Raw genomic sequence first — 112,279 nt, 5'->3', positions numbered from 1 at the left:
TCGCCGCCGAGCGCGACGTGCGCGCGGTGATCCTCACCGGCGCCGGCAGCGCCTTCTCGGCCGGCGGCGACCTCAAGGCGATGCGCGACCGCTACGGCATGCCGCCGGCCGAGATCCGCGACAGCTACCGGCGGGGAATCCAGAAGATCCCACTGGCGCTCTACGAGCTTGACGTGCCGACCATCGCCGCGGTGAACGGCCCGGCGATCGGCGCGGGGCTCGACCTCGCCTGCATGTGCGACATCCGCATCGGCGCCGAAAGCTCCTCCTATGCCGAGAGCTTCGTGAGCGTCGGCATCGTGCCGGGCGATGGCGGGGCCTGGCTGCTGCCGCGCGCCGTGGGGCAGTCGATGGCCGCCGAGATGGCCTTCACCGGCGACCGGCTGGACGCGAAGGCGGCGCTGGCCTGCGGCCTGATCTCCCGCGTGGTGCCGGACGGACTGCTGATGGAGGAGGCGCGCTCGCTGGCGGCGCGCATCGCCCGCAACCCGCCGCAGGTGCTGCGCCTGACCAAGCGGCTGCTGCGCGAGGGGCAGCATATGCGCCTCTCCTCGCTGCTGGAGCTGTCCGCCGCCTACCAGGCGCTGGCGCACAGCACGGATGATCATCGCGAGGCGCTGCAATCCTGGTTCGAGAAGCGCCCCGCGCAGTTCCAGGGGCGATGAGCATGGACCACGCCGCCGCCCGCGATGAGGTGCTGCCGCGCCGCGTGCTGCTGGAGGGCTGCACCAACCTGCGCGACCTCGGCGGCTACCGCGCCGCCGATGGGCGGCGGGTGCGCTTCGGGCAGGTGTTCCGCGCCGCCGCGCTGCATGCGCTGACCGAGGCCGATCTCGTGGTGCTGGGGCGGCTCGGCCTGCGCACGGTGTGCGACCTGCGCGGCGAGAAGGAGCGCGCCCGCGCGCCCTCCCGCCTGCCGGAAGGCGGGCCGGAGGTCGTGCCGCTGCCGATCGAGCCCACCGTCGGCGCCGCGCTGCGCGACATCCTGGCCCGCGCCGAGGCGACGGGCGAGGATGTGGTGGGGCTGCTGGGGCAGGCCTACCAGGCCTATGCCACCAGCAAGCTGCCGCAGTACCGCGCGCTGTTCGGCCTGCTGCTGCAACCGGAGCGGCGGCCGCTGGTGTTCCACTGCTCGGCGGGCAAGGACCGCACCGGCTTCGGCGCCGCCCTGCTGCTGACGGCGCTCGGCGTGCCGCGCGAGACCATCCTGGAGGACTACCTCGCCACCAACCGCTTCTGGGACGGTCACGCCGCGCTGCCGCCCGGCACGCCGCCCGCCGTCTCCGAGGCGCTGAAGCGCGCCCACGCGCCACTGCTGGAAGCGGCGCTGGCGACGGCGCTGCGCGGCCACGCGGATACCGACGCCTTCCTCGAGGCCGCGCTGGGGCTGGACGCGCCCCGCCGCGCCGCGCTGCGCGACAGCCTGCTCGAATAGGCGCGGCACCACAGACCACCCGCCAGCGGCCGCCGCCTGAATGAGCGGCCGCGGCAACAGGAGGACACCATGGAAAGACGAGATGTTCTGCGGGCGGCCACCGCCCTGGCGCTAGGCGGTGCCGCCGCCGCCCGGCCGCGCCCGGCCCGCGCGGCGGCCTTCCCGACGCGGCCGGTGACCATCGTGGTCCCCTTCCCGCCGGGCGGCTCCACCGACGTCGCGGCCCGCACCATGGCGGACAGCATGGCGCCCCTGCTGGGGCAGCCGGTGATCATCGAGAACAAGCCCGGCGCGCAGACCATCATCGGCGCCGAGGCGGTGGCCCGCGCGGCGCCGGACGGGCACACGCTGCTGATGTCCTCCGGCACCACGCTGACGCTGAACCCGCTGCTGCCAGACCGGCTGCCCTACAAGCCGGAGGATTTCGCGCCCGTCGTGCTGGTCTCCAAGCTGCCCTTCGCCGTGGCGGTGAAGAGCGGGCTGCCGAAGACCATCCCCGAATTCGTCGCGCTGGCGAAGAAGCAGCCGGGCAAGCTGAACTACGGCTCGAATGGCCCCACCAGCTTCAACAACATCGCCGCCATCGTCGCCTTCGAGGGGATGGGCATCCGGCTCACCGAGGTGACCTATCGCGGCGATTCCCAGCAGCTCACCGACCTGCTGGGCGGCACGCTGGACGCCATCGTGGTGGGCGGCAGCTCCGGCCTCAACGCGCACCGCTCGGGCCGCGCCCACATCATCGGCTGGACGGGCGAGCAACGCGTGGCGGCGACGCCCGACATCCCCAACTTCTCCGAGTTCGGCCCGAACATGGTGGCGCAGACCTGGTTCGGCCTGCTCGCCCCCGCCCGCACCCCGCCCGAGGCCGTGGCGGCGCTGAACGCCGCCGCGCTGAAGGCCATGGAAGCGCAGGCGCTGCGCGAGCGGCTGCTGGCGGAGGCGCAATACGTCGCTGGCGGCTCGCCGGAGGATTTCGCCACCTTCCTGCGCACCGAGATGGAGCGCTGGCGCCCGCTGGTGCAGCGCCTCGCCGCCACGGCACCCCGCTAGGGACACCCGCCGGCCGGGCGCCGCCGCCCGGCCGGACCAAGAAGCCCGAGAGTCTGGACACGATGCCTGAAGCCCACTTCCTCGCCTCCCGCCCGCTCTACCGCGCGGCCGATCTGCGCCCGCTGCTCTCGCCACGGAGCATCGCCGTGGTCGGCGCCTCGGCCCGCAAGGGCTCCTTCGGCGAGCGCACGGTGCACCACCTCTCCGGCTTCACCGGCCGGCTGCACCTGGTGAATGCGCGCTACGACCGGCTGGGCGAGCGCCCCTGCCACCCCAGCCTCACCGCCCTGCCGGAGGTGCCGGACCTCGTGGTGGCCGCCACCCCGCTGGAGGCCGCCGAGGCGGTGCTGGAGGAGTGCATCGCCCTCGGCGCCGGAGCGCTGGTGCTCTACGCGGCGGGCTTCGCCGAGACGGGGCGCGCGGAGCGGGTGGAATTGCAGGCGCGGCTGGTGGCGCGGGCGCGGCAGGGCGGGGTGCGGCTGGTCGGGCCGAACTGCCTGGGGGTGGTGGACTATGCGAGCGGTGCCGGCGCCAGCTTCATGACGGTGCCGCGCCCGGCGCGGCCGCTCAGCGGCCCGGCCATCGGCATTGTCAGCCAGTCGGGCAATCTGGGCTTCGCGCTGGCGCAGGCCACCGAGGCGGGGGTGGCCATCGGCCGCATCCTCACCTGCGGCAACTCGGCCGATGTCGATGTGGCCGACTATGTGGCGGCCCTGGCCGAGGATCCCGCCTGCTCGGCCATCGCCCTGCTGTTCGAGGGCATGGCGGACCCGCGCCGCCTGCTGGAGGCCGCCGAACTGGCCTGGGCCAACGACAAGCCGCTGGTGGTGCACAAGCTGGCCACCGGCGCCAGCGGGGCGGAGGCCGCGCTCTCCCACACCGGCTCGCTGGCGGGGTCGGACGCCGCCTACCGCGCCGCCTTCGCGCGCAGCGGCGCGGTGATGGCCGAGCAATACGAGGGGCTGCTGGAGCTGGCCGGCTTCCTGGCCAAGGCGCCGGCGCCGCGCGCGGCGGGGGTGGCGGTGGTCTCCACCTCCGGCGGCTCGGCCATCATGGCGGCGGACCGGGCGGAGGTGCGCGGCATCGCCATGCCGCAGCCGGGCGAGGCGGCGCGCGCCGTGCTGGAGGCGCGCATCCCGGAATTCGGCTCCGCCCGCAACCCCTGCGACGTGACGGCGCAGGTGCTGACCGACCCGGAATCGCTCCGCGCCTGCGCCGGCGCGCTGCTGGCCGACCCCGCCTTCGGCACGCTGATCCTGCCCAATGGCTATGCCTACGACACCGCCACGCCACGCTTCGCCATGCTGAACGAGCTTGCCGCCGAGCATGGCAAGCCCGCCTGCGTGGTCTGGACCAGCCAGTATCTCGAAGGCCCCGGCGCGCGGGAGGCGGAGGCGCAGCCGCATGTGGCGCTGTTCCGCTCGATGGACCGCTGCATGGCGGCGCTCGGCGCCTGGCAGGCGCGCGGGGCGCTCCGCGCGGCGGGCGCGCCGGACCGCCGCCGCGCCGCCCCCGAAGGCGCCGCCGTGGCCGTGGCCGCGCTGCTGGACCGCGCTTCCGGCCCGGTGCTGACCGAGCGCGAGGCCAAGGCCGTGCTCGCCGCCTATGGCGTGCCCGTGGTGGCCGAGACGCTGGTGAACGATGCCGAGGCCGCCGTGGCCGCCGCCGAGGCCGCCGGCTACCCGGTGGTGCTGAAGGTCGAATCCCCCGACCTGCCGCACAAGACGGAGGCCGGTGTCATCCGCCTGAACCTGAGCAACGCCGCGGCGGTGCGCGCCGCCCATGCCGAGGTGATGGCCAATGCCGCCCGCGCGGCGCCCGGTGCGCGCCTCAACGGCGTGCTGGTGCAGCCCATGGTGCCGGCCGGCATCGAGATGGTGGTGGGCGCCGTGCGCGACCCGCTCTTCGGCCCGACCGTGCTGGTGGGTCTGGGCGGGATCCTGGTGGAACTGCTGCGCGACAGCGCCGTGGCCCTCGCCCCGGTGGGCCATGCCGAGGCGCGGGCGATGCTGGCGCGGCTGAAGGGCGCGAAGCTGCTGGAGGGCTTCCGCAACCTGCCCGCCGTGGATCTCGACACCCTGGCCGGCATCGTCCAGCGCGTCTCGGAGCTGGCGGCGGACCATGCGGACCGCATCGCCGAGATCGACGTGAACCCGGTGATCTGCAACGGCACCCGTCAGCTGGCGGTGGACGCGCTCATCGCGCTGCGCCCGCCGGAGACGGCGCCGCGTGGGTGAGCAGCACCAGCTTGCCCGTGGCGCGCCGCGCGGCGAGCGCCTCCAGCGCCTCGGCGGCCTGCTCCAGCGGATAGGTGGCGGAGATATGCGGCGCAAGCCGCCCCGCCGCCACCCAGGCGAACAGCTGGGCCAGCAGGGCGCGGTTGGCCTCCGGCTCGCGCCGCGCGAACTCGCCGTAGAACACGCCGATAATGGCGCAGCCCTTCAGCAGCGCGAGGTTGAAGGGCAGGCGCGGGATCTCGCCGCTCGCGAAGCCCACCACCAGGTAGCGCCCGCGCCAGGCCGTGGAGCGCAGCGCCGGCTCGGCCTGCGCGCCGCCGACGGGATCGAACACCACGTCCACGCCGCGCCCGCCGGTGAGGGCGCGCAATTCGTCGCGCCAGCCCTCGGCGGTGTAGTCGATGGCGGCCTCGGCGCCCTGCGCCAGGCAGGCCGCGCGCTTCTCGGCCGTGGAGGCGGCGGCGATGACGCGCGCGCCGAGCAGCCGGCCGATCTGGATGGCCGCCATGCCGGTGCCGCCGGCAGCACCCAGCACCAGCAGCGTCTCGCCGGGCTGCAGGGCGCCGCGGTCGCGAAGGGCGTGCAGCACCGTGCCGTAGGCAAGGCAGATGGAGGCCGCCGCCGCCGGCGCCACGCCCTCCGGCACCGGCACGATGCGCGCCGCCTCCACCGCCACGGCCTCGGCGAAGCCGCCCCAGGTGATCAGCGCCGCCACGCGGGTGCCGATGGGCGGCCCCGCCACGCCCTCGCCCAGCGCCGCCACGGTGCCGCACACCTCGCCGCCCGGCGCGAAGGGAAGGGGCGGCTTCTGCTGGTATCGCCCCTCGATCAGCAGCGTGTCGGGGAAGTTCACGCCGCAGGCCTCGACATGCAGCAGCACCTCGCCAGGGCCGGCCACCGGCTCCGGCAGCTCCCCGGCGCGCAGGCCGGAAGGGGGACCATAGGCGTGGCAGAGCATGGCTTTCATCGGCGGCGTTCTCCCGGGCGATCCTTGGCGCCCAGCCTGGACACGCGGCGGCATCCGCGCAAGCCTGTGCGCCACACCCAATCGACCTGAACGAAGAGACGGAGCGGAACGGATGGATTTCAGTCACTCGCCGAAGGTGGCGGCGCTGCGGGAGCGGCTGCTCGCCTTCGTGGACGAGCACATCGCGCCGAACGACCACCTGCACCACGAGCAGCAGGCGGCGATGACCGACCGCTGGCAGCCGGTGCCGATCACCGAGGCGCTGAAGCCCAAGGCGCGCGAGGCGGGGCTGTGGAACCTCTTCCTGCCCGAATCGGGCCATGGCGCCGGCCTCACCAACCTCGAATACGCGCCGCTTGCCGAGATCATGGGCCGCTACCCGTGGTCGAGCGAGGTGTTCAACTGCTCCGCGCCCGACACGGGCAACATGGAGACGCTGGAGCGCTACGCGACCGAGGAGCACAAGGAGCGCTGGCTGAAGCCGCTGCTGGCCGGCGAGATCCGTTCCTGCTTCGCCATGACGGAGCCGGACGTCGCCTCGTCGGATGCCACCAACATCCAGACGCGCATCGTGCGGGATGGCGACCACTACGTCATCAATGGCCGCAAGTGGTGGTCCTCGGGCGCGGGCGATCCGCGCTGCGCCATCTTCATCGTCATGGGCAAGACCGACCCGGAGGCGGAGAAGCACAAGCAGCAATCGATGATCCTGGTGCCGCGCGACACGCCGGGCGTTACCATCAAGCGCATGCTGCCGGTGTTCGGCTTCGACGACGCGCCGCACGGCCATGCCGAGATCCTGTTCGAGAATGTGCGCGTGCCGGCCGGCAACATCCTGCTCGGCGAGGGCCGCGGCTTCGAGATCGCGCAGGGGCGGCTTGGCCCGGGGCGCATCCACCACTGCATGCGCGCCATCGGCCTGGCCGAGCGGGCGCTCGAGATGATGTGCCGCCGCTCGCTGGAGCGCCGCCCCTTCGGCAAGCCGCTCGCCGACCAGGGCGTGATCATCGACCGCATCGCGCAGTCGCGCATCCTGATCGACCAGTGCCGGCTGCTGACGCTGCACGCGGCGTGGCGGATGGACACGGTGGGCAACAAGGTGGCGCGCACCGAGATCGCCGAGATCAAGGTGGCGGCGCCGGACATGGCCTGCCAGGTGATCGACTGGGCGATCCAGGCGCATGGCGCCGCCGGCGTCACCGAGGATTTCGGACTGGCCTACATGTACAAGATCGCCCGCACGCTGCGCATCGTCGATGGGCCGGACGAGGTGCACAAGTTCCAGCTCGGCCGCATGGAACTGAACAAGTACCGCGCCCCGCGCAACGCCCGCCCGGGAGAATCCGTGTGAACACCGCCATGGACCGCTCGCTCTTCGACCTCACCGGGCAGGTGGCGGTCGTCACCGGCGCCTCGCGCGGCATCGGCCGCGCCATCGCCGAGCGCATGGCGCAGCAGGGGGCGAAGGTCGTCGTCTCCTCCCGCAAGCTCGACGCCTGCCAGGAGGTGGTGGACGGCATCACCGCACGCGGCGGCGAGGCCTTCGCCCATGCCTGCAACATCGGCCGCAAGCCGGAATTGCAGGCGCTGGTCGATGCCACCATGGCGCGCTGGGGCCGTATCGACACGCTGGTCTGCAACGCCGCGGTCAACCCCTATTTCGGCCCGGCCATCGACATGCCGGACGAGGCCTTCGACAAGATCATGGGCTCCAATGTCCGCTCCAACCTGTGGCTGGCCCACATGGTGATGCCGGGCATGGCGGAGCGCGGCGGCGGCACGGTGGTCGTCATCTCCTCCATCGCCGGGCTGCGCGGCTCGCCGGTGCTGGGCGGCTATGCCATCTCCAAGGCGGCCGACATGCAGCTCGTGCGCAACATCGCGGTGGAATGGGGGCCGCGCAACGTGCGCGCCAACTGCATCGCCCCCGGCCTGGTGCGCACCGACTTCGCCCGCGCGCTGTGGGAGGACCCCGAGATCTACCGCAAGCGCACGCGGGACACACCGCTCCAGCGCATCGGCGAGCCGGACGAGATCGCCGGCGCGGCGGTGTTCCTGGCCTCGGCGGCCGGCAGCTTCATGACGGGGCAGACCATCGTCATCGATGGCGGGATCGTCGCGGGCTCGCCGGCCACCGGGGAGGAGTAGGGCCATGCCAGAGAGCGCGCTGGCCGGCACGCCCGCGCTGGTGCCCGTGCTGGAGAACCACCGCTTCGACGAGGCGGCGCTGCGGCGCCACCTCGCCGGGCGGCTGCCGGGCTTCGAGGGGGCGGTGGCCATCCGCCAGTTCCAGGGCGGCCAGTCCAACCCCACCTTCCATGTGGCGACGGATGCGGGCGACTACGTGCTGCGCAAGAAGCCGCCCGGCAAGCTGCTGCCGAGCGCCCACGCCGTGGAGCGCGAATACCGCGTGATGCGCGCGCTGGAGGGCAGCGGCGTGCCGGTGCCCGCCATGCGCTGGCTCTGCGAGGATGCGGCGGTCATCGGCACCCCCTTCTTCCTGATGGACCACGTCCCCGGCCGCATCTTCCCCGACCGGGTGATGCGCAGCGGAGACCCGGCCGAGCGCGCCGCCATCTATGCGGACCTCGCCCGGGTGCTGGCGGCGCTGCACGCGGTGGATTGGCGCGCCGCGGGCCTCGGCGATTTCGGCAAGCCGGAGGGCTACATGGCCCGCCAGGTGGCGCGCTGGACCAAGCAGTGGCACGCCGCGCAGGTGGAGGAGATGCCGGAGATGGAGAAGCTGGCCGAATGGCTGCCGCGCCATCTGCCGGCGGATGACGAGACGACGCTCGCGCATGGCGATTTCCGCCTAGGCAACGTCATCATCCACCCCACCGAGCCGCGCGTGGTGGCGGTGCTGGACTGGGAACTGGCCACCCTCGGCCACCCGCTGGCCGATCTCGGCTATGCCTGCCTCACCTACCACATGCCGCCCGGCCCGAGCGGGGCCACCGGCCTGCTAGGCGAGGATTTCGCCGCGAGCGGCATTCCGGACCAGGAAAGCTTCGTGGCGGAGTACGCGCAGGCGGCAGGGCGGCCGGTGCCGCGCGACCTCGACGTGTTCATCATCTTCTCCATGTTCCGCCTGGCCTCGATCGTGGCGGGCGTCTGGAAGCGGGCGCTGGACGGCAACGCCGCCGACCCCCGCGCGATCGGCTATCGGGACCGCTACCGCGGCATGGCAGAGGGCGGCTGGGCCATCGCCCAAAGGTTGAGCTGACGCTGGGTTGCACTATTTCGCAGTGTGCTCTTGCTCCGTCCCCATGCGGCATGGCATGGCTGCCCTTGCCCGCTCGCCTGTGTGAATGCGGGCTGAATGTGGCAGATGACGCAGCCGGATCGGCCTGGAGAGCACAAAGCGGGCATTCAGGCCGGGGCGGGGCGGGAACGCTGGCTGCCAGGCCTGCGCGCCTATCTGATCGCCTTCGCCATGGCCCTCCTGCTGCCTGCCCTGGGTATCGGCGGTGCCGTGGCCTGGCAGGCCATCCAGGCCTATCGCGGCGCCTTCGAGGGGCGGCTGCAGGACACGGCACGGGCGCTGGCGCTGGCGCTCGACCGCGAGATCGGCGCCTATGAGGCGACCCTGGCCGGCCTGGCCGCGGCGCCAGAGCTGGACGAGGGGGCAGGCGAGGCGGCCCTCGCCCGGTTCCGCGCCCGGGCCCACGCCATCGCGGCGGCCATGGATAGCTGGGTGGTGGTGCAGGGCCCCGGACCCGACTATGCGATGCTGCTGCACACCCTGGCGCCGGCCGCGCAACCATTGGGCAGCGGGCTGCGCCTGCCGGAGCCGGATGCCCCGGTGCCCCGGGTCTTCCGCACCGGCCGGCCCGCCGTGGGCAGCCTGGCACGGGGACTGCGCTCAGGGCGGCAGGTGGCTTTCGTCTTCGCCCCGGTCACGCGCCAGGGGCGCGTCATCCGCGCCATCGGCATGGCGCTGGACCCCGCCCGCATCGCCCGGCTGCTGGAGCGGCACAACCTGCCCCCCACCGCCTTCGCCGTGGTGACGGACCAGCACGACATGGTCGTCGCCCGTTCCCGCAACCATGCGCGGTATGTCGGGCGCGCCGCGCCAGGCTGGTATGCCGCCGGCAAGGTCGGGCGCACCAGCGGCTTCCTCACAGGGCAGGCCCTGGAGGGGCAGCCCGTGGTGCTCGGCTTCGCCACGCTCGCCGCCGCACCGGGCTGGAGCATCGCCGTCAGCGAGGCCGCGGCGGCCTATGAGGCGAGCTGGCGCCGGCCGATGCAGGCGCTGGCCGTGGGCGCGGCCCTGGCGCTGCTGCTAGGCCTGGCTCTTGCGCTCTGGCTGGGAGGGCGGCTGCTGCGCCCGGTGCGGGCGCTGACCGCCGACGCGGCGACGGTGACGCGCCCCGGCGCCACGCCGCCGCTGCGCGCGGTGCCGATGGCCGTGGCGGAGTTCGAGACGTTGCGCCGCCACCTCGGCGCGGCCGACGCCACGCTGCGCCTGCAGGCGGCGGAGGCGCGCGCCGGCGAGGCCCGGCTGCGCACCGCGCAGGCGGTGGGGCAGCTCGGCGTGTTCGAATACGATGTCGCCCGCGACCGTTTCTGGCGCTCGGAGGAACAGCAGCGCCTGCACGGGTTGGACGCCGGCGCCCCTCAGCCAGACCTGGCCGGCTATCTGGCGCAGGTGCACCCGCAGGACCGGCCCGGCTTCGCCCGGAAGATCGAGGCGGCCTTTCTGGGGAGGGAGGGGGTCTCCACGGTCCATCACGTCTTCCGCTTCCACCGCTTCGACACCGGCGCCGAGCGCTGGCTCGCCGTGGATGCGGAGGTCACGGAGCGCGACCGCGCGACCGGCCGTGCCCTGCGGGTCAATGGCACCACGCGCGACATCACCGAGCACCAGCGAGCGGTCCTTGCGCTGGCGGCCAGCGAGGAGCGCCTGCGGCTGGCCATCGAGGGCACCGGCATGGGCAGCTGGGACCTCGACATCGCCAGCGGCCGGCTCATCTTCTCGCGCCATGTCTTCCTGATGCTGGGCCGCACGCCGCCGCCGGGCGGCGAGACGACGCTGGAGGCCTGGCGCACCCATGTCCACCCTGAGGATCTGCCGGTTCTGCGCGGCGCCTGGCGGCAGGCCGAGCAGGAGGGCAGCCTGTATCACGCCACCTACCGCATCCGCCGCGCCAATGATGGCATGGAGCGCTGGATGGAATCCTATGGCCGCTTCATCCACGCCGCCGGGGCCACCGGCCCGCGCTTCGTCGGCGTCATGTTCGACGTGACGGCGCGGCGCCAGACGGAGGAACGCCAGGGGCTGCTGATGCGCGAGGTGGACCACCGCGCCAAGAACGTGCTGGCCGTTGTGCTCTCCGTGGTGCGGCTCAGCCGCAACGACGATCCGCGTGCCTTCGCGGAGGCCGTGGAGGGAAGAGTGGCCGCGCTGGCGCGGACCCATGAGCTGCTGGCGCGGGAGAAGTGGAGCGGCGCGACCCTGCGGGCCCTGGCCGAGGAGGAACTCGCCGCCTATCGTGGCGCCGCCGCGGGGCGGGAGCGCATCCTGCTGGACGGGCCGCCGCTGCGCCTTGAGGCCTCGGCGGTGCAGCCGCTCTCGATGGCGCTGCATGAGTTGGCGACCAATGCGGCGCGCCATGGCAGCCTGTCCCGCCCGGAGGGGCAGGTGGTGCTGCGCTGGCGGCAGCATGAGGACGGCAGGCTCCGGCTGTGCTGGAGCGAACGGGGAGGGCCGGCCATCCCGGGGCCGCCCACCCGGCAGGGCTTCGGCAGCCGCCTGCTGCGCACGGCGATCACCGGGCAGCTGGACGGCACCGCGGAGCTCGACTGGGACGAGGGCGGGCTGCGCTGCACGATCGCCGTGCCCGGCACGCTGGTCTCCCTGGCGGCGGAGGAGCAGGCCGCCTCCCCGGACGCGGCACCGGCGCCGGGGGAGATGCCGCCTGCCGCCCCTGCGCTGCAGGGGGTGCGGGTGCTGGTGGTCGAGGATGAGGCCCTGATCGCCGAGGATACCGCCCAGATCCTGGCCGCGCTGGGCTGCACCGTGCTGGGCCCCGCGGCGACGCCGGAGGCCGCCCTGGGCCTGCTCGGCAGGGAGGCGCGGCCCGATGTGGCGCTGCTCGATGTCAACCTGGCCGGACGCAGCTCGTTTTCCGTGGCGGAGAAACTGGCCTCACAGGGCGTCCCGGTGGTCTTCATGAGCGGCTACAGCGATCTCGGCGACTGGCGGGGCAAGGCGGCCGCCGTCCTGTGCAAGCCGGTGACGCCGGCGGAGATCGCCTCGGCGTTGCACCGCACAGTGGGGCGGATGCTGGCCTGAACGCCCCGGCGGCCGGGCCGGGGCCTCAGCCGCCTGGGAGTTTTCCGGGCGGCAGGAAGCGGAAGGAGACCCGGTGCCGCCCGGTTTCCCCCGGTTGCAGCCAGCGCATCGAGGGCTTCTCGGCCAGCTCTCCGCTGAATCCTTCCGGATCGCCATGCCCGGTCCAGGCTTCCAGGCAGAGGAAGGGCGCGCCGGCCGGGGACCAGAGGGCCAGATGCGGGAAGTTCTCCAGCCGCAGGGCGATGCGGCCCCGCGCGCCGTTGTGAAAGCACACGGTCCGGCTGCGCAGCCCCAGGAAGCAGAGCGCCTCCCGCGCCAGCAGGCCGGGGCTCAGGCGCAGGCGGCGGCCTTCCAGCGGCACCGGCCGCTGCCGCGCCGAGAACAGCCCGCCCGGGGCGATCTCCGGCACCTCCGGCCGCTCCGCGCGGCTGAAGTGCAGCACATGGCCCCCGGCGCCCGGCACCGCCGGGTCCCAGGCGAAGCCGGGATGCAGGCCCAGCGCATAGGGCAGGGGCACGGCGCCCGGATTGTGGATGGCGAACCCGGCCGAGAAGCCCCGCGCCATCAGCCGGTAGGACACCGTCAGGCAGAAGGCGAAGGGGAAGCGGGCGCGGCTTTCCGCCGTGTCCCGCAGGCGGAGCTGCGCCTCTGCCGGACCTTGCGACACCGCCTCGAACAGGCTGGCGGCGGCGAAGCCGTGCACGCCCATCGGGTAGTGCCGGCCCTCGTGACGGATCTCCCCGCCCCGCGTCCAGCCGACCACGGGGAACAGGATGGGCGAGGTCTGCGGCCACCAGGCCGGGTCGGCGTTCCACAGAAGCTCCTGTCCCTCCACGCGCCAGGAGCGCGGCTCGGCGCCATGGCGGGCCAGGGCGAGACTGGCGCCGCCATGGCGCAGCAGGAGGGGCTTGTCATCCATGGGGCGGTGTCCTTCCGGCGGCGTGAGTCCGCCGGGGCACCGGAAACAGCAACAGCCCGCCGAAGGCAAGACGGCAAGGCCGGGCGACCCCTGCGGTGCCCGGCCCGCCACTTCCCTCAGGCGGCGCGGGCGGCGATGGCGCGGGCACGCGCCAGCAGCGCCTCGGCGCGGCGGATGATCGGGATGTCGATCATCTTGCCGTCGATGGCGAAGGAGCCGCGCCCCTGCGCCGCCGCCTCACGGTCCAGCGCGATCATCCGCTCCGCCGCCGCCACCTTCTCGGGCGAGGGGCTGAAGCCGGCGTTCAGCACCGGCACCTGCGCCGGGTGGATGGCCGAGGCCCCGACGAAGCCGAAGGCCGCCGAGCGCCGCACCACCCGCTCATAGGCCGCGAGGTCCGAATAATCGGCCACGGTGCTGATGGTGCCGAGCGGCATCAGCCCGGCGGCCACCGCCGCCTGCAAAATCTGCTGCTTGGGCATCAGCAGCACCTCCTCGGTCGGCTCGCCGCCGATCGCCGTGGCGTAGTCCTCGGCGCCGAGCGAGAGGCCCACGGTGCGCGGCGTGGCGCGGGCGATGGCATGCGCCTGCGCCAGCGGTCCCGGCGCCTCGATCAGCGCCACGAAGCGGATGCCGCCCTCCGGCAGGCCGCGCTGCTGCTCCAGGCGGGAGACCAGCTCGTCCAGCAGCCGCAGATGGTCCGGCCCCTCCACCTTCGTCACCATGATGGCGGCGACGCCGGGGATCACCGCCGCCTCGATGTCGCGCACCGCATCCTCCAGCGGCTGGTTGATGCGCACCAGGATGTCGGCGCGCGCCTCGCGCTTCAGCCGGGCCACGGCGGCCTCCACCCTGCGGCGGGCCTCCGGCTTGTCGGCTGGGGCGATGCTGTCCTCCAGGTCGAGCTGGATGGCGTCGGCGCCGCGCTCATGCGCGCGGGCCAGGAAGCGCTCCACATTCACCGGCACGAACAGGCCGGAGCGCCACACCGGGTGCGGGCGCGGGCTCATGGCGCCACCACCAGGCCGGAGGCCATGGCCGCCTCGATCTCGGCCCCGGCGAAGCCCTGCGCCGCCAGGATGTCCCGGCTGTGCTGGCCGAGGCGCGGCGCCGGGGCGCGGATGGCGCCCGGCGTGCCGGAGAGCCGCGCCGGGATGGCGTGCATCGGGAACTGCCCCATCTCCTCGTCCGGGTACTCGGCCAGCAGGCCGCGCGCCTGCACGTGGCGGTCCGCCATGAAGCGGACGATGTCGTTGACCGGGCCGATGGTGACCTCGGCGGCTTCGAAGAAGGCCACGTTTTCCTCCAATGTCTTCTGGGCGACGAAGGCGCCGATGATGGCGTCCAGCTCCTCGCCATGCGCCACGCGCTGCTCGTTGGTGCGGAAGCGCGGGTCCTCGGTCAGCTCGCCGCGCCCGATCGAGCGCAGCACCCGCTCCGCCATGCCCTGGGTGGAGGCGGAGAGGCAGACCCAGCCGCCATCCCTGGTGCGGTAGACGTTGCGCGGCGCGGCGCCGGTGGAGCGGCTGCCGGTGCGCGGCTTGGTCTTTCCCGTGAGGCGGTAGTTGGCCGCCTGCGGGCCGAGCGCGGTGAACAGCGGATCCAGCAGCGGCAGGTCGATCACCTGGCCCTGGCCGCCGCGCATCTCCACCGCGCGCAGCGCCGCCATGGCGGCGAAGGCGCCGGTGAGGCCGGCGATGGTGTCGGCCAGGTACATGGGCGGCAGCACCGGCTCGCGGTCGGCGAAGCCGTTCATGTCGGCGAAGCCCGCGAAACCTTCCACCAGCGTGCCGAAGCCGGGGCGGCGGGAATAGGGCCCGTCCTGCCCCCAGCCGGAGATGCGGACGATGATCAGCCGCGGCTCCAGCTTCAGCAATTCCTCCGGCGGCAGGCCCATCGCCTCCAGCGTGCCGGGGCGGAAGCTCTCCACCAGGATGGCGGCGCCGGGGACGAGGCGGCGGATCAGCGGCACCGCCTCGGGGTGGCGGAAGTCGATGCAGAGGCTGCGCTTGCCGCGGCCATGCACCTTCCAGGCGGTCTCCACCCCGCGCACCCGCCAGCCGCGCAGCGTGTCGCCGTCGCGCGGCTCCACCTTGTCCACCGTGGCGCCGAAATCGGCCAGGTGCTGCGTCAGCGTGTTGCCGGCGACGAGGCGGGAGAGGTCCAGCACCCGCACGCCGTCCAGCGGGCCGGAGGCGCCGGGCGTGTAGTCGGCATGGGGCAGGCCGGCGGCCCGCGCGGTATCAAGCGGCGACATCGGCGCCTCCTCGGAACAGGATGCCGCCCGCATGGGGCAGCCAGAGATCGAGCCGGTCCTCGGCCGGGGGCTGGCGCGCCTCCAGCCGCAGCGCGGCACCCGCCAGCTCCAGCCCCACCTGCCAGTTGCCGCCGACATAGGAGCGGCTGGTGACGCGCGTGGCCAGCACGGAGCCGCCCTCCGGCGCGGTGCCCGGCGGCGCCACCTGCATCTGCTCGGGGCGGAAGGCGAGGGTGACGCGGCTGCCGCCGGGGGCGGCGCGCTCGGCCACCGCCTCCAGCCGCTGGCCGTCGGCCAGTTCCAGCAGGGCGCGGCCGCCGGCCGGCGCATCGCCCACCACGCGGGCGGGCAGGAAGTTGGTGGTGCCGATGAAATCCGCCACGAAGGGATCGGCCGGCCGCTCGTAGATCTCCTGCGGCGTGCCGATCTGCGCGATGCGCCCGCCATTCATCACCACGATGCGGTCGGAGAGCGAGAGCGCCTCGATCTGGTCGTGGGTGACGTAGATGGTGGTGAGGCCGAGCCGCGTGCGCAGCTCGGCCAGCCAGGCGCGGGCGCGGTCGCGCAGCTTGGCGTCGAGGTTGGAGAGCGGCTCGTCCAGCAGCAGGATGGCCGGGCGGTACACCAGCGTGCGCGCCAGCGCCACGCGCTGCTGCTGCCCGCCCGAAAGCTCGTGCGGGTAGCGGCCGGCGTAGCGCTCCATCTCGACCAGCGCCAGCACCTCGTCGATCCGGCGCTTCCGCTCCGCCGCCGCCACCTTGCGGAGGGTGAGCGGGAAGGCGACGTTGTCGGCCACCGTCATGTGCGGCCACAGCGCGTAGCTCTGGAAGACGAGGCCGCAGCTGCGCGCTTCGGGCGGCAGGTAGATGCCGCGCGCGGCGTCGAAATACACCGTGCCGCCCACCTGGATGCGGCCGCCATCGGCGCGGTCGAGCCCCGCCACGGCGGCGAGGGTGGTGGACTTGCCGCAGCCCGAGGGGCCGAGCAGGGTGACGAACTCGCCATCCGCCACGTGCAGGTTGACGTCATCGACGGCGGTGACGCCGCCGAAGCGCTTGGTCAGCCCCTGGATGGTCAGGTCAGCCATGCAGCTTCACTCCGAAGATGCCGCGCACGGCGGCGACGCAGACGGCGATGACCGCCACCTGGATGGTCGCCAGCGCGGCGACGAGGCCGACCTCCCCCTGCACCCACAGCTGCAGCAGCGTGGTGCCGATGACCTCGCTGCCGGGGGCGAAGAGGAAGATCGCGGTCGAGTATTCCTTGAAGAAGGAGATGAAGAGGATGGTGAAGCAGCCGACCAGGGCGGGGCGCATCAGCGGCAGCAGGATGCGGCGGCTGGTGGTCCACCAGTCGGCGCCCTGCACGCGGGCGGCGCGGTCGAGGTCGTGGCTGACTTGCAAGAGCATGGGCGCCACGGCGCCGATGCCGGCCGGGATGAAGCGCATGGTGAAGGCGATCACCAGGATCCAGATGGAGTTGCGCAGGAAGCCGAGGCCCGGCAGCAGCGCGAAGGCGTAGAAGAAGCCGATGCCCGCCACCACCCCCGGCACCGCGCGCGGGAACAGCGCCAGGTATTGCAGCGCGCCGCGGAAGCGGAATTCCGAGCGATGCACGATGATGGCCACCAGCCCGATCAGCGCCGTGGCGATGGCGCCGCCCACCAGGCTGACCACGAAGGAATTCCACACCGCGCGGGAATAGACGGGGTACTCGAAGATCTGCACGAAGTTGCCGGTGGTCAGCACTTCCGAGAGCGGGATCATCGGCGAGAGGAAGGCGGTGAAGGCGCGCAGCACCAGCACGCCGATCGGCGCGATGACGGTGGCCAGGATGTAGAGCGCGGCCAGGATGAACAGCGGCCAGCGCAGCCCGCCCAGGCGGAAGGGGCGGGGCCGCGTCGCCTTGCCGCCGAGCGTGATGAAGCGGCGCGTGTTGCCCAGCATCCGCCCCTGCAGCCAGACCAGGAAGCACACCACCGCCAGCATCAGCGCCGCCGCCGTGGCCACCAGCCCGTGGTCGGGCCGCGGCGAGGAGATGCCGTTGTTGAACAGGAAGGTGGTGAGCACGGTGATGCCCGCCGGGTCGCCGAAGATCAGCGGGATGGAGAGCAGCTCCAGCCCCACGGTGAAGTTCAGCACGGCGCTGTAGGCGATGGCCGGCTTCATCAGCGGCAGGGTGATGCGCCACAGCGTGCGGAAGGTGCCGGCGCCGGAGACGCGCGCCGCCTCCTCCAGCGAGGGGTCGGTGATGCTGGCGGAGGAGAGGCAGTAGATATAGGCCAGCGGCGCCTGCGACACGCCGGCGATGACCGCCATGCCGGCCAGCGAATAGAGCGTCCAGGGCGCCTCGCCCAGCACCGACTGCCACAGCATGGTGAGGTAGCCCGCCGGGCCATAGACGGCGTACCAGCCGAAGGAGAGCACCAGCGCCGAGAGGTAGAGCGGCCAGAGGAAGAACTCGCTCATCAGCCGCGCCAGCGGCAGGTCGGTGCGGCCGAACAGGATGGCGGCCAGTGTGCCCACGAACTGCGCCACCAGCGTGGTCAGCGCCGCCAGCACGACCGTGTTCAGCAGCACCAGCCCGAAGCCCTCGGTGCGGGCCAGGCGGGCGAAATTGGCGAGCGTCAAATTGTACTCGGCGTCGTAGAGCGCGCCGTCGAGCACCGATTGCAGCAGCACGGGCAGCAGCGGCCCCGCCACCAGCACGAGCACCAGCAGCGCGGTGCCGTACTGGATCGGCGCGGCGCGCGGGATGGCCGGCGGCGCGGGCGGCGCCTCCGGCCGGGACATGGCCAGGCTCATCGGCTCAGCTCACGCCGTAGGCCTGCTTCCAGCGGTCGATGAAGGGCTGGTACTGCTCCAGCATCGCCGGGTTGTAGTCGATGAAGGCGATGTTCTTCTCGCCGCCCACCGCCTCGCTGATCGAGCTGAAGGTGTGGCGGATGCCCTCGCCGGGGCGGATATCGGGGCGCGCCGGCGTCAGCCCGCCGCGGCCGAAGGCACGCTGCCCCTCGGCGGAGGCGATGTAGTCCAGCATCAGCTTGGCCGCGTTGACATTGCGCGCCCCCTTCGGGATGGCCATGCCGCGCAGGATGACGAGCTGCCCGTCCTCGATGAAGTTCCAGCCCAGCACGCGCGCCCGCGCCGGGTCGTTCAGCCGGGGCCAGAAGGTGATGGCGGAGACGAACCAGCCCGCGGCGTATTCGCCCGAGGTGACCTTCTCGGTCATCGGCCCGCCGGAGCGTTCCCAGCGCGGCTGGGCGGGGGCGATCTGCTTGAACCACTCCCAGGCCTGATCGCCATGCTTCTGCACGAAGCCGAAATTGGCCGAGTAGCCGAAGCCGCCATTGTGCGCGCCGTAGCTGGTCAGCTTGTTGCGCCAGCGCGCGCGGTTCTCCTGCGCCAGGTTGGCGAATTGCGCGAAGCTCTTCGGCTGCTGCGCCTCCGGCACCAGCATCTTGTTGTAGATGAACACCAGCGGGTCGGCCGAGACGGTGTAGACGCCGGGCCAGGGCTTCGACCAGGCGGGCCAGGCGGCGGCCTCGGGGCTCTCATAGGGCATCACCTCGCCGCGCTGCTGGAACTCGATCCAGCCCGAGGGGTCGGCGGTGGCCAGCAGGTCGGCGGTGCGGCTGTTGGTGCCGCGCTCGGCGAGGTAGCGCTCGAACACCTCGCGCGAGTTCGGCAGGTCGAGCGTCTCCACCTTGATCTTGGGGTAGCGGCGGTTGAACCCCTCCAGCACCGGCCGCCAGTTCTCGGCCGACATGATGGAGGAGATCAGCAGGCTTCCCTCGCGCTCCGCGCCCGCCACCACCTCCTGGTAGCCCTGCGGGTAGCCGGCGGGGGCTCCTGTCGCGTTCGCCTGCGCCCGCAGCCCGGCGGGCAGCAGCAGGGCGGGCAGGGCAAGGGTCGTGCGGCGTCCGATCCGGTTCATGGACATGTCCTCTCCCGATGGGGTCCGCCGGAAACGGCGCTCTCGACCCCGGCGCTCTTTGGCGCAATTATTGGCGCCAATACGCTAGGGCCGCTGTTCCGCCCCTGACAACCCTCTTTCAGCACAGGAACGATCACGAATGGCCCGACCGCCCCGCCCGCGCCGCGCCCTGGCCGCCGAGATCGCGGCCGCCATCCGCGGCGGCGCCTACCGCGCCGGCGAGTGGCTGCGCCAGGTGGACCTGGAGGAGCGCTTCGGCGCCACGCGCTTCGACATCCGCGCGGCGCTGGCCGAGCTGGCGCTGCGGCAGACGGTGGAGCATGTGCCCAACCGCGGCTTCCGCGTCGCCACGCCGGACCGCCAGCGCATCCGCGACATGCTGGCGGTGCGTGCCCTGCTGGAGGTGGAGGCGGCGCTCACCGCCCTGCCGCAGCTGGACGCCGCCGCCCTGCGCCTGCTGGAAGCGAAGGCCGACGCCTTCGACCGCGCCGTGGCGGAGGGCACCCCGGCGAGCCAGAGCGCCACCAATCTAGACTTCCACGACACGCTCTACGGCTTCTCGCCCAATCGTGCCCTGGTGGAGGTGGCGACCGAGACACGCGACCGCGCTCGGCTCTGGCCGCTGGTGCTATGGCCTTCCATGCAGTCGCTGCGGCGCAGCGCGGAGGGCCACCGCGAGATCCTGGCCGCGCTGCGCGCGGGCGACGCCGCGCGGGTGGCCGCCAGCGTGCGGTCGCACATCCTGGGCTCGGCCGCCAACCAGCCGGTGGAGGAGGGCTGACCCGCGCTACTGCGCGTAGTCGGGCTCCTCGCGGCCCAGGATGCGGTGCCAGGCGTCGAGGTGCAGCCGCGCATCCAGCTTCTCGCCCCAGGGGCCATGGTGGTGGCGGCGCAGCCCCTCGGGCAGGCGGTGCAGCGGCTGGCCGGTCTGCATCGCCGTCATCTGGTACATGGCCGTGCGCTCGGCGATGTAGCATTCGTCGAAGGCATCATGCACGGTGGGGCCGACCACGGTGACACCATGGCCGCGCATCACCATCACGCTCTTCTCGCCCATCAGCCGGGCGATGCGGTCGCCTTCCTCGTTCACATGCACCGGCTCGTCGCCCTCGCGGTCATAGACGATGCGGTCGTTGAGCAGGAGGTTGTTGTGGTGCGAGAGCGCCAGCTCGGCATCCCGCAGCAGCGAGAGCGCGGTGAGCCAGCGCGGATGCACATGCACCACGCAGGCGGCCGCCGGGTTCTGCAGGTGGATGCGCGCATGAATGTGGAAGGCCACCTTGCGCAGCTCGCCGCGCCCCTGCAGCACGCGCCCCTCGAGGTCGCAGACGATGAGGTCGCTCGCCCGAAGCTCCTGGAACAGGTAGCCGCGCGGGTTGATCAGGAAGCGCGTGGCGCTGCCCGGCAGCATCAGGCTGTTGTGGTTGCCGATGTGCTCGTTCCAGCCCAGCCGCGCGGCGACGCGGAACACGGCCGCCATGTCGCGGCGCAGGGCCCACTCCGCCTCCTCGTCGGCGCTGCGGCTGAGGCTCTCGATCGTCGCGGCCATGCGGGTCTCCTCCGCGGGCAGCCGGTTCAAGGCGCCCCTGCTGGAATACCGTCCGGGAACGAAAGGGTCCACGAGACGGGAAGGAATGGCAAGGCACAATCGGAGGCCTTCGCAACTTTGCCGGCAGCAGCGGGAACGTTCCCAAATGGCAGGATTCCTTGACGGCCCCTGCGTTCCGGGTCGCCCTGCAATCGGGCAGGCCGTCCAGCCCTTGTGCAATGCAGCGTCGTCACCGGGCGCCGCGGCATCGCTTCCCCGCGCATTCGCAATGAATTCCGGTTGACGGGCCGCACCACTGACCGGCAGCCTTCCGGGCGCCGTGCTCCGGCGATCCCATCCAGCGACTGGGGGAATTGACGATGAAGCGTGCCTTCACGACCGGATGCGCCCTGCCGGCGCTGTTCGCAGCCACCCTCCCGCTCCTGACCGCAGGGCCGGCCGCCGCCGCGCCCTTCGCCTGCCCGAACCGAGGCGGGAACCTGGTGTTCGGCCAGGAGGCCAACGTCAACAGCCTGGACCAGATGACGTCCAGCACCATCTCCACCCGCAACATCGCGATGAACATCTACGAGTCGCTCGTCACGCGGGACGAGAACAACAAGCCCATCGCCGAGCTGGCCGAGAGCTTCGAGGAATCGCCCGACAGGCTCGCCTACACCTTCCGGCTGCGCCAGGGCATCACCTTCCACAACGGCAAGCCGATGACCTCGGCCGATGTCGCCGCCTCCTTCGACCGCTACAAGCGCATCGGGCTGCAGCGCAGCACGCTGGACAACGTGGCGGGCTGGGAGACGCCGGATGCCGGCACCTTCGTCATCCGCATGGCGCGCGCGCAGCCCACCTTCATCGAGGCGCTCTCCTCCTTCAGCGTGCCGATCGTCATCATCCCCGCCGAGCACAAGGATGATGCGCCGCAGCAGCTCCGCCCCGTGGGCACCGGGCCGTTCCGCCTGGTGGAGTTCACGCCGGGCAGCCATGCCCGCCTCGCGCGGTACGACGGCTACAAGCCCAACACCGCCTATGAGGAGGCGACGGGCTTCGGCGGCTACAAGCAGGCCTGCCTGGACACGGTGACCTTCCGCATCGTCACCGAGGCCTCGGCCCGCGTCGCCGGGCTGGAGACGGGCGAGCTGCAAGGGGTGGAGGACATCCCGACGCAGTCGGTCGAGGCGATGCGGAAGAACCCGAACGTCACGGTGCTGCCGCTGAAGAACTGGTGGATCCAGATCGCGCTGCCCAATGTCGCCCACCCGCCGACCGACAACCTCAAGTTCCGCCAGGCCGTGCAGGCCGCGCTGGGCATGGAGGACATCATGGATGCGGCGACGGACAACAACTACACGCTGAATGTCGGCTTCCAGTTCCCCAACCAGCCTAGCTACACGGATGCGGGGAAGGAGACCTACAACATCAACGACCCGGACCGGGCGAAGCGCCTGCTGCGCGAATCCGGCTACAAGGGCGAGCCCATCGTCATCCTGACCAACCGCGACTATGCGCCGATGTACAATGCGGCGCTGGTCATGCAGCAGCAGATGCAGGCTGTCGGTATCAAGGCCGAGCTGAAGGTGGTGGACTGGCCGACCTCGGTGCAGATGTCGCAGAAGGTGAACAGCACCGAGTGGCACTTCTTCCACAGCGGCTGGGGCACGCAGCCGGCGCTCGGCGCGCTCGCCACCATGCAGTTCCTGGCAGCCCCCGGCGCCAACTACCGCCCGCGCGACGACAAGCCGGACCCGGATGTCGAGGCCGCCTGGTCCGACATGAACACCAAGCCCACCGAGGCCGAGCGCAACGCCGCCTTCGCGCGGATGCAGAAGCTGGTGCTGGAGCGGGCCTATGCCTACCCCTTCGGCTCGCTCACCAAGGTGCAGGCGGTGCGCGCCAATGTGCAGAACTTCCGCCCCTTCCGCATCCCGCGCTTCAGCAATGTCTGGATCAAGCCATGAGGGCTGAGCGGGGGAGGCGGATGCGGTGATCGGCGTCGCCCTGCGCCGCATCGGCAGCGCCGTGCCGGTGCTGCTGCTGGTCAGCCTCATCACCTTCGGGATGATGCGGCTGATCCCGGGCGACCCGGCGGCGGCCATCGCCGGGCTTTCCGCCACCCAGCGCGAGATCGAGCAGATCCGCGCCGATCTCGGGCTGAACGAGCCCTTCCTGGTGCAGCTGCTGCGCTGGTATGGCGGGCTGCTGCAGGGTGATCTCGGCCGCTCCATCCTGATGGGCAAGGGCGTCGTCGCCGTCACCTTCGAGCGGCTCCCGGTGACGCTCGGCCTTTCCGCCTACGCGCTGGTGCTGACGTTGGCCATCGGCCTGCTGGCGGGCATCCTCGCCGCGCTGCGGCAGAACACGCTGATCGACCAGCTGGCGATGATGTTCGCCATGATCGGCATCTCGGTGCCCAGCTTCTTCCTCGGCCTGCTGATGATCATCCTGTTCTCGGTGCGCCTCGGCTGGCTGCCCACCGGCGGCTACATCCCCTTCGGCGAGGACCCGTGGGGCTGGTTCCGCAGCGCCACCATGCCGGCCATCTCGCTGGCGCTGCTGCAGGCGGGTCTGCTGGCGCGTATCACCCGCTCCACCATGCTGGAGGTGATGCGGCAGGACTATATCCGCACCGCCCGCGCCAAGGGGCTGCCGGGGCGGCAGGTGGTGTTCAAGCACGCCCTCGCCAACGCGATGATCCCGATCACCACCGTCATCGGCATCATCATCAGCCTGCTGCTCTCCGGCGCGGTGGTGACGGAGGCGCTGTTCTCCATCCCCGGCATCGGCGGGTTGCTGACGCAGGCGGTGCTGAACCGCGACTACCCGCTGGTGCAGGGCGGGTTGCTGCTGGTCACCGCCTTTCTCGTGCTCGTCAACATCGGCATCGACATGCTCTATGCCTGGCTCGATCCCCGGGTGCGCTATGAGTGAGGTGCACTATGAGTGAGACGGGCGCCCTGCCGCTGGAAGCCACCCTGGCCGCGCCAGAGGCCGAGCCACGGCGCCGCCACCCGGCCTGGGCCACGCTGCGGCGGCTGTTCCGGCACCGGCTCTTCGTCACCGGGCTGGTGCTGTTCGGCATCATCGCCTTCATGGCCGCCGCCGCGCCCTGGATCACGGACGCAAACCCGAACCGCCTCTCCATGCGCAACAAGTTCCAGCCGCCGGGCGGGGACTGGGTGTTCGGCACGGACAATTTTGGCCGCAGCCTGTGGTCGCGCGTCGTCTGGGGGGCGCAGCTCTCGGTGATGATCGGCCTGTCCGTCGTCGCGCTGAACGCCGTGTTCGGCACGCTGATCGGCGCCCTGGCCGGCTATTTCCGCCGGCTCGACAACATCCTGATGCGGGTCAACGACGCGCTGATGGCCTTCCCCGCCATCCTGCTCGCCATCGGCGTCACCGCCATGCTGGGGCCATCCACCTTCAACGTCATCCTGGCGCTCGGCATCGTCTATATCCCGCGCACGGCCCGCATCGTCCGCGCCTCGGTCATCGTGCTGCGGGAGATGGAGTATGTGCAGGCCGCCGTCGCGGCAGGGGCGGGGCACTGGCGCATCCTGCGCCACCACATCCTGCCCAACGCCATGGCGCCGATGATCGTGCAGCTCTCCTTCCTCTTCGCCTATGCGGTGCTGTCCGAGGCCACGCTCTCCTTCCTCGGCCTTGGCGCCGTGCCGCCGACGCCCACCTGGGGCAACATCATGGCCGAGGGGCGGGACTTCATGCGCGACGCGCCCTGGATCATCGCCATCCCCGGCGTGACGCTGATGATCACCGTGCTCGGCCTCAACATGCTGGGCGACGGGCTGCGCGACGTGCTCGACCCCCGGCTGAGGATCCAGCAATGAGCCTGCTCGACATCCGCGGCCTGACCACCGCCTTCCAGACCGAGCGCGGCGAGATCACCGCCGTCGAGGACATCAGCTTCAGCCTGGAGGAGGGCGAGATCCTCGGCATCGTCGGCGAGAGCGGCAGCGGCAAGAGCGTCACGGCGCTCACCGTCATGGGGCTGCTGCCGCGGCCGCCGGCGCGCATCGTCTCGGGCTCGGTGCGCTTCGCCGGGCAGGAGCTGACCGGCCTCTCCGAGCGGCAGATGCAGAAGGTGCGCGGCCCCGGCATCGCCATGATCTTCCAGGAGCCGATGACCTCGCTCAATCCGGTGTTCCGCATCGGCGAGCAGATCATGGAGACGATCCGCGCGCATGAGCGCCTCTCCACCCGGGCGCTGCGCGACCGCGCGGTGCAGATGCTGGAGAAGGTCGGCATCCCGTCCCCCGCGCGGCGGCTCGACGACTATCCGCACCAGCTCTCCGGCGGGCAGCGCCAGCGCGTGATGATCGCTATGGCGCTGGCCTGCAACCCGCGCCTGCTGATCGCCGACGAGCCCACGACCGCGCTCGACGTGACGATCCAGGCGCAGATCCTCGACCTGCTGATGGACCTGCGCGACGAGTTCGGCATGGCCATCATGATCATCACCCACAACATGGGCGTCGTCGCCGAGACGGCGGACCGGGTGATGGTGATGTATGCCGGCCGCGTGGTGGAGGAGGCGCCGGTCGGCACGGTCTTCGACGCGCCGCTGCACCCCTACACCCGCGGGCTGCTCGATTGCGTGCCCTCGCTCTCGGCCGCGAAGCCAAGGCTGGTGGCCATCCCCGGCAACCTGCCGGAGCCGGCGCGCCGTCCCTCCGGCTGCCGCTTCCGGCCGCGCTGCGGGCTGGCGGTGCCGGCCTGCGCCGCCGCCATCCCGCCGCTCGACCCGCACGGGCCGGGGCACCGCGTGGCCTGCATCCGCGCCACGGCCGAGGTGGCGGCATGACGCGCCCGCTGGTCGAGGCGGCGGCGCTCTCCAAGCACTTCACCCTCGGCGGCGGCGGGCTGTTCCGCCGCCCGGGCGAGACGCTGCGCGCCGTGGACGGCGTGGACCTGCGCATCATGGAGGGCGAGACGCTGGGGCTGGTGGGGGAATCCGGCTGCGGCAAGTCCACCCTCGGCCGGCTGCTGATCCGGCTGATCGAGGCCTCGGACGGCCAGGTGCTGTTCGACGGCGCCGACATCACCGGCCTGCCGCCGGCCAAGCTGCGCAGCCTGCGCCGCGCCATGCAGATCATCTTCCAGGACCCCTATGGCGCCCTCAACCCGCGCATGGCGGTGGAGGACATCGTCATGGAGCCGATGGTGATCCACGGCGCGAAGCCCGACGCCGCGGCGCGGCAGCGCGTGGCGGCGATGCTGGAGCTGGTCGGCCTGCCGCGCCAGGCGGCGCTGCGCTTCCCGCACGAATTCTCCGGCGGCCAGCGGCAGCGCATCGGCATCGCCCGCGCGCTCGTGCTGCGGCCGCGCTTCATCGTCTGCGACGAGGCGGTCTCGGCCCTCGATGTCTCGGTGCAGGCGCAGATCGTCAACCTGCTGCAGGACCTGCAGCGGGAGATGGGGCTGACCTACCTGTTCATCGCGCACGACCTCTCGGTGGTGCGCCACATCTCGGACCGGGTCGCGGTGATGTATCTCGGGCGGGTGGTGGAGATCGCTCCCAAGGCCGCCATCTACGACGCCCCGATGCACCCCTACACCCGGGCGCTGATCGCCGCCGTGCCGGCGCCGCACCCGGCCGGGCGCGCCGCGCGCCGCGCCGCCCGGCTGCGGGTGGAGGGCGAGATGCCGAGCGCGCTCAACCTGCCGCCCGGCTGCCGCTTCCACACGCGCTGCCCGCACGCCATGGCGGTCTGTCGCAGCGTCTCCCCGCCGCTGCGCGAATACGCGCCCGGCCACAGCACCGCCTGCCACCTGCACGACCCGCAGCACCGCCCGGCAGCCACCGAGGAGTTCGCCGCATGAGCCAGACCGCCCGCACCCGCATCCTCTGCGATGTCGATTTCGAGCGGGACGGGATGCAGACCGGCTATCTGCGCCTGTTCCACTCCTCGCACGCCTCCGCCTATGGCTTCCTGCCCATCCCGATCGTGGTGATCCGCAACGGCGAGGGGCCGACGGCGCTGTTCGTCTCCGGCAACCATGGCGACGAGTATGAGGGGCAGGTGGCGCTCGCCAATCTCGTCCAGGCCCTGAAGCCCGAGCAGATCCGCGGCCGCGTCATCATCCTGCCCACCGCCAACTATCCGGCGGCCATGGCCGGCAACCGCGTCTCGCCGGTGGACAACCTCAACCTCAACCGCATCTTCCCCGGCGACCCGGATGGCAGCGTCACGGAGCAGATCGCCTGGTTCATCAGCGAGCAGCTCATCCCGCGCGCCGACCTGGTGTGCGACCTGCATTCGGGCGGCTCCTCGCTGCTCTACACGCCCTGCGCGCTCACCGGCCGCACGGCGGACCCGGCGCTCTACGAGAGGCAGCTCGCGGCGCTGAAGGCCTTCGGCGCGCCGCTGGCCTATGTGCAGGGCCGCGCCCAGGGGCAGGGGGGCAACCAGACGCTGGGCGGCATCGCCGAGCGGCACGGCATCCCGAGCCTCGGCACCGAGCTGGGCGGGGCGGGCGCCGTCTCCCGCGAGGGGCTGGCCATCGCCGAGCGGGGGGTGCGCAACCTGCTGGTCCATCTCGGCATCCTGCCGCCCGAGGCGCGGATCGCCGCGCCGGAGACGCGCATCGTCGGCCTGGGCGGCCAGGACCACTTCGTCTACGCCGAGGAGCCGGGGCTGTTCGAGCCGCTGGTGGAGCTGGGCGAGGCGGTGCGGGCCGGCCAGCCCGCGGCCCTGCTGCACACGCCGGAGACGCCGTGGAAGCCGCCGCTGGAGCACCGCTTCCCGATCGATGGCCTGGTGCTCTGCAAGCGCCAGCCCGGCCGCAGCCAGCGCGGTGACTGCCTGTTCGTGCTGGGCGGCGCCATGCCGGGTTGAACCCGTTCTTCAGCCGCCGAGGCGGGCGCCCACCTGCCGGATCATCTCCAGCAGGCGCGGGCCGGCTGCCTCCAGCCGCCCCTCCTCCGCCGCGACGCCGATGGTCGAGCAGCTGAAGCTGAACACGCCCTGGCCGCGCGGGTCGATCAGCGGCGCGCCGACCGCCGCCACATCAGGGCGCAGCTGGCCGATGACGATGCAGAAGCCCTGCCGCTCCAGCTGCGCGAAGGAGTGCCGGACCGCCGCCTGCTCGGCCGGCCAGGCCGCGCCTGCCCGCTGCCGCAGCCGCTCCAGCGTCTCCGCCTGCTGGCGGCGCTCCATGGCGAACAGCGCCGCATGGCCCAGCGCGGTGCGGGCGATGGGCAGGCGCGCCCCCATCTCGCTCGCCACCACCACCTGCCCGGCCATCTGCGCCAGTTCGAAATGCAGCATCTCGTCGCCCACCGGCATGGCGAGGTCCACCGGCAGGTCGATCGCCTCGCTCAGCGCCCGCATCAGCGGCGCCGCGACGCTGCGGATGTCGAGATGCGCCAGCCGCGACAGGCCCAGCCGCAGCGCCGCCGGGCCGAGCTGCCAGCCGCCGCGCTCCAGCCGCTCCAGATAGCCCATCGCCGCCAGGCTCAGCGCCAGGCGCGAGAGGGTGGAGCGCGTCAGCCCCAGCCGCTCCGCGAGCGCCTGCCCGGAGAGCGGGCGCGGCGCGGCGGCGACGGCCTCCAGGATCTGGAAGCTCTTGCGCACGGCGGTCGGCACGGTGTCGGCGTCAGGGGTGGTCACAGGCGGAGGATAGCAGGCCGGGCCTCGCGGTAAATCCTGTATTTTGGGAAGCGATCCTGCATATTGACATCGTTGCCCAGCCGTCCTGTCCTGTTGCCGCAGCCTCGCATGCGTGAAAGGGCACCATGACCGTCCCGCTGACCGGCTATCTCGACCGCATCTCGGCCCGCCCCGGCGAGAGGCTGGCGGTGAAGGTCTCCTCCACCCTTCCGGGCGATTACGAGGCCGATCTGGTGCGGGTCATCTCGGGCGACCCCAACCCGGCCGGCCCCGGCCTGATCCTGCGGCCGGTGCCGGCGGCCTTCGCCGGGCGCTATCCCGGCCGCTTCCAGCCGACGCATCTCGGCTCCTGCGCCCTGGTGGCGGCGATGGAGGGGGTGGCGCTGCCCCCCGACCCGAGACGGGGCCTGACGCTGGGCCTGCGGGTGCAGCCCTGGCTGCTGACCGACCAGCCCGCCGTGCTGATGGCGCGGCAGGATGCGGCCGGCCATGGCTGGCGCCTCAGCCTCTCCAAGGCTGGCCCGGTCTTCGAGGCGCAGGGGCCCGGCGGCCATGTCCGCTGCGCGCTGGCGGCACCGCCGCTGCCCCGCGCCTGGTACGCGCTGACGGTCGAGATCCGTGACGGCACCGTGCGCCTCACTCAGGCGCCGCTGCGCAAGGTCTGGGGCGCGGGCGGCGATGCCGGCGCGGCCGAGGCCGCCGGTTTCCGGCTGGACACGCTGCCCGCCGCGCCGCTCAGCATCGGCGCCACCTGGCGCGACGGCGCCCCGCACGCCGTGTTCGACGGCCGCCTTGAGGACCCCTTCCTGTGCACGGGCGGGGCGCCGCCGGCCGGGCCTGCGGAAGGCCCAGGCCTGCTGGCCTGGTGGGATTTCTCCGTCGGCATCGACACGCAGTCGGTGGTCGACCGCGGCCCGCGCGGCCTGCACGGCCGGCTGGTGAACCTGCCCACCCGCGCCGTGCGCGGCTCCCGCTGGGATGGCAGCGCCATGGCCTGGACCCAGGCGCCGCGCCACTACGCCGCCATCCACTTCCACGCCGACGACCTCGCCGATTGCGGCTGGGAGACGGATTTCCACGTGGAGATCCCCGCCGGCCTGCCCAGCGGCGCCTATGGCGTGCGGCTGCGCGCCGGAGGGCAGGAGGACATCATCCCCTTCTATGTGCTGCCGCCGCGCGGCATGGCGACGGCGCGCGTGGCGTTCCTGGCCTCCAGCTTCACCTACCAGGCCTATGCCAACCATGCGCGTGGCAATGCCGACGCGGCCTACCGCGCCCGCCGGGACGCATGGGGCGCCTATCCGCACAATCCGGACGACCACCACGACTACGCCCACTCCACCTACAACCGCCACCCGGACAACAGCGGCGTGGCGCTCTCCTCGCGGCTGCGGCCCATCCTCACCTGGCGGCCCGGCTTCCTCACCTTCAACGACGCCCGCGGCTCCGGCCTGCGCCACTACCCGGCCGACACCCACCTGATCGCCTGGGCCGACGCGCTGGGCATCGAAATGGACATCCTCACCGACGAGGATCTCGACAATGAGGGGGTGGAGCTGCTGCGCCCCTACAAGGTGGTGCTGACCGGCTCCCACCCCGAATACCACACCCCCGGCACGCTCGATGCGCTGCAGGCCTATGTCGGCACCGGCGGGCGGCTCTGCTACCTGGGCGGCAACGGCTTCTACTGGCGGGTGGCGCGGCGGCCGGACCTGCCGCATGTCATCGAGGTGCGCCGGGCCGAGGGCGGCATCCGCGCCTGGGCGGCCGAGACGGGCGAGTACTACCAGCAGCTCGATGGCGGCTATGGCGGCCTCTGGCGCCGCAACGGGCGGCCGCCGCAGATGCTGGCGGGCGTCGGCTTCTCCAGCCAGGGGCTGTTCGAGGGCTCCCACTACCGCCGCCTGCCGGAGTCCCGCGCGCCGGACATGGCCTGGATCTTCGAGGGAATCGAGGGGGACATCCTCGGCGATTTCGGCCTCTCCGGGGGCGGCGCGGCGGGCTTCGAGCTGGACCGCGCGGACCCGTCGCAGGGCTCGCCGCCCAACATCCGCATCCTGGCGCGCTCGGAGGGGCACCAGTCGCATTTCGTCGCGGTGCCGGAGGAGTTGCTCTCCCACGTCAACACCGTGACGGGTGAGAGGCCGGCGGCGCTGATCCGCGCCGAGATCGTCTATTTCGAGACGGCGCAGGGCGGCGCGGTGTTCTCCACCGGCTCCATCACCTTCTGCGGCAGCCTGCCGCACAACGGCTTCGACAATCCCGTCTCGCGCATGCTGCGCAACGTCGTCACCCGCTTCGCCTCGGAGAGACTCTCATGAGCCGCATCCTGCACCGCAGCCTGCGCAAGGACCCGCTGCTGGCCGTCTCCGGCCGGGGGCTGATGGTGCAGGGGGCGGAGGGACCGCCGGTGATCGACGCCTCGGGCGGCGCCGCCGTCGCCTGCATCGGCCATGGCGACGAGCGGGTGGTGCGCGCCATCACCGAGCAGGCGCGGCAGATCGCCTATGCCCACACCGTCTTCTTCACCTGCGAGGCCGCCGAGCAACTGGCCGACCTGCTGGTGGGCGAGGCGCCGGGCGGCCTCACCCATGCCTATTTCGTCTCCTCCGGCTCGGAGGCGATGGAGGCGGCGCTGAAGCTGGCGCGGCAGTATTTCCTGGAGACCGGCGAGCCGCAGCGCACGCGCTTCATCGCCCGGCGGCAGAGCTACCACGGCAACACGCTGGGCGCGCTGGGCCTCGGCGGCAACATGGCCCGGCGCGAGCCCTACGAGCCGATCCTGGCCGGCTGCTTCAGCCATGTCTCGCCCTGCTTCACCTATCGCGGCCAGGAGGCGGGGGAGAGCGACGCCGACTATGTCGCCCGCCTCGCCGCCGAGCTGGAGGCCGAGTTCCAGCGCCTCGGCCCGCAAAATGTCGCCGCCTTCGTCGCCGAGACCATCGTCGGCGCCACCACAGGCTGCGTCACCGCCCTGCCGGGCTACTTCCCGGCCATGCGCGCAGTGTGCGACCGGCATGGCGCGCTGCTGATCCTGGACGAGGTGATGTGCGGCATGGGCCGCTCCGGCACGCTGCACGCCTGGGAGCAGGAAGGCATCTCGCCCGACATCCAGACCATCGCCAAGGGGCTGGGCGGCGGCTACCAACCGATCGGCGCCATCCTGGCGCAGGGGAGGATCGTGCGCGCGCTCGCCGAGGGCTCGGGCGCCTTCAAGCACGGGCACACCTACCAGGCGCATCCCGTGGCCTGCGCGGCGGCGCTGGCCGTGCAGCGCATCATCCGCGAGGACGGGCTGCTGGAGAATGTGCGGGCCATGGGGGCGCGGCTCGAGGGCGCGCTGCAGGAGCGCTTCGGCAACCACGCCCATGTGGGCGACATCCGCGGGCGCGGCCTGTTCCGGGCGCTGGAATTCGTCGAGGACCGCGCCAGCCGGCGCAGCTTCGACCCCGCCCGCAAGGTGAACGAGGCGGTGAAGGACGCCGCCATGGCGGCCGGCGTGATGATCTACCCGATGGGCGGCACCATCGACGGGCGCCGGGGCGACCATGTGATCATCGCCCCGCCCTACACGGCGACGGCGGCGGATATCGACCGCATCGTCGAGCGGCTGGGGCAGGCAGTGGAGGCGGCGCTGGCCTGACGCCTCAGGGCCTGATGCCTCAGGGCCTGGCCGCCGAGGGCGCGGCGCGGGCCTCCTGCTCGCGCTCGCGCAGGATGCGCAGGGCCACCGCGGCGGCGCTGCGCACATGGGCGCGGCACGCCTCCCAGGCGCCGGCGGCGTCCCGCGCCTCGATCGCCTCCACCACGCGGCGGATCTCGGCCACCGTGTCCGGCAGCCTTCCGGGGTCGGAGAGCGAGGTGGCGCGGAGCTGGGTGTTGCGGTTGATGATGGTCTCGAACATCCGCCCCACCAGCGGGTTGCGGCTGCCACGCATCAGCACCTCGTAGAAGTCCCGCTTCAGCCCGAGCAGCACCGCCTGGTCGGCGCCGCGCGGCGGCAGGGCGGCCAGCGCCTCGTAGATGCGGCGCAGCTCGGCCCGCTCCGCAGCCGAGGCGCGCAGCGCGAAGCCTTCGCCGGCCAGCGCCTCCAGCACGCCGCGCACCTCGTAGACCTGCTCCGCCTCGGCCGGCGAGAGGAAGCTGACGAAAGGGCCACGGTTGGGGATGGTGGTGACCAGCCCCTCCGCCTCCAGCAGCCGCACCGCCTCGCGCACCACGCTGCGGCTGGCGCCGAACAGCTCGCACAGCATGCGGTCCGGCAGGTGCTGCCCGGGGGCGAAGCGGCCGTTCATGATGGCGTTCCGCAGGCCTTCCTCGACCTGCTTGCGCATCGGTCGCGGCACCACGCGCAACGCCATGTCCTCCGTCATCGGCCTTCCACCGCCCCCTGCTGCCAGAACTCCTCTGCGATCCTAGCCAAGGCGGGCCAGGATCGGAAGATTGACTGACAAACCGGGAGGGGCTCAATCCGCCTTCGCGCCGGTCTCCCGGATGACGGCGCCCCAGCGCGCCGCCTCGCTGGCCATCAGCGCGCTGAGCGCGGCGGGCGTGACCTCGGGGGCGAGCTGCATGCCCTGGCTTTCCAGGAAGCGGCGCATCGCCTCCTGCCGCAGCGCGCCCTCCAGCGCCCGGCGCAGCGCCTCCCGCGCCGGCGCCGGCGTGGCCGCCGGCACCACCAGCCCGAAGAACACGGAGGCGTCGTAGCCCGGCAACCCCTGCTCGGCGATGGTGGGCGTCTCCGGCAGCACGGCCGAGCGGGCCGCCGTGGTGACGCCCAGCGCCCGCAGCCGGCCGGACTGGATGTGCGGCAGGGCGGTCAGCACATCGGTGAACACCATGGCGATGTGGCCGGCCAGCACGTCGTTCAGCGCCGGGCCGGTGCCGCGATAGGGAATGTGCTCGAAGCGCGTGCCCGCCATGCTGTTGAACAGAGCGCCCGACAGGTGCGAGGAGGCGCCATTGCCTGAGGAGCCGTAGGCCAGCGCCCGCCCGCCCTTGCCCAGCGCCACCAGCTCCGCGACCGAGCGGGCGGGGATGTCCGGATGCACCGCCAGCACGTTCGGGATGCGCCCGAGCGGCCCGACGGGGGCGAAATCCTTCAGCGGGTCATAGGTCTGGCCAGGATAGAGCATCTGGTTGATGGCCAGGGGGCCGGAGGTGCCGAACAGCACCGTCTGCCCGTCGGCGGCGGCGCGCGCCACGTATTCGGCGCCGACATTGCCGCCGGCCCCGGCGCGGTTCTCCACCACCACCGTCTGGCCCAGGACCTCCTGCAGCAGCATGGCGAGGCGGCGGGCGATCAGGTCGGTCGGGCCGCCGGGGGCGAAGGGGACCACCAGGCTCAGCACCTTGCCGCCCGGCTGCGCCAGGGCGGAGAGGGGAAAGGCGGCGAGGGGCAGGGCGGCCGCCGCAAGGGCGGCGCCCAGGGCGCGGCGGCCGATCATGCCACCGCTCCCGCGCCCTGGCCGGGGTCGGCCAGCAGTGGCGCCAGCTCCGCCTCCGTCTCCGGCGTGCCGGGTGCCAGCGGGTCGCGCGGCAGCACGCGGTGCCGCAGCACCAGCCGCGCCAGGGCCAGGCGCTCCGGCAGGCCGAGCTGCCCGGCCTCCCAGGCCAGGGCGGCGGCGGAGGTCAGGTGGTAGAGGGTGGACGCCGCCTGCCGCGCCAGCTCCGGCCTCTCCTGGGCCTGGGCGGCCAGGGCCAGGGCGCGCTCCAGCGCCGCCGGCGCCTCGGGCAGCGCGCCGGCATTGCCGAGCAGCTCCAGCACGTGCCGTTGCAGCACGGGCAGCGAGCCCTCCCGCTGCGCCGCCCGCAGCACGTCGAGCGCCACGATGTTGCTGGTGCCCTCCCAGATGCTGCCGAGATGCGCGTCGCGCAGCAGCCGCGCGTCGGACCATTCCTCGATGTAGCCGCAGCCGCCGCGCACCTCCATGGCGTCGCCCGTCACCTTGCGGGCGTCGCGGCAGGCGCGGAACTTCAGCAGCGGCGTCAGGATGCGCAGCAGCGCATAGGCGCCCTCCTCCCCGGCATCGGCGCGGCGCAGCGCCTCGGCGGCCTGGAACACCATGCTGCGCGCCTGCTCGGCCGGCAGCAGCAGCTTGAGGAGCTGGCGCCGCATCAGCGGCATCTCCACCAGCCGGCGGCCGAAGGCGACGCGGCGGTGGGCGATGAACAGCGCCTCGGTCGCCGCGCGGCGCATCAGCCCGGCGGCGCGCACGCCGTTGGAGAGGCGCGAGTTGTTCACCATGTCCGCCATCTGGCGGAAGCCGGCTTCCGGCTCGCCCACCAGCCAGGCCGTGGCGCCCTCCAGCCGGATCTCGCCGCTGGCCATGGAGCGGGTGCCGAGCTTGGCCTTCAGCCGCTGGATGCGGTAGCGGTTGGGCCGGCCATCCGGCAGGATGCGCGGCAGCAGGAAGAGCGAGACGCCGCGCAGCCCGGGCGGCCCGCCCTCGCGCCGCGCCAGCACCATGGCGAGGTCCGCATCCGGGTTGGAGCAGAACCACTTGTCGCCGGAGAGCGCCCAGCTGCCATCCGCCTGCGGCGCGGCGGTGACGACGGTGGCCGCGATGTCGCTGCCGGCGCCCTGCTCAGTCATGAACATCGCGCCCTGGTGCAGCGTATCGAGATCCTGGCTGGTGAGCGCGGGCAGGTAGCGCGCCACCAGCGCCGGGCCGCCGAACTTGCGCAGGGTGCGCGTCAGGCTGTCGGTCATGCTGACCGGGCAGCACAGGCCGAACTCCGCCTGCACCAGCAGGTAGGTGAGGAGGTACTTGGCGGCGGGCGGCATCGGCGCGTCCCAGCCCAGCACGCCGCCGCGGTGGGAGAGCGCCGCCAGCCCGTATTCGCCGAAGGCGATGCGCTCCATCTCCCGGTAGGCCGGATGGTACTCGATGGATTGCGCGTCCTCGCCGCGCCGGTTGCGGCTGTGCAGCACGGGCGGGTTGCGGTCGGCGGCCGCGGCCAGCGTGTCCAGCGGGCCGCCGGCCAGGCCGCCCAGCCGGTCCAGATGCGGCGCCAGATGCGCCAGCAGGTCGGGCGGCAGGTAGAGGCCGGCGAGGCGCTGCAGCACCGGATCGGCGCGCCAGAGGTTGAGGCCGTGGCTGTCGGGCACGGCGGCGGCACCGCTCGGCGGCGCCAGGGCGGCTGCGCCGGGAGGCGGCGCGGGAGGGCGGAGATGCATGGCGTTCGCCTCGTTCGGTCGTTTCGTCCCGCGCCGATCCTGGGCAGCGGCCCCCGCGCGCGCCAGCCGATTTCTCCGCAGGGGGTTTTGCGCTAGGCTCACACCCCTCCATGACCTACCGACGCCTGCCCTCGCTCTCCGCGCTGCGCTGCTTCGAGGCGGCGGCCCGCCATGGCAGCCTCAGCCGTGCCGCGGCCGAGCTGCATGTGACGCCCGGCGCCGTCAGCCGCCAGGTGCGGGCGCTGGAGGAGGAGTTGCGCGTGGCGCTGTTCCTGCGCGGCCCCGGCGGCGTGACGCCCACCCCGGCCGGCGAGACCCTCTTCGCCGCCGCCCGCGCGGGGCTGGACCGGCTGGCGGAGGGCGTCGCGCAGGCCACCGCGCCGGCACCGCGCCAGGCGCTGACGGTCGGCGCCTATGCCCTCTTCGCCAGCCGCTGGCTGATCCCGCGCTGGCCGCGGCTGCAGGCGCGCCACCCGGGGCTTGACATCACCCTCGTCACCACAGCCGACCCGCTGGCGCTCTCGCCCGGGCGGTTCGACGCGGTGATCGCCGTGGCGGGGCCGGCGGCGCGGCCGGGGCTGCTGGTGCAGCCCCTCGTGCCGATCGAGACGGTGCCGGTCTGCGCCCCCGCTCTGGCCGGGCCACAGGGCTTCCGCTGGGAAGGCAAGCCGCTCCTGCATTCCCGCCAGCGCCCGCGGGACTGGGCCCGCTGGCTGGCGGCGGCCGGGGTGGAGGGGCCGGACCCGCGCCAGGGCGCCGCCTTCGAGAGCATCGGCCTCGCCATCGACGCGGCGGCGAGCGGCCTCGGCGTGGCGCTGGCGATCCGCGCCCTGATCGGGCCGGACCTGGAGGCGGGGCGGGTGGTCGTGCCGGTGCCCTTCGCGCGGCGCAGCGCGCATGGCTTCGTGCTGCTCTGCGAGGCGGCGCGCGCCGCGGAGGCCGGGCTGGCGGCCTTCCGCCACTGGCTGGCCGAGGAAGCCGGCATGCCCCCCGCCTGAGCGGTGCCCCTACCGGACCAGCACCACCAGCTCGGAATAGGGCGGCAGCAGCGGGTCGGCCGTGTAGAGCCGCACCGGCTCGGCCATGGCCTGGGCGATCAGCAGATGGTCGAACGGGTCCCGGTGGTGCTGCGGCAGCCCGGCGACCAGCATGGCGGCGGAGGCGCGCACCGGCAGCTCGACGAAGCCCGTGTCGAGTGCCGCGCGGAGGATGCGCTGCGGGTCGAAGGCGAAGTCCGCCCGGCCCAGCCGCGCCTTGATGGCGATTTCCCAGAGGCTGGCGGCGCTGAACAGCACCTCGTTCTCCGGCTCCTCCAGCGCGGCGCGGGCCTCGGGGCCGAGCCGGTGCGGCTCGGCCAGCGCCCATAGCAGGATGTGGGTGTCCAGCAGCAGGCGCATCAGCCCGCCTCGAAGCCGGACAGCACCTCCTCGGGCAGCGGCGCGTCGAAATCCGCCGGGATGGAGAGCTGCCCCGCCAGCCGCCCCAGGCGCCGGCGCGGCCGCGCCGGCGCCTCCTCGAGCGGGACCAGCCGGGCCACGGGCCGCCCGGCACGCGCGATGAGGATTTCCTCGCCCGCCGCCGCCGCGTCGACGAGGCGGGAGAGGTGCGTCTTGGCGGCGTGGATGTTGACCGTCTGCATGGCGGGCCTCCTGCGCTCCTTCATAGCGGAATCTGGCGGACTTAGTCCAGTCTGGTTGCATATAAGAGGGCGCCCGCCGCCGGGTGGCCTCAGTCCCCGGGCCGCAGCAGGGGCAGCACCTCGCGCTCCGCCCCGGCATCGCCGGCGAAGCGGATCTCTCCCAGCAGGAAGGTCGTGGCGTCGCGGATCTCGCCCTCCAGTTCGCGCGCGGCGGCCATGCCGTCGCCCAGGCGCAGGGCCTGCAGGATCGGCGCGTGGCGGTGGGCGTGCTCGGCCGGGCGGCCCATCAGCACCCAGCGCGCCTCCCAGAAGAGCGGGCCGCGCCGCAGCCACAGGCTCTCGATCATCCCCAGCAGCAGCGGCGCCTCGGCCATGCGGTAGAGGGTGAAGAGGAATTCCCGGTCCACGCGCAGGAAGTCTTCCGGCCGGCCGGAGCCGCGGACCCCGGCATGTTCCTCCAGCAGCCGCTCCAGCGTGGCCAGGGTGGCGGCGTCGAGCCGTGGCGCGGCCAGGCGCAGGGCGAGCGGCTCCAGCGCCGCGCGCACCTCGCCCAGCTCCAGGAAGGCCGCGCGGGTGAGGCGGGGCACGATGGCGGTGCCGGAGGGCGTGAGGTCCAGCGCCTGCTCCGCCGCCAGCCGGCGCAGCGCGGCGCGCACCGGCATCGGGCTGGTGCCGAGCGAGGTGGCGATGCGCCGCAGGGAAAGCTTGTCGCCCGGCGCGAAGGTGCCTTCCACCAGGGCCTGCCGGAGTCGGCGATAGGCCTGTTCCTCCAGGGGCGGCAAGGCGGAATGCGATTCAGGCGGATTCATCGAGATTCCTGTTGCTGGCATTTTGTGATCACAATAGCATCGCTACTGAGATGGCATATGGTGCTGCGCCAGGCCGTCGCATCCTGTTTAGCGTGCGCCGGCCCGCATGGCAGTCGGGGGGCTGCCGGGCCATCGCCAAGCCCCTGTGGAGAGACCTGCATGAGTTCGGCCACCGCCCTGCGCCGCAACAGCGATCTCGGCACCGCGCTGGAGGAGGCCCGCGCGGCCTATGCCGCCGCGCGGCCGCGCAGCGCCGCCCTGCACGAGCGCGCCAGCGAGGTGATGCCGGGCGGCAACACCCGTTCCGTGCTCGCCTATGGCCCGTTCCCGGCCGCCATGGCGCGCGGCGAGGATTGCCGCCTGTGGGACCTGGACGGCCATGCCTATCTCGACCTCTGCGGCGAATACACGGCCGGGCTGTTCGGCCATTCCGAGCCGCGCATCCACAAGGCGCTGCACGCCACGCTGGAGGGCGGCATCAACCTCGCCGCGGTGGGGCAGGGGGAGGAGAGGCTGGCCCGCCTGCTGTGCGGCCGCTTCCCCTCGCTGCAGCGGCTGCGCTTCACCAACAGCGGCACCGAGGCCAACCTGATGGCGCTGACGGCCGCGCGCGGCTTCACCGGGCGCAACACCATCATGGTGATGCAGGGCGGCTACCATGGCGGGGTGCTCACCTTCCCGCTGGCGGGGCCGAGCCCGGCCACCCTGCCGCTGCCCTTCCTGCCCACGCCCTACAATGACAGCGTCGAGGCCACCCGCCTGGCCCGCGCCCATGCGCAGGACCTGGCCGCCATCATCGTCGAGCCGATGCTGGGCGGCGGCGGCTGCATTCCGGCGACGCCGGAGTTCCTCGCCACGCTGCGCGCCCTGGCCGACGAGACCGGCGCCGTGCTGATCTTCGACGAGGTGATGACCTCCCGCATGTCGGGCGGCGGGCTGCAGGCGCGGCTCGGCATCACGCCGGACATGACCTGCCTCGGCAAGTATATCGGCGGCGGCATGAGCTTCGGCGCTTTCGGCGGCCGGGCCGACATCATGGCGCAGTTCGAGAGCCGGGTGCCGCATGCCGGCACCTTCAACAACAACGTGCTGACCATGGCCGCCGGCGCCGTCGCGATGGGCGAGATCTTCACCGCCGAGGCGGCCGAGGCGCTGTTCCAGCGGGGCGAGGCGCTGCGCGGGCGGCTGAACGCGGCGGGACGGGCGGCGGGCGTGCCGCTCGGCTTCACCGGGCTCGGCTCGATGATGACGGTGCATTTCCGCCAGCCCCTGCCGGACCGCCCCTATGCCGCCACCCCCGCCGAGGAGGGCCTGCGGGAGCTGTTCTTCTTCGACATGCTGGCGGCCGGCCTCTACCTGGCGCGGCGCGGCATGGTGGCGCTGAGCCTGCCGGTGGGCGAGGCGGAGATGGACCGCTTCGTCGCCGCCGTCGGCGAGTTCGCCGAATCCCGCGCCGCGCTGCTGCGCGCCGGCGGCGTGGCCCCCTAGCAGGAGGCGGAGGAGGAGCGGCCGGCGGCCCTTCCTCCCGCCATCTCCAACGCGCGCTGCAAGACGAACAAGGCCGCCCGCAAGGCCTGGACTGGGGAAACGCCGATCGGCTCGCCGGACGCGACCGGACGCATGGCGATCGGGCTGCAAATCTCGGGAGACCACAGATGCATCGTCGCCGCTTCATCGCGACCGCCGCCGGCCTCGCCGCCGCCGGAGCCGCCCCGCCGCTGCGCGCGGCCGGCTCCGCGGCGCGCGTGCTGCGCTTCGTGCCGCAGGCCAACCTCACGGCGCTGGACCCGATCTGGACCACCGCCGCCGTCACCACCAACCACGCCTACAACGTGTTCGACACGCTCTACGGCCTGGACGACGAGTTGCGCGTGCGCCCGCAGATGGCCGAGGGCCACACCGTCTCGCAGGATGGCCTCACCTGGGAGGTGCGCCTGCGCGAGGGCCTGCGCTGGCACGACGGGGAGAAGGTGCTGGCGCGCGACTGCGCCGCCAGCCTGGAGCGCTGGGCACGGCGCGACACCTTCGGCCAGTCCCTGGCCGCGCGCGTCGCGGAATGGGGCACCGCGGATGACCGCACCATCCGCATCCGGCTGCACCGGCCCTTTCCGCTGATGCTGGAGGCGCTGGCCAAGAGCGCCGCCATCATCCCCTTCATGATGCCGGAGCGCCTGGCGCGCACCGATCCGTTCAAGCAGGTGACGGAGATGGTGGGCTCCGGCCCCTACCGCTTCCTGCCCGGCGAATACGTCTCCGGCAGCCGTGTCGCCTATGCGCGCTTCGACGGCTACGTGCCGCGCCAGGAGCCGCCGCAGCGCAGCAGCGGTGGCAAGGTGGCGCATTTCGACCGCATCGAGTGGCATGTGATGCCGGACGCGGCGACCGCCGCCGCCGCCTTGCAGGCCGGCGAGATCGACTGGTGGGACCAGGTGCACCCGGACCTCGCGCCGCTGCTGCAGCGCAACCGCCGGGTGAAGGTCGCCGTCAACGACCCGATGGGCTACATCGGCACGCTGCGCTTCAACTGCCTGCACGCGCCCTTCGACAACGCCGCCATCCGCCACGCCCTCCTCTACGCCGCCAAGCAGGAGGACTACATGCGGGCGGTCACGGCGAACGACCCGGAACTGTTCCGCCTCTGCCCCTCCATGTGGCCCTGCGGCACGCCCTACGGCACCGAGGCGGGGTCCAAGCCGCTGCAGGGGCCATGCGACCTGGGACGCGCCAAGGCGATGCTGCGCGATGCCGGCTACAAGGGCGAGCGCGTTGTCATCCTCAACCCGACGGACATGCCCAGCATGGCGCCCTTCGGCCTGGTGACGGCCGACCTGCTGCGGCGCCTGGACATGAATGTCGAGCTGGTGGAGACCGACTGGGGCTCCGTGGTGCAGCGCCGCTCCAGCCGCGCGCCGGTGGAGCAGGGTGGCTGGAGCATCTTCCACACCTGGTGGCCCTCCCTCTCCATCTACACGCCGGCGATCAATCCCGTGCTGCGCGGCCAGGGGGACAAGGGCTGGTTCGGCTGGTACGAGAACGCGGCGGTGGAGCGGATGGCGGAGGAATGGCTCAGCGCCCCCGACGAGGCCACCCGGGCCGCCATCGCCGAGCAGATCCAGCGCGTCTCCTTCGAGCAGGCGCCGATCATTCCGCTGGGCCAGTTCTTCATGCGCACCGCCTACCGCACCGATCTCAGCGGCTTCCTGACCGGCAGCGTGCCGTATGCGTGGAATGTGCGGCGTGGCTGAGGCGGGGCGCGACCCATCGGGCAAGGAGAGAGGAACGACATGACGAGGCTGACGCGCGACGAGATGCGGGGCAAGGCACAGACGGTGCTGGGGCTGATCGACCCCGCCGAGCTCGGCTCCACCCTGATGCACGAGCACCTGATCTGGAACATCACCCCGCCGCCCGAGCGGGACAAGCCGCTCGGCGAGCTCGACCTCGGGCAGTGGTGGGATCTGCAGACCCGCACGGTGAAGGATTACCGCAACTCGACGCAGCTCGATGTGGGCGTGGCGACGCGCGCGGCGGCGGAGGTGGTGCAGCATGGCGGCCGCACCATCGTCGAGCTGACCATCGGCGGGCTGATGCCGGACCCGGAGGGGCTGGCCCGGGCGTCGCGCGAGAGCGGCGCGCAGATCGTCATGGGCTGCGGCCACTACGTGCACGATTACCAGGACCCGGCGAACGAGGCCCGCGGCGTCGATGAGCTGGCGCAGGAGATGGTGGACCAGATCCAGCTCGGCGCCTGGGGCACCGATGTGCGCGCCGGGCTGCTCGGCGAGATCGGCTGCCAGTGGCCCTGGACCGACCTCGAGAAGAAGATGCTGCACGCCGCATGCCTGGCGCAGCAGGAGACCGGCGCGGCGCTCACCATCCACCCCGCCCGCGACCAGGACCACCCGTGGATGCTGGTCGAGTTCCTGCGCGCGCATGGCGCCGACCTCTCGCGCACCATCATCGACCATATCGACCGCACCATCTTCGACGACGAGCGGCTGTTCCGCCTGGCCGATGCGGGCGTCATCCTGGAATGGGACCTGTTCGGCCAGGAGAGCTGCTACTACCAGCCGAACCCGGACATCGACCTGCCGAACGACGCGCAGCGCCTGCGGGATATCCGCCGCGTCATCGACCGCGGCCATGGCGATCAGGTCGTCATCAGCCACGACATCTGCCACATCGTGCAGATGACCGAGTTCGGCGGCCATGGCTACGCGCACATCTACAAGAAGGTCATCCCGCTGATGCGCCGGCGCGGCTTCAGCGAGGCGGAGATCGACGCGATCATGGTGGGCACGCCGCGCCGGCTGCTGACCTTCGTCTGACGCGCGCGCGGGGAGGGGGCGTGCCCTCCCCGGAGCGGCATCAGCGGCGCGGACCGCCCGCGCCGCGCCGCGCCGTTCAGGACTGGCCGAGCACGCCGTCCACGCGCCGCCACAGCCCCATCGGGTTGCCGTCGCGCAGCGCCTCCGGCAGCAGCGCCGCCGGCATGTCCTGGTAGCAGACCGGCCGCAGGAAACGGCCGATGGCGAGTGTGCCGACGGAGGTGGAGCGGCCATCGGAGGTGGACGGATACGGCCCGCCATGCACCATGGCGTGGCTGACCTCCACGCCTGTCGGGTAGCCGTTCACCAGGATGCGGCCGACCCGCCGCTCGAGCACCGGGAGCAGCCGGCGCGCCATCTCGACATCGCCCTCCTCCATCTGGATGGTGGCGGTGAGCTGCCCCTCCAGCCCCTCGGCGAGGCGGAGCATGGTCTCGGCATCCGGGCAGCGGATGACGAGGGAGGCGGCGCCGAACACCTCCTCGGCCAGGGCCGGGTCGGCCATGAAGTGCTCGGCCGTGGTCTCGAACAGCGCGGCCTCGCCCTGGGTGGCGGCGCTGGCCACCTGCCCCGAGGCGACCTTGCGCACGCGGTTGTTGCCGGCGAGGTGCGAGATGCCGGCCTGGTAGGCGCCGAGGATGCCGGGGGTCAGCATGGTCTGCGCCGGGGCGCCTCCCAGCGCCTCTGTCGCGGCGCCGAGGAAGGTCTCCAGCTCCGGGCCGTCCAGGGCCAGCACGAGGCCTGGATTGGTGCAGAACTGCCCGGCACCGAGGGTGAGGGAGCCGACGAAGGCCTTGCCGATGCCGGCGGCGCGGCTGGCCATCGCCTGCGGCAGCAGGAAGACGGGGTTGATGCTGCTCATCTCGGCATAGACCGGGATCGGCTCGGGGCGGGCGGCGGCCGTCTTCATCAGGGCGGTGCCGCCGGCGCGGGAGCCGGTGAAGCCCACCGCCTTGATGCGCGGATCGGCGACCAGCCCCTGCCCGACCACCTGGCCCGAGCCGAACAGCAGGGAGAACACGCCTTCCGGCAGGCCGCAGGCCTTGACGGCGGACTGGATGGCGCGGCCGACCAGCTCGGAGGTGCCGGGATGGGCGGAATGCGCCTTCACCACCACCGGGCAGCCCGCGGCCAGGGCCGAGGCGGTGTCGCCGCCGCCCACCGAGAAGGCGAGCGGGAAGTTGGAGGCCCCGAACACCGCCACGGGGCCGAGCGGGATCATGCGCAGGCGCAGATCCGGGCGCGGCAGCGGCTGGCGGTCGGGCAGGGCGGGATCGATGCGGGCATTGAGGTAGGTGCCATCCCGCACCTCCTTGGCGAAGAGGCGGAGCTGGCCGACGGTGCGGCCGCGCTCGCCCTCCAGCCGGCCGCGCGGCAGGCCGCTCTCCGCCATGGCGCGGGTGATCAGCGCGTCGCCGATGTCGAGGATGGCCTGGGCGCAGGCCTCCAGGAAGCCGGCGCGAATCTCGGGCGTGGTCTCGCGGTAGCTGTCGAAGGCCTGCCAGGCCAGGGCGCAGGCACGCTCCACATCCGCCGCCGTGCCGCCGCCGAAGGCGGGCTCCATCGGCTGGCCGGTGGCCGCCTCGATCGCACGGATGGGTTTGTCGGTGCCGCGCAGGGCCGTGGCGCCGATCAGCATCTCGCCGGAAATGGACATGGACGCTTCCTTTCTGTCCGTCAGAAGGCACCGGGTTCCGCCGCGGCAGGGCCTGCGTCGTTTCGGTCCGTTGCCGACCTGCCTTACAGGCTGCGCGGGAATGGCGCCATACGCACGCCGGCCAGGAGCGGCACGGCCTAGCTTCCAGGCCATGTCTATTTTCCATAATATATATTCTAGGGTTTTTTTGCTCGTGGGGCCGGCACCGTTTTCCACGGGAGCGAAACAGCGGCTTGACCCACCGGGCCGGCTTGAAAACAGTGGCGGGCATGGCCCAGACCGCGCCCCGCCCCCTGCCGCCGAGCCTCTACGCGCGGACCGCCGCCCCGGCGCCGGACACGCCGCCGCTGCCGGGCGATACCAGCACGGATGTCGCCATCATCGGCGGCGGCTTCACCGGCCTGTCCACGGCGCTGCATCTGGCCGAGCGTGGCATCCCCACCACCGTGCTGGAGGCGCATGAGCCCGGCTGGGGTGCCTCCGGCCGCAATGGCGGCCAGGTGAATCCCGGCCTGAAGCACGCGCCGGATGCGGTGGAGGCCCGCTTCGGCCCGGATCTGGGCCGCCGCATGGTCGCCTTCAGCCACGCCGCGCCCGACTACGTGTTCGAGCTGGTCCGCCGCCACCAGATCCGTTGCGAGGCACGGCAGGATGGAACGCTGCGCGTGGCCACCAGCCCCGCCGCGGCGGCGGAGCTGCGCCTTCTGCACCGCGCCTGCCTGGACCGCGGCATGCCGGTGCGGCTGCTGGAGGGCGCGGCGCTGCAAGAGGCGGTGGGCACGGCCTTCTATCCGCTCGGCTTCCTCGATCCCCGCGGCGGGCATCTCAACCCGCTGGGCTATGCGCGCGGCCTGGCGCGCGCCGCGCAGGCGCTGGGGGCGCGGGTGCATGGCGGCACGCCGGCCACCGCCCTGCGGCGGGAGGCGGATGGGTGGCGGGTGGAGACGCCGCAGGGCGTGGTCCGGGCGCGGCAGGTCCTGCTCGCCACCAACGGCTATTCCGGCGGGCTCTGGCCCGGGCTGGCGGAGAGCATCGTGCCCGTGTTCAGCGCCATCCGCGCCACGGAGCCGCTGCCGCCCGAAGTGGCGGCCGGCATCGTGCCGTTCCGGGGCGCGGTGTTCGAGACGGGCCGCATCACCGTCTACTACCGCATGGACGAGGCGGGGCGGCTGCTGATGGGCGGCCGCGGGCCGCAGCGCGAGCTGGCGGACCCGGAGCGGCTGGACTACCTGATGCGCCATGCCGGGCGGCTGTGGCCGCAATTGCGCGGCGCGCGCTGGGCCGAGGGCTGGAACGGCCAGCTCGCCGTGACGCCCGACCACTACCCGCATGTGCACGCGCCGGCCCCGGGCCTGCTCTGCTGCCTGGGCTACAACGGCCGTGGCGTCGCCCTGGCCAGCCATATGGGCCGCCTCCTCGCCGCCCGGCTGGCGGAGGGCGAGGCGGCCGCCTTCGACATGCCCGTGCTGCCGCTGAAGCCGATGCCGCTGCACCGCTTCTGGCGCCTCGGCGTCTGGGCGGAAGTGTGGCGCGGGCGGCTGCTGGGCCGGCTGGGGCTGTAGCCGCCCCGCCGCCTCAGGCCGCCAGCGCCATGCCGTCGCGCTGCGGGTCGGCACCGCCCTCGATGCGGCCATCCGGCAGGCGCTGCAGCCCGTGCGGGGCGCCGAAGGCATAGCTCTGGTAGGAGCGGGCGACCGGATAGCCCATCCCCTCCAGCGCCCGCGCCACGCCCTGCGGGATGCGGTTGGCCACGTCGATCGTGTCGCTCAGCGCGACGATGCGGGGCGCCGCCACGGCCTCGGCCATGCTCATGCCGAAATCGAGCACGTTCATCAGCGCCTGGGCGATCGCCGGCACGATGTAGGTGCCGCCCGGCGCGCCGAGGACAATGGCGGGATGCTCCCCCTCGAAGACCAGGGTGGGCGCCATGGCGCTGCCGCGGCTCTTGCCCGGCGCGATGGAGGCGGCGCGGCCCGGGCGCGGGTCGAAGCCGCTCATGCAGCCATTGTACATGAAGCCGAGGCCGGGGGTGATGGCGCCGGAGGGAATGCCCAGCGTGTGCGTCAGCGAGACGGCGTTGCCCGCGCCGTCGATGACGCAGACCACGGTGGTGTCCGGCGGGTCCTTGGCCGCCGGCTCCCCGGCGCGGGGCACATGCGCCACCTCCCCGGCCTTGATGCGCGCGGCGATTTCGGCGGCGTAACCGGCCGAGAGCAGGCGGTCGAGCGGCACATCGACGAAGTCGGGGTCGCCCATGTGGCGGTCCTTGTCGATGGTCATCCACTTCATCGCCTCGGCCAGGATGCGGAGGTGCTCCGGCCCATTGTGCGGCAGGCTGGCGAGGTCGAAATGCTCCAGGATGTGCAGCAGCTCGATCAGCGAGCCGCCGCCCGCCGGCGGCGGGTTGGAGGCGATGCGCCGCCCCCGGTAGCTTCCCCAGACCGGCGCCTTCTCGCGCACGCGGTAGGCGGCGAGATCCCCGGCGGTGATCAGGCCGCCGCGCGCCGCCATGTCCGCCACCATCTCGCGCGCGATGTCGCCGCGGTAGAAGGCCTCCGCGCCGCCCTCGGCGATGCGCTCCAGGGTGCGCGCCATCTCCGGGTTGCGCAGCGTGTCGCCGGGGCGCTTCATCCGGCCATCGGCGTGGAAGTAGACCTGCCGCCCCGTCTCGCTGAAGCGCAGCTTGTCCGCCACGTTCACCTGGCCGTCGCCGCCATGGTCGAGCGCCCAGTAGTAGTGCATGTAGGGCCGCACCATGACGCCCCGCTGCGCCTGGGCGATGGCGGGCGCCATCACCGCCCGCAGCGGCATGGTGCCGAAGCGCGAGAGCGCCTCCGTATAGCCCGCCACATTGCCCGGCGTGCCGATGGCGCCGTAGCCGATGTCGTTGCGCTGGTCATCGAGCAGGAAGACGAAGCCGTCGCGCGACTGGCCGATGAAGCGGCTCTCCCACATGTCCTCGGTCGCTGCCAGGGGCGCGCGGGCGAAGAACTCCAGCACCGTGTGCACCCCCTGCGCCGGCAGGCAGAGTTGCATGGCGCCGAACCCGCCGATGCCGCACATCTGCGGGTCCACCACCCCCTGCGCGAAGGCGCAGGCGATGGCGGCATCCACCGCGTTGCCCCCCTGGCGGAGGATCTCCACCCCCGCCTCGGCCGCCTCCGGCTGGGCCGCCACCACCATGCCGCGCATCGCGTCTCTCCCTCCTGGTTCCGTCTCTTGGTCAGTCCGGCGTGATGCCGGAGGCCTGGATCACCGGCGCCCAGGCGGCCACCTCCTGGCGCACGAAGGCCTGCGCCTCGTCCAGGTAGAGGCGGCCCGCCGTCGTCGCCGTCTCGGCGAAGCGGCGCTGCACGTTGGCCGTGCCCTGGGCGTGGCGCACCGCCTCGGCCAGCCTCTCCAGCACCGGGCGCGGCGTGCCGGCGGGGGCGGCGAGGCCGGCCCAGCCATCGGCCACCACATCCGGGTAGCCCAGTTCGCGGAAGGTCGGCACCTCCGGGAAGTCGGGCGAGCGCTGCGGCGCCGAGGTGGCCAGCGGCCGCAGGGCGCCGGAGCGGAGATGCGCGCTGGTGGCCGTCAGGCTGTCGAGCACGCTCGGCACCACGCCGGCCATGACGTCGGTGATGGCCTGGGTGGAGCCGCGATAGGGCACGTGCTCCAGCGCCACGCCGGTGGCCCTGGCCAGCCGCAGCCCGAGCAGGTGCGCGACGCCGCCGACGCCGGAGGTGCCGTAATCCATCGGCTTCGCCCGCGCCGCCGCCAAATACTCCGCCAGGCTGCGGATGGGCAGGCGCGGATCGACGCAGAGCAAATAGGGCGTGCCCATCATGATGGCGATGTGGGCGAAGGAGCGGTCCGCATCGTACTGGATGCGGTCGCGGTAGAGGGTCTGGCCGATCGCCAGGCCGCTGATGGTGGTGATGAGCAGCGTGTAGCCATCGGCCGCCGCGCGCGCCACGTAGCCGGTGCCGAGGGTGGAGCCGGCGCCGCCCCGGTTCTCCAGCACGATGCTCTGGCCGAGCACGCCCGTCATCTCCTGCGCGATGACGCGGGCGGCGATGTCGGTCGCGCCGCCGGCGCCGAAGGGCACGATCATGCGGATGGGCTGGGCCTGCGGCCAGGGCGCGGCCTGCGCCGCCGCCGGCCGCGCGGCGAGGCCGGCGGCGAGCGGCAGCGCGCCGAGCAGGGCGCGGCGGGTGGGCAGGGTGGTCATGCGGCGGTTTCCCCGGCGGCGGCGAGAAGCAGGAAGGCGGGCACGGCGAATTGCGCGAAGGCGCGCACCAGCGGCAGATCGGCCTCGGTGTACCAGCCCTCGGCATGCATCAGGTTCACCTGCCCCAGGGTGCGGCCCTGCCAGCGCACCGGCGTGTTCATGGCGCTGCCGCAGCCCAGCGCCGAGGCGCCGGCATGGTCGGGGTAGGAGCGGCGCAGCTCCTCCGCCGCGCGGATCAGGATGGGGCGGCCATGCTCCATCAGTTCCCGCATCCGCGGCGCCTGGGAGGCGCGCTTGCGCCCGCCCACCGGGTAGTGCTCCGGGTGGTTGGACCAGACGCGCTCCGCCTCGCCATCCGGATAGTGGATCTGGATGGTGCAGAGGCGGTGGCCCACCGCCTCGGCCAGCGCCTGCTCCAGCGCCTGGAACAGGGCGGCGGGCTGGCCCGGCTCGGCCTGGGCCAGGGCGAGGCGCGCCAGGGCGGGCCAGGGATCGGGGCGCGCGGCGGTCATGCGGGGGTGGCGTCCATGGCCAGGGTCCGCTCGTCCGAGCGCGGCTGGAAGGCGATGCCCTGCCGCACCGCCCAGAGGTTCTGCAGCATCAGCAGCGGGATGATGGGCGTCTCGGCCATGGCCTGCTCCGTGGCCGCGACCAGCAGCCGCTCGCGCTCCGCCTCGTCCACGGTGGAGACGGCGCGGGCGATGGCGGCATCCAGCGCCGGGTCGCTGTAGCGGCCGTAATTGTAGAGGCCGAGGCTGCGCTCCTTACTGTTGGTGGCGAAGCACTGGCTCAGCATGTAGCCGCCCTCGAAGGTGGCGCTGCCCCAGCCCCACAGCCCCATGGAGAATTCCTGCCGGCCGCCGCGCGCGGCATAGGTGCTCCAGGGCATCGCCTCCACCGTGGTCTGCACGCCGATGCGCGTCCACATCTGCGCCACGGCCTGGGCCAGGCGGGCATCGTTGGGGTAGCGGTCGTTCGGCGTGTGCAGGGTCAGGCGAAAGCCCTCGGGCAGGCCGGCCTCGGCCAGCAGGCGGCGGGCGCGGGCCGGATCGGGCTGCGGCGGCACCACCTTCGGGGCGTAGGAATAGCCGCCGGGCGGCATCCACTGGTTGGTGGGCGTGCCGGTGCCGAGCATCACCCGGTCGCCCAGCGCCTCGCGGTGCAGGGCGAGGGAGAGCGCCTCGCGCACCCGCCGGTCGCGGAAGGGGTTGCGCGGCAGGGGCGCCCCTTGCGCGTCGGTGACGAAGGGGCTCTCCCCCTCGCGCGAGAGGTCCGGCACCAGGTAGATCAGCCGGATGCCGGGGATGGCCTTGACCGAGACGCGCTCATCCTCGCGCAGCCGCGGCAGGTCGCTCACCGAGGGGGTGTCGATCAGGTCCACATCGCCCGAGAGCAGCGCGGCGGTGCGGCCGGCCGGGTTGCTCAGCAGCCGCAGCGAGACGCTCTCCCAGGCCGGGCGGCCGCCCCACCAGGCATCATGCCGCGCCAGCTCCACCCGGTTGCCCGGCGTGTAGCCGGCGAAGCGGTAGGGGCCGGTGCCGATGGCCGCCTTGCCGGAATTGTAGTCGGCCGTGCTGGCCCCCTCCCCCACCCGGCGCGAGACGATGCCGACATAGGTGAGGTTCGGCCCGAGGTCGGGCGCCGGCACGGGGGTGTGCAGGCGGATGGTCAGCGGGTCGATCACCTCCACCCGCTCCACCGCGCGCAGGAAGCCGCCGAAGCCGCCCGGGCTGTTCGGCACGTCCCGGGCACGCTCGAAGGTGAAGACCACGTCGTCCGCCGTGAAGTCGCCGCCATCGTGGAACTTCACGCCGGGGCGCAGCCTGAATTCCCACAGCGTGTCCGAGAGCGGCTTCCATTCCGTGGCGAGGCCGGGGATCAGCCGGCCATCCGGCGCGCGGTTGATCAGCCGCTCGAACATGTGCATCGCGACCGTGTGGTTCGGCACGGCGTGGTAGAAATGCGGATCGATGGTGGTGAAGGCGCCGCCGAGGCCGATGCGCAGGGCCGTGCCCTGGGCGGGACCCTGGGCGTGCGCGGGGCGGGGCGCCAGCGCGCCCCAGCCGGTGGTGGCGAGGGCGCCGCCAAGGGCACCTGCGGCGGCAATAAGGTCACGACGTCGCATGGGGCAACTCCAGGGCAGCGGTGTAGGGGCGGAGCGGCAGCTCCAGGGCGGAGGCGCGGTCGCCGCCGCGCAGCAGGGTCAGGCGCGGCGGGCGGCCATGCGGCACCTGCACCGCGTGGTCGGCATCGGCGCCGGAGAGGGAGAGGCGGAGGCGGCTGCCGGCCCGGAACACCCAGGCCACGGGCAGCAGCGGAATGCGGATGCGCTCCGCCCGCCCCGGCACCAGCGGCGCCGCATCCTCCCGCCGGAAGCTGCGGAAGGGCCAGGTGGTGCGGTAGTTCTCCGGCGCCGGGCTCTCCTTGCGGTGCAGGGCGCGCAGCAGCCCCTCGGTGACGTAGCGCACCGTGCCGTCCGCCTCCACCTCGGAGAGATAGACGAAGAGCGCGGCATCCGGCTCGCTGCTCTCCAGCCAGAGATCGGCCAGGCCGTGGCCCGCCAGTTCCATCGCCTCCGGCAGCGGCGCCGAGGTCCAGCCCGCCAGCGCGGCTTCCCGCTCCGGCCAGTCGGCGTGGTAGGTGGTGCTGTTGATGCCGGCGATGCGCTCGTAGCGCGTCCCCTGCCCGCTGCCCCAGGCGAAATCCGCCGTGGTGGTGTCGGCCCCCGCCGCGCCGGGGGACTCGGCCAGCGCGCTCCCCTCGGCGAGATGGAGGCGCCGCGTCTCCGGCACGGGCGGCCAGGCCTCGGCGCTGCGCCAGGCCTCGGCATGCATCGCGAAGTAGTGGATGGGCGCCTCCTGCTCCAGCCCCGTGGGCCGGCGCAGCAGGTAGTGGTCAAAGAATCGCAGCAGGGCGCCGAGCAGGTCGAAATCCGGCGTCTGCGCCCGGCGCCAGGGCGAGACATGGCAGCGCGCGCCATGGTCCCAGGGGCCAAGGATGAGGTGCACCGGGTTGTCGCGCAGCGTCAGGTAGCGGGAGATGGCGCCGTTGGCGTAGCCCGCGCCATCCATCCAGCCGGAGACGGCCAGCACCGCCACATCCGGCCGGATGCCGCCGCGCACCGAATAAGGGCTGAAGGAGGCGGAGCTGAAGGACGCGTCGTAGGGCAGCGGCTCCTCGCGGAAGCGGAACTCGCCCATGAAGTCCGGCTGGCGGAAATTGCCGAGATGCTCGCGCAACGCCTCGGCCAGCAGCGTGCCGTCGGCGTCCTCGTCCACCGGGTGCGGGCCGGCGAGGTCGGGGTTGGCGTAGTAGACGTAGTTGCGCAGCAGGTCGCGCCGGTCGTGGTCCATGGCGACCATCAGGTCGTCATAGCTCTTGGCGAGCTGCTTCAGCAGGATGCCGCCGGGATAGTAGTTGTCCGCGTAGGTGTCCCACACGGCGAAGAGCGGCGCGATGGCCTTGACCGCCGGGTGCCCCGTGCTGGCCAGGAAGTCCGAGGCCGCGCCGGGATAGGAGATGCCCGTGGCGCCGATCTGCCCGTCCGACCAGGTCTGCGCCACGATCCAGTCGGCGATCTCGCGGCTGTCCTCGCGCTCGCGCGGGGAGCGGAAGCTGTCGCGCGTGCCGAAGCTGGCGCCGGTGCCGCGCACATCCACCACCACCACCGCGTAGCCGCGCGGCACCAGGTGGCGGACGAACTTGCCGGCATTGGGGATGGCGTCGCCGCTGCCGCCCTCGCGCAGCCGGAAGCGGCGGTAATAGGGCGTCAGGATCAGGATGGCGGGCACGGGGCCCTCTGCCCCCTCCGGCCGCCAGACATCGATGGCGATGCGGCAGCCGTCGCGCATGGTCAGGTAGCGGGAGGCGGGCGCCGCCGGCAGGGCGAAGGGCGCCTCGCGGCGGGCGGCGTAGTCCGCGGGGGCGAGGCGCCAGGCGGTGCCGCTCTCGTCGCGGTCAGACATGGCGCTTCGGGCCTCCTGGGCGGCCGGTACGGGGGGCGGCATCTGTCATCATTCCGTCAGGGTTCGGCCAGGGCCGTCCTTGCGTCAAATGCATTATCCGGTGCAGATCATGCGCTTTCCGCACAGGATGAGGAGGCCGCATGCTCAAGATCAGCGCGCTGGAGGCGCTGCGGGCCTTCGTCGAATGCGGCTCGGTCAGCCAGGCGGCGGCGCGGCTCGGGCGCACCCAGCCGCAGGTGGGGCGGCTGCTGGCGGGGCTGGAGCAGTCCCTCGGCTTCGCCCTGTTCACGCGGGAGCGGCAGCGCCTCTCCCTGACGCCGGAGGGGCGGCGCTTCTACCAGCAGGCGGAGCGCGTGCTGGCCGGGCATGACGGGCTGGCGCAGCTCGCGGGGCAGATCCGCGGCGGGCAGCGGGACAGCCACCTGCGCATCCTCACCGCGCCGCAGATGGCCAATGCCCTGCTCGGCGAGGCGCTGGCCGAGATGGCCCGCCGCGCGCCGGACTTCACCGCCAGCATCGACACCCGCGTGCGGCTGGATGCCGAGGCGGTGGTGGGCCAGGAGCATTTCGACCTGGGCGTGACGGTGCCGCCCCTGCAGCACCCCGGCCTGCGGGTGGAGCCGCTCTGCGAGGTGGAGGCGGTGGTGGTGATGCGGCGCGACCACCCCCTCGCCGCGCGCCGGCAGGTGGAGTTGCCGGCCCTGGTGGAGCACGACCTCATCGCCACCCATGCGCGCTCGCTGCTGCGGCAGCGGCTGGAGCAGCATTGCCGGCAGGCGGGCCTGATGCCGCGCTACCGCTTCGAGGCCGCCAATGGCGTGGTGGTGTGCCAGATGGCGGCGCAGGGCCTCGGCCTAGCGCTGGCCGACCCCTTCGTGGCGCTCTCGGCGGCCGCGCCGCAGCTCGTCATGCGGCGCTTCCGGCCGGCCGTGCCGCTGCCCTACGGGCTGTTCTACCCGGCCTGGCAGGCCCGCTCGGAGACGGCGCAGGTCTTCGCTGGCCTGGTCTCCGAGGTGGCGCAGCGGCAGGCGGAACAGCTCATGCGCCGGCTGCGCCGCGGCTGAGGCCGCCCCTCCCCGCGCCCCAGCCGCGCAGCACATCGGCCACCGTGGCGGGTGCCGTCTCCGCCGGCGGGGCGCCGGGGGTGCGGGAGAAGCGCGGCGCCGGGGCCGGGGCGGCGACGCCGTCCGCCTCGATGAAGCTGCCGCGCGCCGCGTTGTGCGGGTGCGCGGGCGCCTCGTCCCAGTCCAGCACCGGCGTCACGCAGGCATCGCTGCCGGCGAAGGCGGCCTCCCAATCGTCGCGGCCGCGGGTGCGGAAGAGGCGGGCCATCTGGGCGCGCATCTCCGGCCAGAGGGCGCGGTCGCGCTGGCCGGCGATGAAGCGCGCATCGAGCCCGAGGCGCCGCGCCATCTCGGCGAAGAAGGCGGGCTCCAGGCAGCCGACCGCCAGGAAGCGGCCATCCGCCGTCTCGTAGGTGTCGTAGAAGGGGGCGCCGCCATCGAGCAGGTTGGCCCCGCGCTCCAGCGACCAGTGGCCGGCGGCGCGGAGCCCGTGGAAGAAGGCGGAGAGCGCCGCCACGCCGTCGGTCATCGCGGCATCGACCACCTGGCCACGGCCCGAGCGCTCCCTCTCCCACAGCGCCGCGAGCAGGCCGAAGAGCAGCATCATCGTGCCGCCGCCATAGTCCGCCACCATGTTGAGCGGCGGCACCGGGCGCTCTCCCGCGCGGCCGATGGCGTGCAGCACGCCGGTGAGGCCGAGATAGTTGATGTCGTGCCCGGCGCTCTGTGCCAGCGGCCCGTCCTGCCCCCAGCCCGTCATCCGCCCGTAGACGAGGCGCGGGTTGCGGGCGAGGCAGGGCTCCGGCCCCAGCCCCAGACGCTCCATCACGCCGGGGCGGAAGCCCTCGATCAGCACATCCGCCGCGGCGGCGAGCTCCAGCGCCTGCGCCACCCCGCCCGGGGATTTCAGGTCCAGCGCCACGGCGCGGCGGCCGCGCCCCACCACATCGTGCCGCGCCGCCATCGGCATGGCGCGGCCGGGGGCGGCGGGGCGGTCCAGCCGCACCACCTCGGCGCCGAGCCCGGCCAGCAGCATCGCCGCCAGCGGCGCGGGGCCGATGCCCGCCATCTCCACCACGCGGAGGCCGGCCAGCGGCCCCCCCTCACCCGCCCCGCTCACGCGGCGAGCAGCTTCAGGCGGCGCAGCAGGGCGCGCTCGCGCTCCACCTGGGCGCGCAGGGCGGCGGCATACTCGTCCGGCCCCAGATACTCCGCCACCATGTCCGCCTTCTGCAGCACGGCGCGGTGCGCCGGGTCGTCCATCGCCGCGCGGAAGGCGTCGTGCAGCCGGCCGACCACCGCCGGCTGCATCCCCGCCGGCCCCACCAGCCCGTAGGGCGAGGTGATGACCATGCCGTCATAGCCCAGCTCCACCAGCGTCGGCACATCCGGCCAGCGGCGGGAGCGCTGCGCGGTCCAGACGTTCAGCCAGCGCGCCTTGCCATTGTCCACCAGCTCACCGAGGCCGGCGCTGTTCGCCACGGCATCGACATGCCCGCCGAGCAGCGCCGGGATGGTGTCCGCCTCGCCGCGGAAGGGCACGTGGTTGAACTGCACATCCTCGCGCAGCCCCAGCTCCAGCATGCCCAGATGCAGCGTGCCATTGGCGCCGCTGTTGCCGACGCTGAGCTGCCCCGGCCTCGACCGCGCCGCCTGGACGAAGTCCCGCCAGCTCTCCCAGGGCGCATCGGCGCGCACGGCGAGGCCGAAGAAATAGCCGGTGAGGTGGATGACCGGCGAGAAATCCCGCAGCACGTCGTAGGACATGGGCTGCAGCATGGCCAGCCGCATGGCGGGGGTGATCATCTGCGCCAGGGTATGGCCATCCGGCCGTGCCTTGGCCGTGGCGGCGACGCCCAGCGTACCGCCGCCGCCCGGGCGGTTCTCGATGATCACCGGCTGGCCCAGCCGGCGCGCGGCGCCCTCGGCCAGGGCGCGCATCTGCTGGTCGGTGGTGCCGCCGGCGGTGAAGGGCACCAGGATGCTGACGGGGCGGCTCGGGAAGCCGGCCTCGGCGCGGGCCAGGCGCGGCAGGGCGAGCCCCGCCGCCAGGCCCGGCAGGGCACGGCGCGGCAGGGTGGGCGGAGCGATGGGCATGGATGTTCCTCCCTGGAACGGCGGAGGGGCGGCGGGGCTCTTGCGCGGCCCCGTCCGGCCCGGGATGGGGGCTTTTACTCGGCGGCCATGGCGAACCCGGCCGGGGCCACGGCGCGGTACTCGGCGGCCAGGCGCTGGCAGAGGGCGGCGACGCCGGGCACGTCCTCGATGCCGCCGACACCGTGGCCGGCCGACCAGATGTTCTTCCAGGGCCGGCTCTCATGGTCGGAGACGTTGAGCGGCGTGGCCTCGTCCAGCGCATCCGGGTCCAGCCCGGCGGCGGCGATGCTGGCGCGCAGGAAGTTCGCCTTCACCCCGCTGATGGCGGCGGTGTAGAGGATGTCCTTCGCCCGCGCCTCGAGGATCATGCGGCGGTACTCGGCCGGCGCCATGCTCTCCTGCGTGGCCACGAAGCGGGTGCCGATATAGGCGAGGTCCGCCCCCATCAGCCGCGCCGCCGCCACCTGCCGCCCCGTGTTGATGGCACCCCCCAGCAGCAGCGTGCCGTCGAACATGCCGCGCAACTCGGACAGGAAGGCGAAGGGGTTCAGCGTGCCGGCATGGCCGCCGGCGCCGTTGCAGACGGCGATCAGCCCGTCCACCCCCGCCTCGATCGCCTTCTCGGCGTGGCGGGTGTTGATGACGTCGTGGAACACCAGCCCGCCATAGCCGTGCACCGCCCGCACCACCTCGGCCACCGCGCCGAGCGAAGTGATGACCAGCGGCACCTTGTGCGCCACGGTGGTCCGGAGATCCGCCTCCAGCCGCTTGTTGCTGCGGTGGACGATGAGGTTGACGCCATAAGGCGCAGCACCCGGCGCCTGCGCCAGCCGCTCCCCGATCTCCTCCAGCCAGGCGGCGTATCCCTCGTTGCTGCGCTGGTTCAGCGAGGGGAAGGTGCCGACGACGCCGGCGCGGCAGGTCTCCACCACCATGTCCGGGCCGGAGACCAGGAACATCGGCGCGGCCACGGCCGGCAGGGCCAGGCGGCCCTCGAAGGCGGCGGGAAGGGGCATGGATCGGTCTCCTCCGCAAGGCGGGGGCGGAACCGCGCAGATCCCCAGCCGCCGCCGCGTTTTCGTTGCCGGGGACCGTAGGGCGACGCATTCGTCTTGCCAAGCGAAACGTTGACGCCATGTTGCAGAGGCAGGGCCGTGCTATGGAAGAACGGCCGCCCGAGCCGAGGAGTGACCCGCGTGCCGCCCAAGCCTTCCGCCAGCCGCCCCCGGCGGAGCCCCGCCCCGGCCGGGGCGCCCTCTGCCGAGGCACCCGCCACCAAGGCGCCCGCTGCCAAGGCGCCCGCTGCCAAGGCGCCGGTCGTCCTGGCCGCCTCCCGTTCCGCCGTGCGGCTGGTCTATGACCAGGAGGATGTCAGCGCCGACTATGCCAGCGACCGCCGCTTCGTCTGGGCGCTGGCGCGCGGCATGGAAGTGCTGCGCGCCTTCGAGCCGGGGCGCGGCCCATTGGGCGTGGGGGAGATCGCGGCGCTCACCGGGCTGCCCAAGCCCACCGTCTCCCGCCTCACCTATACCCTGGCCGAGCTTGGCTACCTGCGCGTGCTGCACAAGCAGGGGCGCTACGAGCCGGCGCCGGCGCTGCTGGCGCTGGGCTATCCGGTGCTGGCCAATCTGCGCGTGCGGCAGGCGGCGCATGACCACATGCGGCAGCTGGCGCAGGAGACCGGCACCGCCGTCGGCCTCGCCAGCCGCGACCGGCTCTCGATGATCTATGTGGAGAACACCGCCTCCAGCGCGCTGGCCACGCTGCGGCTCGGCATCGGCAGCCGGGTGGAGATGGCACGCAGCGCGCTGGGCCGCGCCTTCCTGGCGGCGCTGGGCGAGACGGAGCGGGACTACCTGCTGGAGCGCCTCGCCCGCCGCTATGGCGCCGCCTGGGCCGAGCTGAAGCCGCGCGTGCTGGACGGCATCGCCCAGGTGCAGGCGCGCGGCTTCTGCATCGTCGATGGCGAGTGGCAGCCGGATGTGCGCACCGCCGGCGCGCCGCTGGTCTCGCTGGACGGCACCACCATCATGGCCATGAACATCGGCGCGCCCGGCTACATGCTGGACCAGGCGCGGCTGGAAAAGGAGCTCGGCCCCCGCATCGCGCACCTCTCCCGCATGGTGGCGCCGCTGCTGGGCTTCTGAGAAGCGGCTGGGCCTGATTTGGGCGGAATGGGGCTCTTCTGCCTTTTTTTGGCCCCAATTGCCGAACCCGGTGCGCCTCGCCTGGTTGTCTCTCGCTCAGGTGGACGCGACCGCGGACGCCTCCCCCGCACCCGAGGGTGCAGCGACACGCACAAGGGAGACGCACATGGCCACGAAAACTCTGCTGTCCGGTTCTGTTCTGGCGGTGGCCTGCCTGGCCCCCTGGCTGGCCAGCGCCCAGCCCGCCAGCTCCGCTGGCGAGAAGACCGGCCAGAGCCAGGCTTCGTCGGGACAGAGCGCCCAGGGCAAGACGAGCCAGGGCAACCCAGTCCAGGGCAAGCCGGTCCAGGGCAAGGCAGGCCAGGACCAGGCGATGCAGGGCCGCCAGGTGGCGCAGCAATGCCGGCAGGACCTTACCGCCTTCCGCGGCAGGGTGGAGAAGGAAGGCTACTGGCTGACCGGCTATCGCCAGGGCTATGGCTGGAACAACACGGCTGCCTTGCGGGTGGATGGCTCGCGCGGCGCGCCCGCCGACATGCAGGCGGCCCGCCAGGGCGGCACGCCGGCGGCCGGCGGCGCCAACCCCGGCACCGGCAGCCCGGCCGCGCGCGGCACGGCAGGCGCGGCGGATGGCAGCGCCAACCGCGCCGCCATGGCCAGCGGCGGCACCGCCCCCTGGGGCGGCCTCAACTGGAACACCCCGCCGGCGCAGGAGCTGGGCACGCTCTACCGTGCCGCCGCCGTGCTGGCGCAGCGTGGCGAGGAGCAGGCCTGCCAGACCGTGCTGGGCCAGGTGCGCAGCGTCTACGGCGAATATGCCGGCCAGCTCCGCGAGGCGGGCGTCGAGCCTGGGCAGATGGTCTCCTACCGCCAGCAGCAGCTGGCCGCGGCCCAGCCCGTGACGGAGATGCGGCGGAACTTCCGCGCCGATACCATCACCGGCACCGATGTCCGCAACCCGCAGGACGAGAGCCTGGGCAGCGTCGAGGATGTCGTCCTCAACCCCGGCACGGGCGGGATCGGCTATGTGATCCTCTCGCGCGGCGGCTTCCTCGGCCTTGGGGAGGACTACATCGCGGTGCCCTGGGCACGGCTGCGCGCCACGCCGCAGATGGATTCCTTCGTGCTGCCGATGAGCGAGGCGCAGCTGGAGAAGGCGCCGTCCGTCGATCCGGACAGCTTCGCCGATGGCGGGGCGGGCCAGCAGCGGCGCCAGGAGATCGACAGGTTCTGGCAGCAGAGCCGGGGCGGCTGAGCCCGCCGCGAGCCGAAAGCTAATGCCGGGGCGGAGGGTGCCATCCCTCCGCCCTTCCTCATGAAAGGCCGTGCATGTTCTTCGAGTCCTGGTTCGGGCTGCTGCGGGTGCTGGTGGTGGGCACCCTGGCCTATGCCGCGCTGGTGTTCCTGCTGCGCCTCTCCGGCAAGCGGACCCTGGCCAAGCTCAACGCCTTCGACCTGATCGTCACCGTCGCGCTCGGCTCCACCCTGGCCACCGTGCTGCTCAACAACTCCGTGGCCCTGGCCGAGGGGGTGCTCGCCTTCGCATTGCTGGCCGGGCTGCAATATGCCGTGGCCTGGCTCTCGGTGCGCTCCACCCGCTTCGATGCGCTGGTGAAATCCGAGCCGAGCCTCCTGCTGCACAAGGGCCGCTTCCTCGACGCCGCCCTGCGCGCCCAGCGCGTGACGCGCGACGAGGTGCTCTCCGCCCTGCGCGCCGCGGGCGTGCCGGGCCCGGAGCAGGCCCTGGCCGTGGTGCTGGAGACCGATGGCACGCTGAGCGTGCTGGGCAGCCGCCCGCCCGGGGAGGAAGGGGATGGCGCCGCCTCCAGCCTGGCCGGCATGCTGCCGGGGAAGGCAAGCCGGGATTGACGCTGGCCCGCCCCGCCCCGAGGCTGCGGGGGCAATGCGGGGCGGGAAGCGAATGGTTCACATCACGGCGGATTCCCGCCTCTCCTGGCTGCGGCTGGCGCTGGCCACGCTGGCGGCCACGGTGGGCGGCGTCGGCATGTGGTCGGTGGTGGTGGCGCTGCCGGCGGTGGAGGCCGAGTTCGGCATCTCCCGCGCCGCCGCCTCCCTTCCCTACACTCTCACCATGGTGGGCTTCGCGCTTGGCGGCGTGGCCTTCGGCCGCGCGGTGGACCGGTTCGGCCTGGCGCGGCCGCTGGCGGTGGCCGGAATCGCACTCGGGCTGGGCTATGCCGGCGCGGCGGCGGCGCAGAACCTCTGGCAGTTCGCACTCGCGCAGGGGCTGCTGATCGGCGCCGCCAGCTCGATCGGCTTCGGGCCGCTGATGGCGGAGGTCTCGCACTGGTTCCACCGGCACCGGGCCACCGCCATCGCCGTCTGCGCCGCCGGCAACTATCTGGCCGGCGCCTTCTGGCCGCCGGTGATGCAGCAGATGATGGCGGCGCAGGGCTGGCGGGTGGCGCATCTCGTCATCGGCCTCACCTGCGTCGCGGTGCTGGTGCCGCTGGCATGGACGCTGCGGCGGCCGGCGGTGCGCCCCGCCGCCGGCACGGCGCCCCCGCCCGCGGCCATGCCGGTGGCCCGGCCTGCCGGCGGCACGCTGCCGCTCTCGCCGGCGGCGTTGCAGGTGTCGCTCTGGGTGGCGGGCATCGCCTGCTGCGTCGCCATGGCCACGCCGCAGGTGCATATCGTAGCCTATTGCGGCGACCTCGGCTACGGCGTGGCGCGGGGGACGCAGATGCTGGCGCTGATGCTGGCCTGCGGCATCGTCAGCCGCGTCGCCTCCGGCTGGGTGGCGGACCGCATCGGCGGCCTGCGCACGCTGCTGCTGGGCTCGGTGCTGCAGGGCGTGGCGCTGGTGCTCTACGCGCTGTTCGACGGGCTGCTCTCGCTCTACGTCATCTCGGCGCTGTTCGGCCTGTTCCAGGGTGGGCTGGTGCCGAGCTACGCCATCGTGGTGCGCGAGCACTTCCCCGCCGCCGAGGCGGGCGAGCGCGTCGGCAAGACGCTGATGGCGACGCTGCTCGGCATGGCGCTGGGCGGCTGGCTGGCGGGCCGCATCTTCGACTGGAGCGGCGGCTACCACGCCGCCTTCGTGCATGGGCTGGCCTGGAACCTGCTGAACATCACCGTCATCGGCTGGCTGCTGTGGCTGGCCACGCGCCACAACGCCACGGGCGGGCGCCTGGCGCGGGCCGCCGGCTGAAGCCTCAGCCGGGGTCGTGGAAGGTGGTGAAGACGGCCAGCTTCTCGCGCTCCGAGGCGAGGCGGTTGGCCGGCTCCTCCGGGTCCGCCCAACCCAGCGCCATGCCGCAGAGCACAACCTCGCTCGCCGGGATGCCCAGCTCGCGCCGCAGGATGTCGGGGTAGTTGGCGATGGCGGCCTGCGGGCAGGTGTCCAGCCCCTCCCCCCGCGCCGCCACCATGATGGATTGCAGGAACATGCCGTAATCCAGCCAGCTCCCCTTCTCCAGATCGTCGTCGATGGTGAAGACGAGGCCGACCGGCGCGCCGAAGAAGTCGTAGTTGCGGCCCTCCTGCCGCTTGCCGGCGGCGCGGTCGCCTTTCTGCACGCCGGTCAGGCCGTAGAGCTGCCAGCCGAGCTGGCGGCGGCGCTCCACATAGGGGGAGCGCCATTTCGTCGGGTAGTATTCATAGTCCCGCCGGCTCGGCTCCTCCGCCTCGTGCGCCGCGCGCAGCGCGGCGGTGACGCGGGCGAGGCTGGCGCCCGCCAGCACATGCAGCTTCCAGGGCTGGATGTTGCTGCCGCTCGGCGCGCGCGCCGCGAGGGTCAGGATGCGCTCCACCGTCTCGCGCGGCACCGGGCAGGGCAGGAAGCCCCGCACGCTGCGGCGGGAGGCCAGCGCCTCCGCGGGCGTCATGGCCGCTCCCGCCCCAGCACGATGGTGCCGCTGGCCGAGAACATGCCGCCCACCCCGTGGCAGACGGAGATGTTCACGCCCTCCACCTGCGCCGGCGCGGTGCCGCGCACCTGGCGCACGCTCTCCTGCAGCGCGAACATGCCGTACATGCCGGTGTGGGTGTAGGAGAGGCCGCCGCCATTGGTGTTCATCGGCAGCTTGCCGCCCGGCGCGGTGTGGCGCGCCTCGATGAAGGCCCCCGCCTCGCCGCGGCCGACGAAGCCCAGATCCTCCAGCCCGTAGAGCGGCAGATGGGCGAAGGCGTCGTAGATCATCAGGTGGTCGACATCGGCATGGCTGATGCCGGCGGAGCGGAACGCTTCCGGGCCGGCAACGCGGAAGGCGCGCGAGCTGGTGAAATCCTCCATCTGGCTGATCATGTTGGTCTCCACGCTTTCGCCCGTGCCGAGGATGTAGGCGGGCCGCTGCGGGAAGTCCTTCGCGCGGTCGGCGCGGGTGAGGATGAGGGCGCCGCCCCCATCCGTCACCAGGCAGCATTGCAGCAGCCGGAACGGATAGGCGATCATCCGGCTGTTCAGCACGTCGTCGACCGTGATCGGGTCGCGCTGCGCGGCGCGCGGGTTGCGCGAGGCCCATTCCCGCTGCACCACGGCGACCATGGCGAGCTGCTCATGCGTCACGCCATAGGTCTTCATGTAGCGCAGCACGGGGATGGGGAAGAGCGTCGGCGGGCCGAAGGGGCCGAAGGGCGCCTCGAACTGCCCGTTCAGGCTCTGCGGCTCCGGCGGGCGGGGCGTGGCGTTGATGCGGGACTTGCCGCTCTCCCCATGCGTGATCAGCACGGTGTTGCAGTAGCCGGCATGGATGGCGGCGGCGGCGTGGCGCACATGCAGCATGAAGGAGCAGCCGCCGACGCTGGTGCCGTCCACCCATTTCGGCGTGATGCCGAGATAGTGCGCCACCTGCTGCGTCATCATCGCGCCGGTGCAGGCCACGCCGTCGATATCGGAGGGCTTCAGCCCGGCATCGGCCAGGGCGTTCAGCGCCGCGTCGGCGTGCAGCATGATCTGCGACATCTCCGGCACGCTGCCGATGCGCGTGCTCTCGGCGGCGCCGACGATCGCGATCGAACCAGGAGCGATGCTCATGCCCGCTCTCCCGCCGGTGTTCCTTGCGCCGGCCGGAACAGCGGCAGGGTGATCTCGTCATCCATCGGCGTGAAGGCCACTTCCAGCTTCATGTCCAGTTGCAGCGCCTCGGGCGTCTGCGGGCAATCGACGATGTTGGTCATCATGCGCGGCCCCTCCTCCAGCTCCACCACGGCGATGGCATAGGGCGGCTCGAAGCCCGGCACCTTGCGGTGATGGATGACGTAGCTGTGCAGCGTGGCACGTCCGCTGGCGGCGAAGACCGAGACCTCCCGCGCGCCGCAGCCGGGGCAGAAGGGGCGCGGCGGAAAGTAGGCCTTCTCGCAGGCCTGGCAGCGTTGCAGGCGCAGCTCGCCGGCCTTGGTGCCATCCCAGAAATGTTGCGTCTCGGGCGTGGGCTCGGGGCGCGGTCGCCCGGCGGGCAGGGCCATGCCAGTCTCCTTGTGGGTGTTCTCAGGCAACGGAGAGCGCGGCGCCGTCGCGGTAGCGCTCCTTCAGCACGCGGCGCAGCAGCTTGCCGGTCTCGCTGCGTGGCAGTTCCTCGGCGAAATCGATGCGCCGCGGCACCTTGGGGCCTGCCAGGTGGGCGCGGCAATGCGCCACCAGCGCCTCCTCCAGCGTCGGCGTGACGGGCACGGCGGCGCGCACCACGGCGCGCGCCACCTCGCCGAAATCCGCGTCCGGCACGCCGATCACGGCGGCCTCGGCCACGGCCGGGTGGCGCAGCAGCACCTGCTCGATCTCCCACGGATAGACGTTCACGCCGCCCGACAGGATCAGGTCGGCCCGCCGGTCGCTGAGATAGAGGAAGCCTTCCTCATCGACATGGCCGAGATCGCCATAGGTGGCGCGGCCCTGGCTGTCGAAGGCGGCGGCGGTCTTCTCGGGCGCGTTGTGGTAGCGGAAGGTGGCCCCTCCCGAGAACCAGATGCCGCCGACCTCGCCGGGCGGCAACTCCTCCCCCTCCGGCCCCAGGATGTGCAGCCGGCATTCCAGCGCCCGGCCCACCGAGCCGGGGCGGCGCAGCCAGTCATGGCTGTCGATCACCGTGCCGCCGATGGATTCCGAGCCGGCATAGTATTCGACGAGGATCGGCCCCCACCAGTCGATCATCGCCTGCTTCACCGCGCGCGGGCAGGGCGCGGCGGCATGGATGGCGACGCGGTGGCTGGACAGGTCGTGCGCCCTCCGCTCTGCCTCGGGCAGCGCCAGCAGGCGGGTGAACATGGTGGGCACCCACTGGCTGTGCGTCACGCGATGGCGCTCGATCAGCGCCAGGCTGCGGGCGGCGTCGAACTTCCGCATCACCACCACCGTGCCGCCGCGGTCGAGCGTGCGCATCACGTAGCGGTGCGGCGCGGCATGGTAGAGCGGCGCGGGCGAGAGATAGACGCTGTCCTGGCCGATGCCGTAGGTCGCCACCCAGCCGGGCGACCAGTCCGGCGCGCCGCGCTTTTCGGGCGGCAGCAGGTCGCGCCGAATGCCCTTGGGCAGCCCCGTGGTGCCGGACGAATAAAGGAAATCCCGCCCCACCGGGCGTTCCGGCAGCGGCGCGGGCATGGGGTAGGAAGCCAGCTCCGCCTCTACCGAGCGGTAGCCGGGCAGCCCCTCCCCCGTGGCGCAGCGCGGCAGCGCGGCGAGCGCCGCATCCTCCGCCACCTCCGCCGCCAGCCCGGCCAAAGCAGGGCTGACGATCAGCAGCCGCGCATCGCTGTCGGCCAGCATGTAGGCGATCTCGGGCACGCGCAGATGCGTGCTGAGCGGCGTGTAGTAGAGCCCGGCGCGGCGCGCGCCATGGGCCAGCTCCAGCAGCGCCGGGCCGTTCTCCAGCAGCAGCGAGATGCCGTCCCCCGGCCGCAGCCCGAGGCCGATCAGCCACTGCGCCAGGCGGTTGGCCCGCGCATCCAGCGCCGCGAAGGTCAGCGCCGCCCCGTCATCGGGGAAATGCGCCGCCACCCTGTCGGGCTGAAGCTGCGCCCAGCGTGCCAGATGCGCCATGGCTCGGACCCTTCTCCTCATGCCGGCGCTCTGCGTCGCCGGTCGTGGGGGAGCCTGCGGCATTCCGCTGCAATGCGTCAATGTCCCGCTCCATGGTTTTTCCGGCTCGCACAGCGGAATTGACTCGCATCCGATCCCTGCCGCAGGCTGGGCGCCGACAAGCCCGGCACGAACCGGAGCATGGGAGGAAGACGGATGCGGCATCACGCTTTGTCCAGGCGGGCGGCCCTGGCCGGGCTCGGGGGCGTGCTGGCGGCGCCCGCCCTGCCGCGCGGCGCGGCAGCGGACACGCCCTATCCGGGCAGCCAGCCGGTCAGCATCGCCCTGCCCTACGCCCCCGGCGGCGCGCCGGACGTGCTGGCCCAGGTGCTGACGCAGGGGCTCTCCGCGCGGCTCGGCGGCACCTTCGTCATGGAGCACAAGCCCGGCGCCTCCACCACGCTGGCCGCGCGGCACGTGGCGCGGGCGAAGCCGGACGGCAACACGCTGCTGATGGGCACCGTGGTCACCTTCACCACCGCCCCCTACGCGCTGCGCGACCCGGGCTATGACGCGGTGAAGGATTTCGCGCACATCACCATGATCTCGGACACGCAGTTCCTGCTCGTGGCGAACCCGCGCTGGGAGAGCCTGGAGGCGCTGCTGGCGGCGGCGCGGCAGCGGCCGGGGCAGCTCTCCTTCGCCACCTGGGGCGTCGGCACCACCGCCCACCTGATGATGGTGGACCTGATGGCGCGCACCGGCACCGAGCTGCTGCACGTGCCCTACAACGGCTCGCCCCCCGCGCTGACCGACACCATCGCCGGCCGCACGGACCTGATGTTCTCTACCTTCGCGCCGGCGCGGCCGCATGTGGAAAGCGGGCGGCTGCGGGCGCTGGCCATCCCCTCCACCGCGCGCAGCCCCGCCCTGCCGGCGGTGCCGACGCTGGCGGAGCTGGGCCAGAAGGATTTCGTCAGCAGCGGCTGGTTCACCCTCTCGGCGCCGTCCGGCACGCCGCCCGCCATCCTGGCGAAGCTGGAGCGCGCGGCAACGGAGGCCTTCGCCGCGCCCGAGGCCCGCGCGCGCCTGGACCGGCTCGGCCTGGTGCCCGCCACCCCGGGCCCCGAGGCGCTGATGGACCGGCTGACCCGCGAGGCCGCGCTGAACCGGCGCCTCATCCAGGCCGCCGGGATCCAGCCCGAATGAGCGGCCCCACGGCCCAAGGCATGGCACAGGGCACGGCACAGGCCGGCATCACCATGGGCCATCTCGCGCTGCTCGGGCTGCGGCGCAACCCGGAGCGGCCGGCCTTCGTGCAGGAGGGGCAGGTCTGGTCCCGCCGGCATGTGGCGGCGGGCATCCATGCCCTGGCTCGGGCGCTGCAGGGCTTCGGCCTGCGCCCGGGCGAGGGCGTCTCGGCGCTGATGGCCAACCGGCCGGAGGTGTTCATGCTGCGCACCGCGGCGCAGCTCATCGGCTGCCGCTACACGGCGCTGAACCGGCTGTCCGGCCCCGCCGACCTCGCCCACATCCTGCGCGACGCCGAGATCCGCCTGCTGGTGCACGACCCTGCCGAGGCGGGGCGCGCCCATGCGGCGGCGGAAGCGTCCGGCTGCGGCCTGGTGCTCTCGCTGGGCGGCGGCGGCGCCCGGGATCTGCTCGCCGCCGCCGGGGCGGAGTCCGACGCGCCCTTCGACCCGATCGGCGATGAGGAGGGTCTTGGCCAGATCAGCTACACCGGCGGCACCACGGGCCAGCCCAAGGGGGTGATGCTGCCGCACCGCGCCCTGGTGCAATGCGCCACGATGATGCTGGCCGAGTATGACTGGCCCGCCGTGCCGCGCATGCTGCTGGCGACGCCGCTGAGCCACGCCGCCGGCTCGCTGGTGGTGCCCGCCCTGCTGCGCGGCGGTACCGTGCATGTTCTGGGCGGCTTCGAGCCAGAGGCCTATCTGCGCTGCATCGAGGCGGAGGGCATCAACTGCGCCTTCGGCGTGCCGACCATGATCCGCGCCCTGCTGGCCGAGCCGCGCCTCTCCCGCGCCCGCACACGGATGCTCGAGACCTTCATCTACGGCGCCGCCCCCATCGCCCCCGCCACGCTGCTGGAGGCGATGGAGCGCATCGGCCCCGTCTTCATGCAGCTCTACGGCCAGACGGAGGCGCCCAACACCGTCTGCCTGCTGCGCCGCGCGGAGCACGACCCGGCGCGGCCGGAGCGGCTCTCCGCCTGCGGCCAGCCCATGGCGGGGGTGGCGGTGAAGCTGCTGGCCGAGGACGGCACGCCGGTGGAGCGCGGCACGCCGGGCGAGATCTGCGTGCGCGGCCGGCTGGTGATGCGCGGCTACTGGAAGCGCCCCGAGGAGACGGCGGAGGCGCTGCGCCATGGCTGGCTGCACACCGGCGACATCGCCCGCGAGGACGAGGAGGGCTACCTGCACATCGTCGACCGGCGGAAGGACATGATCATCTCCGGCGGCTTCAACGTCTATCCGCGCGAGGTGGAGGATGCGCTGGCCACCCACCCGGATGTGGCGGCGGCGGCGGTGATCGGCGTGCCGGATGCGCGCTGGGGGGAGCGGGTGCAGGCCTTCGTCGTGCCGCGCCAGGGGCGGCGGCCGGAGGAAGCGGCGCTGGCCGCGCATGTGCGGGCGCTGAAGGGCGCCGTGCAGGCGCCGAAGACGGTGGTGCTGGTGGACGCTCTGCCCACCACGCCGATCGGCAAGATCGACAAGAAGGCGCTGCGCGCGGGCTTCTGGCAGGAGGGGACGCGCCAGGTGCACTGAGGCGCGCCCTCCTCCTCCTGCGCTCAGTCGATCTGCAGGCCGAGCCGCCTCACCGTCGCGCTCTCCTCCGCATAGAGGCGGCGGGCGAAGGCGGCGTAGGTCTCGCTGTCCATGTAGCGCAGCGCCATGTCGAAGCGCTCCAGCGCGGTGACGGAGCGCGGGTCGTGCAGGGCGTCCTTGAAGGCGTCGTGCAGCACGCGCACCGTCGCGGCCGGGATGCCGCGCGGTCCGCCGATGCCGTAGGGCGAGTCCGAGACGATGTCGAGGCCGAGGTCGCGCAGCGTCGGCGTCTCGGGGAAGCGCTTCGCCCGCTCCGCGCCCCAGGTGCAGAGCAGCCGCATCCGCCCCTCCAGCACCAGCGGCGCCCAGCTGCTGGAATCGGCCGCCAGATGCGTCTGGCCGGAGAGCGCGGCCTGGATGTTGTCCGGCCCGCCGCGGAAGGGCACATGCACCCACTGCACCCCCGCCAGCTCGCCGATCCGCTCCATGGTGATGTGCAGCGAGCTGCCGACGCCGGGCGTGCCATAGGTGACGCGGCCCGGGTTGCGCCTCGCGTGGTCGATCAGCCCGGCCCAGTCCCGCCACGGCGCGTCCGGCCTCGACACCACGCCGAACAGGTAGCCGGTGAGATGGATGATGTAGGTGAAATCCTTCAACGGGTCGAAGGTCGGGCGCTTCGTCATGGCGGGGTAGCGGAACAGGGTGACCGGGATCTGGCCGATCAGCGTGCCGTCGCCCTGCGCCTCGTTGGCCATCATCTGGCCGCCCAGCGTGCCGCTGGCGCCGGGCTTGTTCTCCACCAGCACGGTGCGGCCGAGGCGCTGCGAGGCGAGCTCGGCCAGCAGGCGGAAATGGCTGTCCGCCGTGCCGCCGGGCAGCCAGGGCACGACCAGGCGGATGGGCCGCTCGGGCAGCGCGGCGCGCAGCGGCGCCGGCCGCGCCAGGGCGGCGCCGCCCGCCAGAGCCAGCGCCGCGCGCCGGCCAAGCGGTGCGCTCATGGCCGCCCGCCCCCCACCACCAGCGTCTGCCCGCTGACATAGTTGGATTCGGGGATGCAGAGCAGGTAGACCGCCCCCGCCGCCTCGGCCGGCGTGCCGCCGCGCCCGAGCGGGATCAGCGCCTCGGCGTTCTTCAGCACCTGCGGGTTGACGCCCACCTTGATCGCGCGGCCCTCGATGTCGATGGAGGCGCCCTCCCCCGCCGCCGCCTCGGTCAGCCGCGTCATGATCAGCCCGAAGGCCACGGCGTTGACGTTGACCTTGTAGCGCCCCCACTCCTTGGCCAGCGCCCGCGTCATGCCGGCGACACCCGCCTTGGCGGCGGAGTAGTTGGCCTGGCCCGCATTGCCGTAGACGCCGGAGGTGGAGGAGATGTTCACCACCTTGCGGAACCTCTCCTGCCCCGCCTCCGCCTCGCGCTTGGCGGCCTCCCGGATGAAGGGGGCGGCGGCGCGCAGGATGCGGAAGGGCGCCGTCATGTGCACGTCGATGATGGCGTACCACTGCTCGTCCGTCATCTTCTGGATGACGTTGTCCCAGGTGTAGCCGGCATTGTTGACGATGATGTCGATGCCGCCGAAGGCATCCAGCGCGGCCTTGACGATGCGCTCGCCGAAATCCGCCTCCGTGACGCTGCCGTTGCAGGCCACCGCCTCGCCGCCCGCGGCGCGGATGGCGGCCAGCGCCTCCTCCGCCGGCCCGGCATCGAGGTCGTTGATGACCAGCCTTGCCCCCTCGGAGGCCAGCTTGAGCGCGATCTCGCGCCCGATGCCCCGCCCCGAGCCCGTCACCAGCGCCACCTTGCCAGCAAGCTTGCCTGTCGCAGCCGTCATCGTTTCCATGTTCCCTGTGGGTTTCGTTGTCGCGCGGGGCGTCACTCGGCCGAGATGCCGGTGCGCTCCACCAGTTCCGCCCAGCTCTGCCGGGCGCGCCGCACCTCCCGCGCCATGTCGGACGGGCCAAGCCACTGCAGGATGAAATCCTGTTCCGCGAGGGTGCGCCGCACCTCGGCCCGCTCCGTCGCGGCGCGGAAGCTGCCGGCCAGGGTCTCGACGATGGCGGCGGGCGTCCCCGCCGGCGCCAGCATGCCGACGAAGCCGCTCCAGGCGAAATCCTCCGGGTAGCCGAGCTCGACGAAGGTGGGCACGCCGGGCAGGCTCGGCAGGCGCTGGCGGCCGAGGCAGGCGAGCGGGCGCAGCGTGCCGTCCAGCAGATAGCCCTTGGCCGAGGTCATGCTGACCAGCGCGCAGTGCAGCCTGCCGCCGATCAGGTCGAGCAGCTCCGGCGCCTCGCCGCGATAGCCGACATGCGTCATGCCGAGCCCCGCCACGTCGGAGAAGAGCTGGCCGAAGACATGCCCGGTCGAGGCGGGGGAGTATGAGCCGAAGCTGTAGTTCCGCCCCTTCGCCGCGGCGACGAATTCCGCGAGCGTCCGCCCCGGCACATCCTTGTTGCAGGCCAGCACCAGCGAGGTGGTGCCAAGCTGGCCGATGGGGGCGAAATCCTTCTCGGCGTCGTAGGGCGCGCGGCGGAACACCACCGGGCTCTGCACCAGGCTGCTGATGGTGAAGAGCAGCGTGTGGCCATCCGGCGCCGCGCGGGCCACCGCCTCGCTGCCGATCATCGAGGCGGCGCCGGAGCGGCAATCCACCACGAAAGGCTGGCCCAGCGCCTCGGCCATCGGCGCGGTGACGAGGCGGCACCAGGTGTCGGTGGCCCCGCCCGGCGGGAAGGGCACCACCACGCGGATGGGCTTGTCCGGATAGGCGGCCCGTGCCGCACCGGCCGCGGCATGGGCCAGGCCGGGCAGCGCGCAGGCGGCCGCCGCCGCGGCCCCCAGCAGGGTCCTGCGTTGCATCTCTCTTTCTCCTCCCTGGCGCCGCCCCGTGTGCCCGGGGTCGGCCTGCGGCGCCCGCGGCGCTACAGCGTGCGGGCGATGATCTCCTTCATGATCTCCGAGCTGCCGCCATAGATCCGGGCGACGCGCGCATCCGCCCAGGCACGGCCGATGGCGTACTCGCTCATGAAGCCGTAGCCGCCATGCACCTGCAGGAACTCGTCCAGCAGCTTGTTCTGCATCTCGGAGGCGACGAGCTTGGCATTCGCGCCCATCTCCACCGAAAGCGCGCCGCGCAGGTGCAGCTCCAGGCAGTGATCGACGAAGACGCGCAGCATGGTGGCCTGCGCCTTGGCGTCGGCCAGGCGGAAGCGGGTGTTCTGGAAGTCGAACACCGTGCCGCCGAAGGCCTCGCGCTGGCGCGCATAGGACACCGTCTCCGCCAGCATCGCCTCGATCGAGGCGGCGGCGCGGATGGCGATGATCAGCCGCTCCTGCGGCAGGTTGTGGATCAGGTAACGGAAGCCCTGCCCCTCCTCGCCGAGGCGGTTCTCCACCGGCACGCGCACCTCGTCGAAGAAGAGCTCGGAGGTGTCCTGCGCGTGCAGGCCGATCTTCTCGAGGTTGCGGCCCTTGCTGAAACCGGGCGTGCCCTCCTCGACGCAGATCAGGCTGATGCCCTTGCGCCCCGCCGCCGGGTCGGTCTTGGCGACGACGATGACGAGGCCGGAATTCTGCCCGTTGGTGATGAAGGTCTTGGAGCCGTTCAGCACGTAGTGCTCGCCTTCGCGCCGCGCCGTGGTGCGCACCGCCTTGAGGTCGCTGCCCATGCCCGGCTCGGTCATGGCGATGGCGCCGATCAGCTCGCCCCGCGCCATGCGCGGCAGCCAGTCGCGCTTCCGCGCCTCGGTGGCATAGGCCAGGATGTAGGGCGCCACAATGTCCGAATGCAGCGGAAAGCCGACGCCGCTGGCATTGGTGCGGGCGATCTCCTCGATCAGCACGGCGGAATAGCCGAAATCCGCGCCGGCGCCGCCGTACTCCTCCGGCATGGTCGGGCAGAGCAGCCCCTGCGCGCCGGCCAGGCGCCAGACCTCGCGCGGCACCAGCTGGTCGCGCTCCCATTGGCGATGGAAGGGGACGATGTGGCGGTCGAAGAAGCGGCGCACCTGGTCGCGGAACAGCTCGTGCTCGGCGCCGAGGACGGTGCGGGCGGGGGCGGCGGGATGCGGGGCCTGGGTGTCCATGGCGCCGGCCTCAGCCCTGGCCCGCGTGACGGCACGGCGCACCCGGCCGGTTCTTCTGCATGGCTTCCTCCCGCTGCTCGGCGTTTCCCAAACTGTATGTTGGTACGTTCGTCTTGCCTAGCGGAATAAGCGAGTTGCCTGTCGTTTGAAACATCGCCCGGGCGGGCGCGAATGCGCCGCGGCCCGCCATCCGGAATGGCGGGCCTGACCCAGGTGCGGAGGCAGGAAGGGAAGGGGCAGGCAGGAAAAGGGTAGCAGGGGCCAAGAAGTCTTGCGGATCGGTCCCGATCCGCCTTCAGGCGCCGGCGCTCCGCCATGGCTACGCGCCATGAGGCGCTGCGCCCATCCGGGCGCAGGCGCCTCGCCGGGGAATCCGGTATCAGAGGTCCAGCAGGCGCGCCGGGCTGTCCTGGGTGATCTTGGCGCGGCGGCGGTAGGATTGGGTGGTCGCGAAATCCGATTGCCGGGCGTGGTGCATCACCTGCTCGTCCCGCGCCCCGTTCAGATAGGCCTCGGTGATGAAGCCGGCACGCAGCCCGTGCGGCGAGAGGCGCTCCCGCTCATCCACCGTTAGACCGGCCCGCTCGGCGCGGCGGCGCAGGATGCGCCACACCCCCTGCGGGCTGAGCCGGTCCTCCATGGTGCCGGCGGCGGTGACGCGGCGGAACACCGCGCCGTACTCGATCCGGCTGCGGCCCAGCCACTGCTCCATGGCGCGCACCGGGCAGGAGAGCGGGTTCAGGCCGCGCGGGATGCCGAGATCCGCCCCCTCCCCTTCCTGGTCGCGCTTGGAACGGGGGATGCGCAGCGTCATGCCATCGGTGGTGAAGCGCAGATGCTCGCGGTCGATCGCCACCAGCTCGGAGCGGCGCAGGGCACCGGCGAAGCCGAGCAGGAAGATGGCGCGGTCTCGCAGCCCGGCGAGATCGGTGCCGCAGACGTTGAGAAGCTGCTTCACCTCCACCGAGGTCAGCGCCGCCGCCGGCCGCACAGGCTTGGAGTGGGTGGCGAAGATGCCGCGCAGCGTGGCGCGGATGGCCGGGTCCCCCGGTTGCCAGGGATGGCCGGACTGCCGGTGCATGTGGGCGATGGCGGCGAGGCGGCGCTTGAGGCTGTTGCGGCCCAGCGTCTGCGCGACGCTGGCCAGGTGCCCGGCGATGACCACCGGCGCCGCCGGCAGGGCGGAGACGCCCCCCGCCCGGCACCAGGTGGAGAAGGCCTTCCAGTCGGAGGCGTAGGCGCGGCGGGTGTTGTCCGACAGGGCGCGGCCGGCGTAGTTGGCGGCCTTGGCCACCGCCTGCCCCACCGGCCCGGACAGCAGCGCCAGCGCCTCGGGCGAGAGGGTGCCGGCGGCGAGCTGCAGCACCTCCTGCGGCACGGCCGGCGGGGACGCGGAACTGTCCTGGTCGGCCATGCCTCTGTCCTCCTTTTGAGCAGCCCCGGCGAACGGGAACATGTGTTCCCATTCTGCCGGGGCGGGGCCGCTTCGGCAAGAGCCTAGGCGCTTGTTAAATCTCAGGAACAGAGCCGCCCTGCGGAGAGTGCCGCGCCTCGGGCGGGGGCCGGTCAGGCCGGCTGCGGGGCGGCGCCGCGGGCGCGCCGGTCCAGCGCACCGCTCCACAGGGTGAGGCCGAGGGCGGCGGCCACCAGCAGCGCGCCCACCCAGGGTGTGGCGCCGAGGCCGAGCGGCGATTCCACCACCACGCCCCCCACCCAGGCACCGGCGGCGATGCCAAGATTGAAGGCGGCGATGTTCAGCGCGGAGGCGACATCCACCGCCTCCGGCCGGTGCAGCCGGGCGAGCTGCACCACATAGAGCTGCAGCCCCGGCACGTTGGCGAAGGAGAGGAAGCCGAGCGCCGCCAGCGTCGGCAGGGCCAGCCAGGGCAGCGGCGCGGTCAGGCTGAACAGCGCCAGCACCAGCGCCTGGAGCGCGAAGAGCACGGTCAGCGCCCGCACCGGGTCGCGGTCCGCGACGCGGCCGCCCACCAGGTTGCCGGCGGCAATGGCCAGCCCGTAGAGCACCAGGATCAGGCTGACGCTGCCCTCCGAGAAGCCGCCCACCTGCTGCAGCACCGGCGCGAGATAGGTGAAGGTGACGAAGGTGCCGCCATAGCCCAGCGCCGTCATGGCGAAGACCAGCAGCAGGCGGCCGCTGCCCAGCACGCGGGCCTGCTCCAGCAGGCGCGTCGGCGGCGCCTTGGGCAGGCCGGCGGGCAGCAGCGCGGCGATGGCGATGAAGGCCACCACGCCGAGCCCGGCCACGGCCAGGAAGGTGGCCCGCCAGCCGAAGCTCTGGCCGATCCAGGTGCCGAGCGGCACGCCGGTGACGATGGCGACGGTGAGGCCCATGAACATCATGGCGATGGCCGAGGCGCGCCGGTCCGGCGCCACCAGCCCGGCGGCGATGGTGGCGCCCACCGAGAAGAACACGCCATGCGCGAAGGCCGAGAGCACGCGCGCCGCCAGCAGCGTGCCGTAGCCCGGCGCCAGCGCCGCGGCGAGGTTGCCGGCGACGAACAGCGCCATCAGCCCGAGCAGCAGCGCCTTGCGCCCGGCCCGGCCGGTCAGCGCCGTCAGCACCGGCGCGCCGAAGGTGACGCCCAGCGCGTAGACGCTGACGATCAGCCCCGCCAGGGGCAGGGAGATGCCGAGATCCTGCGCCACGGTGGGCAGCAGGCCGACGATGACGAATTCCGTGGTGCCGATCGCGTAGGCCGCGATGGTCAGGGCAAAGAGGGCAAGAGGCATGGAAAGGCTCCTCGCCCGCCGCAGCGGGCGGGCGAATGGGGGAAGGATCGGGTTGCGCCCCAAATGCGCCCTGGCGAGCCTTCTGATAATCGAGGCATTTGGCACGACACCTGTGAACTGGGTTCATGAATAGGAGCCAGCATGAACAACCGGGCCGGCGAGATGGAGGCCTTCGCCCTGGCCGCGGAGCTGGGCAGCTTCTCCGCCGCCGGGCGGCGGCTGGGGCTCTCGCCCTCCGCCGTCAGCAAGCTGGTGGCGCGGGTGGAGGACCGGCTGGGCGCCCGCCTGCTGCTGCGCTCCACCCGGGCGCTGCGGCTGACGCCGGAAGGCGAAGCCTATCTGGCGCGGGCGCAGCACATCCTGGCCGAGATCGACGCGGCGGAGCGCGCGGTGGCCAGCGGCGCCGGGGCGGTGCCGCGCGGCAAGCTGCGGGTCAGCGCCTCGGTCGGGTTCGGCGTGAGCTGCGTGGTGCCGCTGGTGCCGGCCTTCCTGGCGCTGCACCCCGCCGTGCAGCTCGACCTCTCGCTGAGCGACGGGCTGGTGGACCTGGTGGAGGACCGCACCGACATCGCCATCCGCTCCGGCCCGCTGCGGGATTCGGCGCTGAAGGCGCGGCTGCTGATGCGCAGCCGGCGGGTGATCGTGGCCGCGCCCGCCTATCTGGCGCGGCACGGCGTGCCGGAGCGGCCGCAGGACCTGATGCGGCACAACTGCCTGGGCTTCAACTTCCGCCGCAGCCTGGAGGGCTGGCCCTTCCGCGACCCCGGCGGCACGGAGGCCTACACCCTGGCCGTGCCCGGCAATGTGCAGGCGAACAACGGCGCCACCCATCTGCAGCTCTGCCGGGCGGGGCTCGGCCTGGCGCGGCTCGGCGCCTTCCATGTGGAGAAGGACATCGCGCAGGGGCGGCTGGTGCCGGTGCTGGAAGCCTACAATGCCGGGGAGACGGAGGAGATCAACGCCCTCCATCTCGGCCATGCCCATCTGGCGGCGCGCATCCGCGCCTTCATCGACTTCCTGGCCCGGCACCTCTCCGCCCCGCACCTCTCCGGCTGAAGCGGCCCATCCGCCGGATCGGCGCCGCCCCGTTCAGGCGGCGGCGCCCAGCCGGATCACGTGCCCAACCGGAGCACGCGGCCGGCCGCCTTCTCCGCCAGCGCCGTCTCATGCGTGACGAGGAGCAGCGCCGTGCCGCGCTCCTCCACGCATTCCCGCAGCAGGGCCATGACCTCCTGCTGGGTCAGCGGGTCGAGCCGGGAGGTCGCCTCGTCCGCGAACAGCAGGGCCGGGTCCAGCAGCAGCGCGCGGAGCAGGCCGAAGCGCTGCAGCTCGCCGCCCGAGACCTCCGACGGCCTGCGGCCGAGCAGCGCCGGCTGCAACCGCAGGCGCGGCAGCAGCCCTGCGGCGCGGTCCTCCGCCAGCCCGTGCCGGCGCCGCAGTTCGGCAATGCCCTGGCCGAGCGTCTGGTGCGGCGTGAAGGCCGCGACCGGGTCCTGGTACAGCTTCTGCAACCCGAGCGGCGCCACCCAGGCGCCGCGCCGCACCTGCCCGCGGTCCGGCCGGGCGAGGCCGAGCAGCAGGTTGCCCAGCGTGGTCTTGCCGCAGCCGCTGGGCCCGGCGACGGCCACCACCTCCCCCTCGCCGATGCTCATGTCGAGGCCGCCGAACAATTCGCGCCCGCCCAGCCGCTTGTGCAGGCCGTTCCCTTCCACGATCGCCCGGCCGGGGGGCCGGCGCGGCCAGTCCTGCCAGCGGGAGGGCTCGGCGGCGACCAGCCGGCGCGTGTAGTCGTGTTGGGGCGCCTCCAGCAGCCCCGGCAGGGCGCCGGCCTCGACCACAGCGCCCGACAGCATCACCATGGCCTGGCCGCCCAGCAGGCGCGCCAGGGCCACGTCGTGGGTGATGACCAGCAGCATGCGCCCCGCCTCCGCCTCGGCGCGCAGCAGCGCGCCGGCGGTATCGCGCAGTGCCGCGTCCAGCCCCTTGGTCGGCTCGTCGGCGATCAGCAGCGCGGCGCCCGCGGCCTCGGTGGCCGCGAGGGCCACGCGCTGGTTCATGCCGCCGGAGAGCTGGAAGGGATAGCGCCGGCCGGCGCCCTGCAGGCCGAGATGCGCCAGCCGCGCCGCCGCGCGCCGCCGCGCCTCGGCCGCGCCATGGCGGTGCACCAGCCGGTCCACCTCCGCCACCTGCGCCTCGGCGCGCATGGTCGGGTCCAGCGCCGCCCAGGGTTCCTGCGGCAGCATGGCGATGCGCCGGCCCCACAGGGCGCGGCGCTCGCGCGGCGGCAGCGGCAGCAGGTCCCGGCCATCCAGCAGGATGCGGCCTTCCGCGCGCAGGCCCGGCGGCAGGGTGCCCATCACCGCCTGCGCCAGCAGCGACTTGCCGGAGCCGGTCTCGCCCAGCAGCACCAGCGGCTCGCCCGGGGCCAGGGCGAAGCTGGCGCCCTGCACCAGCACGCCCTCCGGCCCGCGGATACGGAGCTTCTCGACGATGAGGCTCATGCGCGCTCCCGCCCCGCCAGCAGGTGCAGGCCGAGCACGGTGAGGAAGATCAGCAGCGCCGGCAGCAGCAGGGCCAGCGGCGCCTCGGCGTGGTAGGGCAGCAGCTCGGTCATCATGCTGCCCCATTCGGGCACCGGCGGGCGGGCGCCCACGCCCACGAAGGCCAGCGCCGCCACGGTGGTGACGGCCGTGCCGGCGGCGAAGGCGAACAGCGTGGCGGTCAGCGCCGCCACCTCGGGCCAGAGATGGCGGCGCAGGATATGGCCGGTGCCGAGGCCGAGCAGCCGCGCCGCCTCCACCTGCGGCCGCGCCAGCACGCCCGCGGCGGTGTTGCGGCTGATGCGGAAGAACTCCACCCACAGCGCCAGGGCGACGCCGATATAGAGCGGCAGGAACTCGCCCGGCGCGAAGGCGGTGACCAGCACGACGAGCAGCAGCGCCGGCAGCGCCTGCACCGCGTCGGCCAGGCCGAGCAGCAGGCGCTCTGGCCAGCCGCCGCGCAGCGCCGCCAGCAGGCCGAGCAGCGTGCCCGGCACGGCGGCGGCCAGCGCCGCCAGCAGCGCGTAGCCGAAGGACAGCCGCGCCCCGGCGGCCAGCCGTGCCAGCATGTCGCGCCCCAGATGGTCGGTGCCGAGCGGATGGCCAGCGCCCGGGGGGAGCAGCGTGGCGGAGAGGTTCTGGCGCAGCGGGTCGGCCCCGTGCAGCGGCCCGAGCAGGGCGAAGCCGGCCACGGCCGCCAGCATGGCGCCGCCCAGCAGGCGCCTGGAGGAGAGGGTCATGCGGCGCGGCGCCTCGGGTCCAGAAGCCAGCAGGCGAGGTCGGTCAGGGCGTTGAGGGCGACGAAGAGCAGCCCCATCACCAGCGCCGTGCCCTGCACCATCGGGATGTCGCGGCCCAGCACGGCGTGCACCAGCGCATGCCCGATGCCCGGCCAGGCGAAGAGGGATTCCACCACCACCACGCCCTCGATCAGGATGACGAGCTGCAGGCCGAGATAGGCGACCACCGGGATGGCGGCGTTGCGCACCCCGTGGCGCCGGAAGGCCGTGGCATCGTCCAGCCCCTTCATCCGCGCGAAGCCGAAGAAGGGGGAGGCGACCACCCCGGCCACCGCGTCCCGCGCCACGCGGGAGGAGGCGGCGGCGAGGCCCAGCGCCAGCGTCAGCGCCGGCAGGATCACCTCCCGCCAGCCGCCGACGCCGGCGACGGGCAGCCATTCCCACTCCACCGCCAGCCACAGCATCAGGCCGATGCCCACCACGAAGGCCGGCAGGGCGCGCAGCGCGGCGGAAAGCACCAGCAGCGCGCCATCCCACCACCCGCCGCTGCGCAGCCCGGCCAGCGCGCCGAGCGGCGGCCCGATGAGCAGGGAGAACAGCAGCGCCGTGACCGAGAGCAGCAGCGTGTGGCCGAGCTGGATGCCGAGCGCCTCCGCCACCTCCTCGCCCGAGGCGAGGGAGACGCCGAGATCGAGCCGCAGCAGGCCGCCGAACCAGGCGCCGAGCTGCACGGGCCAGGGCCGGTCCAGGCCCAGCTCCTGCCGCACGGCCTCGGCGGCGGCGCCATCCACCAGGTCGTAGCCGTAGCGGCTGGCGGCGATGCGGTAGGCCATGTCGCCGGGCAGCAGCCGCACCATCAGGAAGCAGGCGGTGCCGACCAGCAGCGCCACCAGCACGGCCTGGACGGCGCGGCCGCCCAGCACCCGGATCAGCCCGCCCATCGGGCACCCGCGATGCGGAAGGAGAGTTCCAGCGGGTCCACCGCGAGGCCGGCGACGCGGCGCGACACCGCCGTGGCCAGGTCGAACCAGCTGACGGGAATGACCGGCAGCTCCTCGTGCAGGATGGCCGAGGCGCGTCCGCGCAGCGCCGCGCGCTCCGCCGGGTCGGCCACCGCGCCGAGCCGCTCCAGCACGCCGTTCAGGGCGGGGCTGGACCAGCCCATGGCGCCCCAGTCGCCACCCTCCGGCCCGTAATCCTGCAGCATGGTGCCCAGCGGGTCCGGCACCAGGGAGAAGTTGCGCGCCATCAGCGCGGCTTCCAGCGTGCCGTCGCGGTGCCCGGCCGGGATCTCGCCGCTGTTGACGACGGCCACGGCCATGTCGATGCCCGCCTCGCGCAGCTGCGCCTGCATGGCGGTGGCCAGGCCGGGCAGTTCCGGCCGGTCGGAGAAGGTGCGCAGGGTGAAGGCGAAGGGCCGGCCCTCCCGGTGCAGGATGCCCTCCGGCCCCGGCTGCCAGCCCAGCTCGGCCAGCAGGCGCCGGGCCTCCGGCAGGTCCCGCCGCAGCGGCGGCAGCGCCGGCACGTGCCATTCCGCCATGGCGGGCGGGAAGAGCTGCGTGGCCGTCGAGGCGGGCGAGCGCAGCAGCGCCGCCGCCATGCCCTGCCGGTCCAGCGCCAGGCTGAGCGCGTGGCGCGCCCGCACGTCGCGGAACAGCGGCGAGGCGCAGTTCAGCTTGATCAGCCGCGTGCGCGGGATGGCCCGCACATCGACCGCCACGCGCGGGTTGCGGCGCAGCCGCTCCACCGTCTCGGGCGCCAGCTGCGCGACCAGCTCGGCCTGCCCGCCCTCGGCCATGGCGGCGCGGGTCTCGCCACGCCCGGCGGCCAGGTAGGAGACGCGGCCGATGGCGGGGGCCGGCCCGTCCCACCGCTCCCACCGCGCCGCCTCCAGGCGCTGCGGCGGCAGCAGGCGGCTGACCTTGTAGGGGCCGCTGCCGATCATCTCCCGCACCGCCTGGCCCTCGAAGGCGGCGGGCGCCAGGATGCCGGCGCTGTAATGCGCCAGGAAGGCCAGCAGCGGCGCGAAGGGGCGGCTGGTGCGGACCAGCACCGCGCCGTCATCGGCCGCGATGCGCTCGGCCGGCAGGGTGCCGAGCAGCCCGGACTGGCCGCGCGCGCGCTCCAGGGCGGCGGCCACGGCCACGGCCGTGACCGGCGTGCCGTCGTGGAAGCGGGCGCCCTCGCGCAGCGCGAAGCGCCAGGTCAGGCGGTCCTCCGACAGCGTCCAGGCGCGGGCGAGCTGCGGCACCGCCAGGCCGCCATCGTCGGCGCCCACCAGCGTCTCCAGCACCTGCATGCGGGTGAACACATAGCCGGAGCGGGCGGGGTCGAGCCCGTTGATCTCCTGCGAGGTGACGACGCGGAACAGGTCCGCGGCGGGCTGCGCGGCGGCGGGCCGCGGCAGGACGGGCAGGCCGGCGGCGGCCAGGAGAAGCGGCCGGCGGGAGAGCGGTGCGGATGGCATGCCAGCCTGATGCAATGAAATAACATAACATGGCAAGCCCCAAAAGTCGGCCGCCGCGACGTGCATTTCCAGGATGCAGGAAGTTTTTCCGGAATTTCTCGCCTTATGGAATTGTTGCTCTCGCGGGACGCTGTCTATGCTGCCGCCATGGCGCCTTCCCCGCCCGACGCACCCGTGCCCGACCCCCTGGACGGGACTTCCGGCATCCAGGTCCTCGATCGGATGGTGGGCCTGCTCGGGCTGCTCGGCGAGGCGGGTGCGGGTGGCCAGCAGCTCTCCCGCCTGGCCGGCGCGCTGGGCCTCAGCGTCTCCACCGCGCACCGCCTGCTGGCGGCGCTGGAGCACCATGGCTGGGTGGAGCGGGTGGAGGGCGGCAGGCGTCACCGGCTGGGCGCCGCGCTGGTGGCGCTGGCCGGGCAGGCGGCCGACGGCACCGGGCTGCGCCGCCTCTGCCGCCCCGTCCTGGCGCGGCTCTCCGGCGAGAGCGGCGAGACCACCTTCCTGATCGTCCGCAGCGGGCTGAACGCCGTGGTCACCGACCGGCAGGACGGCGCCTATGTCATCGAGAGCCTGACGCAGGGCGTGGGCGGGCTGATGCCCCTCGGCATCGGCGCCGGCAGCGCCACCATCCTCGCCAGCCAGACGCCGGCGGAGATCGAGGCCGTGCTGGCCGCGAACGCGGTGCGCTACCGGCAGTTCGGCAGCAGCGCGGAGCAGGTGCGCCGCCGCGTGGAGCAGGTGCGCTCCGAGGGATACCTGATGAGCGATGATTCGCTGATCGCCGGGCTGGCGGTGATCGGCCTCGCCATCCGTCCGCCCGGCCGTGCCGTCACCGCCGCCATCGCCACCAACTTCATCGCCAGCCGGCTGGATGCCGCGGCGCGCCGGCAGTTCCTGGCGCGCATGCGGCAGGAGGCCGCCATGGTGGAAGCCAGCCTGGCGGTGCCTGCCGCCATCCTGCGAAACCCTCGCCCCGGAGAATCCTGAATGGCCCGCGACCATCTGCTTCCCCGCCGCCGGCTGCTCGCCGCCATGCCGGTTCTGCTGGCGACGCCCGCCCTGGCGCCTGCCGCGCTGGCGCAGGCCCCGGCCTGGCCGGACCGGCCCGTGCGCATGGTGGTGCCCTTCGCCGCCGGCGGGGCCACCGATGTCAGCGCCCGGCTGGTGACGCAGAAGCTCTCCGAGGTGCTGGGGCAGCCGGTGGTGATCGAGAACCGGCCCGGCGCCGGCGGCACCACCGGCACCGATTACGTCGCCAAGTCGGCGCCCGACGGCTACACCTTCATCATGGCCTCGCTCTCCACCGTGGGGCTGGCGCTGGGCCTCTACGGCAAGCTGCCCTACGACCCGGTGAAGGATTTGGCGCCGGTCGCGCCCTCCGTGCTGGCGCCCATCGGCATCTGCGTGCGGCGGGAGCTGGGCGTCTCGACGCTGCAGGAATTCATCGCGCTGCTGAAGGCCAACCCGGGCAAGTACAGCTACGGCAGCGCGGGCAACGGCGCCTCGGGCCACATCTCGGTGGTCGCCTTCCTGCAGAAGACCGGCACCCAGGCGGTGCACGTGCCCTATCGCGGCAGCGGCCCGGTGTTCAACGACCTGCTGGCCGGGGTGGTGGACTTCACCGCCGACGTACCCGGGCTGATGAAGCCGCATGTGGAGTCCGGCGCGCTGAAGGCGCTGGTGATGGCCACCGACCAGCGCTCCTCCGTGCTGCCGCAGGTGCCGACCAGCGCCGAGGCGGGGCTGCCCGGCTACAGGGCCTATTCCTGGTTCGGCGTCTTCGCCCCCGCCGGCACGCCGAAGCCCATCATTGGCCGCATGGCCGCCGGCATGGAGACAGCCCTCGCCGACCCCGCCGTGGCGCGGCGGCTGGACCAGGAGATGGGGCTGCCGCCGATGCGCGGCTACACGCCGGAAAAGTTCGGCGCCTTCCTGAAGGAGGAGATCGACTACTGGGTGCCGCTGGTGAAGGCGAGCGGCGCGCGCGCCGACTGAAGGGCGGGCGCCGCGCACAGCTTGGCCAGGATGTCCCGCAGCCGGTCCAGCAGGGCGGAGCTGCCCAGCGCCGGGCTGCGTGCCATCACCACCCCGCGCCGCACCTCGGGGCGGAAGGGCCGCGAGACGAGGCCCGGCGGCAGGCTGCGGCAGGCGAAGCCATCGACGATGGCGTAGCCCATCCCTTCCCGCACCAGCGCCACGGCGCTGACGGTGGTGCCGACCTCGACCGCGAGGCGGCGCTCCACCCCCTCCTGCCGGAAGGCGAGATCCAGGCTCTGGCCGAAATCCTGCCAGCCGGCGAAGCCCACCTCCGGCGCGCCAGCCAGCAGCGAGGGGCGCAGCACCGGCTCGGCGGCCAGCGGGTGCGCCGCCGGCAGCACCACCACGCAGGGCACGCTGCCCAGCGTCTCGCTCTCCAGCCCCGGCAGCGCCATGGGCGTGAGCGCCAGCCCGACATCGAGGCGGCGGGCCAGCAGCGCCTCGGCCAGCTCGCGCACCGGCAGCAGGTTCAGGGTCAGCCGCGCCGCCTCGCGCTCCCGCCGCAGCGCCGCCATCGCCGCCGGCACCAGCGACACGGCCAGCGATGAGCTGGCGCCCAGCCGCAGCAGGCCGCCCCGGTGGCTGCCGAGATCACGCGCGAAGCCCTTGAAGCCCTGCAGCTCCTGGTACAGCCGCTCGGCCTCCGGCAGCATGGCGTGCGCCTCGGCGGTGGGCACCAGCCGGCCGGCGATGCGCTGGAACAGGCGGAAGCCCAGCCGGTCCTCGCAATGCCGCAGCGCCTTGGAGAGGGCGGGCTGCGAGACATGCAGCATCTCCGCCGCCGCGCGCAGCGTGCGGCCCTGCATGACGGCGCGGAAGATCTCGATGTCGCGGGCGTTCATGGCGGCGAGCATAGCGCCCGCCGCCGGCTTCTCCCATCGGCGGCGCCGTCAGTCCCCGGCCGCCGTCCGCCGGAAGGCGCGGTCCTCGCGCAGCACCGCCGCGATGACGGCGCGCGGCGCCTGCTCCGGCGCGGCGCGCACCGCGGCGAAGAGGCGCCGCTTGAGGCGGCCGCGCCAGCTGGCCGGCACCCGCGCCATCGCCTCGCCCAGCGCGGCATAGGCATCGGCGTCCCAGCGCGCCTCGTGCGCGGCCCGCTCGGCGCCGCCATCGAAGCCCGCGCGCGGCGGCAGCCTGGCACGCCGCGCCGCCGTCGCCGTCATGTCCACCGCCCCGTCGCGGATGAGGACGCCGTAGTCCCGCTCCGCGGCGGCCGGGGTCAGGCGGCCGGCGCGCACGTCGCGCAGCACGGCCTGCGGGTCGCGCCGCGCCGGGTCGCCCCGCCCGCCGCCGCCGGGCGAGACGATGCGCACCACATCGCCTGGCGAAAGGTGCAGCAGGTCGGTGTTGCCCAGGTCCTGCTCCTCCGGCCGGCCGGGGTTCAGGGTGAAGGTGCTGGCCGCGCCCGGCCGCCCGCCCAGGATGCCCCAGGGGCGGAAGATGGAGCGGTCGCGGTTGCGGGCGGTGACGGTGGCATCCGGCGCGTCGGTGGTGAATTCCAGCACCGTGGCGAGGCCGCCGCGATGCACGCCGGCGCCGCCCGTGTCCGGCATCAGGCCGTAGCGCAGGATGCGCACCGGCGCCTCGGATTCCGTGATCTCCACGGGGCTATTCTTGAGGTAGGCGGCATCGGCGCCGGAGCCGTCCGTGCCGTCGCGGTGCGGCATGCCGCCGCCGCCGCCGACGATGGGAGCGACGGCGGCGATGACGCGCCGCCCCGTGCGCGGATGCTCGGCGGCGAGGTTGATGATGGAGGAGGAGCCGGCCGGCGCCGCCGGCAGCCGCTCCGGCGCGGCTTGCGCGAAGGCGCCGAACACCAGGCTGCGCAGCCGCGCGCAGGTGAGGCTGCGCATGCCGACCGCCGCCGGATGCGCCGGGTTCACCACGCTGCCCTCGGGCAGGATGCAGGTGAAGGGCCGCGTGGTGCCGAAGTTCAGCAGGATCTTCGGGCTGAGCGCCGAGAGCACGTAGTAGACGCCGACCAGGATCAGCGAATGGCGCGGGTGGCCGCCCGTCGGCACGTTCATCGAGGAGAGGGTCTGCGGGTCGGTGCCGGCGAAGTCCAGCTCGGCGCTGTCGCCCTGGATGCGCAGCGCCAGCTTCAGCCGCAGCGGATCGCCGCCGACGCCATCCTCGTCGCAATAGTCGGCGAAGTGGTAGGTGCCGTCGGGCAGGCCGGCGAGCACGGCGCGCGCCTGCGCCTCGCCATAGTCCAGCAGGTCGGCCAGCCCGTCCCGCAGCCGCGCCACGCCGAAGCGGCGGGCGAGGTCGAGGATGCGCCGCTCGCCGGTGTTCACCGCCGCCACCAGCGCCTTCAGGTCGCCCCAGTTCTGCTCGGGCACCCGCACATTGGCCAGCATGGTGCGCAGCAGCGTCTCGTCCAGCACGCCCTGGCGGTAGAGCTTGCTGGGCGGCACGCGCAGCCCCTCCTGGTGCACCTCCGTCAGCGTGCGGGAGAGGCTGGCCGGCACCGCGCCGCCGACATCGACATTGTGGATGTGCCCGCCGGCGAAGGCGATGATCTCGCCCTCGTGGAACACCGGCTTCCACATGTTGGTGTCCGGCGAATGGGTGGAGAGGAAGCCGGAATAGGGGTCGCTGGTCATGGCGATGTCGCCGGGCTGGTAGCCGCCCGGCACGAGGCCGATCGCCGCCTCGTAGTCGACGCCGGGGTACCAGGTGGCGCCGAGGTCCAGCGGCACGGCGCAGGTCTTGCCGCGCGCATCGAGCAGCTGGATGGTGAAGTCCTCCGTCTCCTTCACGAAGGTGGAATGGGCGGTGCGGTAGAGGGTGGTCGCCATGCTCTCGGCGGCGGCGCGGCAGTGGTTGCGCAGCACCTGCAGGGTCACGGGGTCGGTGCGCATCAGGGCTGCTCCATCACCAAATTGCCGAGCGCGTCGGTCGCGGCGTTCCAGCCGGCGGGCACCAGCACGGTGCAATCCGCCTGGGTGACGACGGCCGGCCCGGTGAAATGCGCCCCGGGCGAGAGCGCATCGCGCCGGTACAGCCCGGCCTGCTGCCAGGACCCGCCGAGGCGCAGCGTGATCGGCGCCTCGGGCGCCGCCGCGCGGGGCCGGGCGGGGTGGCGCGGCATGGGCAGGGGCGGCGCGGGGCGGCGGGCGGCGGCGCGCAGGCTGACCACCTCCACCGGCGCCGCCGCATCGGCATGGCCGAAGCTCTCGGCATGGGCGGCGTGGAACAGCGCCGCCATCTCGCCGGCCGAGCCGCCATCGCGGAAGCGCACGGGCACCGGAACGGTCAGCTCGTAGGACTGGCCGCGGTAGCGCAGGTCGGCCGCCAGCGTCACCTCCGCCTCCCCCGTGCCGCTCATCTCCGCCAGCGCCGTGCCGGCCTCGGCCGACAGGGCGGTGAACACGGCGCCGAGGCGCGGCCAGGTGGCGTCCTCCAGCGGCAGCAGCACGGTGCGCATGGTGTCCCGCCGCAGATCGGCGGCGAGCGCGCCGAGCGCGCAGAGCGTGCCCGGCGCCGGCGGCACCAGCACGCGGCGGATGCCGGCCGCCTCGGCCAGCAGCGCGCCCAGCATCGGGCCGGCGCCGCCGAAGGGCATCAGCGTCAGCTCGCTGGCATGCATGCCGGCGCGCGCCAGCAGCTTGTCGATCTCCACCAGCATGCCGCTGATGGCCACCTGCAGCACGCCCTCCGCCGCCGTCGCCGCGTCGGTGCCGAGCCGGGCGGCGATGGGGGCGATGGCCACCTCCGCCAGATCCGCCTGCGGCGCGATGGCGCCGAAGCCCAGCGCGCCCTGGCCGAGGATGCCGCAGAGCAGCGCCGCGTCGGTGACGGTGCAGCGCTCGCCGCCGCGGCCGAAGCAGGCCGGGCCGGGGGTGGAGCCGGCGCTCTCGGGGCCCACCTGGAGCACGCCCTGCGCGTCCAGCCAGGCGATGGAGCCGCCGCCCTGGCCGCTCGAGACCACCGCCACGGTGGGGATGGCCAGCGGGAACTCGCCCACCGCGTGGCCGGTGCCGAAGGCCGGCGCGCCGTCGCTGAGCAGTGCGACATCGGCGCTGGTGCCGCCGACATCGAGGGTCAGCACCGCCGGCAGCCCCGCCGCCCGTGCCACGACCCCCGCGCCGACCACGCCGGACGCCGTGCCGGAGAGCAGCATGCCGACGCAGTCCCGCCGCCCGCGCCGGGCGGTCATGGTGCCGCCGGCGGAGGTGGTCAGCAGCAGCGGCGCAGCGATGCCGGCGGCGGCGAGCTGCGCCTCCACCCGCTCCAGATAGGCGTCGATGCGGGGGTGGACATAGGCGTTCAGCACCGTGGTCGTGGTGCGCTCATATTCGCGGATCGCCGGCCACACCTCGCTGCCGCGGAAGACGAACAGCTCCGGCGCCAGCTCCGCCAGCATCGCGGCCACCGCCTCCTCATGCGCAGCGTTGCGCCAGGCGTGCAGCAGCGAGACGACGATGCCCTCGCAGCCCGCCGCCCGCGCGCCGGCCAGCGCCGCGGCCACCGAGGCCCGGTCCGGCGGCGTCACCGTGCGCCCCTCGGCATCCATCCGCTCGGCGATGGGAAAGACATGCTCGCGCGGCACCAGCGGCTCGGGCCGCTCGCAGAACAGGCTGTAGGTGTCCGGCATGCGCAGCCGCGCCAGCTCCAGCATGTCGGTGAAGCCGGCGGTGGTGAACAGCGCCAGCCGCGCGCCGCGCCGCTGGATGATGGTGTTCACCCCCACGGTGGTGCCATGCACGAAGCGCTCGACGCCCGCCGGCTCCAGCCCCTCCCCGGCCAGGCGGCGCAGCCCGGCGGCGACATCCTGCCCGGGCTGCTGCGGCGTGGTCAGAACCTTCAGGGTGGTGAGCCGGCCGCTGCCGGTGTCCAGGGCCACGAAGTCGGCGAAGGTGCCGCCGATATCAACGCCAACGCGCCACGCCAAATCCGCCTCCGTGCGTATCCCGGGCCGAGTCTGCGCCGGATCGGGCGGTGCGGCCATTTCCCATTCGGGTGCCGGCCATAGCCGCAGGTTATCGCGGGTGCCGCGCCGGCGCGCGTGTCCGGCCCGGCGTATTGACAGGCTTTCCCGAAGCTCATCAGGATCGCCGGCAACGAGACCAAGCCCGTCGCGCCCCGGAGCGCCGGCGGCCTGCAAGGAACGTCCTGGCTTTGCGCATCCCCGCCTGCCGCCCCGGCCAGCCGCCGCGCCCCCTCCCGCCGAGGAAGGAGCCCGCGCCGTGAACGAGGGCGCCAACGGCCCGCCCACCGTCGCGGTGCCACCGCCGCCCAAGGCGATGTACCGCGCCATCGGCAGCACGACGCCGCGGCGGCTGCGGCCGATCCTGGCGCTGGACGATTTCGAGCCGGCGGCGCGCCGCAAGCTGCCGCGGCCGCTCTTCGGCTACATCGCCGGCGCGGCGGAGACCAACGCCGCCTACCGCGACAACCGCGACGCCTTCGCCGAATGGGCCTTCCGCCCGCGCTACCTGATCGACGTCTCGCGGCGCAGCATCGCCACCTCGCTCTTCGGCCAGGCGTACAGCGCGCCCTTCGGCATCGCGCCGATGGGGATCAGCGCCATCATGGCCTATCGCGGCGACCTGGTGCTGGCGCGCGCGGCGGCCGCCGCCGGCATCCCGATGGTGATGAGCGGCTCCTCCCTCATCCCGATGGAGGAGGTGGCGCACGCGGCGCCGGGCAGCTGGTTCCAGGCCTACCTGCCGGGCGACGAGGCGCGCATTGCCAAGCTCGTCGCACGCGTGGCGGCGGCCGGCTTCGGCACGCTGGTGCTGACGGTGGACACCACCACCATGGGCAACCGCGAGAACAACATCCGCACCGGCTTCTCCACCCCGCTGAAGCCCTCGCTGCGCCTGGCCTGGGACGGCGCCACCCGCCCGCTCTGGCTGTGGGACACGCTGTGGCGCACCCTGCACCGCCACGGCATGCCGCATTTCGAGAACAACTACGCCGAGCGCGGCGCCCCCATCATCGCGCGGCATGTGGAGCGGGATTTCGGCGCGCGCGACCACCTGAACTGGACCCATGTGGCCGGCATCCGGCGGCAGTGGAAGGGCCGGCTGGTGGTGAAGGGCATCCTGCGCGCCGAGGATGCGCGCCGCGCGGCGGAGGAGGGGATCGACGGCGTCATCGTCTCCAACCATGGCGGGCGGCAGCTCGACGGCGCCATCTCCGCCCTGCGCGCCCTGCCGGAGATCCGCGCCGCCGCGGGCGGCATGGCGGTGATGATGGATGGCGGCATCCGCCGTGGCTCGGACGTGCTGAAGGCGCTGGCCCTGGGGGCGGATTTCGTCTTCGTCGGCCGGCCCTTCCTCTACGCCGCCGCAGTGGGCGGCGAGGCGGGGGTGCGGCACGGCATCGACATCCTGGCGCAGGAGGTGGACCGCAACCTGGCGCTGCTGGGCTGCCTCTCGACCCGCGAGGTCGGGATGCCACACCTCCAGCGCATCGCCGGCGCCGGCTGAGCCGGGGCGCTGCGGCCGGCGGCTTCAGCCCGGCAGGGCCTGCACATGCAGCGCGCCCGCCGGAAGGGCGCGCCCGGCCAGTTCGACGAGATGCCGGTGGTGGGTCAGCAGGATCACCTGGGTGGTGCCGCTGAAGCGGCGCAGCGCGTGGAAGGCCGCGGCGGCGCGGCCATCGTCGAAGCTCTGCAGGATGTCGTCGCCGAGGAAGGGCAGCGGCGTGGCGGCCGCCACATGGTCCTCGATCGCCACCAGCCGCAGCGCCAGGAAGAGCTGGTCCCGCGTGCCCTCGGACAGCGCCTCCACCCCCGTCTCCTCGCCCTCCGGCGTGGCGCGGCGCACCAGCAGGTGGGCGACGCCCTTCTCGTCCTCCCGCGCGGCCAGGGCCGGATAGGCGCCTTCCGTCAGTTCGGCGAAGACATCGCCGATGCGGCGCAGCCGGGCATCGTCGCCCGCCTCCTGCACCCGCTCCATCGCCGCGCCGAGCAGGGAGCGGGCGGCCTGCAGCAGCACCGCCTCCTCCAGCACATGGCCGAGGCGGGCCAGCGCCGCCTGCTCGTCCGCCGCCGCCTCCCGCGCCGCGCCATCGGCGCCGAGCCGCTCGAGCTCCGCCCCGGCATGGGCGCGCGCCTCCGCGGCCTCCTCGGCGGCGCGCCCTGCGGCGGCGCCGGCCTCCTCGGCCGCCCGCAGGGCGGCCTCCAGCATCTCGGGCGGGTGGGCGGCCTGTTCCGCCTGCAGGGCCGCCAGGTCCAGCCCGTCATGGCCGGCCAGGATCTCCTCCAGCGCCGCCGCCCGCGCCGCCTGCTGGCGCGCCCGCTCGGCCGAGGCTTCCAGCCGCTGCAAGGCGGTCTCGAGATCCGTGGCGCCGGCCTCGGCCAGGGCGGCGTGGAGCTCCTCCCGCCGCGCCGCCGCCTCCCGCGCCTGCGCCGCGGCGGCGCGGGCGGCCAGCTCCGCCTGCTGGCGCAGCGCCTCCTGGCGGGAGAGCCGGGCCTGCTCCTCCTCCAGCCGGGCGGCGAGGTGCCGGGCCGCCGCCACGGCATCGGCCGGCTCGGCCTCGCCCAGCTCCGCGCACAGGGCGCGGACATCGGCGGTGAAGGCCGCAAGCTCCGCCCGCAGCGCCTCCTGGCGCGCCGCCAGCGTCCCGGCCTGCCGCACCAGCGGCGCGAGCTGGCCCAGCAGCTCCAGCGCGGCGGCGGTTTCCGGCGGCCCTTCCTCCTGCGGGCGGTGCAGCGCCGCCAGCACGGCGCGCCATTCCGACCGCCAGGCCTCCAGGCGGTGGCCACGGGCGGCCGCCTCCTGGCCGGCCTCGGCCAGCGCCGCGCGGCTGTCCCGCACCGCCTGCAGGCGCAGGGCGCGGTCGGTCGCGGAGGCCTGCGCCTCGCGCAGCGCGGCCCCGGCGCGGTCGAGCAGCACGGGCAGCGGCGAGGCCGCCGGCTCGCCCAGCGCGGCGGCGAGGCGCAGCGCGTCGGCCGCCTGGCGCTCGGCCAGTTCCGCCAGGGCGGCCTGCTGCCGGTCCAGCGCCGCGGCGGCGTCCAGCGCCTCGTCGCGGGCGGCGAACAGGCCGGGCAGCGCCCCGGGCGCCGTGCCGGCGTCCAGCGCCAGCGGCGCCAGGGCGGCCGCCCAGCCCTCGCGGGCGGCGAGCGCGGCGGCCCGTGCCGCCTCGCAGGCGCGGGCCGCGTCGTCCCGCGCCGCCTGCTGCCGCGCCAGGGCGGCGGCGAGCAGCTCGGCCTCGTGCACCCGGCGCGCCTCGGCGAAGCGGCGGTCCGCCAGGCTGTCGGCCTCGGCCACCAGCGCCGCATAGGCCCCTGCCCCGGCCGCGGCGTCGCCGCTCCGGCACAGGTGCTGCCACTGCGCGTCCCGCCGCGCGCGGGCCTCGGCCAGGGCAGCGGCGTCCGGCAGGGGGCCGTCCTGCTCCAGGGCGGCCTGCCGCGCCCGGCTCTCGGCCAGGGCGGCGGCGGCGCGCTCCTCGGCGGCCGCCACCTCGCGCAGCGCCGCCTCCGTGGCCTGCAAGGTGCCGGCCAGCCGCTCCAGGGCGCCGGGGGGCGGCACGGGCAGGTTCCGCAGCGCCTCCGGCGCGCGCCACGCGGCCGGCAGGCGCGCCGCGCGCGTGGCCCAGAGGCTTTCCGCCTCCGCCAGGGCGCGGCGCTCGCGCGCCAGCAGCGCGGCCGGCTCGCCCTCGGCGCGGATCGCCGCCAGCAGCCCCTCCAGCGCCGAGGCATCGCGCGGCGGCGGCAGGGCGGCGAGCGCCGCCTCGGCCTCGGCGCAGGCGGCGCGCAGGCGCTCCAGCCGGCGCGGCGCCTCGCGCTCGGCCTCGGCCAGCGGCGCGTGCTCGGCGAGCAGGCGGCGGGCCTTCTCCAGCAGGCCGGGCGCCGGCAGCAGCGACGCCGCCCCCGCCACGCCGCCGGCGAAGCCCAGCGCGCCCAGCCGGTCCTCGATCTGCCGCTCCGTGTCGTGCCGCTCCTGCGCCAGGGCGGGCAGCTCCTCGCGCGCCCTGGACGCGGCGCCGGCGGCCTCGCGCAGCGCGGCGATGCGCGCGGCCTGCGCCAGCCAGGGCCGGGCGGGCGCCAGCGCCTCCGCATCGGCGGCGAGGCTCTGCTGCTGGCGGGCCGCCTCCCCGGCGCTGCGGGCGGCCTGGGCGGCCTGCTCGCGCGCCTCCTGGATGCGGCCGGCGAGGTCGGCGGGCAGCAGCGGGGCGCCGGGGTGGGCGGCCAGCCAGGCCTCGGCGGCGGCGTGCCGGCGCAGCGCGGGGGCCAGGCGCCGCACGCGCTCCAGCCGGCGCAGCGTGGCGCCGGCCTCGGCGGCCGCGGCGCGGGCCGCTTCCAGCCTCTGCGTCGCCTCCTCCAGCACGCGCTCGCGCTCGCGCCACTGGGCCGGGCGCAGCAGGGTGCCGCGCAGCGTGTCCTTGGCGGCCTTGAGCTGGTCCAGCGCCTCGTAGAAGGGCCGCTGGGCCGATTTGCGGGTGGGGGCCAGCCGGTCCCGCGCCGCCACGATGTCCTGGCCGAGGCGCTGCGCCGGGCGCAGGCCCCCGGCCGCCTGCAGCAGCGCCTCGGCCAGCGCGCCGCCCGAGGCCAGCAGCCCGGCGCCGCCCGCCCGCAGCAGCGCCGTGTCCAGCGCGAAGAGGCGCTCCAGCAGGGAGCGGTCGGCGCCGCCGAGCAGGCCCGGCAGCAGGGCGGGGTCGAGCGGCGCCTCGTCCGGCCCCAGCAGCGGGCCGGCGCCCTTCCCCTTGCGGCGGAGGAAGGCGAAGCGGCGGCCGTCCGGCGCCACGCCCTCGGCGGCGATCTGCATGCCGCCATAGCCGTGGCGGAAGCCCATCGGCGTCTGCATGCCGATGCCGAAGAGCAGGTCGCCGAAGGCGGCGCGCAGCACCGACTTGCCGGCGCCGTTCGGCGCCAGCACCAGGTTGACGCAGCCCGGCTCCGGGCTGAGGTCGAGCGCGGCCTCGGCGAAGGGGCCGTAGTTCCGCAGGGCGAGGCGGGTCAGGCGCATCCTGTCTCCGAGGCGTTGGTCCGGGGCGTTCCGTCTGCCGCGTTCAGTCTTCGGCCAGCCGGGCCAGCAGCAGGTCCCGCGCCCGGCCGAGCCACTCGGCGCCGAGCCGCCCCTCGGCCGCCTGCACCGCCGGGTGGTCGGGGCCGAGCGCGTCGCGCAGGCCGGGGGCGCGCTGCAGGAGCTGCCCGGCATACTCGGCCAGGTCGGGCGGCAGCGCCTCGGCCGGCAGGGTGGCGATGGTGTCGAGCAGCCGGCCCACCGCATCGGCGCGGGGCACGGGCGGCGTGGCGGGGCGGGTGCCGAGCCGCACCGCCTCGATCCAGAACGCCTCCTCCGGCGCCGCCTCCAGCGCGGCGGCGCGCATCCGCCCCAGCGTCTCGCCCCGGTCGCGCGCCAGGGCGGCATGGGCGGCGGTGGGGCCGGACAGCTCCAGCCGCAGCGCCAGCAGGCGCCCCTCGGCGGCGTCCACCGCCTCGCCTACGGCGCGCAGCACGCGGTTCAGCACGGCGTCGTCATCGGCCGCGCCGGTGCAGTCCACCGCCACGCGCTGCCAGCGCACCACGTCCAGCGTGCGGTGCTCGACGCCCGTCACGCGCCCCTCCCGCACGGTGACAAGGCTGGCCCCCTTGGCGCCCGCCTCGTTGATGTGGCGGCCCTGCAGGTTGCCGGGGAAGACGATCCACGGGTCGCGCAACACCACCTCGCGCGTGTGGATGTGGCCGAGCGCCCAGTAGTCGTAGCCATGCCGGGCCAGCTGCTCGACGGTGCAGGGCGCGTAGGAGGCGTGGCCGGGCCGGCCGGTGGCCGCCGTGTGCAGCAGCGCCAGGTTGAACAGCCCCGGGCGCGGCGGCGGGTAGCCGAGGGCGATGTTCTCCGTCACGTCGCGGTTGGCGAAGCTCTGGCCGTGCAGCACCACGCCATGCTCCGCCAGCAGCACGCTCTCGGGGCGGCGGGTGGAGAGCAGGCTGGCGCCGTCCGGCAGGCGCAGGTCGCGGGTGATCTGGCTTTCCGCGTCGTGGTTGCCGCGGATGGCGACGACGCGGATGCCGGCGCGGGTCAGCCGCGCCAGGGCGGCGACCAGCGCCTGGCCGGTGCGGAAATCCGACCAGTCGCCATCGTAGAGATCGCCGGCGACGACGACGAAATCCACCTGCTCGGCGATGGCGAGGTCGACCAGCGCGGACAGCGCCTCGCGGCTGGCGCCGCGGATGCGGGCGGCCGGGGCGGACAGGTCGGCATCGAGGCCGCGCAGCGGGCTGTCCAGGTGCAGGTCGGCGGCGTGCAGGAAGCGGAAGCTGGTCAAGGGCGCGACGACATCCTCATGGTCTCATGACTAGCACGCGGCCCCAGGCGCGCAAGCGAGGGTCAGATTTATGCGCGTGGCGCATGGATGGGCGAAACCGCGCATTTATCGGCCGGGGCGCGCGGCTCTATGGCTGGGGCAACCGCCCCGCCAAGGGGCTCCGGTTCGCCAGGAGGAGACGCGCATGACCCGACGCCGGCATTTGCTGAAGGCCACCCTGACCCTGCCGGCAGCAGCGCTGCTGCTGCGCGGCGGGCAGGCCGAGGCGGAGGCGCTGTATTCCATGCTGCGGCTGTTCATCCCCGCCAATCCCGGCGGCGGCTGGGACGGGCTGGGCCGCGCCATCGAGCAGGTGGTGCGCCGCGCCGGGCTGGCCGGGAACGTGCAGGTGGAGAATGTGGGCGGCGCCGGCGGCACGGTGGGCCTGCCCCGCTTCCTGGCGCAGTACCGCAACCGGCCCGAGGGGCTGATGGTGGCGGGCAGCGTGATGGTGGGCGCCTCCATCGCCAACAAGTCGCCCATGGGGGTGCTGGACGTGGCGCCGGTCGCGCGGCTGACCGAGGAGGTCAGCGTCATCGTCGTGCCGCCGGATTCCCCGATCCAGGACCTGCAGGGTCTGCTCGCGCGGCTGAAGGAGAATCCCGGCGCCGTCTCGGTCGCCGGCGGCTCGGCCGGCGGCACGGAGCACATCACGCTGGGGCTGATGCTGAAGGCGCTGGGCCGCTCGGCGCGGGAGGCCTCCTACGTGGCCTTCTCGGGCGGCGGGCCGGCGCAGGCGGCGGTGCTGGGCGGGCAGGTGGTGGCGGCCATCTCCGGCATCTCGGAATTCGGCGAGCAGGTCCGCGCCGGGCGGCTGCGCGCCCTGGCCACCACCGGCGAGCGCCGCGCCGGCCCGGATGTGACGACGCTGAAGGAGGCGGGGCTGGACATCGCGATGCCGACCTGGCGCGGCGTCTTCGCCGCCCCGACGCTGAGCGCCGAGCAGAAGGCCGCCCTGGTGACGCTGATGGCGCGGATGCACGCCACGCCCGAATGGAAGGAGCTGCTGGCGCAGCGCGGCTGGGACGATGCCTGGCTGCCCGGCGACGAGTTCGGCGCCTTCCTCAAGCGGGAGGTGACGGACACGACGGCGGTGCTGAAGGAGATCGGCCTCGCCTGAGGGCGGATGCGGGCCGGGGCCTCACGCCTCCGCCCGCGCCGCGATCCGGAGTTGCTCCGCCAGCGCCTCCGCCGCGCCGGTCAGACCGCGCGCGCGCCGGTGGACGAGCGAGAGGGTGCGGCTGATGAGCGGCTCCCGCAGCGGCACGGCGCGCAGCCGCGCCGCCTCCGCCGCGCACAGGGCGATGCGCGGCAGCACCGAGACGCCGAGACCGGCGCGGACGAGATGGAAGGCGCTCGCCATATGCAGCACCTCGTAGGCCCAGCCCAGCCGCACGCCGTCCTGCGCCAGCGCATCCTGGATGAGGGCGCGGTGCACGCTGGTGCGCGCGGCCAGGATCAGCGGCAGCCCGGCCAGCTCACGCCAGGCGAGGCTCTCCCGCCGCGCCAGCGGGTGGGCCTCGTCGCAGGCCAGCACGAAGGGGTCCTGCAGCAGCGGCTCCGCCACCAGCCCGGCATCCTGCAGGTCGGCGGCGATGGTGACGGCAAGCTCCGCCTCGCCCCGCGCCACGCTGCGCAGCGCCTCCTGCGCCGTCATGTCGAGGATGCGCACGCGCAGCCGCGGGTGGCTGCGGCGCAGCGCGGCCAGGGCGGGCGGCAGCAGCCCGGCCACCGCCGTCTGCAGGCAGGCCACCGTCACCGGGCCGCGCCCGCCGCCGGGGCCGGCGCCGGGGCTGACCAGATCCTCGATGCCGTCCAGCGCCGTCTCCATCCCGTCCAGCGCCTGGCGCAGCAGGGGCAGCACCTGCCGCCCCAGCGCCGAGGGCGCCACGTGCCGCGTCGTGCGCTCCAGCAGCGGCCCGCCCAGCAGCCCCTCCAGCCGCTGAATGCGGCGGCTGAGCGCGGGCTGCGACAGGTTCAGCCGCGCCGCGGCGAGGCTGAAGCTGCGCAGCTCCAGCACCGCCATCAGCGCGCGCAAATCCAGGATCTCGAAATTCATGCCCATGGCGCATGAATTAAGCCACCCCCGCAGGGAACGCCACGCATGACCCCGCCCCTCCCCCTCCTCCGGCCCGACGCCCTGGCCGATTTCGTCACCCGCCTCTACGAGGCCGCCGGCCTGCCGGCGCCGGATGCCCGGCTGGTGGCCGAGAGCCTCGTCACCGCCGACCTCTGGGGCCATTCCTCGCACGGGGTCATGCGCGCCCCCTGGTACATCGACCGGCTGCGCAGCGGCGTGATGCAGGCGGTGACGCAGCCGCGCTGGCTGGTCGATGCCGGCGCCATCGCGCTGATGGACGCCGCGGACGGGGTGGGCCAGGTGGTGGCGGCGCAGGCCATGGCGGAGGCGGTGCGGCGTGCGCGCGCGCATGGGGTGGGCGTCGTCTCCGTGCGCAACTCGAACCACCACGGGGCGCTCGGCTACTTCACGCGCATGGCGGCGGCCGAGGGGTGCATCGGCCTGCTCACCACCAATGGCAGCCCGGCCATGGCGCCCTGGGGCGGGCGGCGCAAGCTGGTGGGCAACAACCCCTGGTCCATCGCCGCCCCCGCCGGACGGCACGCGCCGATGATGCTGGACATCGCCAACACCGTGGTGGCGCGCGGCAAGATCTTCCTGGCGCGGCAGAAGGGCCAGCCCATCCCGCCGCACTGGGCGATCGACGCCGAGGGCAACCCGGCCACCGACCCCGTGGCGGCGCTGGGCGGCGTCATCCTCCCCATGGCCGAGCACAAGGGCTACGCCATCTCGGTGATGATGGACGTGCTCTCCGGCGTGCTCTCGGGCAGCGGCATCCTGGAGGAGGTGAGCGGCCCCTACCAGGCGGAGAAGCGCAGCCGCTGCGGGCATCTCTTCCTGGCGCTGAACATCGCCGCCTTCGGGCCGGCCGAGGCCTTCGCCGAGCGGATGGAGAGGATGGTGGCGGAGATCAAGTCCGTGCCGCGCGTGCCGGGCTGCGACGAGGTGTTCTACCCCGGCGAGATCGAGGCGCGGAACGAGGCGCGGCACCGCGCGGAGGGGCTGGCCCTGCCGGAGAAGACGCGGCAGGACCTGGCCGCCGCGGCGCGGCTGCTCGGCGTGCCGGCCCCCGAGGGCTGGGCGGCGGGCTGAGGCTCAGCCGCGGGGCATTTCCGCGGCGCGGGCGAGGCGGCGGGCGGCCTCCAGCACGGCCTCGCCCAGCGCCGCCTCCCGCGCCGCCATGGCGGCCTGCGGCCCGGTGCATTGCAGGATGAGGCTGGCCGGCCCCGCCGCGCCCGGCACCGCCGCGGCGATGCTCATGATCCCCTCCAGGTATTCCATGCGGCCGATGGCGTAGCCGCGCCGCCGCGCCTCCTCCACCTCCTGCCGGATGGCGGCCTTGTCGGTCATCGTGGCGGGGGTGAAGGCGTGGACGGGCATGGCCTCCAGCAGCGCCGCGGCACGCGCCGGCGGCAGGGCGGCGAGGCGGGCGCGCATCTGCGCCGGCGCATCCGCCGGGTAGCGGTGGCCGATCGGCACGTTGATCACAAGCCCGGCGGCGCCGGCCGGGCCGCCCTGCACGCGGTCCACGCAGGTGAAGCTGCCGTCGCGGTTCACCCGGCACAGCAGGCAGGGCAGGCCGATGCCCTCCGCCAGCCTCGCCAGCACATCCTGCACCAGCGCCCCGCGGTCGTGCCGCCGGATGGTCGCCGCCAGGTCGAGCAGCAGCGAGGGCGCCAGGGCGTAGCGCCGCCGCGCGGCGTCGTGGGAGAGCCACCCCTCGGCCACCAGGGTGCGCAGGATCATCAGGCAGTGGCTCTTGGTGAGGCCGAGCCGGCCGGCGATGGCGGCGAGGCCAAGCCCCGTCCCTGGCTCGGCATCGAGCAGCCGGATGATGGACAGGCACTTCCCGACGGCCGGCACCGCCGCCGCCCCCTCCCCCGCAGCCATGGATGCTCCCGCGACAAAACGCGCCGCGCCGGTTGACAGGCCCGGAACAGCGGCGGCACCATATTTCCTGAAGAATGGTGTTCTATATAGAGAACAGCGACACGTCATGCAAGGCCGGGGGGCCGCGGCGATGCGGACATTGATCAGGGGCGGCCTCGTGCTGTCGATGGACGAGCGGATCGGCCGCCTGCCGCAGGGCGACGTGCTGGTGGAGGATGACCGCATCCTCGCCGTCGGCCCCGCCCTGGAGGCGCCGGACGCGGCGGTGATCGGGGCGGAGGGGTGCCTCGTGCTGCCCGGGCTAGTGAACGCGCACCTGCACACCTGGCAGACCGCGCTGCGCGCCATCGGCGGCGACTGGACCAGCGCCGACTACTTCCGGATCATGCATGGCGTCCTCGGGCCGCGCTACCAGCCGGAGGACCTGCGCGTCGGCACGCTGGTGGGGGCGCTGGCGCAGCTCGATGCCGGCGTCACCACCCTGTTCGACTGGTGCCACGGCAACGCCACGCCGGAGCACACCGACGCCGCGCTGGACGGGCTGCTGGACAGCGGCATCCGCGCCGTGTTCGGCCACGGCACCGTCAAGCCGCAGCCGCGGCCGGGCGAGCCGCATTTCTCGGAGGTGCCGCATCCCGCCGCCGAGATCCGCCGGCTGCGCACCACCCGGCTCGCCGCCGACACGGCGCGCGTGACCCTGGCCGCCTGCATCCTGGGGCCGGACTATTCCACGATGGATGTCTGCCGCGCGGATTTCGCGCTGGCGCGGGAATACGGCCTGCTCTCCTCCGCCCATGTCTGGGGCAACACCAACCGGCTGGTGCCGGAGGGCTACCGCCGCCTGGCCGAGGAAGGGCTGCTCGGCCCGGACCACAACCTCGTGCACGGCACCTATCTGGGCGAGGAGGAGCTGCGCGTCATCGTGGAGAGCGGCGTCTCCGTCACCTCCACCGCGGCGGCCGAGGTGAAGGGCAATGCGCGGGAGCCGCTGAGCTGCCGCGTCGCGGCGCTCGGCGGCGCGCCCTCCATCGCGCCGGACACCGAGTTGCTGAACGGCGGCGGCATGCTGGACTGCATGCGCGCCGCCCTGCAGCTGCACCGGCTGTTCAACAACCAGCACATCGTGGCGCGGCAGCAGGCGCAGCCGGCCGCCGCCGCGGCGCAGGAGATCGCCACCAGCGGCTCGCCCATCACCGCCGTCTCGCTGACGCATGAGGCGGTGCTGCGCTGGGCCACGATCAACAATGCCCGCGCGCTGCGCCTCGACCACCGCATCGGCTCGCTGACGCCCGGCAAGCAGGCGGACCTCATCATCGTCCGCCGCGACAGCCTGGGCATGATCGGCGCGCGGGAGCCGGTGCAGGCGCTGATCCACTTCGCGCAGGCGGCCGACATTCGCGACGTGATGGCGGGCGGCCGGCTGCTGAAGCAGGATGGCCGCCTCCTCCACCCCGGGCTGGCGGCCGAGAAGGCGCGGCTGCTGGCCTCGGGCGACCGGCTGCTCGCCGGCACCGGCCTGCCCGGTGCCGCCGGGCAGGGCTGAACCGCACCCCGGACCAACAAGGCCCGGCCAAACCGGGCACAGGGGAAAGACCAGGCTCACGACACGGCTCGACGAAGCAAGGAGACTCCCATGCAACGGCGCAACCTCCTTCAGGCCCTGGGTGCCGGCGCATCCGCGCTGGCCCTGCCCGCGAAGCTGCGGGCGGCCTCGGCCACCACGCTGCGCTTCACCCCGCAGCAGGATCTGGTGACGCTCGATCCGATCCTGACCACCGGCTACATCACGCGCAACTACGCCTACATGGTGTACGACACGCTCTACGGCATGGACGGCAACTACCGCGCCACGCCGCAGATGGTGGCGGGCCACCGCGTGGAGGATGACGGGCTGCGCTGGGACCTGACCCTGCGCGACAACCTGTTCTGGCACGATGGCGAGCGCGTCCTGGCGCGGGACTGCGTCGCCAGCCTGCGGCGCTGGGGCCAGCGCGACGTCTTCGGCACCACGCTGATGGCGGCGACCGAGGAGCTTTCGGCGCCCGACGACAGGACCATCCGCTTCCGGCTGAAGCGGCCCTTCCCGCTGCTGCCCATCGCGCTCGGCAAGGCCTCGGTGCCGGTCTGCGTCATGATGCCGGAGCGGCTGGCGATGACGGATCCGTTCAAGCCGGTGCCCGAGATCGTCGGCAGCGGCCCGTTCCGCTTCAAGGCGGATGAGCGCGTACCGGGCTCGATGAACGTCTTCACCAAGTTCGAGCGCTACGTGCCGCGCCCCGATGGCACGCTCTCCTGGACCTCCGGCCCGAAGGTGGTGCATTACGACCGCGTCGAGTGGCGCTCGATCCCGGACAGCGGCACGGCCACGGCGGCGCTGCTCTCCGGCGAGCAGGACTGGCAGGAATACGCCTATCACGACCAGCTGCCGCTGCTGAAGCGCGCCCGCGATGTCACGACGCGGGTGCTCGACCCCACCGGCTTCGTCACCATGCTGCGGCTGAACCACCTGCAGCCGCCCTTCGACAACCCGGCGATCCGCCGCGCGCTGTGGCGGGCGCTCAGCCAGTCGGACTGCATGCAGGCCATCGTCGGCGTCGATGACCCGGCGCTGTACCATGTGCCGCTCGGCTTCTTCTGCCCGAACACGCCGATGGCCTCGACGGCGGGGCTGGAGCCGCTGACCGGCCAGCGTGACCTGGAGAAGGCGCGCGAGGAGATCCGCGCCGCCGGCTACAGGGGCGAGAAGGTGCTGATCATGGCCGGCAACAACACCGCCGCCGGCATGGCGCTCGGCGCCGTCACCGCCGACCTGCTCAAGCGCCTCGGCATGGATGTCGAGATCTACGCAGTCGAGTTCAACGCCATGCTGCAGCGGCGCAACCGCCGCGGGCCGGTGGCCGAGGGCGGCTGGAGCGGCTTCGTCACCACCTGGTCGGGCACGGACTGGCTGAACCCGGCGGTGCACATGGCGCTGCGCGCCGATGGCAGCTACGCGGGCTGGTCGGAGGATGCGCGCATCAACGCGCTGCGCGATGCCTGGTTCGACGCGCCGGACGAGGCGGCGCAGGCCGCCATCTGCCGCGACATCCAGCTGCAGGCGATGCAGAGCGTGCCCTACCTGCCGCTCGGCCAGTACATGCAGCCCACCGCCTTCCGCCGCGGCATCACCGGCGTGCTGGATGGCTTCGCCACCTTCTGGAATGTCCGCCCGGCCTGACGGCCGCCGCACCGGAGTGAGGATTGATGGAGCAGCACAAAGCGATCCGACAGCACGCGATGGACTGGATCACGGCGAACGAGGCGCGGCTCTCCGCCTTCAACGCGCGCATCTGGGAGCATGCCGAGCCGGCCTGGCGCGAATACAAGTCGGTGCGCGACTATGTGGAGATCCTGCGCGCCGAGGGCTTCGAGGTGGAGGAAGGCTCCGGCCAGATGCCCACCGCCTTTGCCGCGCGATGGGGGCAGGGCGAAGGCGGGCCGGTGCTCGCCAGCTTCTCCGAGTATGACGCGGTGCCGGGCAACTCGCAGCAGGTGGTGCCCCACAAGGCGCCGCGTGACGGCGTGCACCCCTACGCCGCCGGCCACACCGACCCGCATTCGGTGCTGGGCACGGCGGCGCTCACCGCCATCCTGGCCGCCAAATCCGCCATGCAGGCGCATGGCGTGCCGGGCACGCTGAAGCTGTTCGGCGAGCCGGCGGAGAAGGTGTGCGGCTCCAAGCCCATCCATGCCGCGAAGGGCTATTTCGACGGGCTGGACGCCGCCGTGGTGTGGCACCCCTGGCCCTCCAACACCGTGACGGGCGAGACGCATTTCGGCGCCTACTGGAGCGCCGTCATCAGCTTCGAGGCGGAGGCACCGGAGAAGTGGGTCGATCCCTCGCTGATGCCGATCGACGCCTCGCACGCCATCGCCCGCTGCCCCGGCGCGGTGGACGCGCTCTGCCTGATGTACACGACGACGAAGTACACCAAGGAGGCGATGTTCCCGCACAGCGGCTCCTGGACGCTCAACGAGTTCATCCTGGGCGATGGCGGCGCCACCTCGGACAATCTGCCGCCGCGCTTCAGCCAGATCCAGTATTCCTGGCGTTCCTCCTCGCTCGCGATCCAGGAGCAGATCTGGAAGGTGCTGGCCGCCAATGCCCGCCACGTGGCGGCCATCACCGGCTGCCGCGCCTTCGTGCGCTGGGTGACGAAGACGCGCGTCGGCCTGCCCAACACGGCGATGACGGACCTCACCTGGGCCAATCTGCAGGAGGTCGGCGCGCCCGCCTATCCGGAGGCGGCGCTGGAGTTCGGCCGCGCCATCCAGCGCAACCTCGGGCTGGAGCCGATGCAGGACCCGTTCATCCCCAGCGTCTCCCGCCTGACGCCGCCGGAGGAGAACGAGGCGAAGCTGCGCGCCGGCCTGCCGCCCTGGCAGAAGCATCTCAGCGCCGACGACTACGTGGAATATTCCTGGCATTGCCCGACGGTGCGGCTGCTCGCCGCGCGGCCGCGGCTGCGCCCGCCGCAGCCGGGCTATGCCTATCCCGCCTGGGCCTACAACGCCCTGGGCGGGCTGCCCGCGGCGGTCGATCCCGGCATGTTCGTCGCCGGCCGCACCATGGCGCTGACCCTGCTGGACCTCGCCGCCAGGCCGGACGCCCTGGCCGCCGCCCAGGCGGAGTTCCGCGAGCGCACGGGCGGCGGCGTCGGCGGCAGCCGGTGGGTGGGGCCGCTGCTGCCGGCCGATTTCGACCCGCCGGTCGATCTGCGCTGGCCCGAATACGTCTCCACCCCGCGCGGCGAGGAATGGTGCATCCCCACGCCGCACACGGGCACCGGCGCGGGCGGGCCGCTCTAGGCAGGGCGGGCTCCGGAACCGGCCCCGCCGCCGCGCGCGGCGGGGCCCTCCCCCTTGCGGGCGTGGCGCGGAGGCCACAGGGCGAGCCTTGCCGGCAACAGGGGCGGCGGTTTGCCTCTTGCACGCGACGATCAGGGGACAGATGATAATGCGAGTCTTTCGCAATTAAATCGCCTGTCTCCCTCCCGTCGCTCGAGGCCCAGAATGACACGTCGCCGCTTCCGCACCCTCCTCCTGGCCTCGGCCGCGCTGACGATGCTGCCCACCTTGGGCCGGCCGCTCCAGGCGCAGGGGACCGAGCCTTCGGCCGGGGCGGTGCTGGAGCTTCCGACCGTCGATGTGCAGGCGACCGCATGGCGGGCCTGGGAGGGCGTGCCCGGCTATGTCGCGCCCGTCACCACCACCGGTTCCAAGACCGACACGCCGCTGATCGAGGCGCCGCAATCGGTCGGCGTCGTCACCCGCGACCAGGTGGATGACCAGGCGGCGCTCAGCGTCAGCCAGGCGCTGCGCTACACCGCCGGCGTGCTGGGCGAGGTGCGGCCCTCGGCGCGCTACGACAGCGTCTTCGTGCGCGGCTTCGGCGGCCAGGGCACGGGCGCCGCCTTCGTCAATTTCCTCGACGGGCTGCGCCAGGGGCGCGGCCTCTATTTCGGCGTGCCCAACACGGATCCCTGGCTGCTGGAGCGCATCGAGGTGCTGCGCGGCCCGGCCTCGGTGCTCTACGGGCAGACCGGCGTCGGCGGCCTGGTGAACCTGGTCAGCCGCCGCCCCACCGCCGACCACGTCAACGAGGTGCGCATCGAGGCCGGCAGCAACGCGCTGCTGCAGACCGCCTTCGACCTCGGCGGCGCGCTGACCGAGGATGGCCGCTACACCTACCGGCTGACCGGCATCGCGCGGAAGTCCGGGACGCAGTACGACCATGTGGAGGAGGAGCGCATCGCCATCGCCCCCGCCTTCACCTGGCGGCCGGACGACAGCACCACCATCACCCTCCTCGCCTCCTACCAGCACGATCCGGAGGGCGGCTTCTACAACTTCGTGCCGGCCAGCGGCACGGTGCTGGCCAATCCGAACGGCCGCATCCCGCGCAATTTCTTCGGCGGCGACCCGGCCTATGACAAGTACTACCGGACCCAGGCCGCCATCGGCTACCAGCTCGAGCACCGGCTGGACGATGTGTGGACGGTGCGGCAGAACTTCCGCTACGCGCATATCGACGCCGAGGTGAACGTCCTCTCCGTGCGCTCGGTCGGCGCCGACCAGCGCACCGGCACGCGCAGCGCCACCTTCGTCTCCGACCACGCCAACGCCTTCGCGCTCGACAACCAGGCGCAGGCCAGCTTCACCACCGGCGCGCTGCGGCACACGGCGCTGTTCGGCATCGACTGGCAGCGCACCTCGGCCCGGGCGCGCCAGGGGCTGCGCACGCAGGGTGTGCCGGGCATCGACCTGTTCCGCCCGGTCTACTACCAGTCCATCCCCGCCATCCTGACCGACCCGAGCGGGCTGACGAACCAGAACATCGACCAGCTCGGCTTCTACGCGCAGGACCAGGTCGCCCTCGGCCGCTGGCGCTTCAATGTCGGGCTGCGCTACGACCGCGCCAGCATCGGCACCACCACGCACACCACGACGGGCGCCGATGCCGGCAGCCTCTCGCAGTTCGACGACGCGCTGACCTGGCGGGTGGGCGGCCTCTACCTGTTCGACAACGGGCTGGCGCCCTATGCCAGCTACTCCACCTCCTTCCTGCCCAACACCGGCACGCAGGCGCCGCAGCGCGGCGGCGGCACCTTCGAGCCCACCACCGGCGAGCAGTACGAGGTGGGCGTGAAGTACCAGCCCCCCGGCATGAACAGCTTCATCCAGGCTTCCGCCTACCACATCACGCAGCAGAACGTGCTGACGCAGGACCCGGTCTATCTCACCGGCAGCATCGCCCAGGGCGAGATCCGCTCGCGCGGCATCGAGCTGGAAGGGCGCGCCAGCCTGACCGCCAATCTCGACCTCATCGGCGCCTATTCCTACATCGACGCGGAGATCACCAAGTCCAACAATGCGGGCGTGGCCGGCAGCCGCGTGCCGCAGGTGCCCAACCACATGGCCAGCGGCTGGGCCAATTACAGCTTCACCGAAGGCCCGCTGCGCGGCCTCTCGCTCGGCGGCGGGGCGCGCTACGTCGGCTCGACCTACGGCAACGACACCAACACCTTCAAGGTGGATGCCGTCACGCTGTTCGACGCCGCGCTGCGCTACGACCTCGGCGCCCGCTTCGAGCGCGCCAAGGGGCTGGAATTCGCCGTCAACGCGCAGAACATCGCCGACAAGGACTATGTGGCGAGCTGTTCGTCGGTCACCGCCTGCTACTACGGCAACGGGCGGCTGATCCTCGGCTCGGTCCGCGCGCGCTGGTGAGGGCGGGCCAGCCCCTGGCGTGCCGGGGCGGGCCCTCTCAGCCCTCCAGCCTCACATTGGCCTCCCGCGCCACCTGCCGCCACTTTGCGATCTCGCCGCGGATGAAGCCGCCGAACTCCTCCGGCGTGCCGGGGGCCGGGAAGCCGCCCAGCTCCAGCATGCGCGCTGACACGGCGGGGTCGCGCAGGATGGCCACGGCGTCGGCGTTGATGCGCGCCAGGATCTCGGGCGGCGTCGCGGCGGGCGCCACGAGCCCGGACCAGCCCAGCGCCTCGTAGCCTTCCAGACCGGCCTCAGCCACCGTGGTCACCGCCGGCAGTTGCGGCGCGCGGGCGCGGCTGGTCACCGCCAGCGCCCGGGCGCGGCCGGCCTGCACCTGCGGCAGGGCGCTGGCCAGGCTGTCCATCATCAGCGGCACGTTGCCGGCGATCAGGTCGGCCATGGCCGGGCCGCTGCCACGGTAGGGCACATGCGTCATCCGCACGCCGGCGCGGTGCGCCAGCATCTCCATGGCCATGTGCTGCGCGGTGCCCGGCCCGGCCGAGGCGTAGTTCAGCGCGCCCGGCTTCTCCCGCGCCCGCGCCAGCATCCCGCGCAGATCCTCCGGCCCGGTGCCGGGATGCGCCACCAGCACCAGCGGCAGGGTGAAGATGTTGGTGATGGCGGCGAAGTCCCGCTCCGCGTCATAGGGCAGGTGCGGCATGACGGAGGGGTTCACCCCCAGCGTGCCGGAGGTGCCGATGAGCAGGGTGTAGCCATCCGGCGCGGCGCGCGCGCCGGCTTCCATGCCGAGCGCCCCGGCACCGCCCGAGCGGTTCTCCACCACCACGCGCTGCGGCCAGCGCTTCGACAGCTCGTCGGCCATCAGCCGGGCGAAGATGTCGGCGGCCTGGCCGGGCGGAAAGGGCACGATCAGCCGCACCGGGCGGCTGGGATAGCCGCTGGCCGCCTGCGCCGCGGCAGGCCCGGCGCGGAGGAGTAAGGGCGCCGTGGCGGCGGCCGCCGCGGCGGTGATCATGAAGCGGCGTGTGCTGGCAGTCATCGCGGTCTCTCCCTGGGGCTCATGGCGCGTGGGCCATGGGCGATGCCGGTCCTGCACGGCGGTCCGTGGGCCGATCTTGCTTGACGGCGGCATCCTGTCACTGCCAACAATGCATACGCAAACGAATTCGTTCTTCTGCCGCACACAGGGCGGCATGCACCCAGGGAGGGCCGAGCGATGGCAACAGGACCCGTATCCCCACGGGCGCCACAGGCCCTGGACGGGGAAGGCCAGGGCCGGCAGCCCACCGCCGCCGGCCAGGCGCATGCCCGGCTGAAGGCCATGATCCTCGACAATCTGCTGCCCCCCGGCGCGCAGCTGCTGGAGGGCGAGCTGGCGCTGCGTCTCGGCCTGTCCCGCACCCCGGTGCGGGAGGCGATGGTGCGGCTGGAGCAGGAGGGGCTGGTCGCCATCACGCCGCGCCACGGCATGCGCGTGCTGCCCATCGCCGCCGCCGACATGCGCGAGATCTACGAGGTGCTGACCAGCCTGGAGCCGATGGCGGCCGAGCTGCTGGCGCGCCGCCCGGAACCCGCCGCCGGCCTCGGCCGGCTGGAGCAGGCCTGCGGCGCGATGGAACAGGCGCTGGCGGCGCAGGACCGCCCGGCCTGGGCGGAGGCGGACGAGGCCTTCCATCTCGGCCTGGCCGAGTTGTGCGGCAACCGGCGGCTGGCCGGCATGGTGATGCAGGTGTGGGAGCAGTCGCACCGCGCACGGCTCTTCACCCTGCACCAGCGCCCCCTGCCCGCCCGCAGCACCGCCGAGCACCGCCGTGTGCTGGAGGCGATCGCCGCCGGCGAGCCGGAACGGGCGCATGCGCTGTACCGCCGGCACCGCCGGCGCAGCGGTGCGGAACTCATCTCTCTCATCGAACGGAGTGGCGTGGCATGGCTGTGAACCGCAACGCGGTGCAGATCGCCCTGATGCCCGGCGACGGCATCGGCACCGAGGTCAGCGAGGCCTGCATGGGCGTGCTGGAGGTGCTGGCGCGCCGGCACGCGCTGGGGCTGCATGCCGAGACGCTGCGCGCCGGCGCCATGGCCTATCGCGACACCGGCAGCGCCATGGACGAGGCCACCTTCGAGCGCGCCCGCGCGGCGGATGCCATCCTGCTCGGCGCCATGGGCTGGCCGGGCATCCGCTATCCGGATGGCACCGAGATCGCGCCGCAGCTCGACTTGCGCTTCCGCCTCGGCCTCTATGCCGGGGTGCGGCCGATCCGCGCCCTGCCGGGCGTGCCGCTGGCGCTGGCCGACCCGCGTGCCGCGCAGATCGACATGGTGATCCTGCGGGAGAGCACGGAGGGGCTGTTCGCCGCCCGCGGCAAGGGTGAGCTGATCGACGACCGCGAGGCGCGGGACACCATGGTGATCACCCGCGCGACCACGGAGCGCCTCTCCCACTTCGCCTTCGACCTGGCGCGGCGGCGCGCCGCGCGGCGCGGCCGGCCCGGGCGCGTGACGCTGGTGGACAAGGCAAATGTCTTCACCGGCTTCGCCTTCATGCGGAAGGTGTTCCACGAGGTGGCGGCCCAGCACCCGGAGGTGGAGGCGGCGCACCACTACATCGATGCCATGGCGCTCGACATGGTCCGCCGCCCCTGGGATTTCGACGTGCTGCCGACCGAGAACATGTTCGGCGACATCCTCTCCGACCTCGGCGCCGGGCTGATCGGCGGCATGGGCTTCGCGCCCTCGGCCGATATCGGCGATGGCCATGCGGTGTTCCAGCCGAGCCACGGCACGGCGCCGGACATCGCCGGCCAGGGCATCGCCAACCCCACCGCCATGCTGCTCTCGGCGGCGATGATGCTGGACTGGCTGGCCGGGCGCGGCGCCGGGCCGGGCTGGGCCGAGGCGGCGGCGGAGCTGGAGGCGGCGGTGGACGCGGTGTTCGCCGCCGGGCTGCGCACACCCGACATCGGCGGCCGCGCCGGCACGGCGGAGGTGGCGCGCGCCGTGACCGAGCGGCTCGGCCTCGGCGCACTCGTCTGAGGACTTGGGCGGGAAGCCGCGCCGGCCCGCCTCGGGCGGGGGCGCAATCCAGGCCGCCCTCGTACCGCCAGGAGGGCGTGCGGCAGCGCGGCGCGGAGGTGGGTGAAGGGCAGTGACTACAGCCTCGCCCGCGCCGCCGTGTCCGGGTTGAATCAGGCAGCCATCGCGGCCCGTACCTCCAGCAGCGAGCCGCCGGCCGCCGGGCGGCGGCGCCGCTGGGCGGCCCCCATGCGGGCGGCCAGCAGCAGCGCGTTGCGGGCGGCACCAGGATGGGCGATGCCCTTCCCGGCGATGTCATAGGCCGTGCCATGCGCGGGCGTGCAGATCGGGAAGGGAAAGCCGCCCAGCAGCGTCACGCCCTGCTCGAAGCCGATCAGCTTCATCGCGATCTGCCCCTGGTCGTGATACATGGTGAGGACGGCGTCGAAATCGCCGCGCCTGGCACGGACGAACACCGTGTCGGACGGATAAGGCCCGTCGCAGCCAAGCCCCTCCGCCTGTGCGGCGGCCACGGCGGGGCCGATCACCTCGATCTCCTCCCGGCCGAAATTGCCGCCATCCCCGGCATGCGGGTTCAGCCCGGCCACCGCGACGCGGGGCGCCTGGATACCGGAATCGCGCAGCGCCGCATGGGTCAGGCGCAGATTCTCCAGGATGCTGTCCCGCGTGATCAACCCCGCCACGGCCGAGAGCGGCACATGCGAGGTGACACGGGCATTCCACAGCCCTTCCAGCACGTTGAACTCCTTGGCAGCGCCCCGGAAGCCGATGAAATTGGCGGTGAAGCCGATCTCGTCCTCGTAGCCCGGCACGTGCAGCCGCATCGCCGCCTTGTTGAAAGGGGTGAAGGACACGGCATCGGCATGGCCAGCCACGGCGAGGGACAGCGCATAGCGGAAGTTCTCCGCCGCGAAGCGGCCGCCGGCCTCGCTGATCTCGCCGCGCCGGAGAATGGCAGGGTCCAGCGTGCCGAGGTCGACGAAGGCAGGGGTGGAGAGATCCTCCGGCAGCGGCGCATCCGGCCCGATGACATGCAGCGCCGGGTCAACTCCTGCCACGCGCGCGCCGTCCCGCAGTACCCGCAGATCCCCGATGACGATCAGCCCGGCAGCGGCGCGCACCGTTTCATCGGCCAGGATACGCGCGGTCAGCTCCGGGCTGATGCCGGCAGGATCACCCATGGCCAGGGCGATGACAGGAAGGGAAGCGGATTGGGTCATAGCGGTGCTCTCCCGATGCCCGGCAGGACGCGATGGGCTTTGCTTTATTGTGCTCTGTATGCAGAATATTCGCAAGCTTGTTCCGATCCGGCCCCAGCCTGACTGCGACACCACCTTGCCTTCTCGTCTCCAGACATTTTTCTCGACGCGGCTTTTCCAGATGCCTCCCCTGCCTGCTTCGCCCCGCAGGCGGCGGCCGCCGCCCGCATAGACGCGCCACGCCTCATCCGCGCTTCCGAGTACACTCCCGGTGCAAAGCCTCCCCTGGTCGGGATGCAGAACCCGGCTCTGCTGCCATGCAGCTGTGCCTGCACCAGGTCGGCCTTGGTCGACTTCTCCTTGCTGAGCATGTGGCAAGGGCTCTGCCGCGGATCAGCAGGGGCAGGTCCGGCGCCAGCGGCCCCGGAGCGGCATGCCGCAGGCACGATCGCCGAATGCCTCCTGGACCCGAGGATGGACATGTCCGTGCTGCAGGGGGTGAGGACTTTGGCGGGAGGATCCTGCTTGAGCGGCTGCCTGCGAGGACTTTGGCGGGAGGATGCATTCTCCCAGACAGCGAATCGGCGGTCGCGCGCTTCTGCACAGGCACCGATTCGGGCCGAAAGCCAGGGCGGCCTACGGCTTTCTTGTCCACACGGCCGCTGAGGACTTCAGCGGGCAAAGTGAGGACTCGGGCGGGGCTGTTCCGACGTTTTTACTGGCTTCAAGCCCTTTGTCCCGAGGACTCTGACGGGACATACTAATATCTAGTATCACTAATAGGCTTCTAATAGCTTGCCCCGCCAAAGTCCTCAGCGACAAAAGCGGAGAAATGCTGCATCTTCCTCAAGGTCGCCGTGATGAGGATAGGAGCGGGCCGTGGCGGAAGTGCATCGGATGCTGGAAGTGCACGGCCGGCAAGGTGTCTTGAAGTTGGACATCGACCGACGTGTGGTCGACGCCGCGGCCGACTATCTGGGCGACGAGGATGGCGGAATAGGCTTCATCTATTCCGGCTGGGCGCAGGCCGCACTGCCCCACAAGCGGCTGGCGGACGACCAGCCCTGGCAGGTCCGGACCGATAAGGTGAGCCTGCTGGTGGAGCCCGGCCGGAAAACCCGTCCTGATGGCAGCCTGGAGTGGATCGGGGTTCCCTACGGCAGCCGGGCGCGCCTGATCATGCTGTATCTTCAGTCCGAGGCCATTCGGACAGGCAGCCGGGAAATCGAGCTCGGACGAAGCCTACGCGCCTGGCTCGGACGAATGGGGATTTCGCCGGGCGGAAAGTCGATCAAGGATGTACGGGAACAGGCGGAGCGGATCACGCGCTGCCGTTTGACCTTCGAGGTACAGCAGGCAGGCCGCTCCGCGCTGGTCCAGCAGTTGATCGTCGACAAGGCCCTGTTCAACGAGGATGAGGACTCTGGCGGGAGCCAGTTCCTCGAGCGCACGAAGCTGTCGGAAACCTTCTTCGATCAGCTGAGGCGCCATCCGATGCCGATTGAGGAATCCGCCATCCGCGCAATCAACCGCCACTCCATGGCGCTTGATATCTATTGTTGGCTCGCCTACCGCCTGCATGTGTTGCCTGGCCCGACTTCGGTTTCCTGGAAGGCATTGCACGCGCAGTTTGGCACCGGCATCCGGAGGCTGGACCATTTCCGGGAGACGTTCATGGAGCAGCTCTCCCTGGCAACGGCGGTCTATCCCTCCGCCCGGGTTGAGTGCCTTGCGAGCGGCATGTCTCTGTCTCCCTCGCCGGCACCCATTTCCAGTCGGAAGACGCAGATCTCCCTTGTCACGCGCTGAGACGCGGGCCTCGTCCACGGCGCGGGGCTTCCCGCCGAAGTCCTCAGGAATGGTCCTGGCTGGCTTCCAAACTGTCCAATTCGGCCAGTTCCTGAGACAGCTTCTCCACCTCCCGCTTCGCGCGCTCCAGACGCGAGAGCAGATCCCGTCGTTTGACGGCCAGGAGCGCAGCTTCGCCACTGGCGGCGATCCGTTGTGATTTCAGTTCCTGCCGAAACCGCTCAATGGCGGAGCGTGGCGTATGAGGAGAAACGAGGCCGCGGCTTCTCGCCTCCTCCAATGCCTCTGGCTCCAGCGTCACCAGACGGAAAGCGGCAGCGTAGCTTCGCGGCAACTCAGCCTCCGGTACATATCCCTGCTCGACCTTTTCCGCGACAGTCCGCAGCATATGCGCGACGGAACGGTTGAAAGGCAGCCGGCTGATAATGTCCTTCTCGAAGCTGCCCCTGAATTGCCGCTCTGCTTGGACAAGAAGTCGGCCGATGGCGAGAAATGCTCTCTGGGCGGTCTCCCAAAGAACCTCTACCTCTCGGACGACCTCTGTCTCATTGGAGAGCTTATAGACGGTCGTCCGCGGCGTTTCGACATCCTCATGGGCAATGGTGAGAATGGAAGCGCGGCGCGAAGCTGCCTTGCGGGCGCCCCACCGCTCCTTGGGATCGACAGCCATCGTCACTTCTCCAGCCCCAGTTCGAACCGAACGAAATTCCAGACCGCTTCATAATCTTCCGCTGCCTTACGACCCATCTTGCCTGTCAGGTCGCCGACGCCCTTGCCGTCGAAATAGGTACGCATGACCGCCTGCATATGCCGCACATCGTGTGGGCACAGCTTTCCCACTGACGACAGATAGTGCCGCGCTTCCCCCAGGCTGCTGACATCGCGGTCCGTCTTGCAAAGAAGGAAAAAGGCCGGACGCCCTTCGGTGCGCACGAGCTTCATCCATTCAGCCACGGACTCCAGATCCTCGCCGCCCTGGCTGGTAGGAATCAGCACAAGTCCAGCCAGCCGAATGACAGCACGCAGCTGTTCCGTATCATGCTCAATACCCGGCGGCGTATCGATGAATAGGAAGTCAAATTCCTTGAGGGAAGTGAGTTCCTGAATTGCCTCGGCCGCTTCAGCCATGTTGACTTTGTCAAAATGGTGAATAGCGGGCAGCTGATCTGGTCGGCGGTTCCACCACCGTGTCAGCGTGCGCTGCATGTCCAGGTCGATCGTGCCCACTCGGTATCCATCGCGAGCTGCGAGTGCCGCGAGATTACGGGTGCTCGTCGTCTTTGCGCTGCCGCCTTTGGCGCTGGACAAAAGCAAAACCTGCGTATGAGGTACCGAAGGTTCCAGCGAGGCTGTGGCAGCAGGTTTGCGCGCAAGAGCAGAGGGAGGACGGCGACCCATTCGTTATCTCCTACTCCGTCTTTCCTATTCTGGAAGACAGACAATGTCTGCGTAGCATGTTTGATGGCGTCAAACATGCGATGTGGATAATCGTCTACCGAAGAGTGTTCAAGAAGGGTGTGATAACACAAGGTCCGACCCTCGTTGTCATGATCAACTCAACCGACGGGACGATGCGCGTCGTACTGTGTCGGTTCTGAAGGGCAGGCAAGTTCATGACAGGGAGCATGCTGGGAGGCGACTAATCCGCTTTGCAGCGACATCAGATAGCCTCTGCCCTTGCGCTGGCGCGCGCAATCACAAAGCCGACGACTCTTGCTTTATAAGAGCCAACTGGACACCTCCAGAAACCCAGCGGCTTCTGCTTCTGAGGGTGGTTTGAGGCTGCTGCGGCGGCAACGGGGGGGGCGAGGTGTGTAGCCCTGGCGAGGGAGCCACGACCGCGGCGTGGTCGCTGGCCCGCTGGGCGGATCGCTATGCTGGCGCGGCCTTGCCGCTCAGCCAGACAAGCCGCTTCATGTTGTAGGCGAGATTGGCCAGGCCGATCTTCACCTCGGCCCGGGCCAGGCCGATGGTGCGCACGACCAGGCC

91 protein-coding genes and 1 pseudogene (1 of these 92 cut by a window edge) are annotated in these 112,279 nt (G+C 73.0%); 42 read left to right on the top strand and 50 right to left on the bottom strand.

Translation table 11 applies throughout. The features are described 5' to 3' along the window. The 4 genes from CR165_RS11285 to CR165_RS11270 all read left to right on the top strand — a co-directional run. Positions 1-665, top strand: the 3' portion of a protein-coding gene (locus CR165_RS11285) for a crotonase/enoyl-CoA hydratase family protein (protein WP_109517093.1). The gene continues 130 nt to the left of window position 1, outside the view; the window shows 665 of its 795 coding nt (coding positions 131-795); the start codon falls outside the window, past its left edge; it ends in the stop codon at positions 663-665. Further along, on the top strand, positions 662-1,435 hold the full coding sequence (locus CR165_RS11280) for a tyrosine-protein phosphatase (RefSeq protein ID WP_109517092.1): 774 nt from the start codon (positions 662-664) through the stop codon (positions 1,433-1,435). The genes CR165_RS11285 and CR165_RS11280 overlap by 4 nt, the downstream gene beginning before the upstream one ends. 69 nt (positions 1,436-1,504) lie before the next feature. Then, complete coding sequence (locus CR165_RS11275) at positions 1,505-2,485, top strand: tripartite tricarboxylate transporter substrate binding protein (RefSeq protein WP_109517091.1); 981 nt, start codon at positions 1,505-1,507, stop codon at positions 2,483-2,485. Positions 2,486-2,547: 62 nt separating this feature from the next. After that, positions 2,548-4,722, top strand: coding sequence for an acetate--CoA ligase family protein (locus CR165_RS11270; RefSeq protein ID WP_109517090.1), 2,175 nt, complete (start codon positions 2,548-2,550; stop codon positions 4,720-4,722). Here CR165_RS11270 and CR165_RS11265 read toward each other — a convergent pair. Continuing rightward, positions 4,682-5,689 carry an NADPH:quinone oxidoreductase family protein gene (locus tag CR165_RS11265; RefSeq protein ID WP_109517089.1) on the bottom strand — a complete coding sequence of 336 codons (1,008 nt, stop codon included), beginning with the start codon at positions 5,687-5,689 and terminating at the stop codon, positions 4,682-4,684. The two genes, CR165_RS11270 and CR165_RS11265, sit on opposite strands and share 41 nt — an antisense overlap. Positions 5,690-5,801: 112 nt before the next feature. Between CR165_RS11265 and CR165_RS11260 the strand changes: the two genes are divergently transcribed. From CR165_RS11260 to CR165_RS11245, 4 genes are all read left to right on the top strand, one after another. After that, positions 5,802-7,040 carry an acyl-CoA dehydrogenase family protein gene (locus CR165_RS11260; protein WP_109517088.1) on the top strand — a complete coding sequence of 413 codons (1,239 nt, stop codon included), beginning with the start codon at positions 5,802-5,804 and terminating at the stop codon, positions 7,038-7,040. 8 nt (positions 7,041-7,048) lie between these two features. After that, on the top strand, positions 7,049-7,837 hold the full coding sequence (locus CR165_RS11255) for an SDR family NAD(P)-dependent oxidoreductase (protein ID WP_109517196.1): 789 nt from the start codon (positions 7,049-7,051) through the stop codon (positions 7,835-7,837). A 4-nt stretch (positions 7,838-7,841) separates the two neighbouring features. Beyond that, entirely contained in the window at positions 7,842-8,912 is a 1,071-nt protein-coding gene (locus CR165_RS11250; RefSeq protein ID WP_109517087.1) for a phosphotransferase family protein, read from the top strand. A gap of 105 nt (positions 8,913-9,017) precedes the next feature. Next, positions 9,018-11,984 carry an HWE histidine kinase domain-containing protein gene (locus tag CR165_RS11245; RefSeq protein WP_146201883.1) on the top strand — a complete coding sequence of 989 codons (2,967 nt, stop codon included), beginning with the start codon at positions 9,018-9,020 and terminating at the stop codon, positions 11,982-11,984. Between the two features lie 25 nt (positions 11,985-12,009). Here CR165_RS11245 and CR165_RS11240 read toward each other — a convergent pair whose 3' ends face one another. The 6 genes from CR165_RS11240 to CR165_RS11215 form a co-directional block, all read right to left on the bottom strand. Next, positions 12,010-12,903: an aldose 1-epimerase family protein gene (locus CR165_RS11240; RefSeq protein WP_109517085.1), complete on the bottom strand. Its 894-nt coding sequence runs from the start codon at positions 12,901-12,903 to the stop codon at positions 12,010-12,012. 116 nt (positions 12,904-13,019) lie between these two features. Then, positions 13,020-13,913, bottom strand: a complete 894-nt coding sequence (locus CR165_RS11235; RefSeq protein WP_109517084.1) for an HpcH/HpaI aldolase/citrate lyase family protein — start codon at positions 13,911-13,913, stop codon at positions 13,020-13,022. Continuing rightward, positions 13,910-15,160 (bottom strand): CaiB/BaiF CoA transferase family protein, encoded by a 1,251-nt coding sequence (locus tag CR165_RS11230; protein ID WP_181378107.1) that lies wholly within the window; start codon positions 15,158-15,160, stop codon positions 13,910-13,912. Before CR165_RS11230 ends, CR165_RS11235 begins: the two co-directional genes overlap by 4 nt. Further along, the gene (locus tag CR165_RS11225; protein WP_109517083.1) at positions 15,147-16,247 is read right to left on the bottom strand and encodes an ABC transporter ATP-binding protein; all 1,101 of its coding nucleotides are present in this window, start codon (positions 16,245-16,247) and stop codon (positions 15,147-15,149) included. Before CR165_RS11225 ends, CR165_RS11230 begins: the two co-directional genes overlap by 14 nt. Beyond that, positions 16,240-17,964: an ABC transporter permease gene (locus tag CR165_RS11220; protein WP_109517082.1), complete on the bottom strand. Its 1,725-nt coding sequence runs from the start codon at positions 17,962-17,964 to the stop codon at positions 16,240-16,242. Before CR165_RS11220 ends, CR165_RS11225 begins: the two co-directional genes overlap by 8 nt. Before the next feature lie 4 nt (positions 17,965-17,968). Then, complete coding sequence (locus CR165_RS11215) at positions 17,969-19,096, bottom strand: ABC transporter substrate-binding protein (protein WP_109517194.1); 1,128 nt, start codon at positions 19,094-19,096, stop codon at positions 17,969-17,971. Positions 19,097-19,235: 139 nt separating this feature from the next. Between CR165_RS11215 and CR165_RS11210 the strand changes: the two genes are divergently transcribed. After that, positions 19,236-19,877: a GntR family transcriptional regulator gene (locus CR165_RS11210; protein ID WP_109517081.1), complete on the top strand. Its 642-nt coding sequence runs from the start codon at positions 19,236-19,238 to the stop codon at positions 19,875-19,877. Positions 19,878-19,883: 6 nt separating this feature from the next. On the opposite strand, the gene CR165_RS11205 is transcribed toward CR165_RS11210, so the two are convergent. After that, positions 19,884-20,645, bottom strand: coding sequence for a class II aldolase/adducin family protein (locus CR165_RS11205; RefSeq protein ID WP_109517080.1), 762 nt, complete (start codon positions 20,643-20,645; stop codon positions 19,884-19,886). Positions 20,646-21,004: 359 nt separating this feature from the next. On the opposite strand from CR165_RS11205, the gene CR165_RS11200 reads away from it, so the two are divergent. The 6 genes from CR165_RS11200 to CR165_RS11175 are packed head-to-tail and all read left to right on the top strand — an operon-like array spanning position 21,005 to position 27,490. Then, positions 21,005-22,594 carry an ABC transporter substrate-binding protein gene (locus tag CR165_RS11200; RefSeq protein ID WP_109517079.1) on the top strand — a complete coding sequence of 530 codons (1,590 nt, stop codon included), beginning with the start codon at positions 21,005-21,007 and terminating at the stop codon, positions 22,592-22,594. A 25-nt stretch (positions 22,595-22,619) separates the two neighbouring features. Then, positions 22,620-23,564, top strand: coding sequence for an ABC transporter permease (locus CR165_RS11195; protein WP_181378106.1), 945 nt, complete (start codon positions 22,620-22,622; stop codon positions 23,562-23,564). 8 nt (positions 23,565-23,572) lie between these two features. After that, complete coding sequence (locus CR165_RS11190) at positions 23,573-24,481, top strand: ABC transporter permease (RefSeq protein WP_109517078.1); 909 nt, start codon at positions 23,573-23,575, stop codon at positions 24,479-24,481. Next, positions 24,478-25,455 carry an ABC transporter ATP-binding protein gene (locus CR165_RS11185; protein WP_109517077.1) on the top strand — a complete coding sequence of 326 codons (978 nt, stop codon included), beginning with the start codon at positions 24,478-24,480 and terminating at the stop codon, positions 25,453-25,455. The genes CR165_RS11190 and CR165_RS11185 overlap by 4 nt, the downstream gene beginning before the upstream one ends. Further along, a complete protein-coding gene (locus CR165_RS11180; protein ID WP_109517076.1) occupies positions 25,452-26,474 on the top strand; it encodes an ABC transporter ATP-binding protein in 1,023 nt (340 codons plus the stop codon). Before CR165_RS11185 ends, CR165_RS11180 begins: the two co-directional genes overlap by 4 nt. Beyond that, on the top strand, positions 26,471-27,490 hold the full coding sequence (locus CR165_RS11175; protein ID WP_109517075.1) for a succinylglutamate desuccinylase/aspartoacylase family protein: 1,020 nt from the start codon (positions 26,471-26,473) through the stop codon (positions 27,488-27,490). Before CR165_RS11180 ends, CR165_RS11175 begins: the two co-directional genes overlap by 4 nt. 9 nt (positions 27,491-27,499) lie before the next feature. Here the strand turns inward: CR165_RS11175 and CR165_RS11170 are convergent, their stop codons facing one another. Further along, positions 27,500-28,264: an IclR family transcriptional regulator gene (locus CR165_RS11170; protein WP_109517074.1), complete on the bottom strand. Its 765-nt coding sequence runs from the start codon at positions 28,262-28,264 to the stop codon at positions 27,500-27,502. A 125-nt stretch (positions 28,265-28,389) separates the two neighbouring features. On the opposite strand from CR165_RS11170, the gene CR165_RS11165 reads away from it, so the two are divergent. Further along, positions 28,390-30,585, top strand: coding sequence for a N,N-dimethylformamidase beta subunit family domain-containing protein (locus tag CR165_RS11165; protein WP_109517073.1), 2,196 nt, complete (start codon positions 28,390-28,392; stop codon positions 30,583-30,585). Further along, the gene (locus CR165_RS11160; protein ID WP_109517072.1) at positions 30,582-31,907 is read left to right on the top strand and encodes an aspartate aminotransferase family protein; all 1,326 of its coding nucleotides are present in this window, start codon (positions 30,582-30,584) and stop codon (positions 31,905-31,907) included. Before CR165_RS11165 ends, CR165_RS11160 begins: the two co-directional genes overlap by 4 nt. Before the next feature lie 19 nt (positions 31,908-31,926). Here the strand turns inward: CR165_RS11160 and CR165_RS11155 are convergent, their stop codons facing one another. The 3 genes from CR165_RS11155 to CR165_RS11145 all read right to left on the bottom strand — a co-directional run bounded on the left by CR165_RS11155 (position 31,927) and on the right by CR165_RS11145 (position 35,444). Continuing rightward, positions 31,927-32,637: a GntR family transcriptional regulator gene (locus tag CR165_RS11155; RefSeq protein ID WP_109517071.1), complete on the bottom strand. Its 711-nt coding sequence runs from the start codon at positions 32,635-32,637 to the stop codon at positions 31,927-31,929. A gap of 93 nt (positions 32,638-32,730) precedes the next feature. Further along, positions 32,731-33,711, bottom strand: a complete 981-nt coding sequence (locus CR165_RS11150; RefSeq protein WP_109517070.1) for a Bug family tripartite tricarboxylate transporter substrate binding protein — start codon at positions 33,709-33,711, stop codon at positions 32,731-32,733. Beyond that, entirely contained in the window at positions 33,708-35,444 is a 1,737-nt protein-coding gene (locus CR165_RS11145) for an acyl-CoA dehydrogenase family protein (RefSeq protein ID WP_109517069.1), read from the bottom strand. Before CR165_RS11145 ends, CR165_RS11150 begins: the two co-directional genes overlap by 4 nt. A gap of 110 nt (positions 35,445-35,554) precedes the next feature. On the opposite strand from CR165_RS11145, the gene CR165_RS11140 reads away from it, so the two are divergent. After that, a complete protein-coding gene (locus tag CR165_RS11140) occupies positions 35,555-36,442 on the top strand; it encodes a LysR substrate-binding domain-containing protein (RefSeq protein WP_109517068.1) in 888 nt (295 codons plus the stop codon). Between the two features lie 9 nt (positions 36,443-36,451). On the opposite strand, the gene CR165_RS11135 is transcribed toward CR165_RS11140, so the two are convergent. The 3 genes from CR165_RS11135 to CR165_RS11125 all read right to left on the bottom strand — a co-directional run bounded on the left by CR165_RS11135 (position 36,452) and on the right by CR165_RS11125 (position 37,892). Then, the gene (locus tag CR165_RS11135; protein ID WP_109517067.1) at positions 36,452-36,841 is read right to left on the bottom strand and encodes a type II toxin-antitoxin system VapC family toxin; all 390 of its coding nucleotides are present in this window, start codon (positions 36,839-36,841) and stop codon (positions 36,452-36,454) included. Continuing rightward, the gene (locus tag CR165_RS11130) at positions 36,841-37,083 is read right to left on the bottom strand and encodes a type II toxin-antitoxin system Phd/YefM family antitoxin (protein WP_109517066.1); all 243 of its coding nucleotides are present in this window, start codon (positions 37,081-37,083) and stop codon (positions 36,841-36,843) included. The genes CR165_RS11135 and CR165_RS11130 overlap by 1 nt, the downstream gene beginning before the upstream one ends. Positions 37,084-37,172: 89 nt before the next feature. After that, a complete protein-coding gene (locus CR165_RS11125; RefSeq protein ID WP_109517065.1) occupies positions 37,173-37,892 on the bottom strand; it encodes a GntR family transcriptional regulator in 720 nt (239 codons plus the stop codon). A 159-nt stretch (positions 37,893-38,051) separates the two neighbouring features. Here CR165_RS11125 and CR165_RS11120 point away from each other — a divergent pair, with 159 nt between their 5' ends. From CR165_RS11120 to CR165_RS11110, 3 genes are all read left to right on the top strand, one after another. After that, positions 38,052-39,380 (top strand): aspartate aminotransferase family protein, encoded by a 1,329-nt coding sequence (locus tag CR165_RS11120; RefSeq protein ID WP_109517064.1) that lies wholly within the window; start codon positions 38,052-38,054, stop codon positions 39,378-39,380. A gap of 167 nt (positions 39,381-39,547) precedes the next feature. After that, on the top strand, positions 39,548-41,137 hold the full coding sequence (locus tag CR165_RS11115) for an ABC transporter substrate-binding protein (RefSeq protein ID WP_109517063.1): 1,590 nt from the start codon (positions 39,548-39,550) through the stop codon (positions 41,135-41,137). A gap of 39 nt (positions 41,138-41,176) precedes the next feature. Continuing rightward, the gene (locus tag CR165_RS11110) at positions 41,177-42,220 is read left to right on the top strand and encodes a phosphotriesterase family protein (RefSeq protein ID WP_109517062.1); all 1,044 of its coding nucleotides are present in this window, start codon (positions 41,177-41,179) and stop codon (positions 42,218-42,220) included. A 76-nt stretch (positions 42,221-42,296) separates the two neighbouring features. On the opposite strand, the gene CR165_RS11105 is transcribed toward CR165_RS11110, so the two are convergent. After that, positions 42,297-43,877 carry an aldehyde dehydrogenase (NADP(+)) gene (locus CR165_RS11105; protein ID WP_109517061.1) on the bottom strand — a complete coding sequence of 527 codons (1,581 nt, stop codon included), beginning with the start codon at positions 43,875-43,877 and terminating at the stop codon, positions 42,297-42,299. Between the two features lie 269 nt (positions 43,878-44,146). Between CR165_RS11105 and CR165_RS11100 the strand changes: the two genes are divergently transcribed. Beyond that, positions 44,147-45,439 carry an NAD(P)/FAD-dependent oxidoreductase gene (locus tag CR165_RS11100; protein ID WP_109517060.1) on the top strand — a complete coding sequence of 431 codons (1,293 nt, stop codon included), beginning with the start codon at positions 44,147-44,149 and terminating at the stop codon, positions 45,437-45,439. 13 nt (positions 45,440-45,452) lie between these two features. Here CR165_RS11100 and ggt read toward each other — a convergent pair whose 3' ends face one another. Genes ggt through CR165_RS11075 form a run of 5 tightly spaced genes read right to left on the bottom strand, consistent with a single transcriptional unit; the run spans position 45,453 to position 52,055 of the window. Continuing rightward, complete coding sequence (ggt, locus tag CR165_RS11095; RefSeq protein WP_109517059.1) at positions 45,453-47,069, bottom strand: gamma-glutamyltransferase; 1,617 nt, start codon at positions 47,067-47,069, stop codon at positions 45,453-45,455. A gap of 31 nt (positions 47,070-47,100) precedes the next feature. After that, positions 47,101-48,090, bottom strand: a complete 990-nt coding sequence (locus CR165_RS11090; protein ID WP_109517058.1) for a Bug family tripartite tricarboxylate transporter substrate binding protein — start codon at positions 48,088-48,090, stop codon at positions 47,101-47,103. After that, a complete protein-coding gene (locus CR165_RS11085; protein ID WP_109517057.1) occupies positions 48,087-48,602 on the bottom strand; it encodes a GAF domain-containing protein in 516 nt (171 codons plus the stop codon). The genes CR165_RS11090 and CR165_RS11085 overlap by 4 nt, the downstream gene beginning before the upstream one ends. After that, complete coding sequence (locus tag CR165_RS11080) at positions 48,599-50,215, bottom strand: ABC transporter substrate-binding protein (protein ID WP_109517056.1); 1,617 nt, start codon at positions 50,213-50,215, stop codon at positions 48,599-48,601. The genes CR165_RS11085 and CR165_RS11080 overlap by 4 nt, the downstream gene beginning before the upstream one ends. Then, complete coding sequence (locus tag CR165_RS11075) at positions 50,202-52,055, bottom strand: CocE/NonD family hydrolase (protein WP_109517055.1); 1,854 nt, start codon at positions 52,053-52,055, stop codon at positions 50,202-50,204. Before CR165_RS11075 ends, CR165_RS11080 begins: the two co-directional genes overlap by 14 nt. A gap of 140 nt (positions 52,056-52,195) precedes the next feature. On the opposite strand from CR165_RS11075, the gene CR165_RS11070 reads away from it, so the two are divergent. Beyond that, the gene (locus tag CR165_RS11070) at positions 52,196-53,119 is read left to right on the top strand and encodes a LysR family transcriptional regulator (RefSeq protein WP_109517054.1); all 924 of its coding nucleotides are present in this window, start codon (positions 52,196-52,198) and stop codon (positions 53,117-53,119) included. On the opposite strand, the gene CR165_RS11065 is transcribed toward CR165_RS11070, so the two are convergent. The 3 genes from CR165_RS11065 to CR165_RS11055 all read right to left on the bottom strand — a co-directional run bounded on the left by CR165_RS11065 (position 53,094) and on the right by CR165_RS11055 (position 56,232). Continuing rightward, positions 53,094-54,239, bottom strand: coding sequence for a CaiB/BaiF CoA transferase family protein (locus CR165_RS11065; protein WP_281262101.1), 1,146 nt, complete (start codon positions 54,237-54,239; stop codon positions 53,094-53,096). The two genes, CR165_RS11070 and CR165_RS11065, sit on opposite strands and share 26 nt — an antisense overlap. Further along, positions 54,236-55,216, bottom strand: a complete 981-nt coding sequence (locus CR165_RS11060) for a tripartite tricarboxylate transporter substrate binding protein (RefSeq protein WP_109517053.1) — start codon at positions 55,214-55,216, stop codon at positions 54,236-54,238. Before CR165_RS11060 ends, CR165_RS11065 begins: the two co-directional genes overlap by 4 nt. A 74-nt stretch (positions 55,217-55,290) precedes the next feature. Then, positions 55,291-56,232 carry an NAD(P)H-dependent flavin oxidoreductase gene (locus CR165_RS11055; protein ID WP_109517052.1) on the bottom strand — a complete coding sequence of 314 codons (942 nt, stop codon included), beginning with the start codon at positions 56,230-56,232 and terminating at the stop codon, positions 55,291-55,293. A 180-nt stretch (positions 56,233-56,412) separates the two neighbouring features. On the opposite strand from CR165_RS11055, the gene CR165_RS11050 reads away from it, so the two are divergent. From CR165_RS11050 to CR165_RS11035, 4 genes are all read left to right on the top strand, one after another. Then, positions 56,413-57,363 (top strand): IclR family transcriptional regulator, encoded by a 951-nt coding sequence (locus CR165_RS11050; RefSeq protein WP_146201882.1) that lies wholly within the window; start codon positions 56,413-56,415, stop codon positions 57,361-57,363. 166 nt (positions 57,364-57,529) lie between these two features. Beyond that, entirely contained in the window at positions 57,530-58,618 is a 1,089-nt protein-coding gene (locus tag CR165_RS11045; protein WP_109517050.1) for a PRC-barrel domain-containing protein, read from the top strand. Between the two features lie 74 nt (positions 58,619-58,692). Next, positions 58,693-59,232, top strand: coding sequence for a DUF421 domain-containing protein (locus CR165_RS11040; protein ID WP_109517049.1), 540 nt, complete (start codon positions 58,693-58,695; stop codon positions 59,230-59,232). 52 nt (positions 59,233-59,284) lie between these two features. After that, positions 59,285-60,535: an MFS transporter gene (locus tag CR165_RS11035; protein ID WP_219929726.1), complete on the top strand. Its 1,251-nt coding sequence runs from the start codon at positions 59,285-59,287 to the stop codon at positions 60,533-60,535. Positions 60,536-60,539: 4 nt separating this feature from the next. On the opposite strand, the gene CR165_RS11030 is transcribed toward CR165_RS11035, so the two are convergent. The 4 genes from CR165_RS11030 to CR165_RS11015 are packed head-to-tail and all read right to left on the bottom strand — an operon-like array spanning position 60,540 to position 64,357. Then, a complete protein-coding gene (locus CR165_RS11030; RefSeq protein WP_109517047.1) occupies positions 60,540-61,211 on the bottom strand; it encodes a nitroreductase in 672 nt (223 codons plus the stop codon). After that, positions 61,208-62,359, bottom strand: a complete 1,152-nt coding sequence (locus CR165_RS11025; RefSeq protein WP_109517046.1) for an acetyl-CoA acetyltransferase — start codon at positions 62,357-62,359, stop codon at positions 61,208-61,210. Before CR165_RS11025 ends, CR165_RS11030 begins: the two co-directional genes overlap by 4 nt. Continuing rightward, the gene (locus CR165_RS11020) at positions 62,356-62,790 is read right to left on the bottom strand and encodes a Zn-ribbon domain-containing OB-fold protein (RefSeq protein WP_109517045.1); all 435 of its coding nucleotides are present in this window, start codon (positions 62,788-62,790) and stop codon (positions 62,356-62,358) included. The genes CR165_RS11025 and CR165_RS11020 overlap by 4 nt, the downstream gene beginning before the upstream one ends. A 22-nt stretch (positions 62,791-62,812) precedes the next feature. After that, positions 62,813-64,357 (bottom strand): AMP-binding protein, encoded by a 1,545-nt coding sequence (locus CR165_RS11015; RefSeq protein ID WP_109517044.1) that lies wholly within the window; start codon positions 64,355-64,357, stop codon positions 62,813-62,815. 195 nt (positions 64,358-64,552) lie between these two features. Between CR165_RS11015 and CR165_RS11010 the strand changes: the two genes are divergently transcribed. Together CR165_RS11010 and CR165_RS11005 are read left to right on the top strand one after the other, a co-directional pair. Beyond that, a complete protein-coding gene (locus CR165_RS11010; RefSeq protein ID WP_181378105.1) occupies positions 64,553-65,545 on the top strand; it encodes a Bug family tripartite tricarboxylate transporter substrate binding protein in 993 nt (330 codons plus the stop codon). Then, complete coding sequence (locus tag CR165_RS11005) at positions 65,542-67,125, top strand: AMP-binding protein (RefSeq protein ID WP_109517042.1); 1,584 nt, start codon at positions 65,542-65,544, stop codon at positions 67,123-67,125. Before CR165_RS11010 ends, CR165_RS11005 begins: the two co-directional genes overlap by 4 nt. A 23-nt stretch (positions 67,126-67,148) precedes the next feature. Here CR165_RS11005 and CR165_RS11000 read toward each other — a convergent pair whose 3' ends face one another. The 6 genes from CR165_RS11000 to CR165_RS10975 all read right to left on the bottom strand — a co-directional run bounded on the left by CR165_RS11000 (position 67,149) and on the right by CR165_RS10975 (position 73,958). After that, positions 67,149-68,123: a tripartite tricarboxylate transporter substrate binding protein gene (locus tag CR165_RS11000; protein WP_109517041.1), complete on the bottom strand. Its 975-nt coding sequence runs from the start codon at positions 68,121-68,123 to the stop codon at positions 67,149-67,151. Further along, complete coding sequence (locus tag CR165_RS10995) at positions 68,120-68,956, bottom strand: SDR family NAD(P)-dependent oxidoreductase (protein ID WP_109517040.1); 837 nt, start codon at positions 68,954-68,956, stop codon at positions 68,120-68,122. The genes CR165_RS11000 and CR165_RS10995 overlap by 4 nt, the downstream gene beginning before the upstream one ends. 41 nt (positions 68,957-68,997) lie before the next feature. Continuing rightward, on the bottom strand, positions 68,998-69,981 hold the full coding sequence (locus CR165_RS10990) for a Bug family tripartite tricarboxylate transporter substrate binding protein (RefSeq protein WP_109517039.1): 984 nt from the start codon (positions 69,979-69,981) through the stop codon (positions 68,998-69,000). Between the two features lie 62 nt (positions 69,982-70,043). Then, positions 70,044-71,207 (bottom strand): acyl-CoA dehydrogenase family protein, encoded by a 1,164-nt coding sequence (locus CR165_RS10985; protein WP_109517038.1) that lies wholly within the window; start codon positions 71,205-71,207, stop codon positions 70,044-70,046. 379 nt (positions 71,208-71,586) lie between these two features. Continuing rightward, on the bottom strand, positions 71,587-72,621 hold the full coding sequence (locus CR165_RS10980) for a site-specific integrase (protein WP_181378104.1): 1,035 nt from the start codon (positions 72,619-72,621) through the stop codon (positions 71,587-71,589). 152 nt (positions 72,622-72,773) lie between these two features. Further along, a complete protein-coding gene (locus CR165_RS10975) occupies positions 72,774-73,958 on the bottom strand; it encodes an MFS transporter (protein ID WP_109517036.1) in 1,185 nt (394 codons plus the stop codon). A 141-nt stretch (positions 73,959-74,099) separates the two neighbouring features. Here CR165_RS10975 and CR165_RS10970 point away from each other — a divergent pair, with 141 nt between their 5' ends. Further along, positions 74,100-75,014 carry a LysR family transcriptional regulator gene (locus CR165_RS10970; RefSeq protein ID WP_109517035.1) on the top strand — a complete coding sequence of 305 codons (915 nt, stop codon included), beginning with the start codon at positions 74,100-74,102 and terminating at the stop codon, positions 75,012-75,014. 56 nt (positions 75,015-75,070) lie between these two features. Here the strand turns inward: CR165_RS10970 and CR165_RS10965 are convergent, their stop codons facing one another. From CR165_RS10965 to CR165_RS10950, 4 genes are read right to left on the bottom strand one after another with little or no spacing between them, the layout of a single operon-like run. Continuing rightward, positions 75,071-76,459 (bottom strand): ABC transporter ATP-binding protein, encoded by a 1,389-nt coding sequence (locus CR165_RS10965; RefSeq protein ID WP_109517034.1) that lies wholly within the window; start codon positions 76,457-76,459, stop codon positions 75,071-75,073. Beyond that, positions 76,456-77,238, bottom strand: a complete 783-nt coding sequence (locus CR165_RS10960) for an ABC transporter permease (RefSeq protein WP_109517033.1) — start codon at positions 77,236-77,238, stop codon at positions 76,456-76,458. The genes CR165_RS10965 and CR165_RS10960 overlap by 4 nt, the downstream gene beginning before the upstream one ends. Then, the gene (locus CR165_RS10955; protein ID WP_109517032.1) at positions 77,235-78,179 is read right to left on the bottom strand and encodes an ABC transporter permease; all 945 of its coding nucleotides are present in this window, start codon (positions 78,177-78,179) and stop codon (positions 77,235-77,237) included. Before CR165_RS10955 ends, CR165_RS10960 begins: the two co-directional genes overlap by 4 nt. Beyond that, on the bottom strand, positions 78,167-79,705 hold the full coding sequence (locus tag CR165_RS10950) for an ABC transporter substrate-binding protein (RefSeq protein WP_109517031.1): 1,539 nt from the start codon (positions 79,703-79,705) through the stop codon (positions 78,167-78,169). The genes CR165_RS10955 and CR165_RS10950 overlap by 13 nt, the downstream gene beginning before the upstream one ends. Positions 79,706-79,810: 105 nt before the next feature. Here CR165_RS10950 and CR165_RS10945 point away from each other — a divergent pair, with 105 nt between their 5' ends. Then, on the top strand, positions 79,811-80,692 hold the full coding sequence (locus CR165_RS10945) for an IclR family transcriptional regulator (RefSeq protein WP_109517030.1): 882 nt from the start codon (positions 79,811-79,813) through the stop codon (positions 80,690-80,692). Next, the gene (locus tag CR165_RS10940; protein WP_109517029.1) at positions 80,693-81,700 is read left to right on the top strand and encodes a Bug family tripartite tricarboxylate transporter substrate binding protein; all 1,008 of its coding nucleotides are present in this window, start codon (positions 80,693-80,695) and stop codon (positions 81,698-81,700) included. Here the strand turns inward: CR165_RS10940 and CR165_RS10935 are convergent. The 3 genes from CR165_RS10935 to CR165_RS10925 are packed head-to-tail and all read right to left on the bottom strand — an operon-like array spanning position 81,655 to position 86,639. Continuing rightward, positions 81,655-82,584 carry a LysR family transcriptional regulator gene (locus CR165_RS10935; RefSeq protein ID WP_181378102.1) on the bottom strand — a complete coding sequence of 310 codons (930 nt, stop codon included), beginning with the start codon at positions 82,582-82,584 and terminating at the stop codon, positions 81,655-81,657. The genes CR165_RS10940 and CR165_RS10935 overlap by 46 nt on opposite strands. Positions 82,585-82,632: 48 nt before the next feature. Further along, complete coding sequence (locus CR165_RS10930) at positions 82,633-84,606, bottom strand: hydantoinase B/oxoprolinase family protein (RefSeq protein ID WP_109517027.1); 1,974 nt, start codon at positions 84,604-84,606, stop codon at positions 82,633-82,635. Continuing rightward, positions 84,606-86,639 carry a hydantoinase/oxoprolinase family protein gene (locus CR165_RS10925; protein ID WP_219929725.1) on the bottom strand — a complete coding sequence of 678 codons (2,034 nt, stop codon included), beginning with the start codon at positions 86,637-86,639 and terminating at the stop codon, positions 84,606-84,608. The genes CR165_RS10930 and CR165_RS10925 overlap by 1 nt, the downstream gene beginning before the upstream one ends. A 295-nt stretch (positions 86,640-86,934) precedes the next feature. On the opposite strand from CR165_RS10925, the gene CR165_RS10920 reads away from it, so the two are divergent. Then, positions 86,935-88,182 carry an alpha-hydroxy acid oxidase gene (locus tag CR165_RS10920; RefSeq protein WP_245906347.1) on the top strand — a complete coding sequence of 416 codons (1,248 nt, stop codon included), beginning with the start codon at positions 86,935-86,937 and terminating at the stop codon, positions 88,180-88,182. 24 nt (positions 88,183-88,206) lie between these two features. Here the strand turns inward: CR165_RS10920 and CR165_RS10915 are convergent, their stop codons facing one another. Together CR165_RS10915 and CR165_RS10910 are read right to left on the bottom strand one after the other, a co-directional pair. After that, positions 88,207-91,665 carry an AAA family ATPase gene (locus CR165_RS10915; RefSeq protein ID WP_109517025.1) on the bottom strand — a complete coding sequence of 1,153 codons (3,459 nt, stop codon included), beginning with the start codon at positions 91,663-91,665 and terminating at the stop codon, positions 88,207-88,209. A gap of 43 nt (positions 91,666-91,708) precedes the next feature. Beyond that, the gene (locus tag CR165_RS10910; RefSeq protein WP_109517024.1) at positions 91,709-92,968 is read right to left on the bottom strand and encodes a metallophosphoesterase family protein; all 1,260 of its coding nucleotides are present in this window, start codon (positions 92,966-92,968) and stop codon (positions 91,709-91,711) included. Positions 92,969-93,152: 184 nt separating this feature from the next. Between CR165_RS10910 and CR165_RS10905 the strand changes: the two genes are divergently transcribed. Further along, positions 93,153-94,127, top strand: a complete 975-nt coding sequence (locus tag CR165_RS10905; RefSeq protein WP_109517023.1) for a Bug family tripartite tricarboxylate transporter substrate binding protein — start codon at positions 93,153-93,155, stop codon at positions 94,125-94,127. 21 nt (positions 94,128-94,148) lie between these two features. Here the strand turns inward: CR165_RS10905 and CR165_RS10900 are convergent, their stop codons facing one another. Then, the gene (locus tag CR165_RS10900; RefSeq protein ID WP_181378101.1) at positions 94,149-95,066 is read right to left on the bottom strand and encodes a LysR family transcriptional regulator; all 918 of its coding nucleotides are present in this window, start codon (positions 95,064-95,066) and stop codon (positions 94,149-94,151) included. A gap of 45 nt (positions 95,067-95,111) precedes the next feature. Here CR165_RS10900 and CR165_RS10895 point away from each other — a divergent pair, with 45 nt between their 5' ends. Beyond that, entirely contained in the window at positions 95,112-96,179 is a 1,068-nt protein-coding gene (locus tag CR165_RS10895) for an Ldh family oxidoreductase (protein WP_109517021.1), read from the top strand. Between the two features lie 3 nt (positions 96,180-96,182). On the opposite strand, the gene CR165_RS10890 is transcribed toward CR165_RS10895, so the two are convergent. Further along, a complete protein-coding gene (locus tag CR165_RS10890; protein WP_181378100.1) occupies positions 96,183-96,977 on the bottom strand; it encodes an IclR family transcriptional regulator in 795 nt (264 codons plus the stop codon). 130 nt (positions 96,978-97,107) lie between these two features. Between CR165_RS10890 and CR165_RS10885 the strand changes: the two genes are divergently transcribed. The 4 genes from CR165_RS10885 to CR165_RS10870 all read left to right on the top strand — a co-directional run bounded on the left by CR165_RS10885 (position 97,108) and on the right by CR165_RS10870 (position 104,246). Next, positions 97,108-98,520, top strand: coding sequence for an amidohydrolase family protein (locus tag CR165_RS10885; protein ID WP_181378099.1), 1,413 nt, complete (start codon positions 97,108-97,110; stop codon positions 98,518-98,520). A 90-nt stretch (positions 98,521-98,610) separates the two neighbouring features. Then, entirely contained in the window at positions 98,611-100,194 is a 1,584-nt protein-coding gene (locus CR165_RS10880; protein WP_109517018.1) for an ABC transporter substrate-binding protein, read from the top strand. A gap of 26 nt (positions 100,195-100,220) precedes the next feature. After that, positions 100,221-101,825 carry a M20/M25/M40 family metallo-hydrolase gene (locus CR165_RS10875; RefSeq protein WP_109517017.1) on the top strand — a complete coding sequence of 535 codons (1,605 nt, stop codon included), beginning with the start codon at positions 100,221-100,223 and terminating at the stop codon, positions 101,823-101,825. Positions 101,826-102,029: 204 nt separating this feature from the next. After that, entirely contained in the window at positions 102,030-104,246 is a 2,217-nt protein-coding gene (locus CR165_RS10870) for a TonB-dependent siderophore receptor (protein WP_109517016.1), read from the top strand. Between the two features lie 37 nt (positions 104,247-104,283). Here CR165_RS10870 and CR165_RS10865 read toward each other — a convergent pair whose 3' ends face one another. Next, a complete protein-coding gene (locus CR165_RS10865; protein ID WP_245906346.1) occupies positions 104,284-105,288 on the bottom strand; it encodes a tripartite tricarboxylate transporter substrate binding protein in 1,005 nt (334 codons plus the stop codon). A gap of 177 nt (positions 105,289-105,465) precedes the next feature. On the opposite strand from CR165_RS10865, the gene CR165_RS10860 reads away from it, so the two are divergent. Both CR165_RS10860 and CR165_RS10855 read left to right on the top strand, forming a co-directional pair. Beyond that, positions 105,466-106,185, top strand: coding sequence for a GntR family transcriptional regulator (locus CR165_RS10860; RefSeq protein ID WP_109517015.1), 720 nt, complete (start codon positions 105,466-105,468; stop codon positions 106,183-106,185). Beyond that, entirely contained in the window at positions 106,176-107,282 is a 1,107-nt protein-coding gene (locus CR165_RS10855; RefSeq protein ID WP_109517014.1) for an isocitrate/isopropylmalate dehydrogenase family protein, read from the top strand. The genes CR165_RS10860 and CR165_RS10855 overlap by 10 nt, the downstream gene beginning before the upstream one ends. Before the next feature lie 152 nt (positions 107,283-107,434). Here CR165_RS10855 and CR165_RS10850 read toward each other — a convergent pair whose 3' ends face one another. Next, the gene (locus CR165_RS10850) at positions 107,435-108,502 is read right to left on the bottom strand and encodes a 4-hydroxythreonine-4-phosphate dehydrogenase PdxA (protein WP_245906344.1); all 1,068 of its coding nucleotides are present in this window, start codon (positions 108,500-108,502) and stop codon (positions 107,435-107,437) included. An 858-nt stretch (positions 108,503-109,360) separates the two neighbouring features. On the opposite strand from CR165_RS10850, the gene CR165_RS10845 reads away from it, so the two are divergent. Continuing rightward, positions 109,361-110,290, top strand: a complete 930-nt coding sequence (locus CR165_RS10845) for a replication protein RepA (RefSeq protein ID WP_245906343.1) — start codon at positions 109,361-109,363, stop codon at positions 110,288-110,290. A 43-nt stretch (positions 110,291-110,333) separates the two neighbouring features. Here CR165_RS10845 and CR165_RS10840 read toward each other — a convergent pair whose 3' ends face one another. The 3 genes and pseudogenes from CR165_RS10840 to CR165_RS10830 all read right to left on the bottom strand — a co-directional run. Further along, positions 110,334-110,960, bottom strand: coding sequence for a hypothetical protein (locus tag CR165_RS10840; RefSeq protein ID WP_109517012.1), 627 nt, complete (start codon positions 110,958-110,960; stop codon positions 110,334-110,336). Between the two features lie 2 nt (positions 110,961-110,962). Then, a complete protein-coding gene (locus CR165_RS10835; protein ID WP_109517011.1) occupies positions 110,963-111,688 on the bottom strand; it encodes a ParA family protein in 726 nt (241 codons plus the stop codon). A gap of 474 nt (positions 111,689-112,162) precedes the next feature. Then, positions 112,163-112,279, bottom strand: a pseudogene (locus CR165_RS10830) (IS5/IS1182 family transposase); the annotation flags it as partial.

Origin of the sequence: Teichococcus aestuarii, assembly GCF_003116135.1 — a bacterium.
Lineage (GTDB): Bacteria > Pseudomonadota > Alphaproteobacteria > Acetobacterales > Acetobacteraceae > Pseudoroseomonas > Pseudoroseomonas aestuarii.
Note: the sequence above shows the minus strand (reverse complement) of the source record. Positions and strands in the feature narration are given on the sequence as shown.

Excerpts from the sequence above, each read along its gene's own strand:
- CR165_RS11280 (WP_109517092.1), top strand. The coding sequence starts at position 662 with ATGAGCATGGACCACGCCGCCGCCCGCGATGAGGTGCTGCCGCGCCGC.
- CR165_RS11275 (WP_109517091.1), top strand. The coding sequence starts at position 1,505 with ATGGAAAGACGAGATGTTCTGCGGGCGGCCACCGCCCTGGCGCTAGGC.
- CR165_RS11270 (WP_109517090.1), top strand. The coding sequence starts at position 2,548 with ATGCCTGAAGCCCACTTCCTCGCCTCCCGCCCGCTCTACCGCGCGGCC.
- CR165_RS11265 (WP_109517089.1), bottom strand. The coding sequence starts at position 5,689 with ATGAAAGCCATGCTCTGCCACGCCTATGGTCCCCCTTCCGGCCTGCGC.
- CR165_RS11260 (WP_109517088.1), top strand. The coding sequence starts at position 5,802 with ATGGATTTCAGTCACTCGCCGAAGGTGGCGGCGCTGCGGGAGCGGCTG.
- CR165_RS11255 (WP_109517196.1), top strand. The coding sequence starts at position 7,049 with ATGGACCGCTCGCTCTTCGACCTCACCGGGCAGGTGGCGGTCGTCACC.
- CR165_RS11250 (WP_109517087.1), top strand. The coding sequence starts at position 7,842 with ATGCCAGAGAGCGCGCTGGCCGGCACGCCCGCGCTGGTGCCCGTGCTG.
- CR165_RS11245 (WP_146201883.1), top strand. The coding sequence starts at position 9,018 with ATGACGCAGCCGGATCGGCCTGGAGAGCACAAAGCGGGCATTCAGGCC.
- CR165_RS11240 (WP_109517085.1), bottom strand. The coding sequence starts at position 12,903 with ATGGATGACAAGCCCCTCCTGCTGCGCCATGGCGGCGCCAGTCTCGCC.
- CR165_RS11235 (WP_109517084.1), bottom strand. The coding sequence starts at position 13,913 with ATGAGCCCGCGCCCGCACCCGGTGTGGCGCTCCGGCCTGTTCGTGCCG.
- CR165_RS11230 (WP_181378107.1), bottom strand. The coding sequence starts at position 15,160 with ATGTCGCCGCTTGATACCGCGCGGGCCGCCGGCCTGCCCCATGCCGAC.
- CR165_RS11225 (WP_109517083.1), bottom strand. The coding sequence starts at position 16,247 with ATGGCTGACCTGACCATCCAGGGGCTGACCAAGCGCTTCGGCGGCGTC.
- CR165_RS11220 (WP_109517082.1), bottom strand. The coding sequence starts at position 17,964 with ATGAGCCTGGCCATGTCCCGGCCGGAGGCGCCGCCCGCGCCGCCGGCC.
- CR165_RS11215 (WP_109517194.1), bottom strand. The coding sequence starts at position 19,096 with ATGAACCGGATCGGACGCCGCACGACCCTTGCCCTGCCCGCCCTGCTG.
- CR165_RS11210 (WP_109517081.1), top strand. The coding sequence starts at position 19,236 with ATGGCCCGACCGCCCCGCCCGCGCCGCGCCCTGGCCGCCGAGATCGCG.
- CR165_RS11205 (WP_109517080.1), bottom strand. The coding sequence starts at position 20,645 with ATGGCCGCGACGATCGAGAGCCTCAGCCGCAGCGCCGACGAGGAGGCG.
- CR165_RS11200 (WP_109517079.1), top strand. The coding sequence starts at position 21,005 with ATGAAGCGTGCCTTCACGACCGGATGCGCCCTGCCGGCGCTGTTCGCA.
- CR165_RS11190 (WP_109517078.1), top strand. The coding sequence starts at position 23,573 with ATGAGTGAGACGGGCGCCCTGCCGCTGGAAGCCACCCTGGCCGCGCCA.
- CR165_RS11185 (WP_109517077.1), top strand. The coding sequence starts at position 24,478 with ATGAGCCTGCTCGACATCCGCGGCCTGACCACCGCCTTCCAGACCGAG.
- CR165_RS11180 (WP_109517076.1), top strand. The coding sequence starts at position 25,452 with ATGACGCGCCCGCTGGTCGAGGCGGCGGCGCTCTCCAAGCACTTCACC.
- CR165_RS11175 (WP_109517075.1), top strand. The coding sequence starts at position 26,471 with ATGAGCCAGACCGCCCGCACCCGCATCCTCTGCGATGTCGATTTCGAG.
- CR165_RS11165 (WP_109517073.1), top strand. The coding sequence starts at position 28,390 with ATGACCGTCCCGCTGACCGGCTATCTCGACCGCATCTCGGCCCGCCCC.
- CR165_RS11160 (WP_109517072.1), top strand. The coding sequence starts at position 30,582 with ATGAGCCGCATCCTGCACCGCAGCCTGCGCAAGGACCCGCTGCTGGCC.
- CR165_RS11155 (WP_109517071.1), bottom strand. The coding sequence starts at position 32,637 with ATGACGGAGGACATGGCGTTGCGCGTGGTGCCGCGACCGATGCGCAAG.
- CR165_RS11150 (WP_109517070.1), bottom strand. The coding sequence starts at position 33,711 with ATGATCGGCCGCCGCGCCCTGGGCGCCGCCCTTGCGGCGGCCGCCCTG.
- CR165_RS11145 (WP_109517069.1), bottom strand. The coding sequence starts at position 35,444 with ATGCATCTCCGCCCTCCCGCGCCGCCTCCCGGCGCAGCCGCCCTGGCG.
- CR165_RS11140 (WP_109517068.1), top strand. The coding sequence starts at position 35,555 with ATGACCTACCGACGCCTGCCCTCGCTCTCCGCGCTGCGCTGCTTCGAG.
- CR165_RS11135 (WP_109517067.1), bottom strand. The coding sequence starts at position 36,841 with ATGCGCCTGCTGCTGGACACCCACATCCTGCTATGGGCGCTGGCCGAG.
- CR165_RS11130 (WP_109517066.1), bottom strand. The coding sequence starts at position 37,083 with ATGCAGACGGTCAACATCCACGCCGCCAAGACGCACCTCTCCCGCCTC.
- CR165_RS11125 (WP_109517065.1), bottom strand. The coding sequence starts at position 37,892 with ATGAATCCGCCTGAATCGCATTCCGCCTTGCCGCCCCTGGAGGAACAG.
- CR165_RS11120 (WP_109517064.1), top strand. The coding sequence starts at position 38,052 with ATGAGTTCGGCCACCGCCCTGCGCCGCAACAGCGATCTCGGCACCGCG.
- CR165_RS11115 (WP_109517063.1), top strand. The coding sequence starts at position 39,548 with ATGCATCGTCGCCGCTTCATCGCGACCGCCGCCGGCCTCGCCGCCGCC.
- CR165_RS11110 (WP_109517062.1), top strand. The coding sequence starts at position 41,177 with ATGACGAGGCTGACGCGCGACGAGATGCGGGGCAAGGCACAGACGGTG.
- CR165_RS11105 (WP_109517061.1), bottom strand. The coding sequence starts at position 43,877 with ATGTCCATTTCCGGCGAGATGCTGATCGGCGCCACGGCCCTGCGCGGC.
- CR165_RS11100 (WP_109517060.1), top strand. The coding sequence starts at position 44,147 with ATGGCCCAGACCGCGCCCCGCCCCCTGCCGCCGAGCCTCTACGCGCGG.
- ggt (WP_109517059.1), bottom strand. The coding sequence starts at position 47,069 with ATGCGCGGCATGGTGGTGGCGGCCCAGCCGGAGGCGGCCGAGGCGGGG.
- CR165_RS11090 (WP_109517058.1), bottom strand. The coding sequence starts at position 48,090 with ATGACCACCCTGCCCACCCGCCGCGCCCTGCTCGGCGCGCTGCCGCTC.
- CR165_RS11085 (WP_109517057.1), bottom strand. The coding sequence starts at position 48,602 with ATGACCGCCGCGCGCCCCGATCCCTGGCCCGCCCTGGCGCGCCTCGCC.
- CR165_RS11080 (WP_109517056.1), bottom strand. The coding sequence starts at position 50,215 with ATGCGACGTCGTGACCTTATTGCCGCCGCAGGTGCCCTTGGCGGCGCC.
- CR165_RS11075 (WP_109517055.1), bottom strand. The coding sequence starts at position 52,055 with ATGTCTGACCGCGACGAGAGCGGCACCGCCTGGCGCCTCGCCCCCGCG.
- CR165_RS11070 (WP_109517054.1), top strand. The coding sequence starts at position 52,196 with ATGCTCAAGATCAGCGCGCTGGAGGCGCTGCGGGCCTTCGTCGAATGC.
- CR165_RS11060 (WP_109517053.1), bottom strand. The coding sequence starts at position 55,216 with ATGCCCATCGCTCCGCCCACCCTGCCGCGCCGTGCCCTGCCGGGCCTG.
- CR165_RS11055 (WP_109517052.1), bottom strand. The coding sequence starts at position 56,232 with ATGCCCCTTCCCGCCGCCTTCGAGGGCCGCCTGGCCCTGCCGGCCGTG.
- CR165_RS11045 (WP_109517050.1), top strand. The coding sequence starts at position 57,530 with ATGGCCACGAAAACTCTGCTGTCCGGTTCTGTTCTGGCGGTGGCCTGC.
- CR165_RS11040 (WP_109517049.1), top strand. The coding sequence starts at position 58,693 with ATGTTCTTCGAGTCCTGGTTCGGGCTGCTGCGGGTGCTGGTGGTGGGC.
- CR165_RS11035 (WP_219929726.1), top strand. The coding sequence starts at position 59,285 with ATGGTTCACATCACGGCGGATTCCCGCCTCTCCTGGCTGCGGCTGGCG.
- CR165_RS11030 (WP_109517047.1), bottom strand. The coding sequence starts at position 61,211 with ATGACGCCCGCGGAGGCGCTGGCCTCCCGCCGCAGCGTGCGGGGCTTC.
- CR165_RS11025 (WP_109517046.1), bottom strand. The coding sequence starts at position 62,359 with ATGAGCATCGCTCCTGGTTCGATCGCGATCGTCGGCGCCGCCGAGAGC.
- CR165_RS11020 (WP_109517045.1), bottom strand. The coding sequence starts at position 62,790 with ATGGCCCTGCCCGCCGGGCGACCGCGCCCCGAGCCCACGCCCGAGACG.
- CR165_RS11015 (WP_109517044.1), bottom strand. The coding sequence starts at position 64,357 with ATGGCGCATCTGGCACGCTGGGCGCAGCTTCAGCCCGACAGGGTGGCG.
- CR165_RS11010 (WP_181378105.1), top strand. The coding sequence starts at position 64,553 with ATGCGGCATCACGCTTTGTCCAGGCGGGCGGCCCTGGCCGGGCTCGGG.
- CR165_RS11005 (WP_109517042.1), top strand. The coding sequence starts at position 65,542 with ATGAGCGGCCCCACGGCCCAAGGCATGGCACAGGGCACGGCACAGGCC.
- CR165_RS11000 (WP_109517041.1), bottom strand. The coding sequence starts at position 68,123 with ATGAGCGCACCGCTTGGCCGGCGCGCGGCGCTGGCTCTGGCGGGCGGC.
- CR165_RS10995 (WP_109517040.1), bottom strand. The coding sequence starts at position 68,956 with ATGACGGCTGCGACAGGCAAGCTTGCTGGCAAGGTGGCGCTGGTGACG.
- CR165_RS10990 (WP_109517039.1), bottom strand. The coding sequence starts at position 69,981 with ATGCAACGCAGGACCCTGCTGGGGGCCGCGGCGGCGGCCGCCTGCGCG.
- CR165_RS10985 (WP_109517038.1), bottom strand. The coding sequence starts at position 71,207 with ATGGACACCCAGGCCCCGCATCCCGCCGCCCCCGCCCGCACCGTCCTC.
- CR165_RS10980 (WP_181378104.1), bottom strand. The coding sequence starts at position 72,621 with ATGGCCGACCAGGACAGTTCCGCGTCCCCGCCGGCCGTGCCGCAGGAG.
- CR165_RS10975 (WP_109517036.1), bottom strand. The coding sequence starts at position 73,958 with ATGCCTCTTGCCCTCTTTGCCCTGACCATCGCGGCCTACGCGATCGGC.
- CR165_RS10970 (WP_109517035.1), top strand. The coding sequence starts at position 74,100 with ATGAACAACCGGGCCGGCGAGATGGAGGCCTTCGCCCTGGCCGCGGAG.
- CR165_RS10965 (WP_109517034.1), bottom strand. The coding sequence starts at position 76,459 with ATGAGCCTCATCGTCGAGAAGCTCCGTATCCGCGGGCCGGAGGGCGTG.
- CR165_RS10960 (WP_109517033.1), bottom strand. The coding sequence starts at position 77,238 with ATGACCCTCTCCTCCAGGCGCCTGCTGGGCGGCGCCATGCTGGCGGCC.
- CR165_RS10955 (WP_109517032.1), bottom strand. The coding sequence starts at position 78,179 with ATGGGCGGGCTGATCCGGGTGCTGGGCGGCCGCGCCGTCCAGGCCGTG.
- CR165_RS10950 (WP_109517031.1), bottom strand. The coding sequence starts at position 79,705 with ATGCCATCCGCACCGCTCTCCCGCCGGCCGCTTCTCCTGGCCGCCGCC.
- CR165_RS10945 (WP_109517030.1), top strand. The coding sequence starts at position 79,811 with ATGGAATTGTTGCTCTCGCGGGACGCTGTCTATGCTGCCGCCATGGCG.
- CR165_RS10940 (WP_109517029.1), top strand. The coding sequence starts at position 80,693 with ATGGCCCGCGACCATCTGCTTCCCCGCCGCCGGCTGCTCGCCGCCATG.
- CR165_RS10935 (WP_181378102.1), bottom strand. The coding sequence starts at position 82,584 with ATGAACGCCCGCGACATCGAGATCTTCCGCGCCGTCATGCAGGGCCGC.
- CR165_RS10930 (WP_109517027.1), bottom strand. The coding sequence starts at position 84,606 with ATGCGCACCGACCCCGTGACCCTGCAGGTGCTGCGCAACCACTGCCGC.
- CR165_RS10915 (WP_109517025.1), bottom strand. The coding sequence starts at position 91,665 with ATGCGCCTGACCCGCCTCGCCCTGCGGAACTACGGCCCCTTCGCCGAG.
- CR165_RS10905 (WP_109517023.1), top strand. The coding sequence starts at position 93,153 with ATGACCCGACGCCGGCATTTGCTGAAGGCCACCCTGACCCTGCCGGCA.
- CR165_RS10900 (WP_181378101.1), bottom strand. The coding sequence starts at position 95,066 with ATGAATTTCGAGATCCTGGATTTGCGCGCGCTGATGGCGGTGCTGGAG.
- CR165_RS10895 (WP_109517021.1), top strand. The coding sequence starts at position 95,112 with ATGACCCCGCCCCTCCCCCTCCTCCGGCCCGACGCCCTGGCCGATTTC.
- CR165_RS10890 (WP_181378100.1), bottom strand. The coding sequence starts at position 96,977 with ATGGCTGCGGGGGAGGGGGCGGCGGCGGTGCCGGCCGTCGGGAAGTGC.
- CR165_RS10885 (WP_181378099.1), top strand. The coding sequence starts at position 97,108 with ATGCGGACATTGATCAGGGGCGGCCTCGTGCTGTCGATGGACGAGCGG.
- CR165_RS10880 (WP_109517018.1), top strand. The coding sequence starts at position 98,611 with ATGCAACGGCGCAACCTCCTTCAGGCCCTGGGTGCCGGCGCATCCGCG.
- CR165_RS10875 (WP_109517017.1), top strand. The coding sequence starts at position 100,221 with ATGGAGCAGCACAAAGCGATCCGACAGCACGCGATGGACTGGATCACG.
- CR165_RS10870 (WP_109517016.1), top strand. The coding sequence starts at position 102,030 with ATGACACGTCGCCGCTTCCGCACCCTCCTCCTGGCCTCGGCCGCGCTG.
- CR165_RS10865 (WP_245906346.1), bottom strand. The coding sequence starts at position 105,288 with ATGACTGCCAGCACACGCCGCTTCATGATCACCGCCGCGGCGGCCGCC.
- CR165_RS10860 (WP_109517015.1), top strand. The coding sequence starts at position 105,466 with ATGGCAACAGGACCCGTATCCCCACGGGCGCCACAGGCCCTGGACGGG.
- CR165_RS10855 (WP_109517014.1), top strand. The coding sequence starts at position 106,176 with ATGGCTGTGAACCGCAACGCGGTGCAGATCGCCCTGATGCCCGGCGAC.
- CR165_RS10850 (WP_245906344.1), bottom strand. The coding sequence starts at position 108,502 with ATGACCCAATCCGCTTCCCTTCCTGTCATCGCCCTGGCCATGGGTGAT.
- CR165_RS10840 (WP_109517012.1), bottom strand. The coding sequence starts at position 110,960 with ATGGCTGTCGATCCCAAGGAGCGGTGGGGCGCCCGCAAGGCAGCTTCG.
- CR165_RS10835 (WP_109517011.1), bottom strand. The coding sequence starts at position 111,688 with ATGGGTCGCCGTCCTCCCTCTGCTCTTGCGCGCAAACCTGCTGCCACA.